The 112,365-nt window shown below is 65.9% G+C and carries 98 protein-coding genes, 2 tRNA genes, 1 other RNA gene and 1 pseudogene (2 of these 102 only partly in view); 50 read left to right on the top strand and 52 right to left on the bottom strand.

What is annotated here, in order from left to right:
- Positions 1-1,179 carry the 3' portion of an alpha-amylase family glycosyl hydrolase gene (locus ACFPAH_RS06235; RefSeq protein ID WP_379742242.1) on the top strand. Its footprint begins 486 nt before the window's first position, so only the last 1,179 of its 1,665 coding nucleotides appear in the window; its start codon lies off the left edge, out of view; the stop codon is at positions 1,177-1,179.
- A gap of 164 nt (positions 1,180-1,343) precedes the next feature.
- On the opposite strand, the gene ACFPAH_RS06230 is transcribed toward ACFPAH_RS06235, so the two are convergent.
- A complete protein-coding gene (locus tag ACFPAH_RS06230; protein ID WP_379742993.1) occupies positions 1,344-1,826 on the bottom strand; it encodes an AAC(3)-I family aminoglycoside N-acetyltransferase in 483 nt (160 codons plus the stop codon).
- 225 nt (positions 1,827-2,051) lie between these two features.
- On the opposite strand from ACFPAH_RS06230, the gene glk reads away from it, so the two are divergent.
- On the top strand, positions 2,052-3,905 hold the full coding sequence (glk, locus tag ACFPAH_RS06225; RefSeq protein ID WP_379742239.1) for a glucokinase: 1,854 nt from the start codon (positions 2,052-2,054) through the stop codon (positions 3,903-3,905).
- Positions 3,906-3,951: 46 nt separating this feature from the next.
- Positions 3,952-4,770, top strand: coding sequence for an alpha/beta hydrolase (locus tag ACFPAH_RS06220; RefSeq protein WP_379742236.1), 819 nt, complete (start codon positions 3,952-3,954; stop codon positions 4,768-4,770).
- Between the two features lie 4 nt (positions 4,771-4,774).
- Here the strand turns inward: ACFPAH_RS06220 and ACFPAH_RS06215 are convergent, their stop codons facing one another.
- Positions 4,775-5,659 carry a LysR family transcriptional regulator gene (locus tag ACFPAH_RS06215; RefSeq protein ID WP_379742233.1) on the bottom strand — a complete coding sequence of 295 codons (885 nt, stop codon included), beginning with the start codon at positions 5,657-5,659 and terminating at the stop codon, positions 4,775-4,777.
- A gap of 92 nt (positions 5,660-5,751) precedes the next feature.
- On the opposite strand from ACFPAH_RS06215, the gene ACFPAH_RS06210 reads away from it, so the two are divergent.
- Positions 5,752-6,759 (top strand): sodium-dependent bicarbonate transport family permease, encoded by a 1,008-nt coding sequence (locus ACFPAH_RS06210; protein WP_379742230.1) that lies wholly within the window; start codon positions 5,752-5,754, stop codon positions 6,757-6,759.
- A gap of 65 nt (positions 6,760-6,824) precedes the next feature.
- Here the strand turns inward: ACFPAH_RS06210 and ACFPAH_RS06205 are convergent, their stop codons facing one another.
- Positions 6,825-9,536 carry an alpha-1,6-glucosidase domain-containing protein gene (locus ACFPAH_RS06205; RefSeq protein WP_379742227.1) on the bottom strand — a complete coding sequence of 904 codons (2,712 nt, stop codon included), beginning with the start codon at positions 9,534-9,536 and terminating at the stop codon, positions 6,825-6,827.
- A gap of 214 nt (positions 9,537-9,750) precedes the next feature.
- A complete protein-coding gene (locus ACFPAH_RS06200; RefSeq protein WP_379742224.1) occupies positions 9,751-11,361 on the bottom strand; it encodes an oligopeptide:H+ symporter in 1,611 nt (536 codons plus the stop codon).
- A gap of 247 nt (positions 11,362-11,608) precedes the next feature.
- Between ACFPAH_RS06200 and ACFPAH_RS06195 the strand changes: the two genes are divergently transcribed.
- Positions 11,609-13,249, top strand: coding sequence for an alpha-glucosidase (locus ACFPAH_RS06195; RefSeq protein WP_379742221.1), 1,641 nt, complete (start codon positions 11,609-11,611; stop codon positions 13,247-13,249).
- 88 nt (positions 13,250-13,337) lie between these two features.
- Here the strand turns inward: ACFPAH_RS06195 and ACFPAH_RS06190 are convergent, their stop codons facing one another.
- Both ACFPAH_RS06190 and ACFPAH_RS06185 read right to left on the bottom strand, forming a co-directional pair.
- A complete protein-coding gene (locus tag ACFPAH_RS06190; RefSeq protein ID WP_379742218.1) occupies positions 13,338-14,294 on the bottom strand; it encodes a sensor domain-containing diguanylate cyclase in 957 nt (318 codons plus the stop codon).
- A 119-nt stretch (positions 14,295-14,413) separates the two neighbouring features.
- Entirely contained in the window at positions 14,414-14,893 is a 480-nt protein-coding gene (locus ACFPAH_RS06185; protein ID WP_379742216.1) for a hypothetical protein, read from the bottom strand.
- Positions 14,894-15,017: 124 nt separating this feature from the next.
- Between ACFPAH_RS06185 and ACFPAH_RS06180 the strand changes: the two genes are divergently transcribed.
- Positions 15,018-15,395, top strand: coding sequence for a DUF5329 domain-containing protein (locus tag ACFPAH_RS06180; protein WP_379742213.1), 378 nt, complete (start codon positions 15,018-15,020; stop codon positions 15,393-15,395).
- A 78-nt stretch (positions 15,396-15,473) separates the two neighbouring features.
- Here the strand turns inward: ACFPAH_RS06180 and ACFPAH_RS06175 are convergent, their stop codons facing one another.
- The 8 genes and pseudogenes from ACFPAH_RS06175 to groES all read right to left on the bottom strand — a co-directional run bounded on the left by ACFPAH_RS06175 (position 15,474) and on the right by groES (position 22,667).
- Entirely contained in the window at positions 15,474-15,893 is a 420-nt protein-coding gene (locus tag ACFPAH_RS06175; RefSeq protein WP_379742211.1) for a hypothetical protein, read from the bottom strand.
- 115 nt (positions 15,894-16,008) lie between these two features.
- Positions 16,009-16,350: a hypothetical protein gene (locus ACFPAH_RS06170; protein ID WP_379742208.1), complete on the bottom strand. Its 342-nt coding sequence runs from the start codon at positions 16,348-16,350 to the stop codon at positions 16,009-16,011.
- 421 nt (positions 16,351-16,771) lie between these two features.
- Positions 16,772-17,188: a hypothetical protein gene (locus ACFPAH_RS06165; RefSeq protein ID WP_379742205.1), complete on the bottom strand. Its 417-nt coding sequence runs from the start codon at positions 17,186-17,188 to the stop codon at positions 16,772-16,774.
- A 156-nt stretch (positions 17,189-17,344) separates the two neighbouring features.
- On the bottom strand, positions 17,345-19,786 hold the full coding sequence (locus ACFPAH_RS06160; RefSeq protein WP_379742202.1) for a DNA polymerase II: 2,442 nt from the start codon (positions 19,784-19,786) through the stop codon (positions 17,345-17,347).
- 107 nt (positions 19,787-19,893) lie between these two features.
- Positions 19,894-19,980: pseudogene (locus ACFPAH_RS06155) on the bottom strand (IS5/IS1182 family transposase); the annotation flags it as partial.
- Between the two features lie 190 nt (positions 19,981-20,170).
- Positions 20,171-20,593, bottom strand: coding sequence for a hypothetical protein (locus tag ACFPAH_RS06150; RefSeq protein WP_379742199.1), 423 nt, complete (start codon positions 20,591-20,593; stop codon positions 20,171-20,173).
- Between the two features lie 94 nt (positions 20,594-20,687).
- On the bottom strand, positions 20,688-22,334 hold the full coding sequence (gene groL / locus ACFPAH_RS06145) for a chaperonin GroEL (RefSeq protein WP_379742196.1): 1,647 nt from the start codon (positions 22,332-22,334) through the stop codon (positions 20,688-20,690).
- A gap of 42 nt (positions 22,335-22,376) precedes the next feature.
- Positions 22,377-22,667 (bottom strand): co-chaperone GroES, encoded by a 291-nt coding sequence (gene groES / locus ACFPAH_RS06140; protein WP_379720400.1) that lies wholly within the window; start codon positions 22,665-22,667, stop codon positions 22,377-22,379.
- 467 nt (positions 22,668-23,134) lie between these two features.
- Between groES and ACFPAH_RS06135 the strand changes: the two genes are divergently transcribed.
- The 4 genes from ACFPAH_RS06135 to ACFPAH_RS06120 all read left to right on the top strand — a co-directional run bounded on the left by ACFPAH_RS06135 (position 23,135) and on the right by ACFPAH_RS06120 (position 24,553).
- The gene (locus ACFPAH_RS06135) at positions 23,135-23,407 is read left to right on the top strand and encodes a hypothetical protein (RefSeq protein ID WP_379742193.1); all 273 of its coding nucleotides are present in this window, start codon (positions 23,135-23,137) and stop codon (positions 23,405-23,407) included.
- Positions 23,404-23,715, top strand: coding sequence for a cell division protein ZapA (locus ACFPAH_RS06130; RefSeq protein ID WP_379742190.1), 312 nt, complete (start codon positions 23,404-23,406; stop codon positions 23,713-23,715). The genes ACFPAH_RS06135 and ACFPAH_RS06130 overlap by 4 nt, the downstream gene beginning before the upstream one ends.
- 45 nt (positions 23,716-23,760) lie before the next feature.
- A non-coding RNA gene (gene ssrS, locus ACFPAH_RS06125) (6S RNA) lies at positions 23,761-23,941 on the top strand.
- A 144-nt stretch (positions 23,942-24,085) separates the two neighbouring features.
- The gene (locus ACFPAH_RS06120; RefSeq protein ID WP_379742187.1) at positions 24,086-24,553 is read left to right on the top strand and encodes an EVE domain-containing protein; all 468 of its coding nucleotides are present in this window, start codon (positions 24,086-24,088) and stop codon (positions 24,551-24,553) included.
- Between the two features lie 31 nt (positions 24,554-24,584).
- Here ACFPAH_RS06120 and ACFPAH_RS06115 read toward each other — a convergent pair whose 3' ends face one another.
- From ACFPAH_RS06115 to ACFPAH_RS06100, 4 genes are all read right to left on the bottom strand, one after another.
- Positions 24,585-26,234 carry a methyl-accepting chemotaxis protein gene (locus ACFPAH_RS06115; RefSeq protein ID WP_379742184.1) on the bottom strand — a complete coding sequence of 550 codons (1,650 nt, stop codon included), beginning with the start codon at positions 26,232-26,234 and terminating at the stop codon, positions 24,585-24,587.
- Positions 26,235-26,294: 60 nt separating this feature from the next.
- Positions 26,295-28,490 carry a putative bifunctional diguanylate cyclase/phosphodiesterase gene (locus ACFPAH_RS06110; RefSeq protein ID WP_379742181.1) on the bottom strand — a complete coding sequence of 732 codons (2,196 nt, stop codon included), beginning with the start codon at positions 28,488-28,490 and terminating at the stop codon, positions 26,295-26,297.
- Entirely contained in the window at positions 28,487-31,084 is a 2,598-nt protein-coding gene (locus ACFPAH_RS06105; RefSeq protein ID WP_379742178.1) for an EAL domain-containing protein, read from the bottom strand. The genes ACFPAH_RS06110 and ACFPAH_RS06105 overlap by 4 nt, the downstream gene beginning before the upstream one ends.
- Before the next feature lie 483 nt (positions 31,085-31,567).
- Entirely contained in the window at positions 31,568-31,900 is a 333-nt protein-coding gene (locus ACFPAH_RS06100; protein ID WP_379742175.1) for a hypothetical protein, read from the bottom strand.
- Positions 31,901-32,060: 160 nt separating this feature from the next.
- Between ACFPAH_RS06100 and ACFPAH_RS06095 the strand changes: the two genes are divergently transcribed.
- From ACFPAH_RS06095 to ACFPAH_RS06075, 5 genes are all read left to right on the top strand, one after another.
- Positions 32,061-33,407, top strand: coding sequence for a DUF2254 domain-containing protein (locus ACFPAH_RS06095; RefSeq protein WP_379742172.1), 1,347 nt, complete (start codon positions 32,061-32,063; stop codon positions 33,405-33,407).
- Positions 33,408-33,506: 99 nt separating this feature from the next.
- Complete coding sequence (locus tag ACFPAH_RS06090; protein WP_379742169.1) at positions 33,507-33,821, top strand: metalloregulator ArsR/SmtB family transcription factor; 315 nt, start codon at positions 33,507-33,509, stop codon at positions 33,819-33,821.
- The gene (locus ACFPAH_RS06085; protein WP_379742166.1) at positions 33,818-34,210 is read left to right on the top strand and encodes a hypothetical protein; all 393 of its coding nucleotides are present in this window, start codon (positions 33,818-33,820) and stop codon (positions 34,208-34,210) included. The genes ACFPAH_RS06090 and ACFPAH_RS06085 overlap by 4 nt, the downstream gene beginning before the upstream one ends.
- A gap of 9 nt (positions 34,211-34,219) precedes the next feature.
- Positions 34,220-34,558 carry a rhodanese-like domain-containing protein gene (locus ACFPAH_RS06080; protein ID WP_379742164.1) on the top strand — a complete coding sequence of 113 codons (339 nt, stop codon included), beginning with the start codon at positions 34,220-34,222 and terminating at the stop codon, positions 34,556-34,558.
- 183 nt (positions 34,559-34,741) lie between these two features.
- Positions 34,742-35,545, top strand: a complete 804-nt coding sequence (locus tag ACFPAH_RS06075; RefSeq protein WP_379742161.1) for a sulfite exporter TauE/SafE family protein — start codon at positions 34,742-34,744, stop codon at positions 35,543-35,545.
- 7 nt (positions 35,546-35,552) lie between these two features.
- On the opposite strand, the gene ACFPAH_RS06070 is transcribed toward ACFPAH_RS06075, so the two are convergent.
- The 3 genes from ACFPAH_RS06070 to ACFPAH_RS06060 form a co-directional block, all read right to left on the bottom strand.
- Positions 35,553-38,417: a diguanylate cyclase domain-containing protein gene (locus ACFPAH_RS06070; protein ID WP_379742158.1), complete on the bottom strand. Its 2,865-nt coding sequence runs from the start codon at positions 38,415-38,417 to the stop codon at positions 35,553-35,555.
- Positions 38,418-38,578: 161 nt separating this feature from the next.
- Entirely contained in the window at positions 38,579-39,388 is an 810-nt protein-coding gene (lgt, locus tag ACFPAH_RS06065) for a prolipoprotein diacylglyceryl transferase (protein ID WP_379742154.1), read from the bottom strand.
- A gap of 3 nt (positions 39,389-39,391) precedes the next feature.
- Positions 39,392-40,279, bottom strand: coding sequence for a LysR family transcriptional regulator (locus ACFPAH_RS06060; protein ID WP_379742151.1), 888 nt, complete (start codon positions 40,277-40,279; stop codon positions 39,392-39,394).
- A 127-nt stretch (positions 40,280-40,406) separates the two neighbouring features.
- Here ACFPAH_RS06060 and ilvD point away from each other — a divergent pair, with 127 nt between their 5' ends.
- Entirely contained in the window at positions 40,407-42,092 is a 1,686-nt protein-coding gene (ilvD, locus tag ACFPAH_RS06055; RefSeq protein WP_379742148.1) for a dihydroxy-acid dehydratase, read from the top strand.
- Positions 42,093-42,232: 140 nt separating this feature from the next.
- Here ilvD and ACFPAH_RS06050 read toward each other — a convergent pair whose 3' ends face one another.
- Together ACFPAH_RS06050 and ACFPAH_RS06045 are read right to left on the bottom strand one after the other, a co-directional pair.
- Positions 42,233-43,408 carry a PAS domain-containing sensor histidine kinase gene (locus tag ACFPAH_RS06050; protein WP_379742145.1) on the bottom strand — a complete coding sequence of 392 codons (1,176 nt, stop codon included), beginning with the start codon at positions 43,406-43,408 and terminating at the stop codon, positions 42,233-42,235.
- A gap of 159 nt (positions 43,409-43,567) precedes the next feature.
- On the bottom strand, positions 43,568-43,792 hold the full coding sequence (locus ACFPAH_RS06045; RefSeq protein WP_379742142.1) for a TIGR04438 family Trp-rich protein: 225 nt from the start codon (positions 43,790-43,792) through the stop codon (positions 43,568-43,570).
- Positions 43,793-43,967: 175 nt separating this feature from the next.
- Between ACFPAH_RS06045 and ACFPAH_RS06040 the strand changes: the two genes are divergently transcribed.
- Entirely contained in the window at positions 43,968-44,276 is a 309-nt protein-coding gene (locus tag ACFPAH_RS06040; protein ID WP_379742139.1) for a c-type cytochrome, read from the top strand.
- Between the two features lie 55 nt (positions 44,277-44,331).
- Here the strand turns inward: ACFPAH_RS06040 and ACFPAH_RS06035 are convergent, their stop codons facing one another.
- The 5 genes from ACFPAH_RS06035 to folD all read right to left on the bottom strand — a co-directional run bounded on the left by ACFPAH_RS06035 (position 44,332) and on the right by folD (position 49,638).
- Positions 44,332-45,465 carry a branched-chain amino acid ABC transporter substrate-binding protein gene (locus ACFPAH_RS06035; protein ID WP_379742136.1) on the bottom strand — a complete coding sequence of 378 codons (1,134 nt, stop codon included), beginning with the start codon at positions 45,463-45,465 and terminating at the stop codon, positions 44,332-44,334.
- 329 nt (positions 45,466-45,794) lie between these two features.
- Positions 45,795-46,103, bottom strand: coding sequence for a hypothetical protein (locus ACFPAH_RS06030; protein WP_379742133.1), 309 nt, complete (start codon positions 46,101-46,103; stop codon positions 45,795-45,797).
- Positions 46,100-46,525, bottom strand: coding sequence for a DNA polymerase III subunit chi (locus ACFPAH_RS06025; RefSeq protein WP_379742130.1), 426 nt, complete (start codon positions 46,523-46,525; stop codon positions 46,100-46,102). Before ACFPAH_RS06025 ends, ACFPAH_RS06030 begins: the two co-directional genes overlap by 4 nt.
- 102 nt (positions 46,526-46,627) lie before the next feature.
- Positions 46,628-48,712, bottom strand: coding sequence for a M3 family metallopeptidase (locus ACFPAH_RS06020; RefSeq protein ID WP_379742127.1), 2,085 nt, complete (start codon positions 48,710-48,712; stop codon positions 46,628-46,630).
- Positions 48,713-48,729: 17 nt separating this feature from the next.
- Complete coding sequence (gene folD / locus ACFPAH_RS06015; RefSeq protein WP_379742124.1) at positions 48,730-49,638, bottom strand: bifunctional methylenetetrahydrofolate dehydrogenase/methenyltetrahydrofolate cyclohydrolase FolD; 909 nt, start codon at positions 49,636-49,638, stop codon at positions 48,730-48,732.
- A 429-nt stretch (positions 49,639-50,067) separates the two neighbouring features.
- Here folD and aceE point away from each other — a divergent pair, with 429 nt between their 5' ends.
- The 3 genes from aceE to lpdA are packed head-to-tail and all read left to right on the top strand — an operon-like array spanning position 50,068 to position 56,065.
- Positions 50,068-52,761, top strand: a complete 2,694-nt coding sequence (gene aceE / locus ACFPAH_RS06010) for a pyruvate dehydrogenase (acetyl-transferring), homodimeric type (protein WP_379742121.1) — start codon at positions 50,068-50,070, stop codon at positions 52,759-52,761.
- A gap of 10 nt (positions 52,762-52,771) precedes the next feature.
- The gene (gene aceF / locus ACFPAH_RS06005; protein WP_379742118.1) at positions 52,772-54,193 is read left to right on the top strand and encodes a dihydrolipoyllysine-residue acetyltransferase; all 1,422 of its coding nucleotides are present in this window, start codon (positions 52,772-52,774) and stop codon (positions 54,191-54,193) included.
- A gap of 12 nt (positions 54,194-54,205) precedes the next feature.
- Entirely contained in the window at positions 54,206-56,065 is a 1,860-nt protein-coding gene (gene lpdA / locus ACFPAH_RS06000) for a dihydrolipoyl dehydrogenase (protein WP_379742115.1), read from the top strand.
- A gap of 114 nt (positions 56,066-56,179) precedes the next feature.
- Here lpdA and ACFPAH_RS05995 read toward each other — a convergent pair whose 3' ends face one another.
- The gene (locus ACFPAH_RS05995) at positions 56,180-57,169 is read right to left on the bottom strand and encodes a PAS domain-containing protein (RefSeq protein WP_379742112.1); all 990 of its coding nucleotides are present in this window, start codon (positions 57,167-57,169) and stop codon (positions 56,180-56,182) included.
- 252 nt (positions 57,170-57,421) lie between these two features.
- Here ACFPAH_RS05995 and ACFPAH_RS05990 point away from each other — a divergent pair, with 252 nt between their 5' ends.
- From ACFPAH_RS05990 to ACFPAH_RS05970, 5 genes are all read left to right on the top strand, one after another.
- Positions 57,422-59,035 carry a BCCT family transporter gene (locus ACFPAH_RS05990; protein WP_379742109.1) on the top strand — a complete coding sequence of 538 codons (1,614 nt, stop codon included), beginning with the start codon at positions 57,422-57,424 and terminating at the stop codon, positions 59,033-59,035.
- 82 nt (positions 59,036-59,117) lie between these two features.
- Positions 59,118-60,239, top strand: a complete 1,122-nt coding sequence (locus tag ACFPAH_RS05985; RefSeq protein WP_379742106.1) for an aromatic ring-hydroxylating oxygenase subunit alpha — start codon at positions 59,118-59,120, stop codon at positions 60,237-60,239.
- The gene (locus tag ACFPAH_RS05980) at positions 60,232-61,707 is read left to right on the top strand and encodes an NAD-dependent succinate-semialdehyde dehydrogenase (protein ID WP_379742103.1); all 1,476 of its coding nucleotides are present in this window, start codon (positions 60,232-60,234) and stop codon (positions 61,705-61,707) included. Before ACFPAH_RS05985 ends, ACFPAH_RS05980 begins: the two co-directional genes overlap by 8 nt.
- 31 nt (positions 61,708-61,738) lie before the next feature.
- Complete coding sequence (locus ACFPAH_RS05975; RefSeq protein ID WP_379742100.1) at positions 61,739-62,713, top strand: PDR/VanB family oxidoreductase; 975 nt, start codon at positions 61,739-61,741, stop codon at positions 62,711-62,713.
- Positions 62,714-62,783: 70 nt separating this feature from the next.
- Positions 62,784-63,884: a porin gene (locus ACFPAH_RS05970; protein ID WP_379742097.1), complete on the top strand. Its 1,101-nt coding sequence runs from the start codon at positions 62,784-62,786 to the stop codon at positions 63,882-63,884.
- Positions 63,885-64,020: 136 nt separating this feature from the next.
- Here ACFPAH_RS05970 and ACFPAH_RS05965 read toward each other — a convergent pair whose 3' ends face one another.
- Positions 64,021-64,950, bottom strand: coding sequence for a LysR substrate-binding domain-containing protein (locus ACFPAH_RS05965; RefSeq protein WP_379742094.1), 930 nt, complete (start codon positions 64,948-64,950; stop codon positions 64,021-64,023).
- A 109-nt stretch (positions 64,951-65,059) separates the two neighbouring features.
- On the opposite strand from ACFPAH_RS05965, the gene ACFPAH_RS05960 reads away from it, so the two are divergent.
- Positions 65,060-66,127, top strand: a complete 1,068-nt coding sequence (locus tag ACFPAH_RS05960) for a tartrate dehydrogenase (RefSeq protein WP_379742092.1) — start codon at positions 65,060-65,062, stop codon at positions 66,125-66,127.
- A 153-nt stretch (positions 66,128-66,280) separates the two neighbouring features.
- Positions 66,281-66,604, top strand: a complete 324-nt coding sequence (locus tag ACFPAH_RS05955) for a hypothetical protein (RefSeq protein WP_379742090.1) — start codon at positions 66,281-66,283, stop codon at positions 66,602-66,604.
- 17 nt (positions 66,605-66,621) lie between these two features.
- Here the strand turns inward: ACFPAH_RS05955 and ACFPAH_RS05950 are convergent, their stop codons facing one another.
- Positions 66,622-67,050, bottom strand: a complete 429-nt coding sequence (locus ACFPAH_RS05950; RefSeq protein WP_379742087.1) for a DUF2141 domain-containing protein — start codon at positions 67,048-67,050, stop codon at positions 66,622-66,624.
- Positions 67,051-67,170: 120 nt separating this feature from the next.
- On the opposite strand from ACFPAH_RS05950, the gene ACFPAH_RS05945 reads away from it, so the two are divergent.
- The gene (locus tag ACFPAH_RS05945) at positions 67,171-67,713 is read left to right on the top strand and encodes a sterol desaturase family protein (RefSeq protein ID WP_379742084.1); all 543 of its coding nucleotides are present in this window, start codon (positions 67,171-67,173) and stop codon (positions 67,711-67,713) included.
- Here the strand turns inward: ACFPAH_RS05945 and crtB are convergent.
- From crtB to ACFPAH_RS05910, 7 genes are all read right to left on the bottom strand, one after another.
- A complete protein-coding gene (gene crtB, locus ACFPAH_RS05940; protein ID WP_379742081.1) occupies positions 67,601-68,569 on the bottom strand; it encodes a 15-cis-phytoene synthase CrtB in 969 nt (322 codons plus the stop codon). The two genes, ACFPAH_RS05945 and crtB, sit on opposite strands and share 113 nt — an antisense overlap.
- The gene (locus tag ACFPAH_RS05935) at positions 68,566-70,056 is read right to left on the bottom strand and encodes a phytoene desaturase (protein WP_379742078.1); all 1,491 of its coding nucleotides are present in this window, start codon (positions 70,054-70,056) and stop codon (positions 68,566-68,568) included. Before ACFPAH_RS05935 ends, crtB begins: the two co-directional genes overlap by 4 nt.
- Positions 70,053-71,252, bottom strand: a complete 1,200-nt coding sequence (gene crtY, locus ACFPAH_RS05930; protein WP_379742075.1) for a lycopene beta-cyclase CrtY — start codon at positions 71,250-71,252, stop codon at positions 70,053-70,055. Before crtY ends, ACFPAH_RS05935 begins: the two co-directional genes overlap by 4 nt.
- Positions 71,245-72,540 carry a glycosyltransferase gene (locus ACFPAH_RS05925; RefSeq protein ID WP_379742072.1) on the bottom strand — a complete coding sequence of 432 codons (1,296 nt, stop codon included), beginning with the start codon at positions 72,538-72,540 and terminating at the stop codon, positions 71,245-71,247. The genes crtY and ACFPAH_RS05925 overlap by 8 nt, the downstream gene beginning before the upstream one ends.
- 55 nt (positions 72,541-72,595) lie before the next feature.
- On the bottom strand, positions 72,596-73,579 hold the full coding sequence (locus ACFPAH_RS05920; protein ID WP_379742069.1) for a polyprenyl synthetase family protein: 984 nt from the start codon (positions 73,577-73,579) through the stop codon (positions 72,596-72,598).
- A 339-nt stretch (positions 73,580-73,918) separates the two neighbouring features.
- Positions 73,919-74,104 carry a hypothetical protein gene (locus ACFPAH_RS05915; protein WP_379742066.1) on the bottom strand — a complete coding sequence of 62 codons (186 nt, stop codon included), beginning with the start codon at positions 74,102-74,104 and terminating at the stop codon, positions 73,919-73,921.
- A 135-nt stretch (positions 74,105-74,239) separates the two neighbouring features.
- Positions 74,240-74,896, bottom strand: coding sequence for a TetR family transcriptional regulator (locus tag ACFPAH_RS05910; RefSeq protein WP_379742063.1), 657 nt, complete (start codon positions 74,894-74,896; stop codon positions 74,240-74,242).
- A 118-nt stretch (positions 74,897-75,014) separates the two neighbouring features.
- Between ACFPAH_RS05910 and ACFPAH_RS05905 the strand changes: the two genes are divergently transcribed.
- The 8 genes from ACFPAH_RS05905 (at position 75,015) to ACFPAH_RS05870 (ending at position 86,003) form a co-directional block, all read left to right on the top strand.
- Positions 75,015-76,178: an HlyD family secretion protein gene (locus ACFPAH_RS05905; protein ID WP_379742060.1), complete on the top strand. Its 1,164-nt coding sequence runs from the start codon at positions 75,015-75,017 to the stop codon at positions 76,176-76,178.
- Positions 76,179-76,187: 9 nt separating this feature from the next.
- Entirely contained in the window at positions 76,188-77,792 is a 1,605-nt protein-coding gene (locus ACFPAH_RS05900; protein WP_379742057.1) for a DHA2 family efflux MFS transporter permease subunit, read from the top strand.
- 26 nt (positions 77,793-77,818) lie between these two features.
- Positions 77,819-79,300, top strand: a complete 1,482-nt coding sequence (locus ACFPAH_RS05895; protein WP_379742054.1) for an efflux transporter outer membrane subunit — start codon at positions 77,819-77,821, stop codon at positions 79,298-79,300.
- Positions 79,301-79,527: 227 nt separating this feature from the next.
- On the top strand, positions 79,528-81,261 hold the full coding sequence (locus ACFPAH_RS05890) for a dipeptidyl-peptidase 3 family protein (RefSeq protein ID WP_379742051.1): 1,734 nt from the start codon (positions 79,528-79,530) through the stop codon (positions 81,259-81,261).
- Between the two features lie 187 nt (positions 81,262-81,448).
- On the top strand, positions 81,449-83,077 hold the full coding sequence (locus ACFPAH_RS05885; RefSeq protein ID WP_379742048.1) for a methyl-accepting chemotaxis protein: 1,629 nt from the start codon (positions 81,449-81,451) through the stop codon (positions 83,075-83,077).
- 85 nt (positions 83,078-83,162) lie between these two features.
- Positions 83,163-83,846, top strand: a complete 684-nt coding sequence (locus tag ACFPAH_RS05880) for a hypothetical protein (protein WP_379742045.1) — start codon at positions 83,163-83,165, stop codon at positions 83,844-83,846.
- Between the two features lie 117 nt (positions 83,847-83,963).
- Positions 83,964-85,007, top strand: a complete 1,044-nt coding sequence (locus ACFPAH_RS05875) for a BON domain-containing protein (RefSeq protein ID WP_379742042.1) — start codon at positions 83,964-83,966, stop codon at positions 85,005-85,007.
- A gap of 156 nt (positions 85,008-85,163) precedes the next feature.
- The gene (locus tag ACFPAH_RS05870) at positions 85,164-86,003 is read left to right on the top strand and encodes an HDOD domain-containing protein (RefSeq protein WP_379742039.1); all 840 of its coding nucleotides are present in this window, start codon (positions 85,164-85,166) and stop codon (positions 86,001-86,003) included.
- Between the two features lie 7 nt (positions 86,004-86,010).
- Here ACFPAH_RS05870 and ACFPAH_RS05865 read toward each other — a convergent pair whose 3' ends face one another.
- On the bottom strand, positions 86,011-86,916 hold the full coding sequence (locus ACFPAH_RS05865) for a LysR family transcriptional regulator (RefSeq protein WP_379742036.1): 906 nt from the start codon (positions 86,914-86,916) through the stop codon (positions 86,011-86,013).
- A 107-nt stretch (positions 86,917-87,023) separates the two neighbouring features.
- Here ACFPAH_RS05865 and ACFPAH_RS05860 point away from each other — a divergent pair, with 107 nt between their 5' ends.
- On the top strand, positions 87,024-87,587 hold the full coding sequence (locus ACFPAH_RS05860) for a cysteine hydrolase family protein (protein ID WP_379742033.1): 564 nt from the start codon (positions 87,024-87,026) through the stop codon (positions 87,585-87,587).
- A 19-nt stretch (positions 87,588-87,606) separates the two neighbouring features.
- Here ACFPAH_RS05860 and ACFPAH_RS05855 read toward each other — a convergent pair whose 3' ends face one another.
- The 4 genes from ACFPAH_RS05855 to ACFPAH_RS05840 all read right to left on the bottom strand — a co-directional run bounded on the left by ACFPAH_RS05855 (position 87,607) and on the right by ACFPAH_RS05840 (position 90,267).
- Complete coding sequence (locus ACFPAH_RS05855; protein ID WP_379742030.1) at positions 87,607-88,770, bottom strand: MFS transporter; 1,164 nt, start codon at positions 88,768-88,770, stop codon at positions 87,607-87,609.
- A 157-nt stretch (positions 88,771-88,927) separates the two neighbouring features.
- A complete protein-coding gene (locus ACFPAH_RS05850) occupies positions 88,928-89,524 on the bottom strand; it encodes an IMPACT family protein (protein ID WP_379742027.1) in 597 nt (198 codons plus the stop codon).
- 82 nt (positions 89,525-89,606) lie between these two features.
- A tRNA-Lys gene (locus tag ACFPAH_RS05845) sits at positions 89,607-89,682 on the bottom strand.
- A 69-nt stretch (positions 89,683-89,751) separates the two neighbouring features.
- Positions 89,752-90,267, bottom strand: coding sequence for a hypothetical protein (locus tag ACFPAH_RS05840; RefSeq protein WP_379742024.1), 516 nt, complete (start codon positions 90,265-90,267; stop codon positions 89,752-89,754).
- 219 nt (positions 90,268-90,486) lie between these two features.
- On the opposite strand from ACFPAH_RS05840, the gene ACFPAH_RS05835 reads away from it, so the two are divergent.
- The 4 genes from ACFPAH_RS05835 to ACFPAH_RS05820 are packed head-to-tail and all read left to right on the top strand — an operon-like array spanning position 90,487 to position 96,947.
- A complete protein-coding gene (locus ACFPAH_RS05835; RefSeq protein ID WP_379742990.1) occupies positions 90,487-93,333 on the top strand; it encodes a type VI secretion system Vgr family protein in 2,847 nt (948 codons plus the stop codon).
- 1 nt (position 93,334) lies between these two features.
- Entirely contained in the window at positions 93,335-94,138 is an 804-nt protein-coding gene (locus tag ACFPAH_RS05830; RefSeq protein WP_379742021.1) for a DUF4123 domain-containing protein, read from the top strand.
- A gap of 11 nt (positions 94,139-94,149) precedes the next feature.
- Positions 94,150-94,905 carry a DUF3304 domain-containing protein gene (locus tag ACFPAH_RS05825; protein WP_379742018.1) on the top strand — a complete coding sequence of 252 codons (756 nt, stop codon included), beginning with the start codon at positions 94,150-94,152 and terminating at the stop codon, positions 94,903-94,905.
- The gene (locus tag ACFPAH_RS05820) at positions 94,902-96,947 is read left to right on the top strand and encodes a T6SS phospholipase effector Tle1-like catalytic domain-containing protein (protein WP_379742015.1); all 2,046 of its coding nucleotides are present in this window, start codon (positions 94,902-94,904) and stop codon (positions 96,945-96,947) included. The genes ACFPAH_RS05825 and ACFPAH_RS05820 overlap by 4 nt, the downstream gene beginning before the upstream one ends.
- A gap of 133 nt (positions 96,948-97,080) precedes the next feature.
- Here ACFPAH_RS05820 and ACFPAH_RS05815 read toward each other — a convergent pair.
- From ACFPAH_RS05815 to ACFPAH_RS05800, 4 genes are all read right to left on the bottom strand, one after another.
- Positions 97,081-97,156: transfer RNA gene (locus ACFPAH_RS05815), tRNA-Lys, on the bottom strand.
- Positions 97,157-97,216: 60 nt separating this feature from the next.
- Positions 97,217-98,866 (bottom strand): GspE/PulE family protein, encoded by a 1,650-nt coding sequence (locus tag ACFPAH_RS05810; protein ID WP_379742987.1) that lies wholly within the window; start codon positions 98,864-98,866, stop codon positions 97,217-97,219.
- 199 nt (positions 98,867-99,065) lie between these two features.
- On the bottom strand, positions 99,066-99,860 hold the full coding sequence (locus ACFPAH_RS05805) for a spermidine synthase (protein ID WP_379742012.1): 795 nt from the start codon (positions 99,858-99,860) through the stop codon (positions 99,066-99,068).
- Between the two features lie 116 nt (positions 99,861-99,976).
- A complete protein-coding gene (locus ACFPAH_RS05800) occupies positions 99,977-100,489 on the bottom strand; it encodes a glycine zipper 2TM domain-containing protein (protein ID WP_379742009.1) in 513 nt (170 codons plus the stop codon).
- A gap of 368 nt (positions 100,490-100,857) precedes the next feature.
- On the opposite strand from ACFPAH_RS05800, the gene ACFPAH_RS05795 reads away from it, so the two are divergent.
- The 5 genes from ACFPAH_RS05795 to ACFPAH_RS05775 all read left to right on the top strand — a co-directional run bounded on the left by ACFPAH_RS05795 (position 100,858) and on the right by ACFPAH_RS05775 (position 106,051).
- On the top strand, positions 100,858-101,256 hold the full coding sequence (locus ACFPAH_RS05795) for a barstar family protein (protein WP_379742984.1): 399 nt from the start codon (positions 100,858-100,860) through the stop codon (positions 101,254-101,256).
- A 91-nt stretch (positions 101,257-101,347) separates the two neighbouring features.
- Positions 101,348-101,980: a phosphoribosylglycinamide formyltransferase gene (gene purN / locus ACFPAH_RS05790; RefSeq protein WP_379742006.1), complete on the top strand. Its 633-nt coding sequence runs from the start codon at positions 101,348-101,350 to the stop codon at positions 101,978-101,980.
- A gap of 25 nt (positions 101,981-102,005) precedes the next feature.
- On the top strand, positions 102,006-103,316 hold the full coding sequence (locus ACFPAH_RS05785; protein WP_379742003.1) for an RsmB/NOP family class I SAM-dependent RNA methyltransferase: 1,311 nt from the start codon (positions 102,006-102,008) through the stop codon (positions 103,314-103,316).
- A gap of 18 nt (positions 103,317-103,334) precedes the next feature.
- Entirely contained in the window at positions 103,335-104,612 is a 1,278-nt protein-coding gene (locus ACFPAH_RS05780; RefSeq protein ID WP_379742000.1) for a mechanosensitive ion channel family protein, read from the top strand.
- 230 nt (positions 104,613-104,842) lie between these two features.
- Positions 104,843-106,051, top strand: coding sequence for a fatty acid desaturase (locus tag ACFPAH_RS05775; RefSeq protein WP_379741997.1), 1,209 nt, complete (start codon positions 104,843-104,845; stop codon positions 106,049-106,051).
- 57 nt (positions 106,052-106,108) lie between these two features.
- Here ACFPAH_RS05775 and ACFPAH_RS05770 read toward each other — a convergent pair whose 3' ends face one another.
- From ACFPAH_RS05770 to ACFPAH_RS05750, 5 genes are all read right to left on the bottom strand, one after another.
- Positions 106,109-107,155, bottom strand: a complete 1,047-nt coding sequence (locus ACFPAH_RS05770) for a lysozyme inhibitor LprI family protein (RefSeq protein ID WP_379741994.1) — start codon at positions 107,153-107,155, stop codon at positions 106,109-106,111.
- A gap of 144 nt (positions 107,156-107,299) precedes the next feature.
- Entirely contained in the window at positions 107,300-107,470 is a 171-nt protein-coding gene (gene rpmG, locus ACFPAH_RS05765) for a 50S ribosomal protein L33 (RefSeq protein WP_182991897.1), read from the bottom strand.
- A 9-nt stretch (positions 107,471-107,479) separates the two neighbouring features.
- Positions 107,480-107,716 carry a 50S ribosomal protein L28 gene (gene rpmB, locus ACFPAH_RS05760; protein ID WP_312548065.1) on the bottom strand — a complete coding sequence of 79 codons (237 nt, stop codon included), beginning with the start codon at positions 107,714-107,716 and terminating at the stop codon, positions 107,480-107,482.
- Between the two features lie 172 nt (positions 107,717-107,888).
- Positions 107,889-108,560 carry a RadC family protein gene (radC, locus tag ACFPAH_RS05755; protein ID WP_379741991.1) on the bottom strand — a complete coding sequence of 224 codons (672 nt, stop codon included), beginning with the start codon at positions 108,558-108,560 and terminating at the stop codon, positions 107,889-107,891.
- A 115-nt stretch (positions 108,561-108,675) separates the two neighbouring features.
- Positions 108,676-109,155 carry an RDD family protein gene (locus ACFPAH_RS05750; protein WP_379741988.1) on the bottom strand — a complete coding sequence of 160 codons (480 nt, stop codon included), beginning with the start codon at positions 109,153-109,155 and terminating at the stop codon, positions 108,676-108,678.
- A 232-nt stretch (positions 109,156-109,387) separates the two neighbouring features.
- On the opposite strand from ACFPAH_RS05750, the gene ACFPAH_RS05745 reads away from it, so the two are divergent.
- The 4 genes from ACFPAH_RS05745 to ACFPAH_RS05730 all read left to right on the top strand — a co-directional run.
- A complete protein-coding gene (locus ACFPAH_RS05745) occupies positions 109,388-109,843 on the top strand; it encodes an FKBP-type peptidyl-prolyl cis-trans isomerase (RefSeq protein ID WP_379741985.1) in 456 nt (151 codons plus the stop codon).
- 49 nt (positions 109,844-109,892) lie between these two features.
- Entirely contained in the window at positions 109,893-110,840 is a 948-nt protein-coding gene (gene ispH, locus ACFPAH_RS05740; RefSeq protein ID WP_379742980.1) for a 4-hydroxy-3-methylbut-2-enyl diphosphate reductase, read from the top strand.
- Between the two features lie 199 nt (positions 110,841-111,039).
- Positions 111,040-111,975 (top strand): branched-chain amino acid ABC transporter permease, encoded by a 936-nt coding sequence (locus tag ACFPAH_RS05735; RefSeq protein WP_379741982.1) that lies wholly within the window; start codon positions 111,040-111,042, stop codon positions 111,973-111,975.
- A gap of 10 nt (positions 111,976-111,985) precedes the next feature.
- A protein-coding gene (locus ACFPAH_RS05730; RefSeq protein WP_379741979.1) for an ABC transporter permease subunit crosses the window boundary here: on the top strand, positions 111,986-112,365 show its start. 832 nt of this gene lie beyond the right edge of the window; the window shows 380 of its 1,212 coding nt (coding positions 1-380); it begins with the start codon at positions 111,986-111,988; the stop codon falls past the right edge of the window.

Raw genomic sequence — 112,365 nt, 5'->3', positions numbered from 1 at the left:
GTGACGGCGCAGGACCCGGTGTGGCCGCAGGAGTGGGTGAGGACAGGTCCGACGTGCACCTACAAGGATGCGCGCACGACGATCGACTGCACGCTGGTGAAGAACCTGCCGGACATCCGCACCGGCGGCGACAAGCCGGTGGCGCTGCCGCCGCAGCTGGTGGCGAAGTGGAAGCGCGAAGGGCGCTACGAGCGCGAGGTCAAGGAACTCGACGACTTCTTCAAGCGCACCGGCTACCCGCGCGCGCCGCGCTACTACCTCATGAAATGGCACGCCGACTGGGTGCGCAAGTACGGCATCGACGGCTTCCGCGCCGACACCGTCAAGCACACCGAGCCGGGCCTGTGGAAGGAACTCAAGAAGGTGTCGAGCCAGGCCTTCGAGGAGTGGAAGAAGGCGAATCCGTCGAAAAAGCTGGGCGATACGCCTTTCTACATGACGGCCGAGATCTACGGCTACGGCATCAAGGACGGCCGCGCCTACGACCTGGGCGGCATGCAGGTCGACTACCCGGCACAGGGTTTCGACAGCATGATCAACTTCGCCCTCAAGACCGATGCGGTCGAGAGCTACGAGAAGGTGTTCAGCGCCTACTCCGAAGCCCTGCAGGGGCCGCTGAAGGGCAGTTCCGTGCTCAACTACCTGAGCTCGCACGACGACGGCCAGCCCTACGACCCGCTGCGCCAGCGCCCCTACGAAACGGCGAATAAACTGCTGCTGGCGCCGGGCGCCGCCCAGATCTACTACGGCGACGAAACGGCGCGCCTGCTGAAGGTGGAGGGCGCCGAGGGCGACGCCACGCTGCGCTCGTTCATGAACTGGGACGAACTGGCATCGAACGCGGAGCGCGGCCTGAACCGCGTGCAGGACGTGCGCGAACACTGGGCCAAGCTGGGCCGCTTCCGCCAGGCGCATCCGGCCGTGGGCGCGGGCGTGCACCGCATGATCCAGCACCATCCGTATGTCTTCAAGCGCACCTGGGAAACGAAGGCCGGCGTCGACCGCGTGGTCGTCGCCCTCGACCTGCCGCAGGACAAGCCGACCGCGATTCCCGTGACCGGCGTGTTCATGGACGGCCAGACCGTGCGCGACTGGTATTCGGGCACGCGCGCCGTCGTCAAGGGCGGCAAGGTGCAGTTCGAGACGCGCAACAAGGTGGTGCTGATCGGGCAGGAGTGAGGCGCGTCCACGCGCCGAACTGTAGGGTGGCGGTCGGCTCCACACGGGCCATCTGCGTGTCGGCGGCTTCAACGCCGCCCACGCGTTCAACCGGCAGGCGATTTGTCGCGCTGGATTTCTAGTGGCTTGCATTCCACCCGCCGTCCGTCATTCCTGGCGCACGTTCAATCCGCCGTTCGGGTGACGGGTATATCGAAATGCAGCACATCTTCGCGTGTGCCCAGCTTGCTGTACAGCGCAATGGCGGGTTCGTCCTCCGGCTCGGTATCGGCCTGCACGAAGATGACCCAGGCCCCGCGCGCGGCGGCGATGTCCTGGAGCGACCCGATCAGCGCCGTGGCGACCCCGCGCCGCCGGTGGGTTGCCGCCACTGCCAGGTCGTAGATGTAGATCTCGCTGCGCTCCTGCTCGAACTTGCGCAGTTCGTAGGCGCACAGGGCGCCGGTGATGGCGCCGCCGTCGAAGGCCGCCAGCGCGATGAAGCTGTCGCTTCCGAGCAGCTTGCGCAGGTAGCCGGCACTCGGCCGGTTCGCGGTGTACGAGGCCGGATCGCCGAATGCCTCGCCAAAGAAGTGCAGCACCGCGTCCATCAGGCCGGCGTCCGGTGGTCCGAGCTGGCGAATGCCATCCTGGCCGCCAGGCGGCATGTCGTCTGGTGTTTGCGTATCGTCGCGTCCGGACATGTCCGGGCCCTCCGGTTGATGAATCGACTTGCCTGGCCAGTGTAGGGCTTCGCGTGCCCGCACGCCGACAGGCGGGAAACGATTGCCGCCAGTCCCGACGAGATTTTTGCCCGTAAAAGACGACTTGGTAGCAATCAAACAATGCTATCCTACACCGCTCCAGACCTACCCCAGCCGTAGCGCATCACCATGATCACCGAACCAGAAATCGAACAAAAAAACAGCCGTGCTTCCTATGCCGACGGTCCGCGCCTGCTGGCCGACATCGGCGCCACCCATGCCCGCCTGGCGCTCGAGACGGCGCCCGGCGTGCTGCGCCAGACGGCGGTGCTGCGCTGCGACGACTACAGCGGCATCGTGCCGCTGCTGAACGCCTACCTGCTCGAGCACGGCCACGAGCGCATCTCGCATGCGGGCTTCGCCATGGCCAACCCGATCAGCGGCGACATGGTCCGCATGACCAACCGCGACTGGCAGTTCTCGACCGACGAAGTGCGGCGCGCGATGGGCTGGTCCACGCTGGTGATCGTCAACGACTTCACCGCGCTGGCGATGGCGCTGCCCGGCCTGGGTGCCGGCGACGTGCTGCAGGTCGGCGAGGGCAAGCCGCAGCCGCATGCGGTGGCCGGCGTGCTCGGGGCCGGCACCGGCCTGGGCGTGTCGGGCGTGATCCCGACCGCCGACGGCTTCGTTACCCTCGGCAGCGAAGGCGGGCACGTGAACTTCGCGCCCGGCGACGAGCGCGAGTTCGCCATCCTGCAATACGCCTGGCGCGAGTGGCAGCACGTCTCGAACGAGCGCATCCTGTCCGGCCCCGGCCTGGAACTGGTCTACCGCGCGCTGGCGGAGAAGAATGGCGTCGAGGCCCCGAGCCGCAACGCGGCCGAGATCATCGGCGGCGCGCTGGAACAGAACGACCCGCTGTGCCTGGAAGTGCTCGATTGCTTCGCCGGCATGCTCGGCGAGGCAGCCGCCAACCTGGCGCTGACCCTCGGCGCCTTCGGCGGCATCTTCATCGGCGGCGGCATCGTGCCGCGTATCGCGCAGTGGTTCGCGACCTCGTCGTTCCGCGCCCGCTTCGAGGCGAAAGGGCGCTTCTCGGACTACCTGGCGCAGATCCCGACCTACGTCATCATGACGCCCAATCCTGCCTTGCGCGGCGTCTCGACCATCCTGTCGGAACACCTGCGCGGGCGCAGCGGCGCCAACACGCTGATGGAACGCGTGCAGCACCTGCAGCACGAACTGTCGCCGGCCGAGCAGCGTGTCGCCGCGCTCGTGCTCGAGCATCCGCGCAAGGTGCTCTCGGAACCGATCGCGGAGATCGCGCGCCTGGCCGACGTCAGCCAGCCGACCGTGATCCGCTTCTGCCGCTCGCTCGGCTTCCAGGGCCTGGCCGAATTCAAGCTGAAGTTTGCCGGCAGCCTGACCGGCTCGATCCCCGTGCGTCACAGCCAGGTGCGCATGAGCGACAGCACCCACGATCTGTCGGCCAAGGTAATCGACAACACGGTGTCGGCCATCCTGAAATTCCGCGACGGCCTCGACGTGCACGCGATCGACCGCGCCATCGCGCTCCTGCGCAATGCCAGCAAGGTCGAGTTCTACGCGATGGGCAATGCGCGCGTGGTGGCGCTCGACGGCCAGCATAAATTCTTCCGCTTCCGCATCCCGACCACGGCCCACGGCGACGCCCACCTGTTCACGCTGGCGGCCGAACTGTTGAAACCGAACGACGTGGTGATCGCCATCTCCACCGCCGGCCAGGCGCCGGAACTGCTGTCGGCCGTGGACGCGGCGCGCAAGGCCGGCGCCAGCGTGATCGCCATCACCAGCAGCAAGTCGGCGCTGGCGAAAAAGGCCAACGTGTGCCTGGCAGTGGACCACGCCGAGGACAGCACCACCTTCCTGTCGATGATCTCGCGCATCCTCCAGCTGCTCCTGATCGACATCATGGCGGTCGGGATTTCGCTCGGCAGCCAGGCCGGCCAGGACGGCGATATCGAGCAGAGAAAACTGCTCATTTCGCACCTGGACGTGTGATGACGCCGGCGCCCGCGCCGGTTTTTTATTGGACGAAAGCCCGACGATGCTACATCTGCGCACCTTCTTTGCCGCCTTGATCGCCTGCCTGTTCTGCACGGCCCTGCATGCCGCTGCGCCGTCTCCGGCGCAGCCCTTGTCGATCGGCGAGACCTGGACGATCCACTCCGCCGCGCTCGGCGAGACGCGCCGCATCAACGTCTACGTCCCGCCAGGCGCGCCCGCCAACACGCCGCTTCCCGTGCTCTACATGCCGGACGGCGGCCTGCACGAAGATTTCTTGCACATCGCCGGTTTGCTCCAGGTCGGGGCCGGCAATGGCACGCTCAGGCCATTGATCCTGGTCGGTATCGAAAACACGGAGCGCCGGCGCGACCTGACCGGTCCCACCGACAATCCGGAGGACCGCAAGATCGCGCCGCGCGTCGGCGGCTCGGCCGCGTTCCGGACCTTCATCCGCAGCGAGCTCATTCCCCAGGTCGAGCAGCGCTACCGGGTCACGCGCGAACGCGCGATCGTCGGCGAATCGCTGGGGGGACTGTTCGTGGTCGAGACCTGGATGCTGGAACCCGGCCTGTTCGACAGCTACATTGCCGTCGATCCGAGCCTGTGGTGGAACCATGGCCGGCTGGCGCAGCAGATGCGCACCCGGCCGCCGGCAGCCAGCGCCGGAAAGCTGCTGCATATCGCGGCAAGTGCCGATGGGCGGCCTTCCGATGGCGCCGCATTCGCGGCGGGCCTGGAGCAGCGTGGCCTGCGCGTCAGCTACGACGAATGGCCCGGCGAGACCCACGCGACGGTGTTCCATCCTGCCGCGCTCAAGGCCTTCCGCGCGGCCTTCAAACCGGCGGCCGTCTCGCCCTGAGGCGTCAGCCGGCCTGCTCCAGGTGCTGCAGGAAGGCCGTCGCCACCGGCGACAGCTTTTTTCCTTTCCGGTACAGCGTCCACCAGTTCGACTGCACGGGAAAGCCGTCGACATCGAGCACGGCCAGGTTTTCGTCGGCCGGCGCCGGTGCCCGCGCATGGCGCGAGATGATGCCGAGCCCGAGGCCGGCGGCAACCGCCTGCTTGACTGCTTCGTTGCTGCCGAGTTCCATGCGGATGTCCGGCCTGAAGCCCAGCGCCTTGAAATGCTTGTCGCAGGCCAGCCGCGTACCCGATCCCTTTTCGCGCAGGATGAAGCGCAGCGGCGCCAGCTCGGCCAGGGCGATGCGGCCGTGCCCGGCCAGCGGGTGGGAGGCGGAGGCGATGATGTCGAGCGGATTGGCCATGAAGGCGTGGCGTTCGAGTTCCAGGTCTTGCGGCGGCATCGACATGATGTAGAGGTCGTCGCGGTTGTCGCGCAGGCGGCGCAGCACGCCGTCCCGGTTCAGCACCTCGAGCGCGATGTCGATGTCGGGGAAGGCGGCGCAGAAGCTGCCCAGCAGGCGCGGGACAAAATATTTCGCGGTGCTGACCACCGACAGCCGCAGGCGCCCGCGCGTCATCCCCTTGATCCCGTCGACGTGCTGCTCGAAGGCCGTCCACTCGTCCATCATGGCGCGCGCCGTGCGCGCCAGCGCCTCGCCGGCCGCGGTCAGGTACAGGCGCTTGCCGACCTGTTCGTAGAGCGGCACGCCGACCCCGTCGCTCAGCTCGCGCAACTGCATCGAGGCCGTCGGCTGGGTCACGTGGCAGGCGCGCGCGGCCGCCGTCACGCTCAGGTGTTCGGCAAATGCAAGGAAGAGGCGCAGCTGGCGGAAAGTGGCATTCATAGGGATTTCTCTATTCTGCCCATCATGATAATCGATTTTTCTTGATGCTCGACAGCGGGTAGGATGCAGGACCTTTTAACGAAGACGAGCACATGTCCAACTTCCTCGATCCCGCCATCCTGTTTTTCGCATTCGGCATCCTGGCCGGCTGCCTCAAGTCCAACCTCGACATTCCCCAGCCGATTTCCCGCTTCCTGTCCCTGTACCTCCTGATGGCGCTCGGCCTGAAAGGCGGCTTCGCGCTGGCGCAGTCCGGGCTCACCGCGGAGGTCGCGGCCAGCCTGGGCGCGGCGATCCTGCTCGCGGCCGCGATCCCGATGCTGGCCTATCGCCTGCTCAAGCGCTTCGTGTCCCCGTTCGACGCCGCCGCGGTCGCCGCCACCTACGGCTCGGTCAGCGCCGTGACCTTCATCACCGCCACCCAATACCTCGACGTCCAGCAGGTCGCCTACGGCGGGCACATGGCGGCCGCCATGGCCTTGATGGAGTCGCCGGCGATCCTCATCGCCGTCGTGCTGGCGAACGGCATCCGCCAGTCGGCAGCCGTGCCCGTGAGCCTGCCGGCGGCGGGCGGCGCGGCCGTGCTGGGCGGTGGGAACGGGCAGCGCACAGGGCTCGGCAAGATCCTGCACGAGTCCTTCACGGACGGCACCCAGTTGCTGCTGCTGGGCGCGATGCTGGTCGGCCTGCTGACGGGCGAAGCCGGCAAGGCGGCCATGGCCCCGTTCTCGATCGACCTGTTCAAGGGCATGCTGGCCTTCTTCCTGCTCGACATGGGCCTGCTGACCGCGCGCAACCTCGCCAAGCTGCGCGGCCAGTCGCGCTGGCTGCTCGCCTATGCGGCGCTCGCCCCGCTGGTCCACGCCAGCCTGGCCCTGGGCCTGTCGGCCGTGCTCGGCCTGGCGCCGGGCAACGCGGCCCTGCTGATGGTGCTGGCCGCCAGCGCCTCGTATATCGCGGTGCCGGCGGCGCTGCGCTATTCGATCCCGGAGGCGAACCCGTCGGTGTATTTCAGCATGTCGCTCGGGATTACCTTCCCCTTGAACATCCTGTTCGGCATTCCGGTGTATACCGCCGTCGCTGGCGCCGTGCTGGGATGAGCTAGCGCCCCATCAGGACGGCGAGCATGCGCGGCGGCGTGACGCGCCGCGCGCCATGACCCCGATCAGTCCTCGACGAACACCACGGCCGTACGCGCCGGAATGCTGAAGCTGCCGCTGGCGGCGTCGAAGCGGGCCGTGGCGGCACGCTTGTCGCCGGCGCCAGGGGCGGTGTGCACCGGATGCAGGCGCAGGCGCTTGCCGCGTGCCTGCGGGTCGGCGACGACGTGCGCGACTTTGTCCACGTTGATCAGGTAGTGGATGCCCGCGAACCCGGCGCCCGCGTAGCCGCGCCCGTCCAGCTGGGCGGCGATCACGGTCGGTTCCTGCTGCGGGCCGACGTTGAAGAAGCGCAGGCGCCGGGCCACGTCCTCGGCCGTGCGCATGCGCAGCAGGGTCGAGCCGGCGCGGATGGTGAGCAGGTCGCGGAAGGCGTCGCGGGTAAAGGCGATGTCGGCGGGCGCCGGGCGCAGGGCCGGGTTGGCCAGCAGCGGCTGGAACAGCGGCCAGTCTTTCGCATTGTCGGGGCTCGGGGGCAGGCCGGTGCCGAAGTAGTTCGTCCGGTAGGTCCAGTCGACGCGGTTGAACCAGTCGCCCGAATTGAAACTGTTGCGGTCCAGCGATTTCGAACGCAGGATCTCGACGCCGGCATGGTAATACGCCACGCCCTGGCTGAAGGCGTTGATCGCCAGGCCCAGCACCTGCACGCGGGCGCGGTCGGCGGTCGAGGTGGCGAGGGGAAGCTTCAAGGCGTTGGCGTCGTACAGGGTCTGGTTGTCGTGGTTCTCGACATAGTTCACGGTTTCGCCCGGCTGGCTGGCATAGCCGGCCGGCTGGCTGCCGTAGCGGATGTCTTCCAGCTTGCGGGTGCTGCCGTCGAAGGTCGTCAGCGGATAGCTGCGCAGGGTACCGGCCAGGCCGATGCGGATCATGTCGGCGGCCGCCATCAGGTCCTGCACGGGACGCTTGTCGGCGCGCGCGTTGGCGTCGTACACCAGGCCGTTGATGTAACCCTGCTGCTTGATCACGGCCTCGCCGCTGTCGCCGGCGCCGCCGCCGCGCGCGGCATCGCGGGCGCGGTCGCTGAAGGTGCCGATGCCGCTGCCGTTCAGGGACAGTTGCGAGGCCTGCACGAAGCGGGCCCCATCGGCCACTTCGCCGAAGTTCCAGCCTTCGCCGATCAGCTGCACGTGGCGCCCGGCCGCCCGGTCGACCCGCGCCTGCAGGGTTTCCATCGCCGCGCGCGGCTGGTGGCCCATCAGGTCGAATCGGAAGGAATCGATCTTGTAATGCTTCACCCACAGCTCGGCCGACTCGATCATCAGCTTGGCCATCATCGTGTTCTCGGTGGCCGTGTTGTCGCAGCAGGTCGACTGCTCGACGGCGCCTTTTTCATTGAGGCGGTGGTAGTAGCCCGGCACCACGCGGTCGAGCACCGACTTTTCCTGTTGCCCGGAGCGGAAGGTATGGTTGTAGACCACATCCATGCCGACGCGCAGGCCGGCGCCGTGCAGGTTTTGCACCATCTCGCGGAACTCGACGATGCGGCGCGCACCGTCAAGCGGGTCGCTCGCGTAGCTGCCCTCCGGCGCATTGTAGTGGTACGGGTCGTAGCCCCAGTTATAGCAATCCTGGTCCGCCGTCTTCATGATCAGCGCCTGCTGGGTGGTGCCGTCGGGCGCGCCTTTTGGCTTGGGAACGGCACAGTTTTTTTCGGGGACGCTGCCGATGTCGTAGACGGGCAGCAGGTGGACGTCGGTCAGGCCGGCCTGCGCCAGCATGCGCAGGTGGCGCATGCCGTCCGACCTGGTTTCGCCGAAGGCCGTGTACTTGCCGCGCTTGTGGGCCGGCACGGTGGCGTCGTCGCGCGAAAAATCGCGTACGTGCAGTTCGTAGACGGTCATGTCGGGCTGCGCCTTGACGGTGTCCGGCACGCGGTGCGTGTCCCAGCCGCGCGGCTTGAGGGCGGGGGCATCGAGGTCGGCGATGTAGCTGCGCTTCGAGTCGGTGCTCAAGCTGACCGAATACGGGTCGGTGACGAAGTTGCGCACCAGCCCGGCGTCGCCGGCCACGACATCGACGGCGTACTTGTAGTAGCGGCCGGACAGGTCCTGCGGCAGGCTCGCACCCCACACGCCGGTACGCTCGTCGAAGGCGAGCGGGTGGACGGCGGCTGCGCGGCTCGAACCGGTCTCGTACACGCAGACGGTGGCCGCTTGCGCGGTCGGCGCCCAGAGCTTGAAGCCGGTGCGCTTGCCAGCCGGGGTGGCGCCGAGGTCGGGCACGTTTGCCGCGGCCGCGTACAGGTCGTCGAGGGCGCCGGCGCTTTGCAGGCGGGTGGCGGCCAGCACGCTGCCGTCCGCCGCTTCGCGCACCAGCACCAGCTGCTCGCGGTGCAGCGCGGCCAGGCGCGGCAGGTCGGCATCCTGCACGGCCAGCACCGCGCCCGCGCCGACGTACTTGAAGCGCTCGGCCGCGGCCGGCAACTTGCCGTCGAAGACGCGCAAGGCGAGCGAACCCGATGCGCCCGTCACCCTGGCGCCGGCGGCCGCCTTGATCGCGCCGGCCGGCGAGTGATACAGGCGGAACACGCCTTCACCGGCCATGCCGGGCCATTGCGCCAGGCGCTTGTCGAGCCAGACGGCGCGCGCCTCGAAGCCTTGCGCGGCCGGGTGCAGCACGGTGGCGAAGGAGGGCGTGTCGCAGGCTTGCAGCGGGATGGCCGCGTGGGCGGAGCAGGTGGCGGCGGCGAGGGCGGCACAGGCGTATCGGATCATGGGCGCTAGTTGGACGGTTTACGTAGTTAAGCTACAAATGGCAGTCTAATACTGGTAAATACGCTGCCGGCTGGTCGTTGATCGATGTAATTCTACTAGTGTTTGGGCGGCGTGCGTAGAAAGGTGGAGTCGGACTCCACCCTACGGTTGCTCGCGTACTGGATAAAAAAAACGCCCGCCGGAGGGGCGGGCGTTGTGCGGGAGCCTGAGAGAATCAGGCCTTGGCGGTGGCCGGCGCGGCGGCGCCCTCCGCGTTGCGGTAGTAGTCGACCATCTTGTAGCGCTTCGCGTACAGGCCGAAGGCGAGCGCCGCAAGGAGCGCAAAGCCCGCGAAGAAGTACATCTGGAAGGCGATCACGCCGATGCCGGAGCTGGCGATCGTGCCCAGCACCGCTTCGTTCTTCACGGCTGCGTTCACGACCAGCACCCAAAGGTTGCCGACCGTGACGGCCAGGCTCCAGAGCGCCATGATGGTGCCCTTCATCGAGGCTGGCGCCTGGCTGTAGGCGAACTCGAGGCCCGTGGCCGACACCAGCACTTCACCCATCGTCAGCAGCGCATACGGCAGGATCTGCCAGGCCATCGAGGTCGGGGTGCCGGCATCCATCGATACCTGGATGGTGCCGATCACGAGCCAGGACAGGGCCGAGAAGGCGATGCCGGCCGTCATGCGGCGCAGCGGGGTCGGCGTGAGGCCGAGCTTTTGCAGCGCCGGGAACAGCACCATGTTATTAAACGGGATCAGGATCATCACCAGCAGCGGATTCAAGGCCTGCATCTGCGCCGGCAGCAGCGTGAACTCGTTGCCGAAGATCGAGAAGGTGGTGATCATCGAATTGGCCTGCACCACCCAGGTCGAGGCCTTCTGGTCGAACAGCGACCAGAAGGGCGTGACCAGCGCGAACACGACCAGGATGCGCAGCACCGCGCGCGCGCCGTCGACCGCCTCGTCGGGATGCGCGCCGCGTGCGCGTTCCAGCTGCATCGAGGTGCCCAGGCCGCCGAAGGCGAGCAGCAGCACCAGCGCGGTACAGGCGGCGATCACGAAGCCCCATTGCGGCGACATCGCCAGCGACACGATGGCGCCGGCCACGCCGATGCGCGCGATGGTCAGGCCGGGACGGCCCTGGCCGGGCTTGCGGGCCAGCAGGGCGGTGCGCGCCACGCGCGTGAACGAATGCGGGCTGGGCGCGGCAGGCGGCACGTGCACGTACTTGCGGCGGCCGCTCCAGAAGATGACGGTGGCGATGAACATGAGGATGCCGGGGATGCCGAAAGCCACCGCGGGGCCGTAGTTCTTCAGGAACAGCGGCATCAGGAGCGAGGCGAAGAAGGAGCCGAAGTTGATGATCCAGTAGAAGGCGTCGAACACGAGCTTGGCCTTGCCCTTGTTGGTCTGGTCGAACTGGTCGCCGACAAAGCTGGACACCAGCGGCTTGATGCCGCCGGAACCGAGCGCGATCAAGGCCAGGCCGAGGTAGAAGCCGTTGACGTTGTCCTCGAAAATGGCGAGGCAGGCATGGCCGGCGCAGTACACGAGGCTGAGCCAGAAGACGGTGTTGTACTTGCCGAAGAAGCGGTCGGCCAGCCAGCCGCCCAGCAGCGGGAAGAAGTAGACGCCGATCACGAAGGTGTGGAACACGTGCTTGGCTTCGCCGGTGCGCTCGGACTCCGGCAGGAACAGCAGCAGGGTCGAGATCAGGAAGGGCGTCAGGATGTTGCGCATGCCATAAAAGCTGAAGCGTTCGCAGCCTTCGTTGGCGATGATATAGGGGATCTGGCGGGGCATGCGCCCGGAGGTATCGGAGGGTATCGGCTGGCTCATGGCGCGTCTTTCAAATGGATCAGCCCGGGATGCTATGACGCGAGTGCGGTCTTTGCAACAGGAAAATGTGACGCATCGCAGCGCGTTTGTAGTTTTGCTACTTAGACGTTTTTGGGTGCAAATTTTATTTGCATATAAGTCTTTGAATGCAAAGGAAATATGGTGATATTTACAAGGGGCGCGCCGATTGTAAGTTTGAAAAACCTGCTGTATATTGCCTAAAAACCCTCAACCAAGATCATCCGTCATGACCCAGACTTCCACGCAGAATTCCACCCAAAAGCCCGAGTGGTGGCGCGAAGCCATCATCTACCAGGTCTACCCGCGCAGCTACCTCGACTCGAACGGCGACGGCGTCGGCGATATTCCCGGCATTACCGCGAAACTCGACTACATCGCCGGCCTGGGCGTGGACATCGTCTGGCTCTCGCCTTACTTCAAGTCGCCGATGAAGGACTTCGGTTACGACATCGCCGACTACTGCGACGTCGATCCGCTGTTCGGCACCCTGGCCGATTTCGACGCGATGGTCGCCAAGGCGCACAGCCTGGGCCTGAAGATCATGATCGACCAGGTGATGGCGCACACGGCCGACGCCCACCCGTGGTTCGTCGAAAGCCGCTCCAGCCGCGACAACCCGAAGGCCGACTGGTATGTGTGGGCCGACGCGGCGCCGGACGGCAACCCGCCGAATAACTGGATGTCGGTCTTCGGCGGCGCCGCATGGCGCTGGGACAGCCGGCGCAAACAGTATTACATGCACAACTTCCTGGCCAGCCAGCCGCAGCTCAACTTCCACAATCCGGACGTGCAGCAGGCCCACCTGGACGCGCTGCGCTTCTGGCTCGAGCGCGGCGTCGACGGTGTGCGCATGGACGCCTGCAACTACCACTTCCACGACCTTGAGCTGCGCAGCAACCCGCCGGCCACCAAGCGCGACACGGCCTCCGTCACCGACGTCAACCCCTACGGCATGCAGGCGCACATCTACGACAAGACGCGCCCGGAGAACATCGCCTTCCTGCGCAAGATCCGCGCGCTGCTCAACGAATACGGCGCGGTCTCGATCGGCGAGGTCGGCGCCGACGACGCCCTGGGCTGCATGGCCGAGTACACCGCGGACGGCGACAAGCTGCACATGGCCTACAGCTTTAATTTGCTGACCCCGGAATTCACGGCAAGGCACATCCGCACCCAGGTCGAGGAGTTCGAAGCGCGCGTCAAAGGCGGCTGGGCTTCCTGGTCGGTCGGCAACCACGACGCCATCCGCGTCGTGACGCGCTGGAAGGGCGAGGATGCGCCGGTGTCGTTCGCGGCGATGGTGCTGGCGATGCAGCTGTCCTTGAAAGGCACGCCCTGCCTGTACCAGGGCGACGAGCTGGCGCTGCCGGAGGCGGACGTGCCGTATGAACTGCTGCAAGACCCGTACGGCATCACCTTCTGGCCCGAATTCAAGGGCCGCGACGGCTGCCGCACGCCGATGCCGTGGACGAACGAGGCGCCGAACGCCGGTTTCACCAGCGGCACGCCGTGGCTGCCGGTGGCCGAGCCCCACCTGGCCGCCGCCGCCTCGGTGCAGGAAAACGATCCGGGTTCGGCCCTGAACGCCGCGCGCCGCATCATTCACTGGCGCCGTTCGCTGCCGCAGCTGACGCGCGGGGGCATCTCCTTCTTCGACGCGCCGGAACCGGTGCTGGCGCTGCGCCGCACGCTGGACGGCGAGCCGACCGTGCTGGCCGCGTTCAACCTGTCGAATGCGCCGGTCACGTTTGATTGGCCGGAGACGGCCTCTGTGCAAGACCTGGAAGGCCACGGCCTGCCGGGCGAAGCGGCGGGCGGCAAGGTGACGCTACCGGCCTACGGCGCCTGGTTCGGCACGACGGCCTGAGCGCCGGGAGAGCCGCCCATGCGGGCGGCTCAAGCGCCTGAATTTCGGCAGGGTGGACTCCTGGGTCCACGCGGTACATGACGCCCGCTCAGGCTTCGCTGTCGCACACGCGGTCGCGCCCGGCCGATTTGGCTTGATAGAGGCGGCGGTCGATCCGGTCGAGGAAGACATCGGGTGCGTCGTCGACGCCGGGCACGATGCTGCCGATGCCCATGCTGACCGTCACCAGGCGACCCACGCCCGAACGGGCATGCGGGAGCTCCTGCTGCCGCAGCAGCTTGCGGCAGCGCTCGGCCACGCCGCGCGCGGTGTCCTCGTCCGTGGATGGCAGCAGCAGCACGAATTCCTCGCCGCCCAGGCGCGCGCACAGGTCGCCGGTGCGGGAGGCCGCGGCGTCGATGGCCTGGGCCACGCGGCGCAGGCAGTCGTCGCCCTGCACGTGGCCGTAATGGTCGTTGTACTGTTTAAAGTAATCGATGTCGATCACCACCAGCGACAGCGGCTCGCCGCTGTCGCGCGCCCTGGCCCATTCGGCGGCGTACAGGGTGTCGAACAGGCGGCGGTTGGCGACGCCGGTCAGGCTGTCGCGGTAGGACAGGATCTCGAGTTCGCGCTGTAGTTGCAGGATCTTGTCCTCGGCCTGCTTGCGCGCCGTGATGTCGAACATGAAGCCGACCAGCGAATCGACGCTGCCGTCCGGGCGCCGCACGACATGCACCACGTCGCGGATCCAGACCTGGTCGCCATCGCGCGTGAGCGCCCGGTAGTCCGCCTCGTGGTCCACGCCCTGCTGCGACTGGGACACACAGAAGTCCACGGTTTTCTGGCGGTCCTCTTCATGAATGCGGTCGGCCCAGTCGGTGACCGACTGCCAGCTCGACGGACTCCAGCCCAGCAATTGCTCGATTTGGGGACCGATATAGGTAAAGCGTAAGGTGCTCCACTCGATGCGCCAGGGGATCGCGCGGGTCGATTCGAGCAGGGTGCGATAGACACCGGGGTCGTCGCAGGCGACGGGCTGGGAAGGAGGGGGCCAGGCGGTCATGGTATGCACGGTGAATGAAGGTGGGTCGATGATTACTGGAAGCATGAACTTCGGTCAAGCATCATCGCCGCCACCCCCTTGCAGTGAGTACGCCGGACAACAGGCAGGGCACAGCTACGCTAATCCGCCGATTTCAACTGCACCCGGTGGATCCTGCGCCGCCAGTCGTCGAGCGGCAGCACCGTATCGTCCTGCAGGTCCTCGACCAGGATCTCGCCGCCTTCATAGGCCACCAGGAAGCTCTCGCGCCGCTGCACCGACTGCTTGCGGTTCTCCACGAAACTCATCTGCCAATAGCGCTTGCCATTGAGCATGCGCGGGGTCGGGTCGTCTTCGATGATCGCGCCATGCGCCTGGCCGCGCGAGCGCTTCTCGATCTCGTCCGACCAGGCCTTGACCTCCGGCAGCGCCAGCAGGGCGGCCATCGCCTGTTCCTTCGTCAGCGCAGGGACCGGCGCGGGCTGGACGACGCTCGGGTCCGGCGCCGGCGGCGGGGTTGCCGGCTTGTCCTTGCAGCCGGCGAGGGCGGCGGCGAGCAGGGCGGAACACGCCAGCAGGCGCAGGGAAGCAGGGGCAGGAAACAGGCCGCGTGGCGTCATGGAAAACCTCGTGAAAGCGAGCGGCCATACTAGCCGAAGTGTGACCGCCGGGCAATGATCGGGCCGTCCGCCGCGCGCCGGCAACGGGTGCTAGAGTCGAACCTGCCCAAGAGGAGAAACGACGATGACCCCGTACCGAACCGCCGCCGCCATCCTGCTCGCTGTTGCCCTGCACGGCAGCGCCGGCGCCGCGCCCGATCCGCGCGCCCAGGCCGAGATCGCGCACCTGCTCGACTACGTGACCAGGCCCGGCTGCCAGTTCCAGCGCAACGGCAGCTGGCACGACGGCGCCGAGGCCAAACGGCACCTGCAGAGGAAATACGATTACCTGCTCAAGCGTGACCTGGTCACGAATGCCGAGTCCTTCATCGCGCGCGCGGCCTCCGAGAGCAGCATGAGCGGCAGGGATTACCTGGTGCGGTGCGGGGAAGGGGAGCCGGTGGCCAGCGCGGCGTACCTGACAGGGGAGTTGGCGCGGTTTCGGGCGCGGACGGGCAAATAAAACCTGCCCTCATACCGGTAGGGTGGAGCGGGCGGCGATCCGCTCCTGACTCCACCGCGAGCACACCAGCGCTGCTGTTCAGTCCGCCGCCTCCAAACCGTTTTCCTCACACCAGCGGCGCAGCGCGCTCCGTGTGGCGTCGGCATGAAAACGTTCCCAGGCTTCTCCGGCGCCACGCTCTTCCAGCAGGCGGGCGAAGCCTTCGATATCGCGCTCGCGGAACTGGTCACGGACGAGGGACTGGTCCTCGGCCAGGTGCGCGGCGGCGAAGCGCAGCACGAGTTCGTCGCCGATGCCGAGGGTGCCGGCGGGCGGCACCGGCACATAGCGCCCGTCGTCGCCGGAGGAGGAGGGCATCGGCGCCTCCTCGTCCATGTACTCGTCGTTCAGCAGGTGGACCATGCCGGTGTCGCGCGCCACCATGGCCGTCACCGCGCCCCCGCCATCCTCGACCAGCATGGCCGCCTGTTCGAGCTCATCCAGGTTGACTGTTGACATGGCTGATCCTGTGCAAATCGTCGGAGGCAGACAGTATGCGGCGCTTGCGCGCGATCCTGCGCACGGTTGAACAGGACCTATTGCAGCGTCCGCTTACGACCCGAAGCGGACATTGTTAGGTGGAAGACAGAGGCAAACTTCTTTTCGAAAAACCTTGCCCCACGCCGATAGGTGCGATTACCACTTTCGATGAAAAGGTAAGGTTAGCGATCTTTACATAGCCAAGCTTCATGAACTCATCAATGTACCTGCTCGCATCGATCCGCTTGCACTGAAGAGCGTGGCGAGGATCTGCGAATACAACAACCTCGTTGTCAGAGATGTAGTCCTCGAGAAGTCGGTCACACAAGCCGCGATCCAGTGCGCCATCTTTCATAAGATGACGCCAGGGTTCATTTCCTCCGGTTTCATGCTGGAAGAGCCGGTGCATCGCAGAGGTGATCTCACGAGGTGTCATAGGTGGTCCAAGGGTGCCATCGCTGAGTCAAACAACTACCTTGCTCATGTCCGCTTCTGGCCGTTTGCGGACCTAGTGTAGCGTCTGCTAACGACCCAAACCGGACCTCATTAGTGAAGCTTATCTGGTTCACCTGTCTATCCAGGCCTGGAAGAATACATAGGGTATAAACAGCAGCAACTCGAACTGTCTGGGGGCGACGATCCAAAGAGCGAGCAGTAAGAAGATAAGGAATATGACAAGGTAGCGTATGGTTTTCTTCATGTGGAAGCAGAATTGTTCGGCGATTAAGCCGTACGCGTGGACCATTAGATGATTGGTCCAAGGTCCGCTCTTGGCCGTTTGCAGACCTGCCCGCTGCGTCGGCTTTCGAGTTATTAGGGGAGATTCGATAGCCTTACTAACCGATGAGGAATCTCGACTAAAAGCAACTTTGCTCGATCATCTTCGGCTCGTCGACTTGGATTACCTTATTGTCCAATGTTCTGAATTTGAACCATATAAAGCGTCTCTGCGGGCACATCAGCTCGAAACTTGCCTTGGAGCAGGACTGGAACTTTACGGGTACTTCTACGCCATTGTCCACAAGCGTTCTATAGTCATACGCCTGCTTACACGAATAGCCTGCAGCTTCGATCTTCCGCACTGCCGCTGCGTGATCCATGCCCATGGGGTAGAGTTGCGCGTACTCGGCTTGATAGGTGGCCATGTCGACTCGAGTGAGCGCACCGCATCCGCCAAGCATTACCATCCCTGCAAATGCTGTAGGGATCATAAGGTAACGAAACGAAGCTCTTATCGTTTCTTCGCAAAAGTTAAAGATGAGCTGAGTTGGCATGCGTTGCTTCCAAAAAGGTTATGACAAGGAGCGGTCGAATCGGATAACCGATTCTGGCCGATTGCGGACCTATTGTAGCGTCCGCTTACGACCCAGGGCAGACGTCTTTACACCCTTATAGTTCCGCGCCTTCGGTGTCTTTGGATCGATGCGGCTTCAAAACAGCGCGCCCTGCGGGCTGGTAAGGCGCGTGAAACTGTCGCCGACGAAAGGCAAGATGCCGTCGGCGACGGGTTCCAGCTGCTTTACCAGATAGTGTTCGTAGTCGATCGGCGACCGCTTCTCTTCCATCCAGGCTTCCATCGGTTCGGGCCCGGCGGTCGTCATCAGGTAGCGGATCCAGCCGCCGTTGCGGTATTGCGCTCCCCGGCCCCGGGCGATATGGAAGTCGTCGGCGATGCGGGCGGCGCGCACGTGGGGCGGCACGTTGCGCTCGTATTCCTGGAGCGGCCGGCGCAGGCGCTTGCGGTAGACGAGCAGGTCGTCAAAGTCTCCGCGCAGGGTGCATGCGACGTAATCGCGCACGTACTCCTCGTAGGGTTCGCGCCGGAAAATGCGGCCGTACAAGCCCTGCTGGAACTGCTGCGCCAGCGGAGTCCAGTCGGTGCGCACCGTTTCCAGGCCCTTGTACACGATCTCCTCGCCACCGCCGGGCGTGCCGGTCAGGCCGGCATAGCGCTTCTTGCTGCCTTCGTCGGAGCCGCGCACGGTCGGCATCAGGAAGCGCCGGAAATGGGTGTCGACCTCCAGTTCGAGCGCACTCTCGAGCCCGAGCTCCTCGCGCAGGCGCGTACGCCACCAGCCATTGACGTGCTCGACCAGTTCACGCCCGATGCGCAGCGCATCGCTGTCGGCATAAGGTTGGGCACCAGTGCCGCCGAGCCACACGAAAGTGGAATCCGTGTCCCCATAGATGACCTGGTAGCCGCGCGCCTCGATCAGCTCGCGCGTGCGGTGCATGATCTCGTGGCCGCGCATGGTGATCGAGGACGCCAGCCGCGCATCGAAGAAGCGGCAGCCGGTGGTTCCGAGCACGCCGTACATGGCGTTCATGATGATCTTCAGCGCCTGCGACAGCGGCTGGTTCCCGGCGCGCTTGGCGGCCTCCCGGCCCTCCCACACGCGCGTGACGATGCCGGGCAGGCAGTGCCGGATGCGCGAAAAGCGCGCGCCGCGAAAGCCCGGCACGGTGTCGGCGTCAGGCTCCTCCAGCCCCGCCACCAGCCCCACCGGATCGATCAGGAAGGTGCGGATGATCGACGGGTAGAGGCTCTTGTAGTCGAGCACCAGCACCGAATCGTAGAGGCCCGAACGCGAATCCATGACGAAGCCGCCCGGACTGTCCGCACCGGGCACGTCACCGATGTTGGGCGCCACCCTGCCCAGGCGGTGCATCAGCGGGATATAGGCGTGCTCGAACGCGGCGACCGATCCGCCGCTGCGGTCCGCCGCCAGGCCGGTGACGCTGGCGCGCTCCAGCAGGAAGGCCATCAGGTTGGTCTTGTCGAAGATGCGGGTGACCAGTTCGCAGTCCTTCAGGTTGTAGCGCGCCAGGGCCGGCTTGTCCTGCGCGAACATGCGGTCGATGGACGCCATGCGGTCGTAGGGATTGTCGATCGATTTGCCCTCGCCCAGCAGGCTTTGCGCCACGTGCTCCAGGCTAAACGAAGGAAAGCTCCAGGTGGCCGAGCGCAGCGCCTCGATGCCGTCGATGACCAGCCGGCCCGGCAGCCCTGCGAAATAGCGCGCATCCCGTTCCGTGCCGGCCTTGGCATTGGTGCGCCACTCCATCGACGTGCCGCCCCGGCCGATGCGCAGTGGATGCCGCAGGCGTTCGGCGTGCTCCTGCAGCACGCGCAGGTCGAACCCGATCACGCTCCAGCCGATGATGGCGTCCGGATCATGGCGCGCCATCCACGCTTCCAGTTTCTCCAGCAAGGCCAGGCGCGTGTCGCAGTACTCGAGATCGAAGTCGAGCCCGCTGGGGTCGCCATTCGGCGGCCCCAGCATGTACACCTGGCGCTGGCCGCAGCCTTCCAGGCCAATCGAGCGCAGCTCGCCCTGCATGGTGGTTTCGATGTCGAGCGAGACGGTGCGCAGCCGCGGGCGGTAGCCGGGCGCCGGTTTCACGTGTCCGGCCAGCAGCAACGCGGGGTCGCCAGGGGCCGGCGTGCCCGTAAACGCCACCGGCGCCGTGATGAAGCGCTCCATCAGGTAGCGCTCGGGCGGACGGATGTCCGCCTCGTAGACGTCGATCCCGTGCTCGCGCAGGCGCTTCTCCAGCCGCAGCAGATGACGGTAGTGGCGGCAATACAGGCCAAGCACAGGACGCCCGCGAAAGTCGCACAAGGCCAGCGGGCGCAATTCGACACCGCGTTCCCGCTGCAACAGACTCCTCACCGCCGCCTCCTGCTCGGCCGGGATGAAAGCGACCGCCTCTGCCGCCGGGAGGCGCAGGCGGCATGGACCGTCGTCGGTGGCGAGCCAGAGCTCGATCTCGACGCCGCCGCTCCCATCGTCGCCGTGGTTGCCGCGGTGGTTGCCGATATCGCGCCAGTGGCGCGTCAGCAGGAAACCCTGCGTCGCTGTGTCACTCATGGATAGTCATGTGTTGCGATTCGATCCACCGCGCTAAAGGCGGCAGTTTATCAAATCCCTTGAAAGGCCCAACAAAACCGTTCGACATACCGCTGGAAGATGAGCGAGCGCCGCCACGTCATGCCGCTGCCGCAGCCGAGTTCACGCGGCAGATGTTCCCAGGGCATTCCAGTCTTCAGGATGAACAGGATGCCAGGACTGTCGTCACGGGTGAACCCTTCGAACAATCCGTGTTCGGCAATGAAATGCTCCAGATCGTCCGGTAGGGTGATCGTCCTCGTTGGCGGAAGAATGTGAACGGCCGCTCCCGGCCGATAGCGGACGGCCTGGATGGCTCCGTGTACGACCTTGTCGCTCTGACGAGAAGAAGGGGGGCAGGCGCGCTCAGCCCGCCAGCTGCAAGCCATGCTCCGCGCACCATCCGGCCAGCACCGCCCGTGTCTGCGCCTCGCGGAAGGCATGCCAGCGGTCGGTGAGCCCGCGTTCCTCGACCAGCTCGCTGAAATGGCGGTAGGCGTCGGAGCGCTTGAACATCTGGCGCACGCGGTCGGCATCTTTTTCCATGGCCGCGTCGGCGAAATCGAACACCAGTTCGAGGCCGAGGTCGAGCGTGCCCATGTGCGGAACGGGGACATAGCGCTGCGAGGTACCGATGTCGTCCGGCAGCGGGGCCAGTTCCTCGTCGACCAGCTCGGAGCGGATGTGCACCTGGCCCGTGTCGAGCGAGACCCAGGCCGCGTCAAGAGTGCCCGGTTCGGACACGATCAGCACGGCGTCTTCCAGGTCGTTTGCGTCTACTGTAGGCATTGTCATCTCCAAAAGTAAAAAAGCCTGCAAGGCGCTAACCTTGCAGGCTTCATTTTGCAGCACAGCGCCGGAGAACCGGCGCGGGCCTGGACAATTACATCATGCCGTCCATGCCGCCCATGCCGCCCATGCCACCCATGCCGCCCATGCCGCCGGCTGGCTTGTCTTCAGCCAGTTCCGAGACCATGCAGTCGGTGGTCAGCATCAGGCCGGCGATCGACGCTGCGTTCTGCAGGGCCGAGCGGGTGACCTTGGCTGGGTCCAGCACGCCCATTTCGACCATGTCGCCATAGGTGCCGTTGGCGGCGTTGTAGCCGTAGTTGCCCTGGCCGGCCAGGACGCCTGCGACGACGACCGAAGCCTCTTCGCCGGCGTTCTGGACGATCATGCGCAGCGGCTCTTCCATGGCGCGCAGGACGATCTTGATGCCGGCTTCCTGGTCCGGGTTGTCGCCGGTCACGTTCAGGTTGGCGCGGGCACGCAGCAGGGCGACGCCGCCGCCTGGCACGATGCCTTCTTCAACGGCTGCGCGGGTAGCGTGCAGCGCGTCTTCCACGCGGGCTTTCTTTTCCTTCATTTCGACTTCGGTGGCAGCGCCAACCTTGATCACGGCAACACCGCCGGCCAGCTTGGCCACGCGCTCTTGCAGCTTCTCGCGGTCGTAGTCCGAGGTCGCTTCTTCGATCTGGATACGCACTTGCTTGACGCGTGCCTCGATCGATTCGGCGGCGCCGGCGCCGTCGATGATGATGGTGTTCTCCTTGCCGACTTCGACGCGCTTGGCCTGGCCCAGTTCAGCCAGGGTGACCTTTTCCAGGGTCAGGCCGACTTCTTCGGCGATCACCTGGCCGCCGGTCAGGACAGCGATGTCTTCCAGCATGGCCTTGCGACGGTCGCCGAAGCCAGGGGCTTTCACTGCAACGGTCTTCAGGATGCCGCGGATGTTGTTGACGACCAGGGTCGCCAGCGCTTCGCCTTCGATGTCTTCGGCGATGATCACCAGCGGACGGCCGGCTTTCGCCACTTGCTCCAGCACCGGCAGCAGGTCACGGATGTTCGAGATCTTCTTGTCGCACAGCAGCACGAATGGGTTCTCGTGGATCGCGACTTGCTTGTCCGGGTTGTTGATGAAGTAAGGCGACAGGTAGCCGCGGTCGAACTGCATGCCTTCGACGATGTCGAGTTCGTCGTTCAGCGACTTGCCGTCTTCGACGGTGATGACGCCTTCCTTGCCGACTTTTTCCATCGCTTCAGCGATGCGCTCGCCGATCGAGTAGTCCGAGTTGGCGGAAATGGCGCCGACTTGGGCGATTTCCTTCGAAGTGGTGCATGGCTTGGCGATCTTGGCCAGCTCTTCGACGGTGGCGGCGACGGCCTTGTCGATGCCGCGCTTCAGGTCCATCGGGTTCATGCCGGCGGCAACGAACTTCATGCCTTCGCGCACGATGGCTTGTGCCAGCACGGTCGCGGTGGTGGTGCCGTCACCGGCGTTGTCGCTGGTCTTCGAGGCGACTTCCTTGACCATCTGCGCGCCCATGTTCATGAGCTTGTCTTTGAGTTCGATCTCTTTCGCGACCGAGACGCCGTCCTTGGTGACGGTTGGCGAACCGAACGAGCGGTCCAGCACGACGTTGCGGCCTTTCGGGCCCAGGGTGACCTTGACTGCGTTGGCGAGGATGTTGACGCCTTCAACCATCTTGGCGCGCGCTGCGTCGCCGAAAATTACTTCTTTAGCTGCCATGTTTATTTCTCCGATTTATTCGAAAGTATTCTGTGGGGAGGATTACTTGACCAGCACGGCCATGATGTCTTCTTCGCGCATCACCAGCAGTTCCTGGCCGTCGACCTTGACGGTCTGGCCCGAGTACTTGCCGAACAGGACGCGGTCGCCAACCTGGACTTCCAGTGCACGCAGCTGACCGTTGTCCTGGACTTTGCCATTGCCGACGGCGAGGATCTCGCCCTGGTCCGGCTTCTCGGCGGCTGCATCAGGGATGATCAGGCCGGAGGCAGTCTTGGTTTCCTGGTCGAGACGCTTCACGATTACGCGATCGTGCAGAGGGCGAAGGTTCATGCAAAACTCCTTTAATTTCAGTGGTTTGGACTAGCGTTTGTATGCGTTGTTGCCGTCCCGCCTGGACGTTACGGCTTGAAAGTGGTTGTTAGCACTCTCTACTAACGAGTGCTAATTATAGGGACGACATCTACCTATTTCAAGACGCCATGTTGCTTATTTAACGATGGCGGTTTGCGCTGCCTCAAGCGACGGACTGTCCCGTCGGCTTGCCAGGCCGAGCCTGGCGCAGGCACGAAGCGAAGAGACTAGCACCGAAGGGGGCCATGCCGACACACTGTTGGCAGGCATTTGATCGGAATCAAAGGTAGGGTGGGCTTCGCCCACGCCTCCCACCGCACGCGGCCAATGCCAGGGGGCGCACCGCCAACGTGGCCCCGGCCCGCCCCGCAGCGCAAGAAAGCGCATCGAAGCGCACCGTAGGCTATCATGTTGACTGTCCAACCAGAACGGACCTATAGTTACGAATGATTTCCGAATTCCAAGACCTATCCGACAAGATCGAGCAGCTTGCAGCGCTGGTCGGGACGCTGCGCAACGACAATGCCCAGCTGCGCCAGACCAATGTGCTGCTCAACGAAGTGAACACGGCGCTCATCGAGCGCCTGGTCGAGGCCCAGCACCGGGTCGAGGCGGTGATCGCGCAGTTGCCGGCACCCGAAGGCGACGATGCCGACGATGCGGAAGAAGACGAGCACGCACAGGATGCTGCACCAATGGATACCGAGGCCGCCCGATGATTTTTCTTGACGTCACGATCATGGGCCAGCCCTACCGCCTGGCCTGCAAGGAAGGCGAGCAGGCCACGCTGCGCGACGCCGTGCGCTACCTCGACGGCAAGATGACCGCGCTGCGCGACTCCGGCAAGGTCAAGGGAACCGACCGCATCGCCGTCATGGCCGCGCTCAGCGTGGCCGCGGAATTCCTCTCGGTCAAGTCGCCGCAAGGCCCGCTGTCCGACATGTCGATGCTGGAAGTCAAGCAAAAAATCGAAGCGATGCATACCGTCCTCGACGCCGCGCTCGCGCCGCAAGAAAAACTGTCCTGACGCCCAAATTCGTTTGACATGCCGGTTCAAGCGAGTAAACTGCGAGGCACCCTGCGGTGTTCGAGATTGCCATATATTCCTTGAACCATTTACATGCATAGGTTGCGGGATATGTTCGGTGGGCGTGAGCGTCGCTAGTTCGACGAACCCGAAATTGAATTGACTGTGACCACCTTGAGCCATCAGGTTCGGGATGCCGGCAAAAAACGGCACAGGCGGGGCTCTATTCCACAAAAGCGGTTGCGGCCATCGGCGCGCAGCCGTTTTTTTATGCGCGCACGCTTTTCGCGCCGTGCCCGTATCGCAGTGCCAAATATTGAGCGAGGCCTTGCCGGCCCGCGTTTTTCTTTTTAAAAATGGAGCAGGATCGATGCGCTACTGGTTGATGAAATCCGAGCCGGATGAAGTCAGTTTCGACGACGTTCGCGCCGCGCCGGGGCAAACTGTCGCCTGGTTCGGCGTGCGCAACTACCAGGCACGCAATTTCATGCGCGATGCAATGCAGGTCGGCGACGGCATCCTGTTTTATCACTCCAGCTGCGCCGTTCCCGGCGTCGCCGGGATTGCGCAAGTGGCCAGCACGCCTTATCCGGACGAAACCCAGTTCGATCGCGCCGGCAAATACTTCGACCCGAAAGCGACGCGCGAACAACCGCGCTGGATCTCGGTCGACATCCAGGCAAAGGAAGCAGGGCGCTATTTGCCGCTGGCCGAAATGCGCACCATTCCCGAACTCGAAGACATGGTGCTCCTGCAAAAAGGCAGCCGCCTTTCCATTTCACCGGTGACGCCGGATCAATGGGACCGGATTCTCCAGCTTCTGCGCGGCCAGGCCTGATATCGCCCGGTAAAAACAGGCGCACCTGCCCTCAGCCGAGATTCGGCTCCTGCGCGGCTGCAAGCAGGTAAGTGGCGCTGCCGGCCTGGCGCTGCCGGCTGGCCGCGGCAGGGGCCTGGCGACCGGCGCCGGCCGCAGGCAGGCAGAAGGCGCCCACTTCCCGGGCCAGGAGGTCGGCTTCCTCGCGCAGCGCCTGGGCCGCCGCCGATGCCTGCTCGACCAGGGCCGCGTTCTGCTGGGTAGCCTGGTCCATCTGGCCGATCGCCTGGTTGACCTGCTCGATGCCGATCGCCTGTTCCTGGGTGGCCGCCATCATGTCGCCCATGATGCGGGTCACCCGGTCGACGCTCTCGACGATCTCTGCCATGGTGGCGCCGGCCTGGTCCACCAGTTCCGTGCCGTGGTGCACCTTCTGCACCGAGTCATCGATCAGGGCCTTGATTTCCCTGGCCGCCGCGGCGCTGCGCTGCGCCAGGTGGCGCACCTCGCTGGCGACGACGGCAAAGCCGCGCCCCTGCTCGCCCGCACGGGCCGCCTCGACTGCCGCGTTCAGTGCCAGGATGTTGGTCTGGAAGGCGATGCCGTCGATGACGCCGATGATGTCGGCGATGCGCTCGGCCGAGGTATTGATGGCGGCCATGGTGTCGACCACCTGGGTCACGACCTGTCCGCCCTTGCCGGCCACGTCGGAGGCCGACTGCGCCAGCAAATTCGCCTGGCGCGCATTGTCCGCGCTTTGCTTGACGGTCGAGGTCAGCTCGTCCATCGAGGCGGCCGTTTCCTCGAGCGACGCGGCCTGCTCCTCGGTACGGCTCGACAGGTCGAGGTTGCCGGCCGCGATCTGGCTCGAGGCGGTGGCGATGGTGTCGGTCCCGGCCCGCACGCGGCCGACGATCCGGGCCAGTCCTGCGTTCATCTCGCCCAGCGCGCGCATCATGCGGCCGGTTTCGTCGTTCGCATCGGCAGCGATGTCCTGGGTCAGGTCGCCGCCGGCCACGGCGCCGGCAATGCGCACCGCGTTTTCCAGGGGTGCCACGATGCTGCGCACCAGCATGGTGCCGACCACGGCGGCCAGCAGCAGCCCGAAGCCCATGCCCGACAGGCAGACCAGGCGGATCAGCTCGTAGCGCGCCTGGGAGTCCTGCTGCATGGCCGCGGCCTCGTCCAGCTGTAGCGCGATGAGCTTGTCGATGCTGTCGCCCACCGGCCTGAACAAGGTCCTGAACCGGCCGTGCACGATCTCGCCGGCGCGCGCGGTGTCGCCGCTGCGCAGCGCCTCGACTGCCGGCTGCAGGGCCTGCTCGACGAAGGCCGTCCGGACGCGCAGGAACTGCTGCGCCGCTTCCGCTTCGTGCTCGGCCATCTTGGTCGCCTGGTAGGCTTTCCACTGTTCGTCGATCACGCTGCGGTTGCGCTCGATGTCATCGAGCAGCGCCGGCAGGCGTGCCGGCTCGGCCGTGAGCGCTTCGAACACGTCCAGCTGGTTCCGGTTGAGCCTGCGCACGACCTGGTCGAGCTGGCCCAGGGCGACCAGCCGGTCCTGGTACAGGGAGCGCAGTTCGCCGTTCGCCTGGGCCAGGCCGAGCAGGCCGACCGCGGCGCCGACGACCAGTTCCATGCCGAGCAGCGTGATCAACAGGACGAGGCGCGTTTTGATGCTGATTTTATTGAGTAGACGCATAGGAAAAGTCATGATGTGCAAATTGAACAAACAAGCCGCGGGTAGGCGGGGTTGCGGGGATCAGCCGGCCGCGGCGTGGATCGCCGCGTGCCCGGCCATGGCGAAGGGAGAACCTTTCATCAGGAATTGCTTCAACTGTTCCGGCCATACCGGCCGGCTGCAGTAATACCCCTGGATTTCGTCGCATCCGTTGTCCTTCAAGAACGCCATCTGCTCGGCCGTCTCGACGCCTTCCGCGACCGCTTCCAGGCCCAGCGAATGGGCCAGCGTGATGATGGCGCGGGTGATGGCGGCGCCGGTCGGATTGCCGATCACGTCCTCCACGAAGGAACGGTCGATCTTGAGCACGTCGAGCGGGAAACGCTTCAGGTAACTCAAGGACGAATAGCCGGTGCCGAAGTCGTCGATCGACACCCGCACGCCGAGCGCGCGCAGCGAGCGCAGCACGTCGGCCGCGTCCTCGGTGTCGTGCATCACCGTGCTTTCTGTGATCTCGAGTTCGAGGCTGGCCGGGTCCAGGCCGCTCTCGTCGAGGGCGGCGCGCACCCGCCGGGCCAGGCCGGGGTGCTGGAACTGCTGCGCCGACAGGTTCACCGAGACCCGGCCCAGCGGCAGGCCGGCGGCACGCCAGGTCGCGGCGTTGCGGCAGGCCTCGCGCATGACCCAGACGTCGATCTCGGCGATCATCCCGGTTTCTTCGGCCAGCGGGATGAAGCGGGTCGGCGGCACCAGCCCCAGCACCGGGTGGCGCCAGCGCACCAGGGCCTCGGCGCCTATCATCGGCCCGCCCTTGAGGCAGACGCGCGGCTGGAACTGCAGCACGAATTCGTTGCGCTCGATCGCGTGGTACAGCAGGGTTTCCAGGTTGGCGCGCTCGCGGATCGCCTGCTCCATGGTGGCCGAGTAGGTGTGCGCCTGCGCCGACCCGTCGGCTTGTGCGCAGGCCATCGCCATCTCGGCCATCTGCACCAGCTGCGATGCGGTGCAGGCTACGTCCGGCAGGACGGCCAGGCCGGCGTTGGCCGCCAGGAAGGCGCGCTGCTCGTCGAGCTGGAAGGGCGTGCGCATGCAGGCGAGCAGCGCTTCGGCGAGGGCGGCAGCGTCGTCCAGGCCGGCGCCGCGCTGGACGACGATGAACTCGTTGGCGCCCTGGCGCGCCAGCGTGCCGCCGGGGCCCAGTTGGGCCGACAGGCGCGCCACGCATTCGTGCATGACCTGGTCGCCGCTGGCCCAGCCATGGCCGCTGTTGATCTTGCCGAACCCGTGGATGCCGAGCACCACCACCGCCAGCGGCCGGCCGTCCCGGCGCGCGCCGCCGATCGCCTCGCCCAGCAGCTCGAGCACGCGCTGCCGGTTCGGCAGGCCTGTCAGGGTGTCGCAGCCGCGCTGCTCGGCCAGGGCGCGTTCGAGGCGCCGCTGCTCGGCCGCCTCGGGGACGCCGGCGCGCGGTCCGGGCGCCTGCCCGCTGTCGGCCAGGGTCGCCCGGTACAGGTACAGGCAGCCGAGCGCGCCGTACAGGTGGCCGGCCATGCTGAATGCATTGCCCAGGGCGGGGTAGAGGATGAAGTTGACCTCGCTCAGGGCCATGACGGCCACCGCCGCGGCCAGGCAGCTGTCGCGGTGCATGCGCGTGCGCCGGGCGCGGGCGAACAGGATCAGGGCCGCGCTCGCGTTCATCGCGGCCAGCGCGTATTCCAGGACGTAGGCATGGGCCCGGGCGCCGGCACCGGCACCGGGGCCGAAGCCGGGCGGCAGCAGGCCGGGACGCACCAGCACCAGCCAATAGGCGCAGGCGGCCAGCCCGAGCACGCCCAGCATGCTCAGGCGATAGGCGGCGCGCCCGACCGTGCGGCCGGCCGGCACCAGCGCCGCCGCCAGCAGCGCCAGCGCGCCGGTGCTGCGCGCGACCAGCCAGAAGGCGGCGCTGTCGCGGCCGATTCCGCGCGCGGCCAGTCCGGGATCGGCCGGGATCGCGAGCTGGCCGATGCCGAGCAGGGCGACCGCCAGCGCGGCCGGCGACAGCAGGGCCACGGTGGCCGGCACGCGCGCCCCGACCTGGTGCCAGCCCATCGACAGGATCAGCAGCACGGCCACCGCCGCCAGCACTTCCAGCGCGATATGGGCGGGCAGGTAGCAGCGCGGCAGCCAGGCCGGCAGGCTCGCATTGCCCGACAGCCACGCCGTCAGCAGCGACAGCATGATGGCGAACAGGGCCAGGGGCAGGGCGCCGGGCAGGTTTTTGCGGAAGGTCTTCATGCTGCGGCCTCCGGTTGCTGGAGACGCAGCAGGCGCTCGATCTCGGATGCCGGCACCGGATGGCCGAACAGGTAGCCCTGCATGCGGCGGCAGCCGTGCGCCTCCAGGAAGGCCTGCTGCGCGGCGTTCTCGACGCCGACCGCGGTGACCTCGAGCTTCATCGATCCCGCCAGCGCGATCACGGCGTGGACGATGGCGGCGGCGTCGCCGTCGGTGGCGACGTCGGCAACGAAGGAGCGGTCGATCTTCAGGCCGTGGATCGGGAAGCGCTTCAGGTTGGCCAGGCTCGAGTAGCCGGTACAGAAGTCGTCGATCGACAGCCGCACCCCCATCTTCGACAGCCGCGCCATCGCTTCGGCCGCGGCGCTCGCGCTTTCCATGAGCAGGGTTTCGGTCATCTCCAGGGTCAGCAGGCCGGCATCGCATCCGAAGCGCTGCAACAGCTGCTCGACCTGGGCGGCGATGTCCTGCTGGTGGAGCTGGCGCGCCGAGACGTTGACGCTCATGCGCAGCGGGCCCAGTCCGAGGCGGGTGAAAGTGGCCAGCTGGCCGATCGCGCTGGCCAATGCCCACTCCCCGATCGGGACGATCAGGCCGGTTTCCTCGGCAAACGGCATGAAGTCCGCCGGCGGCACCAGTTCGCCGGCCTCGGTGCGCCAGCGCAGCAGGGCTTCGAGGCCGACGATGCGGCCCGTGGCCAGGTCGACCTGGGGCTGGTAATGCAGGACGAATTCCTCGCGCTGGAGCGCGCGCTGCAGCCTGGCCTCGGTATGCAGGTGCTCCTCGGCGCGCATGCCCATGTCTTCGGTATAGAAGTGGAAGTGGTTGCCGCCGTTCGCCTTGGAGCGGTACATGGCGCTGTCGGCCGCCTTGAGCAGGGCGTTGGCGTCCTGGCCGTCGCGCGGGTAGATGGCGATGCCGATGCTGCCGGTCGGGAACAGCTCGTTACCCAGCAACATCAGCGGCTGGAACAGCTCCGCCAGCACCTTCTGGGCGACCAGGCCGGCGTCCTCGGGACTGGCGAGGTCGGGCAGCACCACCACGAACTCGTCGCCGCCCTGGCGCGCCACGGTATCGCTCTCGCGCAGGCTTTTTCCCAGGCGGCGCGCGATCTCGATGATCATCTGGTCGCCGGCGTCGTGGCCGAGACTGTCGTTGACGTGCTTGAAACGGTCGAGGTCGATGAACATGACGCCCACCATCCGCTGGGTACGCTGGGCCTGGACGATCGCATGCGCCAGGCGGTCCTGCAGCAGGGTCCGGTTGGGCAGGCCGGTCAGCGCGTCGTGGTTGGCCATGCGCAGCAGGGCTTCCTCGGCCTGCTTGCGGCGCGAAATGTCCTCGACCGCGATAATCACCCGCAACTCGCCGCTGACGGCTTCGCGCATGGCCGAGGCGCTGATGGTGACCCAGATCGGCCGGCCGCCCTTCGAGACATAGCGCGTTTCGCGCTGAAAATCGCGGATCTCGCCGTCGATCAGCTGCCGGATCAGCACCCGGTCTTCCAGCAGGTCGCCCTGGTGGGTGATCTGGTGCACGAAGCGCTGCAGCAGCTCGATTTCGGTGAAGCCGACGATCTGGGTCAGCTTGCGGTTGACGCGCACGAAGCGGCCTTCGCGCGACAACAGGGCGATGCCGACCGCGGCCTGGGAAAAGGTGAGCCGGAAGAACTCTTCGCTTTCCTGCAGGCGCAGGCGTGCCTGGCGTTTAAAGGTGACGTCCTGGCCGATCAGGAGCAGGATGTGGCCTTCGGCCTGGCGCGTGCGGCGGATGTTGAATTCGAGGTAGCGCACGCCGTCGGCGTGGCCGTCGATCGTGACCACCACGCCGTCCTGGGGCGCGCCCGAGGCCAGGGCCGTGGCCATGCGCTCGGCCAGTTCGGGCCCCGGGATCAGCGATTCGAGCAGGGGCCGCGCATCGAGCGCGTCGTCCGGGACGCCGAGCATGTCGCGCATCGTCGTGTTCATCGAGCGGATGCGGCAGGCGGCATCGACGACGATCAGGCCGGCCGGCATGCCGCCGATCACCTGCTGCAGGTAGTTCTGGTGCTGGATCACGCTGCGCTGGTCGGCATGGGCATAGGTGTCGAGGGCCAGGCTCATGTCCAGGCACACCACTTTCAGGACGCTGTTGAAGGCCGCCTTGAAGTGTTCCGGCTCGGCGTGAAATTGTTCCCACAGCAGTTCCAGCATCCCCGCCAGGTACTTGCGATAGGCGCCGATATACCATTTCGGCGTCAGGCCGATGCGCTGGTGCACCAGGCCGACCCGCAGGCGCTCGCGCAGGTAGTCCTCGCCATAGTCGCCCGCGGTCAGGCTGCGGAAATAGGCGGCCTGGGCATGCTTGAGCCGCGTCAGGGTGCCGTCGTCCCTGACCAGGGCGCGCAGCTCCGGGAAGCGCAGGATGTGCGCGTAAAAGCCGTCGGAAAACGTGTCGCCGTCCTCGTCGATGAGCTCGTGCAGCCCGCGCAGCAGCGCGACATCCTGCTCGTCGAAGTCGAGGAAGGCCATGCGCGCGGTGGCCTCCTGCTGGTCGATGCCGATTTCGTGCGCAATGGTGTCGACCGGTTCGTGCGGCGAATCTGTCTTCGCCATGGCCTGCTGTGCGTGCTGGAACATCTTCAAATACCCATCATTCTTGCTCGAAGCATAAGTAGTAAGCGGGGGCAAACCGGGGCCGGCGGGCGCGCTCGCCGGAACGGGTCCGGCGCGGCGTGCAGGCAGGAATGGACGTTCGGATCCGGGCGCGACTGCCCGGACACGCTGTTGCAGGCGCCGGCCGCAGCAAGCATGGCCGGCTGGAGAACAAGCTCGTCTATTGGGCTGATGCCGACGCGGCCAGGCCCATGGTTCGCCTTAAGATTTACACAAGGATACAAATGTGAATCTATTGCAATATTGTATATTTGCAACAATATCTGATCAAACGGTTAACTTGATGCAGGTCAAAAACTTGTCGAATAAAAACGAGTCTGCCTTGAGCGCGTTCGTTACCGGCTGGTACGGGGCGTGCGCTGGGTCGCGGTCAGTGCCGCTGGGAAGGGAGGGAAGGTGGGCCGGCGCGGCGCCGGCGCCGTGTCAGCGCTGGGCTGGGGCGTGCTGGGCCCTGGCGACCAGGCCTTCCAGCCGCTCGGTCGGCGCCGGTTGCAGCTTGCCGGCGGCGGAGCGCAGGCAATCGATGACTTCCGCGCGCACGGGCTGGCGTTCGACCACGTTGCAGGTCAGCGCGAGCTCGACGAGGAGGGCGCGCTCCGCCTCCGGCATGCCGGCGATGCCGGGCCAGACGATGGCGAGCCGGTCGAGCGTGGTGTCGAGATGGTCATTGAGCATGTAGCGCGAGCCGAAAAAGCCGAGGACCGACAGGACGACGAGGGGGACGATCAGGAAGAGCAGGCTGGGGGACTTGGTCATGGTCCCGCATGATACTGGACGCTGCCGGAAAAAAGCTTCGCCCGGGCAGGCGGGCGCTTCCTGGCCGGCGCCGTTGCGGCGCCGATACCGGTACCCTTGTGTATCCGACAAGTTGCGCCATGCCGGCTTTTCTCCGGGGTGGCGCCCACAATCCAATGGCATGACACTCAGGTTCAAGGAAAGCCGCTACGCACAACTTCTGCTGCAGATCCACTCCAGCCTGTGGTTTACCCCCGCGCTGGTCGTCATCCTCATGGCGGCGCTGGCGGTCGGCCTGACCGGGTTCGACCGGCATGCCGACGATCTGCTGCGCCAGAAATGGCCGAGGCTGTTCGCGGTCGAGCCCGAAGGGGCGCGCAGCATACTGTCGACCATTGCCGGGGCGATGGCGACCATCGCCGGCGTCGCGTTTTCGATCACGATGGTGGCGCTGGCGCTGGCCTCGAACCAGTACACGTCGCGTGTCATGAGAAATTTCATGCGCGACCGCGCCAACCAGGTCGTGCTCGGGATTTTCATGGGCGTGTTCATTTATTGCCTGCTGGTGTTGCGGACACTCAGCGGCGGGCAGGGCGCCTTCGTGCCCTCGGCCGCCGTGTTCGGCGCCCTGGTGCTGGCCGTGGTCGCGAGCGGAGCCTTCCTGTTCTTCGTCCACCATATTTCGGCAAGCATCCAGGCATCGGACATGGCGCAGGCGATCACACATGAAACCCTCGCCGCGATCGACGAGATGTATCCCGATGCCGCGCGCGACGACAGCAGACCCGCGCCGCCGCTCGGCGCGCGCGCCTGGCATGCCGTTCCATCCCTGGACTGGGGCTATATCCAGTCCATCGCCGAGCCCCGCCTGCTGGCCCTGGCGTGCAGGTATGACACCGTGATCCGGCTGGAATGCCAGGTCGGCGATTTCATCGGCCCCGGCCAGCCGCTGCTGTCGCTGGCGGCCGGACAGGCACCGGACCGGCGCATGGTCGCCGAACTGAACCGCGCCGTGGGCATCGATGCGTATCGCACGATGGAGCAGGATCCCGCATTCGGGTTCCGGCAACTGGTGGACATGGCGATCAAGGCGCTCTCGCCCGGCATCAACGACACCACCACGGCAGTGACCTGCCTCGAGCATCTCGGTGTCGCGCTCGAACACTGCGCGCGGCGCGACCTGGCGCCACGACACTGTCACGAGGGCGGGGTGCTGCGCCTGATCGTGAAACGCGACGATTTCGAGGATTTCGTCACCCTTGCGTTCGGTCAAATCATCGAGAATGCCGAAGGCAATACAACGGTCATGCTGAAGGTATTGGCGACGATCGAAAAAGTCGCGGGCGCCTGTCGCCAGCCGCACATGTCGCATATGCATGAAGCACTGCGGCGCCAGGTCGACATTGTCGAGGAAGTCGCGCTGCGCAGTGCGAAGTCCGCCGCGGCCGGCAGCGCCATCCGCCAGGCGCTCGACAGGGTGCGCAAGCAGGATGCCGAGACCGTGCAGGCCGCCCGCATTGCCGGCTGAACCTGCCGGCCATCCGTCCCATCGCACGCACCGGCACTGCCGGCGACGAAGTGCAGAAACCGCTTGACGATAGTTAGATGGTTAGCTAATAATCGTTGCATGAGCACCGTCTTCAAAGCCCTGTCCGATCCGACCCGCCGCAAAGTCCTGCAGCTCCTGCAAGCCGGACCCATCGGTGCGGGCGAGCTCGCGGCCATGTTCGATGTGTCCAAGCCCACCATGTCGGCCCATTTTGCCGTGCTCGTGGGCGCGGGCCTGATCGAGGCCGAGAAACAGGGGCGCAACGTCACCTACCGGCTCAAGTTGTCGGTGCTGGAGGAAGCGCTGCTCGGGTTTGCGCAGGCGTTTGGTTTGCAGGTCACGCGGCCGCAGGGCGGCCATCCCACCCTTGAATCGGAACAGGAGAAACCATGAAGGCTCACCCCCTGGGACGCGCGCTTGCCGGCGCCGCGTTCATCCTTGCCGCATCCCTCGTTTTGCGCTGGGCCGCGCCCGCCTGGCTGGGCGAGGAGATGGCGCGCCGCCTCCTCGGCGTGCTGCTGGGCCTGGTGGTCGTGGTGTATGCGAACGCCATCCCGAAATCCCTGGTCGCGCTGGCGCGCCTGCGCTGTTCGCCGGCCCGCGAGCAGGCGGCGCGGCGCTTTGCCGGCTGGAGCCTGGTGCTCGGCGGCCTCGGCTACATGGCGGCTGCGCTGCTTGCGCCCCTGGCTTCGATGCACCTGGTGGGCGGCGCCATCCTCGCCGTGGCGCTGGCAGCCGCGATCCTGCGCTGCACGCGCGCCGGCGCCACCATTTCAGGCTAAGGAGCGCCCATGTTCGCCATGCTGATGGGCTTGAAGGGAATCTCCCCGCGCGAGTTGCACCAGCGCCTGGGGCAGGGCGGCATGATGGTGGTCGACGTCAACGCGCGCCATTCCTGGCTGCGGGCACGCGTGCCGGGCGCGCTCAATCTCGCGCCCGATGTCGAGGCGGCGCAGTTGCCGCGCGAGCGCGCCACGCCGCTGGTCTTTTATTGCTCCAACCCCCTGTGCCGGAAAGCGCCGAACGCCGCGCGCAAGGCCGGCAAGCTGGGCTATACCGATGTGCGGGTGATGTCCGCCGGCATTACCGGCTGGGTCGGGGCGGGCTTGCCGGTCGACAGCGGCGAATGAGGCCCGCGCGTGGCGCGCAGGGCGGTCCGCCCTGCGCGCCGGGCCGGGGTGCGTGACCCGCTTCGACTTTTGCCGGGCCATCGACTAGACTCTGTTCCTCTTCCGTTTCGAGGTCACCGCTTTGTCGATCGCTTCCCTTCCTTGCCCAGCTTCCTTCCACCGCGCCGCCGGCAAGGAGGGCGCATGGACCCCTTGCTGATCCTGGCCCTGCTGGCCATGGGCGCCTTCGGCGGTTTTGCCGCCGGCCTGCTCGGCATCGGCGGCGGCATGGTGCTGGTGCCTTTCATTACCATGATCCTCACGGCGCGCGGTGTGTCGGACGCGCTGGTGGTGCACATGGCGATCGCGACCTCGCTCGGCATGATCATGTTTACGTCGCTGTCCTCGGTGCGCGCCCACCACAAGCATGGCGCCGTGCTCTGGCCTATCGTGAAACGGCTGGCGCCGGGCATCCTGCTCGGCGGGGCGATCGGGCCGTGGATCGGCAAGCAGATGAATACCTCGGTGCTGGCCTTGTTCTTCGGCCTGTTCGTCGCGTTCTCGGCCACCCAGATGCTGATCAACAAAAAGCCGGCGGCGGCGCGTGAGCTGCCCGGCACGCCCGGCATGTTCGCGGCGGGCGGCCTGATCGGCATCCTGTCGGGACTGGTCGGGGCCGGCGGCGGCTTCATCTCGGTGCCCTTCATGACCTGGTGCAGCGTGCGCATCCACAATGCGGTGGCCACCAGCGCCGCGCTCGGCTTCCCGATCGCCTTCGCCGGCACCCTGGCGAATATTTTCTACGGCTGGGGCGAGCCCGGCCTGCCCGCCTATTCGCTGGGCTTCATCTACGTGCCGGCGCTGCTCATCCTGGTGGCCGCCAGCGTCACCATGGCGCCGCTCGGGGCGCGCGCGGCGCACAAGATGCGGGTGCGCGAGCTGCAGAAGGTGTTTGCGGTGATCCTGTATGCGCTGGCGGCCTACATGTTCTGGAAGGCGGCGCACTAGGCGCTTTTCAGGCGCTGCCCTGCCTGCCGCCCAGTGTGGCGCAGGCATAACGTCCGCGGCCCGCGCTCTTGGCGGCGTACAAGGCCTTGTCCGCCTCGGCGCCGAGGACGGCGGCATCGAGCGGGAAACGGTCCGCGAATGCCACGCCGATACTGGTCGATACCATCCGTTCGCCCTGTTCCAGCACGAAGGGCTGTTCGAAGGCATGCAGGATCTTGCGCGCCACCAGCGCCGCTTCCTCGGCCGACTTCACGCCTTCGAGGATGACCGTGAACTCGTCGCCGGCCAGGCGGCAGGCGGTATCGGTCACGCGCAGCGCTCCCTTGATCCGCTGGGCGAATTCATGCAGCACGACATCGCCGGCGGCATGGCCGAGGCTGTCGTTGACCTGCTTGAAATGGTCGACGTCGAGGTACATCAGGGCGATGCCCTGGCCGCTGCGCTGGCCCCGCTGCAGCGCCGCATCCAGCCGTTCCTGGTAGGCGCGCCGGTTCGGCAGCCCGGTCAGGGAGTCGATGCGCGCCAGCTTGCTGAGCTCTGCCTCGTGCAGCCTGGCCGCGGAAATGTCGGTGCCCAGCACATAGACGCCGTTGAAGACGCCGGAATGGATGTCGGGGATGCGCGTGATTTCGAGGGTACGCGTGCCGCCGGGCATCGGGATCGGCATCTCGAAGCGCACCGTCTCGCCGGCCAGGTTGCGCTGCTGCACTTGCTGGTGCTGGGGATAGAAGGCCTCGCCCATGACTTCCCTGACGGTCTTGCCGAGGATCTGCTGCGGCGCCGCTCCGAACCATTCTTCATAGGTTGCGTTCGCGAACCGGTAGCGCTCGTCCTGGTCGATGTAGCCGATCAGTACCGGCAGGTTGTCGGTGATCGTGCGCAGGCGGCGTTCGCTCGCTTCCAGGCGCCGTGCCGTCTCTTTCAAGGCCGTCACGTCCTTCATCGTGATCACGGCCCCGATGCCGGCGCCGTCCTTGGCGTGCAGTGCGCGGCCGCTGGCGAAGATGGTCCGCGGCGCGGCGCCCAGCGGCTTGACCGTCAGCTCGGTATTCTCGACCACCTCGCCGCGCAGGGCGCGCAGCAGCGGCACCTCTTCGGGCGCCATCAGGGTCTCGCCGTCGGCCTGGAACAGGCGGTAGTGGTCCGCCCACCGCTCGGGCGGCACCGGGCCGGGCGGCAGGGCGAGGATTTCCCTGGCCGCGCCGTTGAACATCGTCAGTTCGCCCGCCTGCGAGCAGACCGCGACGCCGACGTCGATCGAGTCGAGCACGGCGTTGAGCAGTTCGCGTTCGCGCGCCAGCTCGTCCTCGATGGCCTTGCGCACCGAAATGTCCTGGATAAAGGTGCCGAAGAAATGGGTGTCGCCGGCGTTGATCAGGCCGATCGTCATCTCCACCGGGAATTCCTCGCCGTCGCGGCGCAAGGCGGACATTTGGAGACGGCGGCCGGCGATGTCCGAGCTGGCGCCGGAAGCAAAGCGCTGCATGCCGGCTTCGTGCGCGGCACGCAGGTGCAGCGGGCTGATGGTCTCGAACACCGTGCGCCCGACGATGTCGTCGCGAGTCCAGCCGAAGATCTCCTGCGCGCGCGGGTTCCAGTCGGTGATGCGGCCCTGGGCATCGACGCCGACGAACGCGTCGAGCGCCGTATCGATGATGGCCTTGACCCGGTGCTCGCCCTTGCGCGTTTCCTCGACCGCATCATGGAGCTCGGTGGTGCGCTCGGCAACACGGGTCTCGAGCGTCGCGTTCAGTTCGCGCAGGCCCTGTTCGTTGGCGAGCAGTTTCGACAGCAGCGCATTGAGGGTGCTGTGCAGGATCTGCACTTCGGTCAGGCGGCTGTGGATGGCCGGGAGTTCGCGCGCGTCGCCGGCGCGCAGCGCCTCGGCCCAGCGCGTGATGCGCACCAGCGGCTGCGTGATTCTCCGCGCAAAGATCCAGACCAGCAGCGACACCAGCGCCGCCGCGAACAGGCCGCTCCACAAAATCTTGTTGCGCAACTCGTCGACCGGCGCGAAGGCCTCGTCGAGCGGCTGGCGCACGACCACGACCCAGCCGAGACCCGGATAGGATTCGTGGCCGCGGCTCTGGCTGTAGCCGACCAGGTAGCGCCTGCCGTCCGGCCAGGTCTCGATGACGGAGCCGTTCTTCTCGCGCGCGGCGCGCGCGAAGCTTTCCTGGGCCAGGGTCTGGTCCAGGTATTGTTCCGGCCCCAGCAGGACGACCCCGTTCTTGCTCAGGATGAAGGTGTCGACCCCCTTGCGTTCGGCCAGCGGGCGCAGCACCGAACGCTCGATCTCGGAGGCCCATTGCCAGCTCAGGTGGGTGCCGAACACGCCGGCGATGGTGCCGTTCGGCGCGCGGTAGGGGAAGGCGATGTCGAAGAAGCGCTTCGGTTCCTTGCGTGGATTGGGCAGCAGCTTGGCGAGCAGGACCGCCTCGTGCACGTCATGCACGTGGACGCCGGCATACGCGGCGGCGAACCAGGGGCGGGCCGACACGTCCTTGGCTTCGAGCAGGCCCTTGGTGGCGATCTTGACCTTGCCGGCGATGTCGGTCAGGCCGATCCAGGCGTAATACGGATGGGTGCTCTGCATGCTCTCGAGCACCGCGCGCTTGGCCGCGACCGGCACGTCCGGATTGGTGATCTCGTAGCGGCCGGCCATGAGCTGGACTTCGCGGTAGCGTTCGTACATGCCGCGGTCGAGCTTGTCGGTGGTCTGGAAAGCCAGTTCCGCCAGGTTGCGGCCGATGTCGACCTGGACGTGCTTGGCCATCGACACACCGACGAACTGCAGGGTGACGAAGGTGAGCAGCAGCATGATCGCTGCCGATACAGCAGCGAGGGTGGGCGCCAGTGCGATGCGGCGCAAGCGTTGATCCGTGGGCATAACCGTTGACATGGTGCAAAAATGTTGCGGTGCAGCAGCTTACCACGCACGACATGGCATCGTTGCCCGGCCCTGCAGCGGAATGCCCGCGCAAGCGACAAAGCGCTCGCTTCGTTGCGCGGGTGTGACAGTGTGGGATCGAATCAGGCGCGTACGGGTTGCTTGCCCTCGCGCGAGTAGGCCCAGGCCAGCATGGCCAGCGCGGCCACGATCATCGGCAGCGACAGCACCTGGCCCGAGGTGATCGGCAGGCCGGCGACCGTGGTTTCCCAGTCCGGCACGCGGAAGTATTCCGTGAAGAAGCGCGCGCAGCCGTAGAGCAGGGTGAACATGGCGCCCACCGCCAGCCTTGGGCGTGCCTTGCGCGCGAACGGCCACAGGATCAGGAACACGAGGATGCCGTCGACCAGCATCTGGTACAGCGGCGACGGATGGCGCAGGCCCTCGACGCCGGGCCAGGCCATCGCCCACGGCAGGCTGGGGTCGGCCAGGCGGCCCGGCAGTTCGTGGTTGATGAAATTGCCGAGGCGGCCGGCCGCGTAGCCGAGCGGCACCATCGGGGCGATGAAGTCGTACACGTCGAGCACGTTGCGCCCGGCCTTGCGCGCCCACAGCGACATCGCGATCAGCACGCCCAGGAAGCCGCCGTGGAAGGACATGCCGCCCTGCCAGATCTTGAAGATATCGAGCGGATTGGCGAAGAAATGGGCCGGCTGGTAGAACAGCACTTCGCCCAGGCGGCCGCCGATGACCACCCCGAGCATGCCGTAGAACAGCATGTCGTCCAGGTCTTCGTTCTTCCAGCCCTGGGCGGCGATGTGCGGCTGCTTGATGCGCACGCGACCCAGCAGCAGGAACAGGCCGAAGGCGACCACGTACATCAGGCCGTACCAGTGGATGTCGACCGGGCCGATCGAGAAGGCGATCGGGTCCGGATTCGGGTGTACCAACATAAGTTATTCTTTCTTCAGTAAATCCAAAAAGCCGCGCAGCACGGGCGATGCATTGTCGCGCCGCCAGCACAGGCCGAGTTCCACCAGCGGCGAGCGGCCGCCGAGGCCACGGTATTCTACGCCGGGACGCATCAGGTTCGACACGGATTGTGGCACAAGTGCCAAGCCCATGCCGGCCGACACGAGGCTGACGATGGTCTGCATCTGGATCGCTTCCTGCCCGATGACGGGCACGATCCCGGCGTCGTGGAAGCAGCTGAGGATGGCGTCGTACAGGCTCGGTGCGCTCTTGCGCGGGAAAATGACGAGGGGCAGCGCCGGCAGCGCGGCCAGCTCGACCGGTCCGCTGCCTGCCAACAGGCCGGCCGGGGCGCACAGCACCAGCGGCTCTTCCAGCAGGCGGCGCCAGGCGAGGGCGGCTTGCGCCTTCTCCGGCAGCGGCCCGATGACGACGCCGGCGTCGATGCGCTCGTGCAGCAGGTCGTCGACCTGCACGTCGGTGGTCGCTTCGCGCAGCACCAGCTGCACTGCCGGGAAGGCGGCGCTGTAGTCGCGCAGCAGCGGCGGCAGCACGCTGTAGTCGGCCGGCGTCACGAAGGACAAGGCCAGGCGGCCCGCCTCGCCGCCGGCCGCGCGGCGCACCAGTTCCGGCAATCCGCCCGCCGCTGCCAGCAGGCGCCGCGCTTCCGGCAGCAGGGCGCTGCCGGCCGGCGTCAGTTCGACCTGGCGCCGGCTGCGCAGGAACAGCGGCGCGCCCAGCGCTTCCTCGAAGGCGGCGATGGTCTGCGACAGGGGCGGCTGGGTCATGTGCAGGCGCGCGGCGGCGCGCCCGAAGTGCAGCTCTTCGGCCAGGGCGACGAAATAGCGCAGCTGGCGCAGTTCAAGGTTCATGATATGGATTTCCATGGATAGCTGCTGCATTGATATGCTTCTCATATCACAGCCCGGCCCATCTTACATTTGACGCTGACAGGTGCGCAAGGCATGCTGGCGCAACCACCTTTCGAGGAGTCCCGTCATGGCCAACCCGCCGCGCTACAACCGCCGCTCGCGTAACGTCACCGAGGGCGTCGCCCGCAGCCCGAACCGCTCGATGTATTACGCGATGGGCTACCGGGAGGAAGACTTCGCCAAGCCGATGATCGGCATCGCCAATGGCCACTCGACCATCACGCCCTGCAATTCGGGCCTGCAAAAGCTGGCCGACATCGCGATCGCCACCGTCCGGCAATCCGGCGCCAACCCGCAGGTGTTCGGCACGCCGACCATTTCCGACGGCATGTCGATGGGAACCGAGGGCATGAAGTTTTCCCTGATCTCGCGCGAAGTCATCGCCGACTGCATCGAAACCTGCGTCAACGGCCAGTGGATGGATGGCGTCGTCGTCATCGGCGGCTGCGACAAGAACATGCCGGGCGGGATGATCGCCCTGGCGCGCGCCAACGTGCCGGGCATCTACGTCTACGGCGGCACCATCAAGCCGGGCCATTGGAAGGGGAAGGATTTGACCATCGTGTCCGCCTTCGAGGCGGTCGGCGAATTCACGGCCGGACGCATGAGCCAGGAAGACTTCGAGGGCATCGAGCGCAACGCCTGCCCCTCGTCCGGCTCCTGCGGCGGGATGTACACGGCCAACACGATGTCGTCCTCGTTCGAGGCGCTCGGCATGTCGCTGCTGTACTCGTCGACCATGGCCAACCCGGACGAGGAAAAAGTAGCTTCCTGCGCCGAGTCGGCCCGCGTGCTGGTCGAAGCCGTCAAACGCGACCTGAAACCGCGCGACATCATCACCCGCGCCTCGATCGAGAACGCGGTGTCGCTGATCATGGCCACCGGCGGCTCGACCAACGCCGTGCTGCACTACCTCGCGATCGCCCACGCCGCCGAGGTCGAGTGGACCCTGGACGATTTCGAGCGCGTGCGCCGTCGAGTGCCCGTGATCTGCAACCTGAAACCCTCGGGCGAGTATGTCGCGACCGACCTGCACCGGGCCGGCGGCGTGCCGCAGGTGATGAAGCTGCTGCTCGACGCCGGCCTGATGGACGGCAGCTGCATCACGATCACCGGCCGCACCCTGGCCGAGGAACTGGCCGAGGTACCCTCGACCCCGCCGGCCGGGCAGGACGTGATCCGCCCGCTCGACCAGGCCCTGTATGCCCAGGGCCACCTGGCCGTCCTGAAAGGGAATCTGTCGCCGGAAGGCTGCGTGGCGAAGATCACCGGCCTCAAAAATCCCGCGATCACCGGCCCGGCGCGCGTGTTCGACGACGAGTATTCGGCGATGGACGCGATCATGGCCAAGCAGATCCGCCCCGGCGACGTGCTGGTGCTGCGCTACCTCGGGCCGAAAGGCGGTCCCGGCATGCCGGAGATGCTGGCCCCGACCGGCGCCCTGATCGGCCAGGGCCTGGGCGAATCGGTCGGCCTGATCACGGACGGGCGCTTCTCGGGCGGCACCTGGGGCATGGTGGTCGGGCACGTGGCGCCGGAAGCCTTCGAAGGCGGGACGATCGCGCTGGTGGAAGAGGGCGATTCGGTGACGATCGACGCCAACGCCCTCCTGATCCAGCTGAACGTGCCGGAGGAGGAAATCGCCCGCCGCCGCGCCGCCTGGACCCGACCGGCCCCGCGTTATACGCGCGGCGTGCTGGCCAAGTTCGCGGCGCTGGCCTCGAGCGCGAGCAAAGGGGCGGTTACGGGCTGAACCGTAGGGTGGACGGCTCCGCCGTCCACGCGTTCAACCGTCGTGTGATCTGCTGCGATGTTTCACCCGGTGGTTGAACGCGTGGGCGGCGCCAACGCAGCGGACATGCATATCGCCGGGCGGAGCCGACCACCCTGCGATCAGTTGCCCGGTACCGGCAGCGGTTCCGGCGCCGACCCGTGCGGGCGCCGCAGCGGAATGCGCACGGCAAATTCGCTGCCCCGGCCCGGGCCTTCGCTGCGCACCTCGACGGTTCCCTGGTGCAGCGACACGATCTCGCGCACCACGGCCAGGCCGATCCCGAGTCCCGCCCCGCGCCCGGCGGCAGTGCCGTGGGCCTGGGTGAAAACGTCGAAAATGCGCGGCAGCAGCTCGGGGCTGATGCCCTGGCCGTTGTCCTTGATATTGCAGACGAAATGGGTCTGGTCGGCGGTGGCCGTTACCCAGATCCTGCCGTCCTCGGGCGTGTACTTGACGGCGTTGTTGAGCAGGTTGACGAAGACCTGCAGCAGGCGCCGCGCGTCGACCTCGACCTCGATCGGCAGCGGCGGCAGCACGGGGATGAGCGCCTGGCGTTTCGCCTGCGCCGCCGTGCGGCAGCTGTCGATGGCCTCGAGCACGCAGTCCTGCAGCTGCACCCGCTCGTAGGCGATGCTCATCTTGCCGGTCTGGACCCGGGTCAGGTCGACCAGGTCCTCGACCAGGCGCTCGAGGAAGCCGATCTGGCGCTCCATGATCTGGAGCGGCTGGACCTGGCGCGGGTCGCCGCCCGGCAGGCGCTTCATCAGTTCCAGGCCGGTCTTCAGGGGCGCGAGCGGATTGCGCATTTCGTGGGCGATGGTGCCGATGAAGACGTTCTTTTCGTTTTCCTGGACGCTGCAGTCGTGCAGCACGTTCTCCAGGTATTTCATGCGCGCGCGCAGGTGGGTCGCGTCGCGGAAGATCTTGACGAAGCGAGGCAGCCCGTCCGCGCCGCCAGGCAGCAGGATCGACACCCCGCTCGACCACAGGCGCGAGCCGTCCTTGCGCATGTGCCAGCGTTCGTCCTCGGCCACGCCGACGATGCGGGCCGTGTTCGCCTCGTGCTCGTCGATCTTGCGTTCGCGGTCTTCGGGGACGAACAGCATCGCCGTGCGCTGGCCGATCACCTCGTCGGCGTGCCAGCCGGTGAGGTAGGCGGCGCCTTCGTTCCAGCCGCTGATGCGGTAGTCATGCTCGTAGAACATGACGCCGTACTGCCGCGTTTCGCCCAGCATCAGCTCGGTGAAAGCGGCAGCCTGTTCGGCGCTCCAGTGACTGTTCGGCCCTTGTGCCATGAATCTCCTCGTGTGCTGGTCGGTCCCGCCGGCGGGGCGTGCGCTCGGCCGAAGAGGCGGCGCCGACGCGGGGCTTCCCCATTCTAGCTTGAGTGGACGAGGCGGGTACTTACGCTTGAGCCGCCGGACGAAACCGGGGCGAGGGATGGCAGAGGGAGCTTATTTTTTCTTGTCGAAGGTATTCCTGACGCGCGCCCGGCGCCGCAGCCCGTCTTCGTCGTGCGCCTTTTTCTTGTCCCAGCCGAGCATCTTCTCGATGTATTCGAACCAGACGAACGCGAAGGCCATCAGGCCGACGATCCACCACCAGGACAACGCGGCGAAGCGCCAGACTTCGAAAAAACGCAGCGCCACCAGGGCGGCGATCAACAGGATCAAGGGCATGTTTTCCTCCAAAACCCGGCCATCTTACAAAGGTTTTAATGCTCTGTGGCAAAATAACGCCTTTAAGTGGCAATGCCGCAACCAGTAAACGTAAGCGGCGTTACAGAGTGTGACTGGGCGGCATTCACTCGTTGGAAACGCGGTAGAATGCCATCATTACTTTTGGAGAAGTCAGATGAAACGGTCCCTGATCTTGTGCGGTGTCTTGTCGGTTCTCGCATCCTCGAGTGCGTTCGCGCAGGCCGACCTCGCAAAAGCGAAGAATTGCATGGCCTGCCATGCCGTGTCGAACAAGGTGGTCGGCCCTGCCTACAAGGACGTGGCCGCCAAGTACGCCGGCCAGAAAGGCGCGGAAGACAAGCTGGTCGCGAAAGTCATGAAGGGCGGCTCGGGCGCCTGGGGGCCGGTGCCGATGCCGGCCAACCCGCAGGTCAGCGAAGCGGATGCGCGCAGCCTGGTGAAATGGATCCTCGAGACCAAGTAAGCTCGAAAGCCTCAAAGAAAGCGCGCCCGCAGCAGCCGGCGCGCTTTTTTTTTGATCAGCGGATGACGTCGATCCGGGTGCGCTTGCCGCCCTTGTAGGTGTACAGGGTCAGCGCGCCGTTCTGGATGTCGCCGGAGGCGTCGAAGGCGATCGGGCCGGTGACGCCCTGGTAGCGGATTTTCTTCAGCTCGGGCAGGTATTTCATCGGCTCGGCCGAGTTGGCCGCCTGCATTGCCGCCGCCATCACCATCACCGCGTCGTACACATAGGGCGCATACAACTGCACGTCGCGCCCGGTCTTCTGGCGGAAGCGGGCGCGGAAGTCGGCCATGGCCTTTTCCTGCTCGGGGCCGGCCACGCCGCCCGCTTCGGCGCAGATGACCTTGCCCTCGCCGACGGCCTCCCCGGCCAGGCGCGCCAGCGACTCGGTGCAGATGCCGTCGCCGCCCATGAACCGGGCGTCGATGCCGAGCGCCTTGATCTGCTTGAGCATCGGGCCGCCCACCGAATCCATCCCCCCGAAAAAAATCAGGTCGGGCTTCTTGCCGCGGATCGAGGTCAGGATCGCCGTGAAATCGGTCGCCGTGGCGCTGGTGAACTCCTTGCCGACGATGCGCACGCCCGGCCCCTTGGCGCCTTTCAGGAACTCGGCGGCGACGCCCTGGCCATAGGTGGTGCGGTCGTCGATGACGGCGATGTTCTTGACCTTCAGGGTGTCGATCGCGTACTTGCCGAGCGTGCCGCCCAGCTTGGCGTCGTTCGCCACCACCCGGAACGCGCCGGGGAAGCGCTGCTTCGTGTACTGGGTGGCGGTCGTGGCCGGCGAAATCTGCGGGATGCCGGCGTCGTTGTAGATCTTCGAGGCGGGCACCGTGGTGCCGGAGTTTAAGTGGCCGATCACGCCTTTCACCTTGGCGTCGACCAGCTTCTGCGCCACCGCCGTGCCCTGTTTCGGGTCGGAGGCATCGTCTTCCAGCAGCAGCTGCAGCGTGACCTTCTGGCCGTTGAGTGTAAAACCCTTGGCATTGAGCTCGTCGACCGCCATGCGGGCGGCGTTCTCGTTATCCTTGCCGAGGTGGGCACTGGGGCCGGACAGCGGGGCGACGTGGCCGATTTTCACGATCTGCTGGGCCTGGGCGGCGCCGGCCAGGCAGGCCAGCGCGGCAAGCAAAACGGGCTTGATGGTCATGCTGACTCCCTTCGAATGAGGAAGGCGATCGCCCGCACCGCCGGCGTGCGCCGATTGCGATTTATTGCAGGGGAAAGGTACAACAATTTTTTTGGCAGGGAAAGCGAAAAGCGCGGGACCGTAGGGTGGACGGCTATACCCGAGTGTACGCCGGCCCGCTACCTGGGCGCCGCCCACGCGTTCAACCAGCAGGTGAGCCGTCGCGAGGTTTCCCGTTGTGGTTGAACGCGTGGACGGCATCCAGGCAGCAGGTCAGCGTATACCTGGGTATAGCCGTCCACCCTACGTCTACGCATCGTTCTCGGAACAACGAACGTTGGCGCCTGCGCCTACCGTTGCACGGATGCGATCTGCTGCGCCACCATCTGCTCGATCGTCTGGCGCAGGCCGATGTGGATCTGGTCGCCGGCCGAGGCGAGGGCGTTGCGCACCACGGCGTCGAGCTGCGGCTGCAACTGCGCGACGATGCGTTCGACGATGCGCAGCTCGAGGGCATCCCAGTCGGGCTCGGGGACAGCCTGCGGGGCCGGCGCCGGCTCGGCGGCCGCCAATTCAACCGGCGCCGCTTCGACCGGCGGCTCCAGCACCACTTCAGTCAACACGGGAATGCTGCTGTCAAATGCCGGATTCTGGTTCATGACTGTCCTGCGACGAAGTGGGTGAGGGGATAGGACTGCTTCTTGTAGGCAACGTAGCGCTGGCGCCCGGCGGCCGCGTCGTCCTCGCTGGTCGAGATGATCTCGAATACCCGCGCGAAGCGGTCGAAGCCGCCAGGGACGCGGCGCGTCAGGTTGACCAGCATGTCGTGGTGGGGCAGGGACGCCTCTTCGCTGCTGGTGACGATGATCGGGGTCTGCGGCGCCAGCGGATCGCCGGCCAGCACGTGCGGCAGGAAGTCGGTGTCGGACAGGGTCCACAGGGCGTCGTTGAGGGCCGCGGCCTGGGCCTCGTCCTCGGCCAGCAGCACGATCTTCGCCCCGGCCGCATAGGCCTTGCGCGTCAGGCGGCAGGCGTAGACGAGCTTGTCGGGAATATTGGTGTGGAAGTCGATCCGGGTCATGGGGCGATTGTAAACCGGCGCGCTGCCGTTGGGTAAAGCGGAAAAACAAATCCCGGCGGGTTAAGTACCTCGCCGGGATTCGGATCGGCAGGATGGCCGGGATCAGCCGTTCATGCCGCTATGGCGCAACAGGGCGTCGATCGAGGGTTCGCGGCCGCGGAAGGCCTTGAACGATTCGAGCGCCGGGCGCGAGCCGCCCATCGCTAGGATCTCGCGCTGGAAGCGCCGGCCGGTTTCAAGCGACAGTTCGCCGCCGCCGGCTTCGACCGCTTCTTCAAACGCCGCATAGGCGTCCGCCGACAGCACCTCGGCCCACTTGTAGCTGTAGTAGCCGGCCGCGTAGCCGCCGGCGAAGATGTGGCCGAACGAGTGTTGGAAGCGGTTGAAGGACGGCGGGATCATCACCGAGAACTTGCTGCGTACGTCGTCGATCAATTGCTGCACGGTGCGCTCGCTGCCCGGGTCGAAATCGTAGTGCAGGTGCATGTCGATCAGCGAGAACTCGACCTGGCGCAGGGTCTGCATGCCGGACTGGAAGTTTTTCGCGGCCAACATCTTGTCGTAGAGCGCGCGCGGCAGCGGTTCGCCGGTCTTCACGTGGGCGGTCATGCCTTGCAGCACATCCCACTCCCAGCAGAAGTTTTCCATGAACTGCGAGGGCAGCTCGACCGCATCCCATTCGACACCCGAGATGCCCGACACCGACAGCTCCTCGACTTCGGTCAGCATGTGATGCAGGCCGTGGCCGAATTCGTGGAACAGGGTCGTCACCTCGTCGTGGGTGAACAGGGACGGCTGCAGTTTCCCGTCCACAAGCGCCGGCGGCGTGAAGTTGCAAGTCAGATAGGCGACGGGCGTTTGGACGATGCCGCCCGTCGTCAGGCGGCGCCCGCGCGCGTCATCCATCCAGGCCCCTTGCCCCTTGCCGGCGCGCGCATACAGGTCGAAATAGAACTGGCCGACCAGTTCGCCGTCGCGCTCGATGCGGTAGAAGCGCACGTCCGGATGCCAGACCGGCGCGTCGTCCGGCTGGATCTGTACCGAGAACAGCGACTGCACGACCTTGAACAGGCCTTCGATGACCTTCGGCTCCGGGAAGTATTCCTTCACTTCCTGGGCCGAGAAGGCATAGCGCTTTTCGCGCAGCTTTTCCGAGGCATAGGCCACGTCCCAGGCCTGCAAGTCCTCGATCCCGAGCTCGTCCTTGGCAAAGGCGCGCAGCTCGGCCAGGTCTTTCTCGGCGTAGGGGCGGGCGCGCTGTGCCAGGTCTTCCAGGAAATGGATGACGTGTTCCGGGCTCTCGGCCATCTTCGGCACCAGCGACACTTCGGCGAAGTTGCGGTAGTCGAGCAGCTTGGCTTCCTCGTCGCGCAGTTTTAGCAGGGTCGCGATGTTGCCCGTATTGTCCCACTTGTCCAGTTCGGAAAAGACGCTGCCCATTTCCGAAGCCTTGGTGGCGCTGGCGCGGTAGATCGTTTCGCGCAGTTTCCGGCTGTGGGCGAACTGCAGCAGCGGGAAGTAAGAGGGGAAGTGCAGCGTGAACTGCCAGCCGTTCTTGCCGGCGGCCTCCGCGGCGGCGCGGGCGGCGGCTTTCGCGTCGTCCGGCAGGCCGGCCAGTTCCGACTCGTCCTCGACCAGCAGCTTGTAGTCGTTGGTGGCGTCGAGCACGTTTTCCGAGAAGCGCGTCGAGGTGGCGGCGTGCTGTTCCTGGATCGCGGCGAAGCGTTCCTTTTTGTCGGCCGGCAATTCGGCGCCGCCCAGGCGGAAGTCGCGCAGGGCGTTTTCGACGATGCGCTTGCGGGCCGGCGAGAGTTGCTCGTAATCGGCGCCGGCGCGGATGGCCTTGTACTTGTCGAACAGCACTTCGTTCTGGCCCAGCGTGGTCCAGAACTCGGTCACCTTCGGCTGGTTTTCGTTGTAGACCGCGCGCAGCTCGGGCGTGTCGGCCACGTGGTTCAGGTGGTTGACGATGCCCCAGGCACGGCCCAGGCGCTCGGTCGCTTCCTCGAGCGGCACCACGAAATTGTCCCAGGTGACCTTGTCGCTCGGCGCCTCGAGGGACGCGACCACGTCGCTGGCCTCCTTGATCAGCTGTTCGATGGCCGGCGTGACGTGTTCCGGGCGGAACAGGTCGAAACGCGGCAGGCCTGAAAAATCAAGGAGGGGATTACTGGTGTCAATGCTCATGGTGTTCCTTCCAAAAGTTAAGCAGTGCCCGGGGCCGGGATCATCCCGGCGGGCGGCGCAAGCCTTTCCTGGTTCTTGCCGAGCACGCGTTCCGCGGACTCGACCGTATTCATCAGCAGCATCGTGATCGTCATCGGGCCGACGCCGCCCGGCACCGGGGTGATGTGCGAGGCGACCTCGCGCACGCCCGCGAAATCCACGTCGCCGCAGAGCTTGCCGGCGTCGTCGCGGTTCATGCCGACGTCGATCACGACCGCGCCCGGTTTCACCATGTCGGCCGTGACGGTGTTGCGGCGGCCGACCGCGGCGACGATGACGTCGGCCTGGCGCGTATGGACGCCCAGGTCCGGGGTCGCGCTATGGCATATGGTCACGGTGGCGTTGGCTTGCAAGAGCAGCAGGGCCATTGGTTTGCCGACCGTGTTCGAGCGCCCGATGACGACCGCATGCTTGCCGCGCAGGTCGTAGCCGGTCGATTCGATCAGTTTCATGCAGCCGTAGGGCGTGCACGGGCGGAAACCCGGCAGGTTGGCGACCAGTTCGCCGGCCGACAGCACCGAGTAGCCGTCGACGTCCTTGGCTGTCGCGATCGCCTCGATCACCTTGTTCGGGCTGATGTGGCGCGGCAGCGGCATCTGCACCAGGATGCCATGGATGGCCGGGTCCTGGTTCAGGGCTTCGATGCGGGCCAGCAGCGCCGCTTCGGTGAGGTCGGCATCGTATTTTTCCAGCACCGAATGAAAGCCGACGTCGCCGCAAGCCTTGACCTTGTTGCGCACATAGACCTGGCTGGCAGGGTCTTCGCCGACCAGGATCACGGCCAGGCCCGGCTGCTGGCCGGCCGCGGTAAGTTTGGCCGCGCGCTCGGCGATTTCGGCACGCAGTTGCTGGGAGAGTTGGACACCGTCGATCAGTTGGGCAGGCATGGGAAGGCTCATCACTGGACAAAGATGAAATTATACGGCGCGCGCAGGTATCGCGCGCCGCACTCCGTGGTTCGTTGTCATATTTGCAGATGGGGCAGGCATGGCAACAGAGCGTATTCGCAAAGCATATCGGAGGGACGTAGGGTGGACGGCTCCGCCGTCCACGCGTCCAACCAGCATGTGCACATCGTGCCCTGGTTCGCATACGTGCGTTGAACGCGTGGACGGGATAACAGTCCCCCAGAGTGTTATCCCTCGTCCACCCTACGAAACACGATATCCCACATTATGAAATTAAATATCGTAATTTGAAAAAGAATAAGGGCACTGGTAGAATCCCGTGGGTTAATTCCAGCTTAGTTGTTCAATACAATCCGCCGCCGGCGATCTGGGGATCGGGGTGGGGCACCACACATAGGAGACGCATCAATGTCAGCTCAACTCGATCAGTTGACGGCCCAGGCCGCCAACGACCCGGACACGCTCGAAACCCAGGAATGGCTCGACGCGCTGGAAGCGGTTATCGAACACGAAGGTACCGAACGCGCCCACTACCTGATGGAGCGCCTGGTCGACCTGGCGCGCCGCCGTGGCGCCCACATCCCGTTCTCCAGCAACACCGCCTACGTCAACACGATCCCGGCCCACCTGAACGTGAACAGCCCGGGCAACCTCGAATACGAAGAGCGCCTGCGCTCGTGGATGCGCTGGAACGCGATGGCGATGGTCGTCAAGGCCAACCGCGCCGACGGCGACCTGGGCGGCCACATCTCGTCCTTCGCCTCGCTGGCCAACATGCTCGGCACCGGCTTCAACCACTTCTGGCACGCCCCGACCGACACCCACGGCGGCGACCTGCTCTACATCCAGGGCCACAGCTCGCCCGGCATTTACGCGCGCGCCTACCTCGAGGGCCGCATCACCGAAGAACAGATGCTGAACTTCCGCCGCGAAGTCGACGGCAAGGGCCTGTCTTCGTATCCGCACCCGAAACTGATGCCGGACTTCTGGCAGTTCCCGACCGTCTCGATGGGCCTGGGCCCGCTGATGGCGATCTACCAGGCGCGCTTCCTGAAGTACCTGCACGCACGTGGCATTGCCGACACCGCCAACCGCAAGGTCTGGGTCTTCTGCGGCGACGGCGAGATGGACGAGCCGGAATCGATGGGCGCGATCGGCATGGCCGCGCGCGAGCAGCTCGACAACCTGGTCATGGTCGTCAACTGCAACCTGCAGCGCCTGGACGGTCCGGTGCGCGGCAACGGCAAGATCATCCAGGAACTGGAAGCGGACTTCCGCGGCGCCGGCTGGAACGTCGTCAAGGTCATCTGGGGCTCGCAGTGGGATTCCCTGCTGTCGAAAGACAAGGACGGCATCCTGCAGCGCGTGATGATGGAAACCGTCGACGGCGAATACCAGAACTACAAGGCCAAGGACGGCGCCTACGTGCGCAAGCACTTCTTCGGCAAGCATCCCGAGCTGCTCAAGATGGTCGCCAACATGAGCGACGACGACATCTGGCGCCTGACCCGCGGCGGCCATGACCCGCACAAGATCTACGCGGCCTTCAAGAACGCGCAGGAAAACAAGGGCACCCCGACCGTGCTGCTGGTGAAGACCGTCAAGGGCTTCGGCATGGGCAAGTCGGGCGAGGCGCGCAACACCGCGCACCAGACCAAGAAGCTCGACGACGAGGCGATCCGCGAAATGCGCGACCGCTTCAACATCCCGATCCCGGACGACAAGCTGGCCGAGATCCCGTTCTTCAAGCCGTCCGACGATGCGCCGGAAATGAAGTACCTGCACGAGCGCCGCGCGGCCCTCGGCGGCTACCTGCCGCAGCGCCGCCAGAAGGCCGACGAGGAACTCGTCGTGCCGCCGCTGTCGACCTTCAAGGCCGTGCTCGAGCCGACCGCGCCGGGCCGCGAAATCTCGACCACGCAGAGCTATGTGCGCGTGCTGACGAGCCTCTTGAAGGACCAGAGCCTGGGCCAGCGCATCGTGCCGATCCTGGTCGACGAGTCGCGTACCTTCGGCATGGAAGGCCTGTTCCGCCAGATCGGCATCTTCAACCAGCAGGGCCAGTTGTACGAGCCGGTCGATAAGGACCAGGTCATGTACTACCGCGAAGACAAGGCCGGCCAGATCCTGCAAGAGGGCATCAACGAAGCGGGCGGCATGAGCTCGTGGATCGCCGCGGCGACCTCGTACTCGTCGAACAACCGCACGATGATCCCGTTCTACACCTTCTACTCGATGTTCGGCATGCAGCGCGTGGGCGACCTGGTCTGGCTGGCGGGCGACATCCGTGCGCGCGGCTTCCTGATGGGCGGCACCGCCGGCCGCACGACGCTCAACGGCGAAGGCCTGCAGCACGAAGACGGCCACAGCCACATCATCGCGGCCACGGTCCCGAACTGCCTGCCGTACGACCCGACCTTCGGTCATGAAGTGGCCGTGATCATCCAGGACGGCCTGCGCCGGATGGTGCAAGAACAGGAAGACGTGTTCTATTACATCACCATCATGAACGAGAACTACGAGCAGCCGGGCCTGGTTCCGGGCACGGAAGAGGGCATCCTGAAGGGCATGTACCTGCTCAAGAAGGGTGGCGAAACGCAGAACCGCGTCCAGCTGATCGGCTGCGGCACCATCCTGCGCGAATCGATCTTCGCCGCCGAGCTGCTGCTGTCCGACTGGAACATCGCGGCCGACATCTGGTCCGCGCCGTCGCTGACGCTGCTGGCCCGTGACGGCCAGGATTGCGAGCGCTGGAACATGGTCAACCCGACGCTTGAACAGCGTGTGCCCTACGTGACCCAGCTGATGCAGGACACGACCGGCCCGATCATCGCGACCACCGACTACATGCGCCTGTTCGCCGAGCAGATCCGCGGCTTCATGCCGAAGGACCGCACCTATAAAGTGCTCGGCACCGACGGCTTCGGCCGCTCGGATTCGCGCGTCAAGCTGCGCGAGTTCTTCGAGGTGAACCGTTACTACATCACGGTCGCCGCCCTGCGCGCGCTGGCCGACGAAGGCAAGATCGACATGTCGGTGGTGGCGCAAGCCATCGAGAAGTACGGCATCGATGCCAACAAGCCGAACCCGGTGACCCAGTAAATGCTCTGGTGTGCTGCCGTTCCCGCCGCATGGCGCGGGAACGGCGGCGCTACCGGACCAAACAAAAAATAACGGAGCTAACACTATGAGCATTGTGGAAGTCAAAGTCCCGGACATCGGCGACTTCAAGGAAGTCGAAGTCATCGAATTGATGGTCAAGGTCGGCGACACGATCAAGGTCGACCAGTCGCTGGTGACCGTCGAGTCGGACAAGGCCAGCATGGAGATCCCGTCCAGCCATGCGGGCGTGGTCAAGGAAATCAAGGTCAAGGTCGGCGACAAGGTTGCCGAAGGTTCGCTGGTGCTGATGGTCGAGGAAGCAGCCGGTGGCGCCGCCGCCGCGCCTGCCGCTGAAGCTGCGCCCGCAGCGCAAGCCGCACCCGCGCCTGCCGCTGCGCCTGCACCGGCTGCTGCACCGGCTGCTGCTGCCCCTGCGCCTGCAGCGGCTCCAGCCCCTGCGCCGGCGCCTGCCGCCGCCCCGGCCGGCGAAGTGGCCGCCAACGGCTCGAAAGCCCACGCCTCGCCGTCGATCCGCAAGTTCGCGCGCGAACTCGGCGTCGACCTGTCGCGCGTGCCGGGCACCGGTCCGAAGAACCGCATCACCCAGCAAGACGTGCAGAACTTCGTCAAGGGCGTGATGACCGCGCCTGCCGCTGCGCCTGCAAAAGGCGGCGGTACCGGCGTCGGCCTCGACCTGCTGCCATGGCCGTCGCTCGACTTCTCGAAGTTCGGTCCGACCGAGCTGCTGCCGCTGTCGCGCATCAAGAAGATCAGCGGCCCGAACCTGCACCGCAACTGGGTCATGATCCCGCACGTGACGCAGTTCGACGAAGCCGACGTGACCGACCTGGAGCAGTTCCGCGTCGATACCAACGCCGCGCTGGCCAAGCAGAAATCAAGCGTGAAGCTGACCATGCTGGCCTTCGTCATCAAGGCATCGGTCGCCGCGCTGAAGAAATTCCCGCAATTTAATGCCTCGCTGAGCGAAGACGGTGCCAACCTGATCCTCAAGCAGTACTACAACATCGGCTTCGCCGCCGACACCCCGAACGGCCTGGTGGTCCCGGTCGTCAAGGATGCCGACAAGAAGACCGTGTCGCAGATCGCCACCGAGATGGGCGAACTCTCGAGCCAGGCGCGCGACGGCAAGCTCTCGCCGGCCAACATGCAGGGCGCCACGTTTACCATTTCGTCGCTCGGCGGCATCGGCGGCACGGCCTTCACGCCGATCATCAATGCGCCGGAACTGGCGATCCTCGGCCTGTCGAAGTCGGCCATGAAGCCGGTATGGGACGGCTCGGCCTTCCAGCCGCGCCTGATGCTGCCGCTGTCGCTGTCCTACGATCACCGCGTGATCGATGGCGCCGGCGCCGCCCGCTTCGCCGCCTACCTGGCCGAAGTGCTGGCCGACCTGCGCAAGACCCTTCTGTAAGGAGCGCCGAGAATGAGCACTGTTGAAGTAAAAGTCCCGAACATCGGCGATTTCAAGGATGTCGAGATCATCGAACTGATGGTCAAACCCGGCGACACGATCAAGGTCGACCAGTCGCTGGTCACCGTGGAGTCGGACAAGGCCTCGATGGAGATTCCGTCGACCCACGCCGGCGTCGTCAAGGAGATGAAGGTCGCGGTCGGCGACAAGGTGAACGAAGGTTCGCTGCTCTTGATGATCGAGGAAAGCGCGGGCGAGGGCGCTGCCGCTCCTGCTGCCGCACCTGCTGCTGCACCTGCAGCCGCACCTGCCGCCCAGATCGGCGCGCAGGCTGTTGCGCCGACCGCCGCCGCGGGTCCGACCGACTCCTACGCGCCGGCCCATCCTGCCAACGCCGCCGCCCCTGGCGCCGTACCGGCACCAGGCGCTGCCAGCTACAGCGGCCAGGTCGACATCGAGTGCGAAATGATGGTGCTGGGCGCCGGCCCCGGCGGCTATTCGGCCGCCTTCCGTTCGGCCGACCTCGGCATGAACACGGTGCTCGTCGAGAAGTACGCAACGCTCGGCGGCGTTTGCCTGAACGTGGGCTGCATCCCGTCCAAGGCGCTGCTGCACGTGGCGCACATCATGGACGAGACCGCGCACATGGCCGACCTCGGCGTCTCCTTCGCCGCACCAAGCGTCGACATCGACAAGCTGCGTGCCCACAAGGACAAGGTCATCAAGACCATGACCGGCGGCCTGGCCGGTATGGCCAAGGCGAGGAAAGTCACCGTGGTGCAGGGCGTCGGCCAGTTCTTGAGTCCGAACCACATCGAAGTCACGGGCACCGACGGCGCGAAGAAAGTGGTGAAGTTCGCGAAAGCGATCATCGCCGCCGGCTCCTCGGTAGTGAAACTGCCGTTCGTGCCGGAAGATCCGCGCATCGTCGACTCGACCGGGGCGCTGGAATTGCGCCAGGTGCCGAAGAAGATGCTGGTCATCGGCGGCGGCATCATCGGCCTGGAAATGGCAACCGTGTACTCGACCCTGGGTGCGCGCATCGACGTGGTCGAGATGATGGACGGCCTGATGCAGGGCGCGGACCGCGAGGCCGTCAAGGTCTGGCAGAAGTTCAACGCCCACCGTTTCGACAACATCATGTTGAAGACCAAGACCGTCGGCGTGGAAGCCCTCCCTGAAGGGATCAAGGTGACGTTCGAGTCGGCCGAGGCAGGCGTGGCCGCTCCCGAACCGCAGCTGTACGACCTGGTGCTGGTCGCCGTCGGCCGCAGCCCGAACGGCAAGAAGATCGCGGCCGACAAGGCCGGCGTGGCAGTGACGGACCGCGGCTTCATCGGCGTCGACGGCCAGATGCGCACCAACGTGCCGCATATCTTCGCCATCGGCGACCTGGTCGGCCAGCCGATGCTGGCGCACAAGGCGGTCCATGAAGCCCACGTGGCGGCGGAAGCCGCCCACGGCGAGAAGGCATTCTTTGACGCGAAAGTCATTCCATCGGTGGCCTACACCGATCCGGAAGTGGCGTGGGCCGGCCTCACCGAGGACGAAGCCAAGCAGAAGGGCATCCAGGTCGAGAAGGGCCACTTCCCGTGGGCCGCTTCGGGCCGCGCGGTGGCCAACGGCCGCGCCGAAGGCTTCACCAAGCTGCTGTTCGACGCCGAGACCAAGCGCATCATCGGCGGCACCATCGTCGGCACGAATGCCGGCGACATGATCGGCGAGATCGCACTGGCGATCGAGATGGGCGCCGACGGCGTCGACATCGGCAAGACCATCCACCCGCACCCGACCCTGGGCGAGTCGATCGGCATGGCGGCGGAAGTCTACAAAGGCGTCTGCACCGACTTGCCGCCGGCGCGCAAGCGTTGATGCAGTAAGCGCATCAAGCCCGTAAAAAGGCCGCTTCGATTTGCGTCGAAGCGGCTTTTTTTATTGGTCGGCATGCCGGTGAACGCGTGGAGTCAGGACTCCACCCTACGCGGTTTAGAGTCCCCGCATCGCCACCGCCAGGCACACCAGGCTGCCGTCCGCTCGCCGCTCGCCCGTCACGCTGACACGCGCCGGCAAGGCCTTGCCGTCCGCATGCCGCAGCGTGGCCTCGAACGCCGACGGCGCCGCCGCCCGCGCACGCTCCCGCAATCCGTTCCCGCCATCGTCGAACAAGGCCAACAGCGTTCCACCTTCGAGTTCCTGCGCCGGATAGCCCAGCCATTCCGCCAGCGCAGGGTTCACGCCCGTGCAGCGCAGGTCTCCATCGAACACCGCCATCGGCTCCGACGCCAGCGCAAACACCGCGCGGAACCGCGCCTGCTCATCCTGCAGCGACTGTTCGATGAGTTTGCGCGCCGTATTTTCCATGCTGATGCCGACGAACTTGATGACGCGCCCGTCGAACTCGCGCACCGGCGTCGCGCGCGAGGAAATCCAGCGCACCGACGCGTCGGGCTGGATCAGGCGGAAGTCGAATTCGTGCGCGGAGCCGAGGCGGATCGACTCCTCGTAGATCCGCTTCATCATCGGGATGTCGTCGGGGTGGACGTGGGTATAAAAGCTTTCGTTGGTCTCGACCGGCCAGCCATAGACGGCTTCCACGTTCGACGAATACTTGACGTCGTCGGTGATCAGGTCCCACTCCCAGGTCACGATGCGGGCGCCTTCCTGGGCCAGCTTCATGCGCGTCTCGCTGGCCACGACTTCGGCCGTGTAGCGGCGCCGCACGTCGGTCATCGGCAAGTCGACCACGTTGACGTTTTCTACCTCCTGCTGGGCCTGTTCGCCGTAGCGCAGCCAGATCCAGTTGACGCCCAGGTAGGTGGCCAGCTTGCGCAGCTTTTCGTAGTCGATCTCGCCGCCCTTGGTCCACTTGTGCACCGCCGTGCGCGATACGCCCACCTCGGTGGCGACCGCCTGCAGGGTCAGGTGCTTGTGCTCCAGCAGTTCCTTGAGGCGGAACGCAAAACTGTTTTCTGTCATGACTCCGATCCAAATAATCGTCCGGTGTGCGTGGCACCCGGGAGTGTGAACAAAGGCCGTGCAAAGGCAGGGAAGTGTACCCCAGCGCGCCGTTGTGAAATTCCGCTTGTACAGCGCTGACACTTTCCATAGAATGGGCGTGTAAACCGCAGTTTACCGTAAACCTGCAGTTTACACAACCCCACAGAAATGCATCGTACATACACTTGTGGCATAACAGAACCCGTGTCGACAGGCACAGGAGGAGATAGTATGAAAAACACCGCGCCTCGCAGCGACGGTTTCCTGACCGGCTGCACCCTCGCTGCCGTATTGGCGACCGTTTTCGCCCTGACGCAGTGGCCTGCCGAAGCAGCCGCCACCGCGTCGTCCCTCTTCGAGTGGGCCACCCGATCTTTCGGGGCATTTGTCCAGGTCTTCGTCTTCGGCTGCGTGCTGGCCTGCCTGGCCCTGGTCTTCAGCAAATACGGCAACGTCCGGCTCGGCGAAGACAAGCCCGAGTACTCGACCCTGTCCTGGGTCTTCATGTTCATCTGCGCCGGCATGGGTTCCTCGACCATGTACTGGGGCATGATGGAGTGGGTGTATTACTACCAGTCGCCCGGCCTGAACATCGTCAGCGGCAGCCGCGACGCGCTCGAGTACAGCGTCAGCTACTCATTCTTCCATTGGGGACTGAGCGCCTGGGCGATCTACGCACTGCCGTCGCTGGCCATGGCCTATCACTTCCACGTTCGCAAGAACAAGGGCCTGAACCTGGCCGCCATCGTCGAGGCCATCACGGGCTTTCGTGCCTCCGGCCCGGTCGGGCGCCTGGTCGACCTGATCTTCCTGCTGACCATGTTCGGCGCGCTCACCGTGTCGATCGCGCTGACCGCATCGACCCTGACGCGCGGCCTGGCCAGCCTGACCGGCCTGCCCGATACCTTCACGACCCAGGTCATCGTCATCGTCGGCGTCTCGGCGGTGTTCTCGGCAAGCGCCTACATCGGGATTGCCGGCGGTATGCAGCGCTTGAGCCATATGGTCTGCTGGGGCGCCTTGCTGCTCGCCGCCGTCGTCTTCCTGGTCGGCCCCACGCAGTTCATCGGCAGCAACATCGTGAACGGCCTGGGCCGCATGCTGCAGGACTATGTGCACATGAGCCTGTTTACCGACCCGACCGGGGACGGCGCCTTCAGCCGCAACTGGACGGTGTTCTACTGGCTGTGGTGGGTCTCGTATTCGCCGGGCGTCGCGATGTTCGTGGCACGGGTGTCGAAGGGCCGCACCATCAAGGAAGTGATCCTGGCGCTTCTGCTCGGCGGCAGCATCGGTTGCTGGTTCTTCTTCGGCGCCCTCGAGAGCTACAGCATGCACCAGTTCCTGTCCGGCGCCATCGACGTGCCGCGGATCCTGAAAGAGCAGGGTGGCGAAGAAGCGGTCCAGGTACTGCTGACTGCCATGCCGGCCGGCAACGTCTTCCTCGCCGTCTACCTGATCATCATGGTGGTGTTCCTGGCGGCCCACGTCGACGCCGTCGCCTACGCCGTGGCCGCCACCATCGCCCGCAACCTGCGCGAAGGCGAAGACCCGTCACCGACCAGCCGGGTGTTCTGGTGCGTGATGCTGACCCTGGTGCCGCTGGCCATGCTGTTCGCCAAGGCCTCATTGGAAACCATGAAGACGGCGGTCGTGCTGACCTCGATTCCCTTCCTGGCCATCCTCGCGGTGAAATTGTTCGGGCTGTATCGCTGGCTGGTGCAGGATTTCGGCGATACGCCCGCCCACCTGATCGAATCGGCGCGCGGCCTGCCGGCAAAGCCGGTCAGTCCTCCCTCCAGTCGTGAGCCCGATACCGACACGCGCACCGCCATCGCCCAATGAGCCGCAGCTCAGCAAGCCATACACCCGTAAATTTTTTTGCCGTCATGTCAACTGATGGTTATACGTTAAATTGGAGAGAACAATGAATCAAGAGCTGGCCCTGTCCCCCGACTTCTGCGCCGACGCCGAAAATGCCTGGACGCTGCCGAAGTCGTATTACACCGACGCCGCCGTGTTCGAGCACGAAAAGGAAAAGATCTTTGCCCACAGCTGGATCTGCGTCGCCCACCGCAGCGAGCTGGCCGAGCCGAACGATTACGTGACGCGCGAGGTGATCGGCGAGAACATCGTCGTCCTGCGCGACCGCGACGGCGTGCTGCGCGCCTTCTACAACGTCTGCCCGCACCGCGGCCACCAGCTGCTCACCGGCAGCGGCCGCGCGCGCAACGTGATCACCTGCCCGTACCACGCCTGGACCTTCAAGCTCGACGGCGAACTGGCCCGTGCCCGCAATTGCGAGAACGTGCCGAACTTCGACCCGGCCAAGGCCAGCCTGGTGCCGGTCAAGGTCGAGGAATATGCCGGCTTCGTCTTCATCAACATGGACGAGAACGCCGGCACCGTCGAGCAGCAGCTGCCCGGCCTCGAGGCCCGCATGCGCGCCGCCTGCCCGGTGATCGACCAGCTGCAACTGGGCGCGCGCTTCGTCACCGAAACGGCCGCCAACTGGAAGAGCATCGTCGACAACTACATGGAGTGCTACCACTGCGGGCCGGCCCATCCAGGCTTCTCCGACTCGGTCCAGGTCGACAAGTACACCCACTCGCTGCACGAGAACTGGTCGCTCCAGTTCGGCCTGGCCAAGTCCTCGGAAAAATCGTTCAAGCTCGACCCGTCGATCAAGGACCCGAGCTTCGCCGGCTTCTGGGCCTGGCCGTGCACGATGTTCAACGTGCCGCCGGGTGCCGACTTCATGACGGTGATCTACGAGTATCCGGTCAGCGCCGAAGTCACGCTGCAGCACTACGACATCTATTTCCTCAACAAGGAACTGACCGAAGAGCAGAAGAAGCTGGTCGAGTGGTACCGCAACGTGTTCCGTCCGGAAGACCTGAACCTGGTCGAAAGCGTGCAGCGCGGCCTCAAATCGCGCGGCTACCGCGGCCAGGGCCGGATCATGGTCGACCGCGAGCGCAGCGGCATCAGCGAGCACGGCATCGTGCACTTCCACCGCAAGATGGCCAAGGAGTACGGCGATGAGTGAGCGTCAATCGGAAACCCGGCTGCCGCTGCGCGACCCTAGCCTGCTGCGCCAGCAGGCCTGCATCGGCGGCCAGTGGAGCGTGGCCGCCAGCGGAGAAACCGTGCCGGTGTTCGATCCGGCCACGGGCGAGCGCATCGGATCGGTGCCCTGCATGGGCGAGGCCGAGACGGTCGCCGCCATCGAAGCGGCGCACGGCGCGCTGCCGGCCTGGCGCGCGCGCACCGCGAAAGACCGCGCGGCGCTGCTGCGCAAGTGGTTCGAGCTGGTCCTCGAGCACGAGGAAGACCTGGCCGCCATCATGACCTGGGAACAGGGAAAACCGCTGCTTGAAGCGCGCGGCGAGATCCGCTACGCGGCCTCCTTCATCGAATGGTTCGGCGAGGAGGGCAAGCGGGTCTACGGCGACGTGATTCCTTCGCCGTCCGCCGACAAGCGCCTGGTCGTGATCCGCGAGCCGATCGGCGTCTGCGCCGCGATCACGCCCTGGAACTTCCCGGCCGCGATGATCGCCCGCAAGGCCGCGCCGGCGCTGGCGGCCGGCTGCACCATGGTCGTCAAGCCGGCCAACGAGACCCCGTTCAGCGCGCTGGCGCTGGCCGAGCTCGCCCTGCGCGCCGGCATTCCGCCCGGCGTGCTGAACGTCGTCACCGGCGACGCCGTCGCCATCGGCAGCCAGCTGACCGGCCACCCGCTGGTGCGCAAGCTGTCGTTCACCGGTTCCACCCCGGTCGGGCGCCTCCTGATGCAGCAGTGCGCCGGCACCATCAAGAAGGTATCGCTGGAGCTGGGCGGGAACGCGCCCTTCATCGTCTTCGAGGATGCCGACATCGACGCCGCCGTCGAAGGGGCATTGCAGGCGAAATACCGCAACGCCGGCCAGACCTGCGTCTGCGTCAACCGGCTCTATGTGCACGATGCCGTCTACGAGCGCTTCGTCGAGCGCTTTGCGCAGCGCGCCGCGCGGCTACACGTCGGCAACGGCTTCGGGCCCGGTGCCGAGATCGGGCCGCTGATCAACGCCAAGGCGGTCGGCAAGGTGGCCGAACTGGTGGCCGATGCCCTCGCCAAGGGCGCGCGCGTCCTGGCCGGCGGCGCCGTCCACCCGGCCGGGCCGGGCTTCTTCGCGCCGACGGTGCTGACCGACGTGCAGCCCGGCATGCGCATCCTCGAGGAAGAGGTGTTCGGGCCGGTGTCGCCGATCGTGCGCTTCCACAGCGAGAGCGAGGTCGTGCAGATGGCGAACGACACGATCTATGGCCTGGCGGCCTACTTCTACAGCCGCGACGTCGGCCGCGTCTGGCGCATCGCCGAGCAGCTCGAGTACGGCATCGTCGGCATTAACACCGGCCTGATCTCGAACGAGGTCGCGCCCTTCGGCGGCATGAAGCAGTCGGGCCTGGGCCGCGAAGGTTCGCGCTACGGCATCGAAGACTACATGGAAATGAAATACCTCTGCATCGCCGTGTAAGGCGCCGCCGAGGTTCGATGAGATTGCAACAATGGAAAACCACTATCAGACCATCCCGGTCCGGGTCACGCGCATCGAGGCCGTCACCCCGCTGATCAAGCGCTTCACCCTGGCGCCGGCCGATGGCGGGGCGCTGCCGTCCTTCACCGGCGGCAGCCACGTCATCGTGCAGATGCGCGACGGCGAGCGGCGCTACAACAATGCCTATTCGCTGATGAGTTGCCCGGAGTCCCTCGGCAGCTACCAGATCGGCGTGCGGCGCGAGGCCAGCTCGAAGGGCGGCTCGGCCTTCCTGCACGACCGGGTGAAAGAGGGCGACCTGCTCGCCATCACCGCGCCCAACAACCTGTTCGCGCTGGCGCCGGAGGCCCGCCACCACGTCCTGGTCGCCGGCGGCATCGGGATCACGCCCTTCGTCTCGCAGATGCACGAGCTGCGCCGCAGCGGCGGCTCGTACGAGCTGCACTATGCCTTCCGCGCGCCCGAGCATGGGGCGTTCAAGGACGAACTGGCGGCCATCGCCGGCGAGTCGTGCGGACGCGTGCAGACCTATGTCGACAGCCTCGGGCAGCAGCTCGACCTGACCGCCCTCGTCGGCAAGCTGGCCGAGGGCGCGCACGTCTACGTCTGCGGCCCGGCGCCGCTGATCGAGGCGGTGCGCGATGCGGCCGTCGGCGCAGGACTCGCACCCGACCGGGTGCACTGGGAACAGTTTGCCGCGCCCGCGCAGGACGGCGACGCCTTCACCGTCGTGCTGGCGAAGTCCGGCAAGACGGTGGCGGTCGGCGCCAACGAGAGCATCCTGAACGCCATCGAAAGGGACGGCAGCGTGCCGGTCGAATGCCTGTGCCGCGAAGGCGTCTGCGGCACCTGCGAAACCCGCATCCTCGAAGGCGAGGCCGACCACCTCGACCAGTACCTGAGCGACACCGAGAAGGCGGCGGGGCGGACCATGATGATCTGCGTCTCGCGCGCCCGCACCGGCACCCTCGTGCTGGACCTCTGACCCCCACCACCAGAACTAGCCAGGCCGTCCGGCGCGCACGCCGGGCGCGCCGCGGCATGAGGAGACCATCATGAAACGTCCAGGCGCATGGATGAAAACAGCGGCCGGCGCGTCCTTGCTCGCGGGCGCGCTGCTGGCGCCCGCCTTCGGCGCCGAACCGGGCATCAAACTCTACGGCGTGATCAGCAGCGGCCTGCGCTACACCTCCAACATCGACGGCAGGCATAACGACAAGGTCGACGTGGTCTCGAGCGGCATCGGCGGCAGCCGCTGGGGCATCTCGGGCAACGAAGACCTGGGCGGCGGCAACAAGGCCGTGTTCCTGCTCGAGAACGGCTTCGGCACCGACGACGGCAAGACGGCGTATGATGCCCTGTTCGGGCGCCAGGCCTATGTCGGCCTCACCGGCTCCTGGGGCAGCCTGACCCTGGGCCGGCAATACCACGCCGTCAACAACATCGGCTGGGCCTTCAATCCGCTCGACGAGAGCTGGGGCAACTTCTGGTCCGATCCGCTCTACACGGGCGGCGACATCTTTTTCCAGGACTACCGCGTCAATAACAGCCTCGTGTACAAGCACACGCGCGGTCCGGTCAGCGTCCAGCTCGACCTCGGGATGGGAGAGCAGGCCGGCAGCGCCAGGCGCGGCGCGAGCTTCGGCGGCGGCGTCATGGTCCAGCAGGACGGCCTCGCGTTCGGGGTCGCCTACGACCAGCGCCGCGCCGCCACCGAAGGCGGCAACACGCTGCAGAACTACTCGGTCGGCGCCTCCTACGCCTTCGGCAAGGCGACCGCCTACCTCGGCCACATGGGCCGCCGCGAAAGCGCCGGCGCCGCGCGCTTCGGCATCACCTTCGCCGGGCTCGGCTACCGCCTGACGCCGGCCTGGCACCTGTCCGGCGCCTATTACCGTTACGGGCAGAAGGGCGAAGTGCGCACCCAGTTCCAGGCCACGCCGGTGCCGCTCGGCAGGGGCAATGCCGACGTGGTCGCCGCCGTCGCCGATTACGCCTTCTCGAAGCGCACCAGCGCCTTCCTGGAAGCGGATGCGACCATCGCCCGCGGCGGGGCGGTCGGGCGCGAGACGGAATACTGGGGCGGCACGCCGGTGACCGACGTCGGCAAGAGCACGCGCATCGGCGTCATGCTCGGCCTGCGGCATCAGTTTTAACGAGGACTCACGTAGGGTGGGCGGCTCCACCTGAAAGGCTGCGTTCACGCGGCAGCAGCGCCGCCCACGCGTTCAACGAGCTACAGAAACCCCGCGTCAGTGCATGTGGGAGTTGAACGCGTGGGCGGCGCAGTCATCACGATTGATCAGGCGCCGGGTCGGAGCCGCCCACCCTACGGCCCAGCTGCTGCGCCAAAAACTCCACGCACACCCGCACCTTGGCCGACCCGGCCAGGCGTTGCGGGTACACCGCCCACACGTTCGCTTCCTGCGTATAGTCCGGCAGCACGGTCACGAGCCGGCCGCTGTCGAGGTAAGGCTGGGCGTCCCAGCGCGAGCGCAGCACGATGCCGGCGCCGTCGAGCGCCCAGCGCACGGCGATCTCGCCGTGGTTGGTCGACAGCGCGCCGGACACTTTCACGACCTCTTCGCCGTTGCGGCCGCGCAGGCGCCAGACGCCGAAGGGGTGGTCGCGTTCCTTGATCGGCAGGCACTGGTGGCCCGCCAGGTCCTGCAGGGTTCTTGGCGTGCCGTGTCGGGCCAGGTAGGCGGGCGCCGCGCACAGGATGCGGCGGTTGTCCATCAGCCGCCGCGCGATCAGGTGCGGCGCGATCTCGTCGCCCACGCGCACGTCGAGGTCGAAGCCTTCGGCCACCGGATCGACCAGGCGGTCGAATACCTCGAAACGGATCTGCAGGCCGGGATAGGCCGCCACCAGCCGGGCGATCGCCGGCGCCACCAGCTTGCGCCCGAACCCGAAACTGCTGCAGATGCGCACCCGGCCGCTCGGCTCGCGGCGCCGCTCGGAGACTTCGTCGATCAGGTCGTCGAGGTTGTCGAGGATGGCCTGGGCGCGCACGTAGACCTGCTCGCCGTCCTCGGTGATGGCGATGCGGCGCGTGGTACGCTGGAACAGGCGCACGCCGAGCACGCCCTCGAGCACGCCGATGCGCTTGCTGACATAGGCGGGCGACATGCCGAGCTCCTCGGCGGCAGCGACGAAGCTGCGCTTGCGCACGACGGTGATGAAGACCCGCAGGTCTTCGTTCTCCAAAGGATTATTCATCAGGATTATTCACGGCACGTGTTTCTACATTTCACGATAACGCTGATTATAAACACGGCGTATCCGTTTATGCTGATCTCATTGCACTCACCTCTACAAAGGAACCCCCATGAAAACCCATAAAATCGCGGTGATCGCCGGCGACGGCATCGGCAAGGAAGTCATGCCCGAAGGCCTGCGCGTGCTGCAGGCAGCGGCCAGCCGTTTCGACATCAAGCTCGACATCACGACCTTCGAATGGGCCGATTGCGACTACTATGCCAAGCACGGCAAGATGATGCCGGACGACTGGAAGCAGCAGCTCGACGGCTTCGAGGCGATTTATTTCGGCGCCGTCGGCTGGCCCGACACGGTGCCCGACCACATCTCGCTGTGGGGCTCGCTCCTGAAATTCCGCCGCGAGTTCGACCAGTACGTGAACCTGCGCCCGGTGCGCCTGATGCCCGGCGTGCCGTGCCCGCTGGCGAACAAGAAGCCGGGCGACATCGATTTTTATGTGGTGCGCGAAAACACCGAAGGCGAGTATTCGTCGGTCGGTGGGCGCATGTTCGAAGGCACCGAGCGCGAAATCGTGCTGCAGGAAGCCGTGTTCAGCCGCCACGGCACCGACCGCATCCTGAAATACGCTTTCGAGCTGGCCCAGCGCCGTCCGAAAAAGCACCTGACCGCCGCCACCAAGTCGAACGGCATCGCGATCTCGATGCCCTACTGGGACGAGCGGGTCGCCGCCATGGCGGAACACTACGGCGACGTGCGGTGGGACAAGTACCACGTCGACATCCTCGCCGCCCGCTTCGTGCTCTCGCCGGAGCGCTTCGACGTGGTGGTGGCCTCGAACCTGTTCGGCGACATCCTGTCCGACCTCGGCCCGGCCTGCGCCGGCACGATCGGCATCGCGCCTTCGGCCAACCTGAATCCGGAACGGACCTTCCCCTCGCTGTTCGAACCGGTGCACGGCTCGGCGCCCGACATCTACGGCAAGAACATCGCCAACCCGATCGCGATGATCTGGTCGGCCGCGATGATGTTCGAGTTCCTCGGCTATACGCCGGCGCACGACGCCATCGTCCAGGCAATCGAAACCTGCCTCACGAATGGCCCGCGCACGCCGGACCTGGGCGGCACGGCCAACACCACCGAAGTGGGCGTGGCGATCAGCGCTTACCTGGCCGGCTGAAGGTTCGTCCGAGCAAATGGGCGCGTGGAGTCCTGACTCCACGCGTTCTGCCACCAATGCGACATTGCACCTTCCCGCCCGCTTGCTATGATGGAAGAGCGGCCCTGCAGCTGAAGCCGCGCCAACCAGCATTGCCTGTCACGGGAGACTGACATGGAAGAGCACGGCAGGGAATATGTCGGGACGGTTTTCGTCCTGCCCGAATCGCGGGCCTTCGAACTCAAGACGACGATCAACGGCGTCCCGGTGACGCTGCACGGCACCGTCGCCCACCACCTCGCGGAACAGTTCACCGGCCATGCGCCGGCGGACGAACTCATCGACGTGCGCCAGCTGGCGATGCAGCCGCGCCGGGTCGAGGTGCTCACGCGCGACATCTGCGAGCGGCACCGGGCGCCGCGCAAGGCGCATTTCCTGATGCGCGTGCTTGACGGCGGGGTGCAGCCGAGCCGGCAGGAGTCTGCGGTCGGCGCCTAGGCGGAAAACCGGGTGGCTCAGCGCAGGCGCACGCTGGTGACGCTCGGGGCGTCGCCTAGCTCGATCATGGCGTCCTCGAAACCCGGCGGGCCGAACTTGTTGCGCGCGTCGCGGCTGAAACCGTAGCGCTCCTTGGGGATGCCGATCAGGTTGCGGTCGAGCTCGCCGTTAGCGTTTTCGTCGTGGTAGGCGAGCACCGCCCAGGTGCCCGGCGGCACGCCCCTGACGACGACCGTCGTCTCGCCGGGCTGGGCCGGCGCCGAGGCGCTGTAGGCGCATTGCTTCAGGAAGCGGAGCTTGTCGCAGACGGCGACGCTGACCTTGCCTTTGCTGCTTTCGACGCCCGACACCTTTACTTCGACGTCGCCGGCCCGGGCGGCGAGGGCGGGCAGCAGCAGGGCGCAGCCGAGGATGCGCGACAGGGCGGGGCGGGACAGGTGGTGCATGGTTTTCCTCATGAACTATTGGGTCGTTTTAGCCCGTGCGCGACGGTACGCTGGAAGCGTGCGCGGCGAGCCGTATGGTAGGCTGTCGTTCTCTCTTTATTCTTTTCGGTTGCCGCATCCATGCTGCTCAATACGCTCATCGTCGTGGCCACCATCGTGCTGATGGAAGTGTTTTCCATCGTCGCGCACAAGTACATCATGCATGGCTTCGGATGGGGCTGGCATCGCTCGCACCACGAGCCGCGCAGCGGCTGGTTCGAAAAGAACGATTTGTATGCCGTCGTGTTCGCAGGCGTGGCGATCGTCCTGATTTATTTCGGCAGCGAAGGCGTCTGGCCGCTGCAATGGATCGGCGCCGGCATGACGGCCTACGGCTTGCTCTACTTCGTCGCCCACGACGGGCTGGTGCACCGCCGCTGGCCCTTCCACTTCGTGCCGCGCAGCGGGTACGCCAAGCGCCTCTACCAGGCGCACCGCATGCACCATGCCGTCGAAGGCAAGGACGGCGCGGTGTCCTTCGGCTTCCTGTACGCGCCGTCGGCCGCCACGCTCAAACGGCAGTTGCAGGCGCTGCATGGCGGTGCGTTTCAGAAGCACCCGGACGCTGCCACAGATGGGCAGGACGCGGAGGAGCCTGCGCGACCCGCGAGCCGAGCGCGCTGATTCCTCCCCTGGCGAGCAGCCAGAGCTTGGTCGCCTTCGAGGTGCCGACCCGCTCGTCCCAGGCGCGCGGGCCGCGCGCCTTGACCTCGATGCCGATCTGCCGGTACACGTTGCGCGCGGTCGCGATCGCCCAGCTCGAGCGCAGCGGCAATGCCGCGATGCCGGCGGCCGCCGAGTCGTAATACGGTTCCGCATGGTCGACCAGGCGCGCCGCCACCCTGGCCAGCGCCACGCGGTGGCGCGGCAGGCCGACTTCGTCAGGCGCAATGCCGGCCTCCATCAGCCATTCGCGCGGCAGGTAGCAGCGCCCGTTGTGCGCATCGTCCACGATGTCGCGCGCGATGTTCGTCAGCTGGAAAGCGAGGCCGAGGTCGCAGGCGCGGTCGAGCACGGCCGGCTCCTTCGCGCCCATGATCGAGGCCATCATCAGGCCGACCACGCCGGCCACGTGGTAGCAGTAGCGCAGCGTGTCCTCGATGGTGTCGTAGCGCGCGCCGGCCACGTCCATCGCGAAGCCGTCCAGGTGGTCGAACGCGAAGCGCGGCGCGATAGCGTGGCGCAGCGCCACCTCCTGGAAGGCGGCAAAGGCGGGGTCGTGCATGGCGTCGCCCGCATACGCGCGGCTGGTCTGCTCGCGCAGGATCGCCAGCTCGCGCGCGGCATCGACGTGGCTCGGCGCAATGGTGCTCGAACCGAGTTCCTGGCCGTCGACCACGTCGTCGCAATGGCGGCACCAGGCGTAGAGCATCAGCACGCTGCGGCGGGTGGCGGGATCGAACAGCCTGGCGGCCGCGGCGAAGCTTTTCGAGCCGACCTGGATCGTTGCGGTCGCATGCTCCAGCAGCGCCGCGCTCATGCCAGCTCCTCCTCGATCATCAGGCCGGCCGTGGCCTTGGCCGAGCCGATCACGCCCGGCACGCCCGCGCCCGGATGGGTGCCGGCGCCGACCAGATACAGGTTGCCGAGTTCCTTGTCGCGGTTGTGCGGGCGGAACCAGGCGCTTTGCGTGAGGATCGGCTCGAGCGAGAAGGCCGAACCGACGTGGGCGTTGAGCTGGTCGCGGAAGTCGAAGGGCGTGAAGATGCGGCTGGTGACGAGCTGGCTGCGCAGGCCCGGCATGTAGCGTTTTTCGAGATAGTCGAAAATCCGGTCGCGGAACAAAGGCCCTTCTACTGCCCAGTCGATCGGCGCATTGCCCAGGTGCGGCACCGGCGCCAGCACGTAATGGCTGCCGCAGCCAGGGGGCGCCAGCGAGGGATCGGTGACGCAGGGCGCGTGCAGGTAGAGCGAAAAATCGTCGGCCAGGGTGTCCCCTTTGAAGATCTCGTCGATCAGGCCGCGGTAGCGCGGCCCGAAGCAGACCGTGTGGTGCTGCAACTGGCTGTGATGGTGATCGAGCCCGAAGTAGAGCACGAACAGCGAATTCGAGAAGCGCTTTTTCGTGAGGCTGTCCGCCTCGCTGGCGCCGCGCGGGTGCTGTTGCAACAGCGTTTTATAGGTGTGCACCACGTCGGCGTTCGAGGCCACCGCATCGGCCGCGAACAGGCGGCCGTCTTCGAGGCGCACGCCCGAGACCCGGTTGCCGCTGGTCTCGATGCGCGCCACCGGGGCGTTCAGCTCGATGCGCCCGCCGATGTCCTCGAACAGGCGCACCAGTCCCTTGACCAGGGCCCCGGTGCCGCCGCGCGGGAACCACACGCCCCAGCGCCGCTCCAGTGCGTGGATCAGGGTATAGATCGAGGAGGTGGCGAAGGGGTTGCCGCCGACCAGCAGCGAGTGGAAGGAAAAGGCCTGGCGCAAGTGCTCGTCCTGGACGAAGCGCGACACCATGCTGTAGACGCTGCGCCAGGCCTGCAGGCGCGCCAGCTGCGGCCCCGCCTGGATCATGTCGCGGAAGGACAGGAAAGGAATCGTGCCGAGCTTGACGTAACCTTCCTCGAACACGGCCTTCGAGTAGGCCAGGAAGCGCGCGTAACCGGCGACGTCCGCCGGATTGCGCGCGTGGATCTGGCGGTCGAGCGCTTCCTGGTCGTTGGCGTAATCGAAATGGCTGCCGTCTTCCCAGCACAGGCGGTAGAAGGGCGCCACCGGCAGCATCTCGACATAGTCTTCGATGCGCTTGCCGGCGGCCGCGAACAATTCCTCGATACAGGATGGGTCGGTAATGACGGTCGGGCCGGCGTCGAACACGAAGCCCTGGTCTTCGTAGACGTAGGCGCGCCCGCCCGGCTTGTCGCGTTTTTCCAGCAACGTGGTCTGCATGCCGCTCGCCTGCAGGCGGATGGCCAGTGCCAGGCCGCCGAAGCCGGCGCCCACGACCACGGCTTGTTTCGATGCGTTCATTCTGGATTCCTGATCTGGTTCGGATGGATCTTGCATGCGGCGGCCATGGCCTGGCGCACGGGGACGGGAGGCTTGCCGGTGAGGACGCGCGCCTTGTCGGCCAGGCGCAGGCGCCCCGCGTAGAAGCGCGCGATCAGCGGCGCCGGCAAACGGTAAAAACGCTGCATCACGGCCCAGCGCCGGTCGGCGCTGCCGGCCAGGAACAGCATGCGGTTGAGCAGGCGGAAGAAGCGCTGGCTGCGCCATTCCTGCTGCGCCTCGGCGCGGATCGCGGCGAACAGGCTGGGCGCGGACAGGTCGGCCAGGCCGGCCACGCGCCCGGCCAGGCGCACCGCATGCGGCAGCGAATAACCGGTGGTCGGGTGGAACAGCCCGGCGCGCAGGCCGGAACAGGGCTGGCCGCCGAGACCGGCCCAGAAGCCGTCCATGTCGCCCGCCAGCACGATCGGCAGCGAGCCGTGTTCTTCGCGGATCACTTCCTCGATGCGCCAGCCGCGCGCGGCCGCATAGGCGCCGATGTTGGCGCGCAGCCGCTGCGGCTCCCAGGCGCTGGTATCGACGTAATGGGTGTCCTCGATCAGGATGCGGTCGGGGCCGAAGGGCAGCAGGTAGACGAAGCGGTAGCCCCCTTGCTGCTCGACGCTGGCGTCCATGATGACCGGGGCCGCCAGTCCGTGGGGGGCGGCCAGCTTCACTTCCTGGCCGAGGAAGGTCTGGTAGCCGAGCGCGAGATGGGGGCTGGCGCGCATGCCGCGCCCGTCGATCACGGCGCCGGCGCGCAACATGCCGCCATCGGCCAGTTTGACCCAGTCCGGACCGAGCGCATCGACCTGCGCGCCTGTACGCACGGACGCGCCCAGGGCCGCTTCGATCACCTCGGCAAAATCGGCGGAGGCAATGCTCGCGTAGCCGCTCTCGAGCGTGCGCGCATAGGCCGGAAAGACCACGTCGTAGCGCGGCCAGCGGCTTTTGACCAGGGGCGCCAGCCAGGCGCGCTGGGCGGCATCGAGGTCGCTGTCGTGGAAGGACCAGGTGTGGTTGCCGCCGATGCGCGCGCCGCCTTCCAGCAGCAGCACCTTTAAAGCCGGGCGCTCGCTGCGCAGGCGCCAGGCAATCAGGCCGTTGGCGAGGCCGCCGCCGACCAGGATCAGGTCCCAGGCCGGCTCCCCGGCGTCAGGCATGGCGCGCTTATCCATGGCCGGCCAGCTCCGCGGGGCGCTCCAGGCGCAGCGCCGCCTCGACGATATCGGCCGCGCGTCCGGCGCCGCCGGCACTGTTGACGCTGTGCGCCAGCGCCGCGCAGTTCGCCTTGAAACCGGGTTCTTCCAGCAGGCGCGCCAGCTGGCGCCCGAGCGTGGCGCTGCTCGAGAAACGGGGCGAGGCGCGCAGGCCGATGCCGGCGTGGCAGACCCGCGCCGCCACGCCGGGCTGGTCGAAGGCGATCGGCAGCGCCAGGATCGGCGTGTGGGCGGCAATCGCATCCATCACCGTGTTCAGGCCGGCGTGCGAGATCACCGCATCGGCGCGCGCCAGCACCGCTTCCTGCGGCGCAAACGCGCAGGTCCAGGTGGCGCCGGCGTCTTGCAGCGCCTGCGCCTGGCGCGTGTCGAGGCCGCCGCAGTGCGCCACCAGCAGCTGGACGCCCTGCGCGCGGCAGGCCCGGGCGATGCGCTTGAACAGGCCGAAGCGCTGTCCCTGCAGCGTGCCGAGCGAGGCGAAGACGAAAGGGCGCCCCGGGTCGATCTCGGGCATGGCCTCGACCCGTGCCGGCGGCTTGCCGTGCGCGGCGCGCAGCGGGCCGACGTGGTGGAAATGCGCCGGCAAGTGCTTGCGCGGGAATTCGAAGGCGGCCACCGTCTGGCTGAGCTGCGCCAGCGGCGACAGGCAGTCGTGCAGGGCGCCGCGCGCGGGCAGCCCGAGGCGCCTCGCCTCGCCCTCGATGGCGCTGCGGTGCGGCCCCATCATCCAGTCGTAGACCCGGGTGCTGCCCTCGCAGATATGCAGCGCGCGTTCGCTGTCGCTCCAGTCGAAGGGCATCACCGGCAGCGGAATGCCGGGCTCGCGGTTGACCGGCAGCGCGCAGGCGACCGAGACGAAGGGCAGGCCCAGGCTTTCCGCCACCAGCCCGGCGGCCGCTTCCATCTGGTCGCCGAGCAGGGCGTCGATGCGCAGCGCCTCGATCGCCGCCGGCAGTTCGCGGCACAGCATGGTGGTGGTGCGCGCCATGTCGGTGATGACCCGGCGCAGGCCGAGCGGGCTGCCGGGATTGGCCGCGCGCCGTAACGAGGCGGCCAGCGAACCGGGCGGATGGCTGGCGCTGCCGAGCGCGTGGAAGCCGAGCCGCGCATCGCCGACATACACAGCGGCGTCGGCCTGCTGGAGGAACGTGACGCGGTGCCCGCGCGCCACCAGCGCGAGCGCGAGCGCCGACAGCGCGCTGAAGTGGCTGTAGAAGGCAGGGGCGACCACGCCGAAATGGGCCATGCGGCGTTCCCCGTCTAGGCGCGGCGCGTGCCGCAAGGCGCCCTGGCGGCAGCGTTCAATGGTGCACCTCGCACTCGGCCTGGGCGGGAGCGGGACGGAACGACGAGCCGCGTGCGAACAGGGTATCGACGAAGCGGCGCGTATGTTGCCCGCTGCCCTGCTTGCTGCCGATGGCATCGGTCAGGTAGCGGTCGGCCTCGTCGAGGTGGGTCGCCAGGCGCTGGCGTGCTTCCTCGAGGCCGAGGGCGTTGACGAGCGTGGCCTTGCCGCTGTCCTTGCCGGTGTCCTTGCCGGTCACGGCGCTGTCGTTGCCGGGGCCGTCCTGGAAGTCGTCGCGGATCTGGAAGGCGTGGCCGGCTGCGAGCGCAAAGGCGCGCAGCGATTCGGCCACGCACTCGTCGGACTCGGCGACGATGGCCGCCATGTCGACCGACACGCCCAGCAGCACCCCGGTTTTCAGTTCGTTGGTGGTGGCGATTTCCTCGGCAGTGCGCTGGCCGCCGCTGCGCAGGTCTTCGAACTGGCCGCGCACCAGTCCTCGTGCGCCGACCGTCTCGGCCAGCTTCGCCACCAGGCGCGCGCGCACCAGCGGCGGGATATCGGGCGCCGTGGCCAGGATGCCGAACGCGCGGCTGAGCAGGGCGACCGAGGCCAGGATCGCGACGTCTTCGCCGAACTGCACGTGGATCGTGGGCTGGCCGCGGCGCAGCATGGCGTTGTCCATGCAGGGCATGTCGTCCAGGATCAGCGAGGCCGCATGCACCATCTCGACCGCGCAGGCGATGTCGACCAGGGCAGGGGAGGAGCAGCCGAGGTCGCGCGCGACCAGCATCAGCAGCAGCGGACGCATGCGCTTGCCGGCCCCGAGCGTGCCGGCGCGCATGGCCCGCGCCAGCAGGTCGGCATCATCGCCGCTGTCGGCCAGCACTTGCGCGATGCGCTCCTCGAATTCATCGCGGATGGTGTGGAGTTCCGTGAGCCAGGGATCGCCGCGTTTTTCCAGGTCGAGCCCACTGAACCGTCGTGTCGTGATCGTCATAAGGCCATCCTTTTGCCGAAATAGGGTGCGAAAATTGATGAATTTGCCATGAATGATACCGCAATTCATCTTGAGTAAACGCGGGATTCTTCAACTGTGCGCTGGTCTTTTATGCAACATAATTCGTCAATTTCGGCAATTGTGTGGCCGTAGCCGCAGGAGCACGCAAGGCCGGGCGGTTTGTCCCGGGACAAGCGGGGCCGGATGGGTCCAGGCGCAGGGCAGGCGACATGCGGTGGCGCGGGCGATGTGCGGCGGCGCGGGCATAAAAAATGCCGCCCGACGCAAGCCTTGGGCGGCATTTTCGGTACGCGTGCCGTCGGCACGCGCCGGGTCCGTTCAACTGTAACTGGTCCAGCTTTGCGGGATCTCGATGTGGCCGGCCTTGGCGGCATCGGCATACGCGCGCATTTCGGCGACGACCGCTTCGAGCTGCTCGTTGCCCGGGTTCTGGAGGAAGCCCTTCATGCGCTCGTGCAGCGAAGCCTGCTGGTCGCGCCATTCATAACGGGAAGTCTTGCTCATACGACCTCCTTACAGCCCATTGCTGTGATGTTCTTGTTGGTACTCATGACACCCTCCTTGTTTTAAGGAGACCAGTGTCCCACGCGGGCCTGCACCAGATCAGTGCGATGACGCACATTCTCTTCGGCCATAGCCTCAGCGCAGCACGGCCCGGTAGAACATGGCGAGGCGTTCGGCGAGCAGGCGGTGGGCCTCTTCGCGTCCAGGCTGGGCATGCGGCAACACCAGGCGGCCGATGGGGTCGCCGGAAATCCAGCTCATGAGGAGACCCGGCAGGTCATCGAAAGGCAGGTCGGTGCGCAACTGCGCGCGCACGTCGGGGCGCGCGAAATAGCGGGCGAGCATGTCGCGCGTCAGGCGCGGGCCGGAATTGTAGAAGGTGTCGGCCAGTTCCGGATTGCCCGGCGTTTCGGCGATCACCACGCGCTGCATCGCCAGCGCCTGCTCGTTGCACAGCAGGTCGAAGAACTGATGCGCGAAATCGTCGACCACGTCGCGGAAAGGGCGGGTGTCGCGCTCCATGTCGCGCACCTGGAAGAACTGGCCGCGGCGCGAGACCATCACGGCCGCGAGCAGGCCGGCCTTGCCGCCGAATTTCACGTAGATGGTCCGTACCGCGACCCGCGCCGCGCGCGCGATCGCTTCCAGGCTGGTGCGGGTATAACCGTTTTCCAGGAACAGGGTGGCGGCCGCGTCGATCAGGTCCTGGGTGCGCGCTTCGACCTCGCTCGCCTTGGGACGCCCGGCGCCGCGCAGGCTGGCTGCGGTGCTCGCTTTCGATGGTGTGCTCATGGCGTTACTGTAAGACGCCGGGAAATGAAATGCAACCATTTCATTTCTTGACGAGGCGGGCAGCTTGGCGAATAATGGCGCACCGCATACATCCTTTATTCTTCTTCGGAGTTGCATCATGTCCCAAACGCAGCCTTCGCACGAGCACAAGCCGCTCGGCACCGTTCCTTCCGCGCCGCCTGCGCCGGCTGCCACCAAGTCTCCACCGAACAAGCGCGTGCTGGGCGTGGTCGCGCTGATCGCATTGGCGGCGATCGTTGCCGGCGGCCGCATGTGGTACCGCAGCCATTATTTCGTCGACACCGAAAACGCCTATGTCGCCGGCCACGTGCACCCGGTCTCGGCGCGCATCGCCGGCGTCGTGACCAAAGTGCTGGTCGAAGACAACCAGCACGTGAAGGCGGGCGACGTCATTGCCGAACTCGACCCTGCCGACCAGCACGTGCGCGTCGAGCAGATCGAAGCGCAGATCGCCAGCGCCCGGCAGCAGGTGATCCAGGCCGACGCCCAGGTGGCGCAGGTGCGCGCCCAGGCCGCGGCGGCGAAAGCCCAGGTCGGGCAGGCGCAGGCGCTGGCCCTGCGCGCGCGCCAGGATGCCGAGCGTTACGGCCAGCTCTACACGAAGCAGATGAAGGCCGTCTCGAAGGCCGAGGTCGATGCCGCGAACGCCGCGCGCACGGCGGCTGCCGCCGACGTCAACGCGCGCCGCGACAACGCCACTGCCGCCGAGGCCCAGATCGCCGCCGCCGGTTCCGCGCGCGACGTGCTCAAGGCCCAGATCCGGGTGCTGCAGGCGCAGCTGAAGGACGCCCGCCAGCAGGTCGGCTACAGCCGCATCGTCGCGCCGGTCGACGGCCGCATCGGCCGCCGCAGCGTCGAAGTGGGTGCCCGCGTGCAGCCGGGCCAGCAGCTCGTCGCCGTGGTCGAGGACAAGGTCTGGGTCACCGCCAACTTCAAGGAAACCCAGCTGGCCGGACTGAAGCCGGGCCAGGCGGTCGACCTGGCGGTCGACGCGCTGCCCGGCGAGCATCTGGTGGGCCGCGTGGACAGCTTCTCGCCCGCCTCGGGCAACCAGTTTGCGCTGCTGCCGGCCGATAACGCGACCGGCAACTTCACCAAGGTCGTGCAGCGCGTCCCGGTCAAGATCACGCTGGCGCCGAACGACGTCCAGCGCCTCGCCGGCCGCCTGGTGCCGGGCATGTCGGTGGTCGCCGAAGTCGACCTGCGCAAGGAGGCCGTGCAGCCGGTGCACACGGCGTCGGCACCGCAGCCTGCCCGTTAAGAGACCGTCATGACCAGTCTGACCAAGACCGGCCCGGCCGCCTTTCCGGGCGCGCCCGCGGCCGGTTCGGCCGTCGACCTGCGCACCTGGATCGCGGTGGCCGCCGGCATGCTCGGCGCCTTCATGGCCGTGCTCGACATCCAGATCACGAATTCCTCGCTGCGCGACATCCTGGGCACGCTCTCGGCGACCCAGGAAGAGGGCTCCTGGATCTCCACCGCCTACCTGTGCGCCGAGATCGTCGTCATCCCGATGACGGCGCTGTTCGCGCGCGCCTTCGGCGTGCGCCGCTACATGATCGGCACCACCGCGCTGTTCCTCGTGTTTTCGACCCTGTGCGGCGCCGCCTGGAACCTCGAGAGCATGATCGTGTTCCGCATGCTGCAAGGTTTTACCGGCGGCGCCCTGATCCCGATGGCGATGACGCTGGTGATGACGCGCCTGCCCTCGTCCAAGCGCGCGGTCGGCATGGCGGTCTTCGGCCTCACCGCCACGCTGGCGCCGGCGATGGGGCCGACCCTGGGCGGCTACCTGGCCGAGCTCTACGGCTGGCCCTCGATCTTCTACCTCAACTGGGTGCCTGGCGTGCTGCTGATCGGCGGCATGGCGTATGGCCTCGACCGCGAGCCTTCGCAGATCGGGCAGTTGGTGAACGCCGACTGGCTCGGCATCGGCCTGATGGCGATGGGCCTGGGCTGCCTGACGATCTTCCTGGAAGAGGGGAACTCGAAGGACTGGTTCGATTCGCAGTTCATCATCACCTTCGCCGCGCTGGCGCTGGTCGGCATCCTCGGCTGGGTCACGGTGAGTTTTACGCGCGCGCAGTCCTTCGTCAACCTGCGCCTCTACGGGCAGCGCAACTTCCTGATCGCGACCGTGCTGTCGGCCGTCACCGGCATGGGCCTGTACGGCTCCTCCTACCTGCTGCCGCTCTACCTGGGCCAGATCGCCGGCTACACGCCGATGCAGATCGGCGAAGTGATCGCCTGGGTCGGCCTGCCGCAGCTGATCGTGATGCCGTTTGCGGCTGCGTTATCGTCAAAGGTCGACAACCGCATCATGTGCAGCTTCGGCCTGCTGCTGTTCGGCGGCTCCTGCCTGATGAATGCCTTCATGGACGCCAGCACCGGCTACGACCAGCTGATGTTCACGCAAATCGTGCGCGCGATCGGCCAGCCCTTCGTGATGCTGACCCTGTCGAACTTCGCCATGAACGGCATCGCGCCGAAGGACATGCCCTCGGCCTCGAGCCTGTTCAACATGACCCGCAACCTGGGCGGCTCGGTCGGCATCGCGATGCTGGCGACCTCGCTCACCAACCGCGAGCATTTTCACTCGGCGCGCCTGGGCGAGTCGATCTCGAGCTATGCGGCGCCGACCCAGGAGCGCATCGAACAGATGACGCAGGCTTTCATCGCCTCGGGCGTCGACCCGGCCACGGCCGCCAACCAGGCGCTGGCCGCGCTCGACCGCATCGTGCGGCGCGAAGCCTATGTGATGGCCTACAACGACGGCTTCCTGATCGTCGGCGCGATCCTGGTCAGTTGCATCGCCATGGTCTGGCTGGCCGACAAGGTCAAGTCCCCGGGCGGCGCCGGCGGCGGCGGCCATTGAACCCATTTGAAGAGATGAGAAAAACGATGTCCGATTCCATGTTCGATTCCCTCAGCCGGATTTTCCCGCGCCCGGCGCGCGGCGTGAGCGTCGCGGCGGCGCTGGCGCTGCTGGTGGGCGGCTGCTCCACCATCGGCCCGGATTTTGTCGCGCCCAAGCCGGTCGAGGCCGCGGCCTACCGGCATGCCGACACCGCTGCTGTCGACACGGCGCGCCTGCCGGCCGCCTGGTGGACCGTGTTCGGCGACGCCGCCTTGAACCGCCTGGAAGAGCGCGCGCTGCGCGACAATCCGGGGGCCAGGGCGGCGGCGCAGCGCCTGCTGCAGGCGCAGGCGCAACTGGGCGTGCTGCGTGCCGGCCAGGCGCCGAACCTGTCGGTCAACGCCGGCCTGTCGAATTCGCGCACCTCGGCCGAGACCTCGCAAGGTCTGGCCCTGGGCGGGCGTTCGATCGAGGGCAACAACTACAGCGTCGGCGCCGCGCTGTCCTACGAACTCGACCTCTGGGGCCGGGTGCGGCGCGTCATCGAAGCGGCCGACGCCCAGGCGCTGGCGGCCCAGGACGACCGCGACGGCGTGCTGTTGCTGCTCTCGAGCCAGGTGGCGCAGAGCTACTGGCAGCTGCGCGGGCTGGATCTCGAGACCGCCATCCTGCTTGAGGCGCTGGCGGCCCGGCGCGAGGCGCAGGAGCTGGTCGAGGCGCGTTTCGAGGGCGGCCTGTCGAACGAGCTGGACGTGTCGCGCGCCCGCATCGAGCGCGCCAATGCCGAAGCGGACCTGCACGAGGTGCAGCGCCAGCGCAACCTGGTGGAGCACGCGCTGGCGACGCTGGTCGGCAGCTCGCCCAGCGCGCCGCTGCTGGCGGCTGCAGCCAAGCCGGCATTGCCGCTGCCGCCAAGCATTCCGGTCGGCCTGCCGGCCAGCCTGCTGGCCCAGCGCCCGGATCTCGCTGCCAGCGTCGCCGGCCTGCGCGCCGCGAATGCGCAGGTCGGCGTGGCCGAGGGCGCGTTCTACCCCGCGCTGACGCTGACCTCGAACTTCGGTTTCGCTTCCGAGTCGCTGCGCGAACTGGCCAGCGGCAGCGCGCGCCAGTTCTCGATCGGGCCGCTGGCCCTGTCGCTGCCGGTCTTCGACGGCGGCCGCAACAAGGCCAACCTGAGCTTGTACCGCGCCCGTTACGAGGAGGCGCTGGCGAATCACGAAAACCGCTTGCTGACGGCCTTGCGCGAAGTCGAGGACGCGCTGTCCGATTCCCAGCAGCGCCAGAAGCAGGGAGAAGTGCAGGCCCAGGCCCGGCAAGCCGCCGGGCGCGCGCTGCAGGTGGCGCAGGCGCGCTACGAGCGCGGCATCTCGACCTACCTCGACGTGACCGACGCGCAGCGCAGCGCGCTGGCCGCGGACCGCGCAGCGGCGCAGATCGGCACCCAGCGTTTATTGGCCTCGGTGGCGGTGGCGCGCGCGCTCGGCGGCGGGTGGTCGCAGCAGCCGCCGCTGGCGACGGTGCGCTGATTTGGTAGGGTGGACGGCTCCGCCCGAATGTTTGATTGTCCGCGGCGTTCATGCCGCCCACGCGTTCAACGCACCCTCGCACCGACGCGAGGTTTCACAGGCCGGTTGAACGCGTGGGCGGCATTGGAGCCGCAGCCAATCATATGCCCGGGTATAGCCGTCCACCCTACACCGCGTCCGTATTACAATCTCCTGGTTGCCTTTTCATTACTAAAACCAGGGGACCCATGAAACACCTTCTCGCTCCAATCGTGCTGGCCATCGCGGCCGGCGCAGTCGTCGCGGCCGAAGCGCCCGCCGTGCAAGCCCATGCGGCCAGCGCCGCCGAATTGACAGCGATGGCCAAGCGCTTCGCCCCGGTCGAGCTGCGCGCCGACACGGCGGCCCTGTCGAAAGGCGACCGCGCCGCCATCGTCAAGCTGATCGAAGCGGCGAAGATCATCGATACCCTGCAATTGCGCCAGCGCTGGGCCGGCAACGAGGCGCTGTGGGCCGCCCTGCAAAAGGACGATTCTGCGCTGGGCAAGGCCCGCCAGCAAGCCTTCTGGCTGAACAAGGGGCCCTGGTCCATCCTCGACAACAACAGTTCCTTCATGCCGCCGCAGTATGCGGGCATGGCGATCCCGGCCCAGAAACCGGCGGGCGCCAACTTCTATCCGGCCGGCGCCGGCAAGGCGGCCCTGGAAACCTGGATGAACGGGCTGCCGGCGGCGGAAAAGGAAGCCGCGCAGTGGTATTTCACCGTCATCCGCAGCGGCCCCGACGGCAAGTTCCGCACCGTGAAATATTCGGACGAATACCGGCCCGAACTGGAGCGGCTGGCCAGGCTGCTGCGCGACGCGGCGGCCAGCACCGACAACGCCTCGCTGAAAAAATTCCTGACCCTGCGTGCCGACGCCTTCCTGTCGAACGATTACCTGGCCTCGGATTTTGCCTGGATGGACCTCGACTCGCCGGTCGACGTCACCATCGGCCCGTACGAAACCTATAACGACGAGCTGTTCGGCTACAAGGCGGCCTTCGAGGCCTATGTCAGCGTGCGCGATGCGAAAGAAACGCAGAAGCTGAACTTCTTCGGCAAGCACATGCAGGAGCTGGAAGACAACCTGCCGGTCGACAAGCAGTACCGCAACCCGAAGGTGGGGGCGATGGCGCCGATGGTGGTGGTCAACCAGATCTACGGTGCCGGCGACGGCAATATGGGTGTGCAGACGGCGGCCTATAACCTGCCGAACGACGAGCGCGTGATCCGCGAGCGCGGCTCAAAACGCGTCATGCTCAAGAACATCCAGGAAGCGAAGTTCGAATCGACCCTGAAGCCGATTTCGAAACTGGTGCTCCGCCCGCAGGACCAGAAGGACCTCGATTTCGATTCCTTCTTCACCCACATCTTGGCGCACGAAATCATGCACGGCCTGGGACCGCACGTCACCAAAAGCGGCGGCAAGGAATCGACGCCACGCCAGGAGCTGAAGGACACCTATTCGACGATCGAGGAAGCCAAGGCCGACATCACCGGCCTGTGGGCGCTGCGCTACATGATGGACAAGGGTCAGCTGAAGGACACGCTGGGGCAGGGCGCGCAGGCCGAGCGCAAGCTGTACAACACCTTCCTGGCTTCGAGCTTCCGCACGCTGCACTTCGGCCTGACTTCCTCGCACGCGCGCGGCATGGCGATCCAGGTGAACTACCTGCTCGACAAGGGCGGCTTCGTGGCCCATGGCGACGGCACCTTCTCCGTCGATTTCAGCAAGATCCGCCAGGCCGTGATCGACCTCGACCGCGAGTTCCTGACCATCGAGGCGACGGGCGACTATGCGCGCGCCAAGACGATGATGGCGAAGTACGTGGTGATCCGGCCCGAGGTGCAGAAGGCGCTCGACAAGATGAAGGCCGTGCCCAACGACATCCGTCCGGCCTTCGTGACCGCGGCCAGCCTCACCGGCAGCACGACAAAATAGGGTTTATTGTCAGATCCGGCAGACCTTGTCGGATTTCTGATGAGAAAATATGGTGCATTTGAGTAATCTAATGATTACCGATGGCAATTCTGCTATAGTATTTTGCTTTCTGCAGGGAAAATATCCTGAGGATCAATTTCCCTGCACGCAGCCGGAGCGCTGTTCCGGTCATACTTTAGCGAGCCACATGTCTTCTTCCAAATTGACTATCGGAACCCGGCTGGCCCTGGGTTTCGGTGCCGTGCTGGTGCTGATGACGGCGTTGACGGCCCTGGCCGTCAGCCGCGTCGGCCACATCGACGCCACCCTGAACCACATTAACGACGTCAACAACGTCAAGCAGCGCCACGCGATCAATTTCCGCGGCAGCGTGCACGACCGGGCCATCGCCCTGCGCGACGTCGTGCTGTCCGCCGACGCCGGCGCGGCCCAGCCGTCGATCGAACGCATCCGTGTGCTGGCCACCCACTACCAGACTGCGGCCGTGGCGCTCGACGCGCTGTTTGCCGCCCGCAGCGATCTCCTACCCGAAGAAAAAAGCGCGCTGGCGGCGATCAAGCTCGATGAGCGCAAGACCGAGCCGCTGATCACCCAAGTCACCGCGCTGCACCTCGCCGGCGACGCCGAGGGTGCGCGCGCGCTGCTGGCCACTCAGGCCGGTCCGGCCTTCGTGTCCTGGCTGGCCAGCGTCAACGTCCTGATCGACCTCGAGGAAAGGCTGAACAAGGAAGCGGCCGCCGAGGCGCGTGCGCTGACCGGCAGCTTCTTCGCCTGGATGCTGGTGCTGTGTGCGATTGCGGTGGCCAGCGGCGCGCTCGGCGCCTGGTTCATCAGCCGCGGCCTGTTGCGCCAGCTCGGCGGCCAGCCGGAGTATGCCGCGCGCATCGTCGGCAGCATCGCCGCCGGCAACCTGGGCGTGCAGATCGACACGGCGCCCGGCGACAAGACCAGCCTGCTGTTCGCGATGAAGGGCATGCGCGACAGCCTGGTGGCGATCGTGTCCCAGGTGCGCACCGGCACCCTGACGATTGCGAACGCCTCGACCGAGATCGCGGCCGGCAACCAGGATTTATCGGGCCGCACCGAAAACCAGGCCGATACGCTGAGGGATACGGCCGCCTCGATGGCGGAGCTGACCGGCACCGTGCGCCAGAACGCCGACAATGCGCACCAGGCCAATGCCCTCGCCGAGTCCGCCTCCAGCGTGGCGCTGCGCGGCGGCGCGGTCGTCGCCCAGGTGGTCGAGACGATGGCCTCGATCAACGCCTCGTCCAAGCGGGTGGTCGACATCATTGGCGTGATCGACAGCATCGCCTTCCAGACCAACATCCTGGCCCTGAATGCCGCCGTCGAGGCGGCCAGGGCGGGCGAGCAGGGCCGCGGCTTCGCAGTGGTGGCCACCGAGGTGCGCAACCTGGCGCAGCGTTCGGCCGCGGCGGCGAAGGAAATCAAGTCGCTGATCGGCAGCTCGGTCGAGCGCGTCGACGCCGGCGCCCGCCTCGTGGACGAGGCCGGCAGCACGATGGACGAGATCGTCAGCAGCGTCAGGCGGGTGACCGACATCATGGCCGAGATCAGTGCGGCCAGCGCCGAGCAGCGCGCCGGCATCGAACAGGTCAACGCGGCCATCGGGCGCATGGACGAGGCGACGCGCCAGAACGCCACGCTGGTCGAGCAGGCCAGCGCCGCGGCCGCCTCGCTGCAGGACGAGGCGGCGACGCTCGCCGGTGTCGTCAGTGTTTTCAAGATGGACAGGGAAAACGGCCCCGCTGTTGCGCCGATGCCGCATCGGAAGGCCCTGGCGTTGTCGGCTTGAAAACGCACAAAAATATTTCTGCTCGGGAAGATATTCTGGGTTCTAGAATTGCTCTGAAGCATTTCGCCGAACCCGGAAGTCTCCCATGTTCAAATCCTTGCTGTCCCTTGCGCTGCTTGCCGGCAGCGCTGCCCAGGCCGCCGAACTGACCGCGCTCGAACAGCGCTGGCTGCAGGCCGCCAGCCCGGTCCTGGCCTATTCCCAAAGTTTAAAACTGCCGATCGACATCATCGTGCAGCCGCAGGCGCGCGCCAGCGACGTGCCGCTGGCAATGGGCTTCGATGGCGGCCGCTGCAAGCTGGTGCTCTCGCTGCGCGGCAATCCGCAAGCCGAAACCGTGCTGGCTGCCGTGCCGTCCGAGCGTCATGGCGAACTGATCGAGGCGATGGCGGCGCACGAGGTAGCCCATTGCTGGCGTCACGCCCAAGGCGCCTGGAATGCGCTGCCGGCCGGGTTCGCCGAGGTCGGCGAAGAGACGGCGGCCGACGCGCGCCTGCTGGCGGCGTCGAAGGCCTTGCGCGAATCGCGCCGCGAAGAAGCCTATGCCGACCTGGCGGCGCTGGCCTGGACCCGCCAGCGCAATCCCGAAGCCTATGGCCGCGTGCACGGCTGGCTCGAGGCGATCCGTACCGAACAGACGCAGGCGCGCGGCGGCCACGATACCCGGGTCTGGGTCGCGCTGGCCCGCGATGCCAGCCGCATGGGACAGAGCGGTTCGCCGTTCGACGACGTGGCGGCGCTGTGGCGCGAGGGCCTGCTGCACGACTAGAGCCAGGCTCGACCGTATTTTGTGGTTTTCCCGGCAAGTGTTCGTTGACGCACAGATAGTAAGTGGGGTGGGGCGTTTAATGATGCTTTCACAACAACTTACAAGAGGGACACCGCCATGAAATCGCTGCTTGCAACCTTGCTGGCCACCGCGGCCGGCGCCAGCTTCGCTGCCGCTCCTACCGCCGCCCTCAACCACGATGCGGCGACTTACCGCAACGTCACCCAGAAGGCAGCGACCGAATACAAGGCGGCCACGGCGAAGTGCGACGCCAAGAGCGGCAACGACAAGGATATCTGCATGGCCGAGGCGAAAGCGGCCCGCGCGCGCAGCGAGTCCCAGGCCATCGCCAAGTACAACAATTCCGAGCAGGGCCGCGCCAACGCCCGCGCCAAGGTTGCCGAAGCCGAGTACGACGTGGCCAAGGAAAAATGCGACGACAAGAGCGGCGCCGAGAAGGACAGCTGCCTCGATAACGCCAAGTCGGTGCGCACCGCCGCGCTGGCCGATGCCAAGGCCGGCCGTACCAGCGCCACCGCAGGCGCCAATGCCGCCGCGGACAGCGACGGCCTGATCGCCAGCACCGACACCAAGGACCCGGCCAAGGCCGCCGCCGTCGCCAAGTGCGAGCAGGTCGCCGGCTCCGACACCGCCTGCCTGGTCGACAACAAGGGCAAGGCCACCGCGCTGGCGAACCGCGCCGACAACGCCACCGAACGCGCCGCCGACAAGACCCGTGACGGCGCCGAGACCGTGGTCGACAAGACCAAGGCGGCAGCCGCCACCGTTGTCGCGAAGACCAGGGAAATGGCGTCGAACGTCGGCGACAAGACCAGGGAAGTGGCAGCGGACGCCAGGGAAGAGAGCAAGGATGCCGTCGCGAAGACCGACAACGCCGCCGAGCGTGCCGGCGACAAGACGCGCGACGCCGGCCGCGCCACGGCAACGGCTGCTTCCGACACGGCGATCACCACCAAGGTCAAGGCCAGCCTGTTCAAGGAGCCGGAACTGAAATCGATGGCGATCAACGTCGAGACCGAGAAGGGCGTCGTCATGCTGAGCGGCTTCGTCGAGTCGAAGGCCGAGGCCGACAAGGCCGTCAAGGCGGCCAGGGAAGTCGATGGCGTCACTAGCGTGAAGAACAACATCAAGGTGAAATAAAGGCACGGTCGACGCCGCGGCGTCGATAGGGCAACGCGCGCACCATTTCCGTATGGCTGCGCGCGTTGTCGTTCATGCGTGGCAGCCGCGCCACCATCGGGCGCGCCCGGCGCCGGTAAATGGCTGGGCACCCGTCCGGGCGAGTATAATTTTCGGGTGAATAAACTCGAAGCCTTCGGATACATCGTGGCCCAGGCGGCCCGCGGTGAGATCACCTTCCCCACCAGCGTCAATGCCGTGCTCCGTTTGCAGCAGGCGCTCGAGGATCCCGACTGTCCCCTCGACGAGGCGATCCGCCTCGTGCTGGCCGAGCCGCAACTGGCGGCGCGCACCGTTGCGCTCGCCAATTCGGCCGCCTTTGGCGGCGGTGGCGGCCCGCCCGTCACCAACGTGCGCGCGGCCATCACGCGCATCGGCTACCGGCGCCTGCAGGCGCTCGTCGCCAGCCTGATCGTGCGCCAGTTCGGCAGCCGCATCAAGGACCCGGGGCTGCGCGCCAAGGCCGAGCAGCTGTGGGAGCACACCACCCACGTGGCGGCCCTGGCCGCCGTGCTGGCCCGGCGCGTGACGGGCGTGAACCCGGATACGGCGCTGTTCGCCGGCATCATCCACGAGGTCGGCGGCTTTTACCTGCTCTCGCGCGCCGACGAGTTCCCCGGCCTGCTCGACGACGATCCCGAAAAATGGGGAGAATTGTGCGAGGACGTGGTCAGCGTGGAAGTGCTCAAGAAGCTCGACGTGCCGGCCCCGGTACTCGAGGCCATCGGAGAACTGCGCCGCGCCTGGCTCAACATGCCGCCTGCGACCCTGCTCGATACCCTGCTGCTGGCCAACCAGTATGCTCCGGTGGCCTCGCCCCTGGGCACGGTGGCCGCGCCCTTGCCGGACCATGCCGACAGCGCGCTCGACCTCGTCATCGACGAGGAACTGCTGGCCACGATCCGCGCCGAAGCGCTCGACGCCTGTCGCGCGTTCGGCGGGCCGCTGCTGGTCTAGTCCCAGCCTAGTCCCACTGCAGCACGCCGGCGCGCCAGGCCGGCGTGCGCGCGACCAGCGGGCGCTCGCGCAGCAGGCGCACGACCGCCCGCACCGCGGGCTCGCCCATCCGTTCGCGCAGGCCCGCGACGACGAACTGGCGCCGCGCAGGAATCGGCAGCGCGGCGACCCGCACGCCTTCCGGTTCGGGAAAGGTGGCCAGCCGCGGCAGGATCGAAAAACCCATGCCGCGCGCCACCAGCGCGGCGATGCTGGTGTCGTTGGCCAGCGTGCGCGCCGCTTCGGCTGCGAAGCCGGCCTCGCGGCAGCGCGCCAGGATCGCGTCGGCTCCCGAGCAACCGAGCTTGATGAAGGGCAGGGCCGCATCCGGCCAGCCGTTCGCCGTGCCCGCCGGCGCGGCGGCAGGCAGCACCAGCATGTAATCGTCCGACACATACGACAGCGAAGCAAACCCTTCCTCCAGCGGCAGCTGGGCGATGCCGATGTCGGCGCGGCCTTCGCGCAGCGCGGCGCTGACGTCGCGCCGCTCTTCGCAGCTGTCGTCGATGTCGGCGTGGAGCGCCGGATGGGCCCTGGCGAGCGCCTCGAGCAGGTGCGGCAGCAGGTGGGTGCCGATGCTGCGGAAGCAGGCGATGCGCACCCGGCCGCGTAACTGGTCTGCCTCGTGGGCGCTGCGCACCAGGTCGGCTTCGAGTGTGAGGATCTGGCGCGCCTTGGCCAGCACGCGGCGGCCGGCCTCGGTCGGGACCGAGCCTGTGCGCGCGCGCAGCAGGAGCAGCACGCCGAGGTCGCGTTCGAGTTCGGCGATGGCGTGGCTGATGCGCGACTGTGTGCAGCCGAGTTCGGCCGCGGCGGCGCTGAAACTGCCGTGGTCGGCCACGGCCGCAAACATCTTCAATTGGCTCAGTCGCATGCCATCGAAATCCTTCATGTCGGGCCGGCAATTATGCAGCATTTCGGTTGAGCCGGTCCCGGCGTGGCCCAAGAATGGCGGCTCCATCCACCATCATGAGTTCGACAATGAACAAGCTAACCCCGCAGTCCGCCCTGGTCCTGATCGACGTGCAGCTGGCCTTCAATGCGCCCGATTGGGGCCGGCGCAACAATCCCGACGCCGAGCAGCGCATCGCCGAGCTGCTGGCCGCCTGGCGCGCCTCGAAGCGCCCGCTGTTCCACGTCCAGCACCGGCGCGAGCGGCCGGCCAGCCTGTTCTACGTCGACGGGCCCGGGTTTCCCTTCAAGCCGGAGGCGGCGCCGCTGGCGGGCGAGCCGGTCGTGCACAAGGACGTGAACAGCGCCTTCATCGGCACCGACCTGGAAGCGCGCCTGCGCGCGGCCGGCGTCACGACGCTGGTGATCGCCGGCCTGACGACCGACCATTGCGTGTCGACCACGACGCGCATGGCCGGCAACCTCGGTTTCGAGACCTACATCGTCGGCGACGCCAGCGCGACCTTCGAGCGCACCGGTCCCGACGGACGCCATTACAGCGCCGAGCAGATGCACGACGTGGCGCTGGCCAGCCTGCACGGCGAGTTCGCCACGGTGGTGTCGGCGCGCGAGGTGGCGGCGGCGCTGGTGTGAGCGCTGCGCCGCGTGAAGTTCAGCAGGCCTGTGCCGCCTGCGGGCGGCGCATCCCCAGCATCAACAGCGACAGGAGCACGCCCGTGACGGCAAGCCCCGCCGCGACCCACTGCGGCGCGGCATAGGAATAGCCGAGCGTGAGCGGAATCCCGCCGAGGAAGGCGCCGGTCGCGTTGCCGATATTAAAACCCGACTGGCCGAGCGAGGAGCCCAGCATTTCCGCTGCGCGCGAGTGCTCGATCAGGAGCATCTGGATCGGCGGGCCGAGCGCCAGCGCATTGGCGCCGGTGGCAAAGGCCAGCACCAGCATCGCCGGCTGCGAACCGGCCAGCAGGCCGTTCATGAGCAGCAGCGCGGTCATGCTGGTCAACAGGATGGCGATCGCCCTGATCGGCGCGAAGCGGTCCGCCAGGCGCCCGCCGGCCAGCACGCCGGCCGTCATGCCGATGCCGACCACGGTCATGATCAGCGGGATCTGGCCGGGCGCGAAGCGCGATACCTCGGTCAGCAGCGGCGCGATGTAGCTGAACCAGGCGAAGAAGCCGCCGGTGCCGATCGAGGTGATCGCGAGCGCCATCCACAGGTCGCGGCTGCGGAAAATGCGCAAGTCCTTCATGATGCCGGCGCTCGGGCGCGCCTCGAAGAAGGGCACCAGCTGCTTCAGGCAGAGCGCCGTCGCCAGGCCGATCGCGGCCACCACCAGGAACACCAGGCGCCAGCTCAGGTTGTGGCCGAGCCAGGTGCCGAAGGGCACGCCGATGACGTTGGCCAGGGTCAGCCCGGTGAACATGGTCGCCAGCGCGGCAGCGACTTTTCCCGGGTCGGCCAGGCGGCTGGCAACGACCGCGCCGACGCCGAAGAAGGCGCCGTGCGGCAGGCCGGCCAGGAAGCGCGATACCAGCATCATCCCGAAATTCGGGGCCAGCGCGGACAGGGCATTGAAGAGCGCGAACATCAGCATGAACCAGATCAGCACGGTGCGCGGCGGCCGCCTGGCCAGCAGGCTGACCAGGGTCGGCGCGCCGACCACCACGCCCAGCGCGTAGGCGGTGATCAGGTAGCCGGCCTGCGGGATCGTGATCTGCAGGCCGCTGGCGACGTCGGGGAGGATGCCCATCATGACGAATTCGGTCATGCCAATGCCGAAACCGCCCAGGGCCAGTGGAAACAGGCTCTTCTTCATCAAAACGTGGTGTCTTTATATGTAGGGGTAATGCCGGCCGGGTCTCGCGCCGGGCCGGGAAGCCGGCCACTATAGTCTTCCTCGCGCGCCCAGTCCGCTTTCGGATGGTGATGTCAGGTATGCGGTGGGTTGATGGCCGTGGCCGCCGCCCGGCGTGTCAGGCCTCGTCTTCGCCCGGCCAGCGGATGCGGCCGTGGCCGGCGTCGTTCAGGCGCGCGGCAAAGCCGGATGCGGCCGCCTCGGGCAGGCTGAACGTGAAGACCACGTCGTCGGCATGCCGCACCTCGAGCAGGGAGGCGCCGGCCACCTCGAGCTCGCGCCGGATCATGCCCTCGAAGGCATACGGCGCCGCGCAGCGCAACTGGACGTGGCGCACGATGGCGGCCTTGTCGGCGCCGAGCAGGGCCTGGGCCACGCTGTCGGTATATGCGCGCACCAGGCCGCCCGCGCCGAGCTTGACGCCGCCGAAGTAGCGCACGACGGTGGCCAGCACGCCTTCGAGGTCCTGGTGGCGCAGCACGTCGAGCATCGGCCGGCCCGCGGTGCCGCTCGGTTCGCCGTCGTCGACGGCCGCCGATTGCCCGCCCGCCAGCAGCGCCCAGCACACGTGCGCGGCCGCCGGGTGCGCGGCGCGCAGGGAGGCCACGACCTGCTGGGCGCCGGCACGGTCGACCATCGGCTGCACGCAGGCGATGAAGCGGCTCTTCTTGATGACGAGTTCGTGGTGGACGGGAGCGAGGATGGTCTGGGGCATAGGCAGCGGCAGGTGGCAGGCAACAACCGGCAAGCGGAAACAAAAACGCCAACCGTGAAGGTTGGCGTTTTCGCTGAATCTTTGGTAGGCCGTGCGGGATTCGAACCTGCGACCAACGGATTAAAAGTCCGCTGCTCTACCAGCTGAGCTAACGACCCGAAGAAGGCAAGATTATAGCCGGACTCTTGCGAAACTCCAAGAACTTCGTGCGGCGACTGTGCACGAGCTCAGGTTTCGACCTGCTTGTCCTCCTCCTGCGCTTCGTGCATCGCCTGCGGTTCGAGCTTCTCGGCTTCGACGTTCATCCGCACGAACACGCCCCAGCTCGCCAGTAGCACGCCGGCCGCGATGCCGATCGAGGCCACATGCGGCAACAGCTCGGGCTGGGTATGCAGGAACTCGAAGACCCCGATCAGGCATTCCACGCCGAGCGACACCACGACCACGAGCATGAAGCGCGACAGGAAGCGGCGCAGCCGGGTGGGCGAACTCACATGCACTTCGCGCTGCACCTCTTCTTCGAGCACGGTCTGGCCCAGTTCGAGGGCGGCAACGGCAATCGTCAGGAAGCCCACGCACTCGAGGATCAGCCGGAAGCGCTGCTGCACCGACTGCTCGGCGGAAGGACCCAGCGCCGACCAGATTTCGATCGCGGCGAGCACGATGAGGGAAAAGCCACAGACGAAGAAGAGCAGGGCAATGAAGACGAAGCCCAAGGCGCCGATTTTTTGCAGGTATTTCACGAAGAGCCTCTGGTTCCAATGTGTGAGCACTTTAGCATCGTTATGCCGCCGCCCTGTTCCGTTACGCACCCGCTGCCTGGCGCGCGGGGTACTGCTTATCGGCAACCGGCATGATGCCGCGCAAACGCGATCCGCAGCGCTACTTGTATCGTGGCAACGCCTTCTTTTGCCGCCCTGGAGGCGGCGTCCCGAAACCTTGTGCGAGGAGCATTCTTGGGTATGCATACCGCGTCGGTAGACCAGCTGACCGCCGCGCTGGCGGAGTTTTCCAGCGCAAGCAGGCTGTACGAATTGACGGTCGGGGAAGGCGATGGCGAGCAGTGGTCGCAGGCCCTGCTGGTGGAAGCCTTCAGCGCAAGCGAGGCGCTGCACGAGATCGGCGCGCGCGATGTCATCGTCCTGTCGACCAGCGTGCGGATTACGCTTGCGGCGCTGCTGGGCCAGCCGGCCGCCTTGCACCTCAGCCTGGCCGACGGCACCCGCGCCTGTTTCGCGGGCGAGATCGGCGAAGCGGCCCAGCTCGGCAGCGATGGCGGCCTGGCGCGCTACCGCCTGCGCATCCTGCCCTGGATCTGGCGGCTGGGCCAGGTGCGCACCAGCCGGGTGTGGCAGGACAAAAGCGTGCCCGAGATCGTCGACGCCGTGTTCCAGGGCTATCGGCCGCAGGCCAGGTGGCGCTGGAGCCTCGAGACGGCCTCCTTCATGCAGGGCGCGCGCCCGCGCAGCTATTGTTGCCAGTGCCGCGAGTCGGACTTCGATTTCGTGTCCCGCCTGCTGGCCGAGGAAGGCCTGTCCTGGCGTGTCGAGCAGCTGGAGGATGGCCCTGGCGTCGTGCTGTTTGCCGACAGCACGGCGCCGGATGCCGTTCCCGACGATGCCACCAGCGCCGTCGGCGGGGCGGTCCGCTATCACCGCGCCGGCGCCAGCGAGCAGCAGGACGCGGTGCAGGCGCTCACGGCGCGCGAGGGCCTGCACGCCTCGCTCGTCAGCCTGCTCAGTAGCGACTACAAGGCGAAACAGGTGGTCGCGGGGAGCTCGCCTTCGCACTACCGCAACGCCAAGCTGCCGCTCCTCGAATCCTGCGACGCGCCGGGCCAGTACGCCCATGCGAGCCGCGCTGAAGCGCAGCGCTATGCGAACCTGCGCATGGAGGCACTCGAAGCGCGCCGCGCCCTGTGGCAGGGCCGCTCGACCGTGCGTACCCTGCGCGCCGGCACCCGGCTGACGGTCACGGACGCACCCTTGCAGGCATGCGGGGAGCGCGCCGCATTTGCGGTGCTGCGGGTGACCAGCGTCGGCGTCAACAACATGCCGCCCGCGGCGCGGCACGCCCTCGATGAGCTGTTCGGGCCGATTCCGGAACTGCTGGAAAAAACCGCCCATGGCCTGCATCCGGACGATTTCTCGCTGGTGGTCGCCCAGGCACGCGAAACGGGCTACGCCAACTGTTTCGAGGCGATCGCCGCCGAGACCCCGTGGCGCCCCGCGCGCCATGACGCGAAACCGACCGCGCACGGCGCCCAAAGCGCGATCGTGATCGGTGCCGGCGGCAGCGACCAGCCGAACGGCGCCGACGAGCTGTATTGCGACCGCCTGGGCCGGGTGCGCATCCGCTTTCACTGGCAGGACGGCGCCGGCGCCAGCTGCTGGGTGCGCGTAGCGCAGCGCCTGGCCGGCGGCGGCATGGGCGCCCAGTTCCTGCCGCGCATCGGCCAGGAAGTGCTGGTGCAGTTCCTGGAGAACGACATCGACCGGCCGCTCGTCGTCGGCGCCCTGTACAACGGCCAGGGAGAGGGGGGCATTGCGCCGACGCCGGGTGGACGCGCCGCCACGCGCGACGACGCCGATCCCTTCGCCTCGGCTAACGATCACGCGCCCTCCGCGCAAGGCAATCTCGCCGGCGGCAACAGTCCGGTGTGGCACGGCGCTTCGTGCGGCAGCGCCGGCCACCGCAACGGCGCCGCGCAGTGGGGCCTGCGCAGCAAGGAATTCGGCGGCGCCGGCTACAACCAGCTGCTGTTCGACGACACCGATGGCCAGGGACGCATCCAGCTGCGCTGCACCCATGCCGCCAGCGAGCTGAACCTGGGCCACCTGATCCACGCCGCCGACAACTACCGCGGCAGTTTCCGCGGCCTGGGCGCGGAATTGCGCACCGACGCCTACGGCGCCCTGCGCGCCGGCGCCGGCTTGCTGGTGTCGAGCTACAACATCCAGCACAGCGCTGCCGCGCGCGACCCGGCCGGCGAGGCGGCAGGCCTTGTCTCCATGCTGGGCCAGGCGGCCAAGCTGGCCGACACCTTCAGTACGGCCGCGCAGACCCACCAGGCGGTGGCGCTCGCCGGGCACCTCGGCGCGGCCAAAGCCGGCAGCAGCCTGCTCGACGAGCAGGCCGCGCCACTCAAGGCCCTGTTGCGCAGCGCCTCCTGCATGGTCGGCAGCGACAGCCTGGATGCGGCCAAAGCCGATGCGGCGGCCAGGAACACCGGCGCCGGCGACGCCAAGCTCCCGCACCTCGCCGATCCACTGATCGTCATCGCCGCCAGGGACGGCTTTGGCGCCAATGCCGGGCAGAGCCTGCAACTGGCGAACGGCGAAACCGTGAGCCTGATGAGCGGGCAGGATACCCAGTTCGTCACCAGCGGGCAGATGCGGGTGCACGCCGGGCAGGCGATCGGTGTGCTCGGCGGGGCAGTGAAGGCGGGCGAGGGCGGCCTGGGCTTGCAGTTGATCGCAGCGAAGGACGCGATCGATGTTCAGGCGCAGGCGGACGAACTGAAAGTGCAGGCGCGCGACGAGATCAACGTGATCAGCGCGAATGCGCATGTCGATTGGGCGGCGGCGAAGCGGATCAGTCTATCGACGGCGGGCGGGGCGAATATCACGATCGAGGGCGGGAATATTACGGTGCAGTGTCCGGGGAAGATCAAGGTGCATGCGGGGAAGAAGAGTTTTGTGGGGCCGGACAAGATGACATATGAGTTGCCTGCTTTGCCGGGCAGCGTCTGCATCGAATGCCTCAGGAAGTCCCTGGAGGCTGGTCCTGCATTCACGATGGTGGAATGACATGCTGATTGATCCTTTTTCTAATAGCTGGATAGAAGAGCTGGATGCGCGTGCAGCTAGCCTTGATCGATCAGATCGGTTATTCCTTTTCGTCGACGGTGCCTTCGTTCCCAACCTGCACAAGTGGTTGCCGGCAGATCGCAAGGCGCTTCTGTTTGCCCTACTCCCGGGTTGCAGCGAGACTGCCGAGGCCGCGTCACCGTTCCTGACTCCATATGAACGGGATAACAAACAGCTGAAAACCCTGTTGCAGCGTTGCGACCGTTGGCCGATGCTGAGTGCGATTACGACATCGGAGCCGCTCGGCCAGCTTGCCGAAAGGTTGGCCGCTTGGTGTGTCATCGGGGCCGACGACCAGCGCTTCAATCTCAGGTTTCCGGATACGCGCCGCCTGCCTGCCATTTTCGGGGTGTTAACTGCGCAGCAGCGTGCCGCGTTCGCTGGATCAATGAAGCGTTGGTCGTACATGGGGCGGGACGGCCGTTGGAATGAACTTCCGGTGACCGCCACCAGTAGCGACGGCGAAGCCACTCCCATTCTGAATCAGCCTCAGTTTGCATCCCTCGTCGACGACAGCAGGGCTGATGAACTTCTGGTGCTTCTGCGTGATCGTGGACACGACGTCTTTCGATTGCCGTCGCGAAGTCACTCGCTCCTCTCAATCGCTCTCCGTGCCGCATGCGCAACGCAGCTGGACAACGGCGACATCCTCCCGTGGTGCGCATGGTTCTGGAAGCAGGACAAGTTACACGACGATAGCGTGGCGGCAGAACTGCTGCAGAGTTGGCAAAACAAATCTTCCTGAAGGAGGCAACAATGCATGAAACGCGCTTGAGGCGGCCCTTGACGATGCTTCTGACTTGGGTAATGACAATCTCTCTTCTGTCAGCCTGCGAAAAAAAAACAGTCGACGTGAATCTGCATGGGGTGAATTACAGTGGGGACACGTTCACTTACGTTGTTTCCGACCCCGCAAAAACGGAAGAGGGCAGCGGCGGTGAGCTGATCGACCCCTTCGGCGCCGGCGGTATGACTTGCTGTGTGACCCTTCCCAAAGTATGGCGTCCGGGGATCAAGCTCAAGGTCCGCGCGACACACTGGCTGAAGGAACGCCCCGACGGCAGCCTCCCGGAAATCAAAGGCGAGCATATCGTCGACGTGCCAGCGTACGTTGATGGCAAGCCTGGCGACTTGTGGGTACTGCGCGAAGCCGATGGCAAGGTGAGCGTTGTCTCGAGCGATTTTCAGCCGAACCATCCGAAATGGCCAGGGAAGGTAAAGGGGTGGCCGGTTCCATCACCGGAATACCAGCATGAGCGCTGGGAGATACTCCGAAGGCACCAGCAAAAGTACGTTGATTTATATTTGGAATTCTTGGATGAACTGGGAAGAGCGCCGAAGAGCCGATCGCAAAAAGCTTGGGCATATGCGATGGAACATGAACCAGAAACATTGCGTAATTTTTCTGGTTTTGCGGATCCACGCTATCTGGCCTACTTGAAGGGTAGATATGAACTCGGTCTGGCGGAAAGTCGTGCAGAGCTATCGAAAGTCATGGAGATCAAACCATGAGCGCACATCTGGCTTCACGACTCGGAGACGAATACGTACAGGCAACGACATTTGATCGTTTTTTTGACGGCGAAAATCGAGAAACGATCCAGGCATTTGAAAAACGCGAGCAGCCACCAATTGGAAAGCCTGGCGAATCATGCAAAACCAACCTTTTCTTCGGGTTCTTCTTTGATGGCACCAAGAACAACTATATTAAGGCGAACGCTTCGCACAATCATTCCAATGTAGCGAGATTGTACGACTGTTATCCCGGTAAAAGCGTTCCCGGGGTTCTGCCGGCGGATACCGACTGGCAGCACAACCCGTCGAGGTACATGCATTTCTTCAAGGTTTACGTTCCTGGCGTCTCGTCTCCTTTCAAGGAAGTAGGCGATAGCGGCGAAGGACTAGACGACATTACGGGCGCAGCAGCAGGCCGACGAGGTGAGCATAGAATCATTTGGGCGTTGGCGCAGGCGATGAATAACGTGCATCGCTATTTCTTCAACGCGCCCTTGATTTCGCAAGCAGAAGTAGACGAGCTGATCAAACACGTCTACTTAAATAAACATGCGCGCTCGATGATGGTCGGGCGACTGCCGACCTCCAGCGCCGGTCCGAGAGAAGGCGAGAGCAAGGCAGGAGTAAACGGTGCAGCGAGAACGTACTTCGAGAAAATTGTTCGCAAGCTGCACGCGGCAGTGTCTAAACATTGGCCTGACAAGCGTACCGGCAAACCCGCCAAGATCGATCCTGCTGTCGTGAGAACGATCTACGTGTCCGTGTTCGGATTTTCGCGCGGCGCGACTCAGGCTAGGGCGTTCACGAACTGGTTTCTATCGCTTTGCGAACTGGACGCCCAATTGTGCGGGAGGGTGGGCAGCAGAACACTCGGCGGTTTCGAAGTGCAGTTTGACTTCCTGGGTGTCTACGACACTGTCGCATCGGTCGGTTTAGGCAATACGCTGGGGGGCTTTAGGGGGCATGGAGCCTGGGCCGACAGCGAAGACAGCCTGCGCATCCAACCAGGGGTCAAATGCCTCCACTTGGTCGCCGCACACGAACTGCGGCGCAGCTTTCCTCTGGACTCGATTTCGGTGCGTGGCGCTCTTCCTGACGGCGGACAGGAGATAGTGGTTCCCGGCGTTCATTCGGATGTGGGCTGTGGCTACTGCCCGAACGAGCAGGGCCGAGGAACCGACCCTAACGGAGACGACATGCTTTCGCGAATACCGCTCTTAATGATGTACAAAGCGGCTCGTCTCAGTGGTGTGCCCCTGAAGCTGGAATTAGCCAGCTCGAAAGCGCAAAAAAGGTTTGCACTCAAGGCCGAGACCATTACTGCTTTCAATGCCTACATTGCAGGGTGCGAGCAAAAACAAGGTCCGATACATCTCATTATGCGCGAGCAGGCACGCAAGCAGATGGAGTGGCGTATTTATCGACGTGTCACCGGCAAGCACGCAATCCAACACAGTGCGAGCTTTCTCCGGGCTTCCAATTTCGATAAGAACGACCTATTTAGTGCGGCGCAAGAATTCGAAGAGGAAATCGCCAAATTTCTTAGTTGGAAGACGGCAAGGGGGGCTGGCAAGGTTGCGACCAGCCAGAAGGCTGGATTTGGCAATAATCACGAGGCGGAGTGGACGGAAATAGCCACTTGGTGGGGCACGGTTCCTCTACCCGACTCCGCCGTGATCCATTTCTTCGATAACTTTGTTCATGATTCTCGCGCCTGGTTTAAATTGTTTCCAGGGAACCCTGACAACGAGCAGAAGGCGCTTGATCAACTGAAGAGTTGGCTCGATCTTCGTAAACTCGGTCAGGCGAACCTTAGCTCGCCCATGTTAATGGGGAGGGCTGACTATAAAACGGTGCCGGATCGGCTAAGTCCGGCTCAACGGGCCGCTGCTGATGAGTACGCGCAAACTAGCAAGATACCCCGAATGACCACTGCGGGCCGAGAGCCGTGGGAATCTAGCTTCGGGTGGCTGGCCGGCGCCGGCTATTTGCGATATAGGAAAATTTTCGGTGGTGACGACTCGCACTTGCTTTCTTGATGGCGCAGAAAAGCGAAGCTGCGGAGCGGCGCCAAATTATGGTGACTGGACGACTGGTGCGATATGTGCATCCGCCAAAACAAAAAAGGCGCCATGATCACTCATGACGCCTTCATTGCTACAACCAAATTCGTGGTAGGCCGTGCGGGATTCGAACCTGCGACCAACGGATTAAAAGTCCGCTGCTCTACCAGCTGAGCTAACGACCCGAAAGAGGCAGCATTATAGCCGGCGATTCGGGTTTGCGCTAGTGCCAACGTGAAGCAAGATCAAGAAGCCGACAGCGCCGCCGTCACCTTCAGCACCTCGTCGGCCGTGGTCACGCCCTCGGCGACCTTCAGCGCGCCGGCGATGCGCAGCGGCTTCATGCCATCTAGGACGCTTTGCTGGCGCAGGGCGGCCAGGTCGGCGGAGGCGCCGATCAGGGCCGTGAACGCTTCCGTCACCGTCAGCAATTCGTAGAGTCCGGTGCGGCCGCGGTAGCCGGTCTGGCGGCATTCGGGGCAGCCGATCGGGCGGTAAATGGTGGCGGGCTTCGGCAGGTTCCAGGTGCCGCCCAGGCTGTTCCACACGTCGTCGCTCAGCTCGCCGCCGGGCGCCTTGCAGTCCGGGCACAGGGTGCGCACCAGGCGCTGGGCCATCACGCCGATGATCGTCGCTTCCAGCAGGTAGTCGGGCACGCCCAGTTCGAGCAGGCGCATGATGGCCGCGGGGGCGTCGTTGGTGTGCAGGGTCGACAGCACCAGGTGCCCGGTGAGGGCGGCCTGGATCGCCATCTCGGCCGTGGCGAGGTCTCGGATTTCGCCGACCATGATGATGTCGGGGTCTTGCCGCATCAGGGCGCGCACGCCGTCGGCGAAGGACAGGTCGATGCCCGGCTGCACCTGCATCTGGTTGAACGAGGCCTCGACCATCTCGATCGGGTCTTCCACCGTGCAGACATTGACTTCGTTGGTGGCGAGGGCCTTGAGGGTCGTGTACAGCGTCGTGGTCTTGCCCGAGCCGGTCGGGCCGGTCACCAGGATGATGCCGTGCGGCTTGTTCGTCAGCGCATCCCAGCGCTGCGCATCCTCGGGCGGGAAGCCCAGCTCGGGCAGCGTCTTGACCACGACTTCCGGGTCGAAAATGCGCATGACGAGTTTTTCGCCGAAAGCGGTCGGCATCGTCGACAGCCGCAATTCCACTTCCTGGCCGCCGTGAGTGCGGGTCTTGATGCGGCCGTCCTGGGGGCGGCGCTTTTCGATGACGTCCATCCGCCCCAGCAGCTTGATGCGCGCGGTCATGGCCAGCATGACGGCCGCCGGCACCTGGTACACCTGGTGCAGCACGCCGTCGATGCGGAAGCGGATGACGGCGAATTCACGTTTCGGCTCGAGGTGGATGTCCGAGGCACGCTGCTCGAAGGCATAGCCCCACAGCCAGTCGACGATGTTGACGATGTGCTGGTCGTTGGCATCGAACTGTTTATTTGCCTTGCCGAGTTCGACCAGTTGCTCGAAGTTGTTGCGCAGGGCCGCGTCCTGGGCGTTGGTCTTGCTGGCGTCGCGGATCGATTTCGCCAGGCTGAAGAACTGGGAAATGTACTGCGCGATGTCGAGCGGGTTGGCCAGCACCAGTTCGATGCGGCGGCGCGACACCTTGGCGATCTCGCCTTCCCAGTCCGTCGCGAACGGATCGCTGGTGGCGACCGTCAGCGTCGTGGCGCTGATCTCGAGCGGCAGGATGTTGAAGCGCGCCGCGTAGCTGGCCGACATCACGTCCGCGACCCGGGTGAAATCGATTTTCAAGGGATCGATCCGGACAAAAGGCAGCGCGACCTTCGCCGCGCACCATTCGCTGAGGATGTCGAGCGTCAGCAGGCGGTGCGGCGGCTGGTTTGACACCAGCTTGCACTGCGCCACGGCCGTCAACGGATGCATCGAGCCGACCGCGTTCTTGAGGATGCCCTGGGCCTGGGAGAAATGCGCCTTGACCTTGTCCTTGCCGACGATACCGTCGGCCAGCAGCCACGAAAAAATGGTTTGCAGGTCGAGGCGGCCCGGGCGCGCAGCGCGGGGGAGGGGAGGCGGCTGGGCTGCGTTGTCGTTCACTGTTCCCTCCTCGATGCGATCATGCTTTTCAAGGCGCTGCGCCCAGCGAAGCCTCGATGCCCTTGACCCAGGATTTCGCCGGCAGCCTGGTCGCCGCGACAATCTGCGCCGCGCGCGCGGCGAGGGCGGTCACATCGAGTGCGGGCCGGGTCTTGAAGCACAGGGCGACGACGTTCCCGTCATGCACTTCCGGCAGGCAGATCACCTGCGCAAAGGCGAAGCGCATGGCCTTGATGTTCTTGTTGTAGCTCGGGTGATCGCCGAACAGGTTGACCGTCATGATGCCGTTATCGGTGAGGCAGTCGTTGCAGGCGCTGTAGAACTCGGGCGTGTCGAGCACCGGGCCGCGCGCGGTGGCGTCGTACAGGTCGCATTGCAGCACGTCGAAGGCGCCGTGGTTGGCGGGGTCGTGGACGAAGTCGAGCGCGTCCATCTCAAGCACGCTCAGGCGCTCGTCCTGCGGCGGCAGCTTGAACATGGTGTTGCAGATCGCGATCACCGAGGGGTTGAGTTCGACGGCGGTCACCCGCGCGTCGGGAAACTGGCGGTAGCAGAATTTGGTCAGCGTGGCCGACCCGAGGCCGAGCTGGGCGATGTTGCGCGGCGCTTCGTTGAACAGCATCCAGGCCATCATCTGCTGCGCGTATTCCAGTTCCGGCCAGTCGGGCTTGCGGATGCGCATGGCGCCCTGCACCCATTCGGTGCCGAAGTGAAGGTAGCGCACGCCGTTCTGTTCGGACAGGGTCACGGGAGCGAATTTGGGCTTGCGGGCGGGACGGCGCGAGGATTCGGCTTGTTCGATGGATTTGCGTTTGATGAGCATAGGGCGACCTGGTGGAATCGTCCTATTATCGAGGCAGGGGTTCCCGCTGCGCAAGCGCAACGGGAATGGGTCGGCATGGAGAAGGAGGGGGGAATCCCCACGCCGATGGCAGAAACTTAATACTGATCCGGCTCGACCGACACGCGCAGGCGCACGCGGTTGCCCGGATCGCGCTGCATGAAGGCGGTGTGGTTCTGGCCGCGGTATTCGTAGGTCACGTCGTAGCCGATGGTGCGCGTATCGTAGGCGTCGACGGTGCGGCACTGGCGCACGGCCTGTTCCTGCACGCCGTTGTTGTACTGGCGGCCATTGTTCTCGACGCGGTCGCCGACCATGGCGCCGGCGATCGCGCCGGCCGCGGTGGCCGCCACCTTGCCGTTACCGCCGCCGACCTGGCTGCCGAGCAGGGCGCCGGCGATGCCGCCGACGATCGAGCCGCCGGCGCCGCGCTGCTGCTGCACCGGCACCTGCACGTATTCGGTGCGGCATTCCTGGCGCGGCTGGACGATCTGCTCGACGCGCGGCTCGACGCGCACCACGCGTCCATAGTCTTCGAATTGCGCTGCCTGGGCCAGCGGCAGGGCGCACAGCCCCAGGACGGAAATCAGTAATCGGGATTGCATGGTCATGATGGGCCTCGTCGTCGGTACCAGGTTGGGTGGAGCCACCTCCACCCATGTATGTTAATCCCCTTGCGACCGTCTGGTCAGTCCGTGTGGCAACAAAATGTAACAGCCGCACAAGAAAAGGATGAGCACGGTCCAAAATGCAAAAAACACGGGAAAATGCGCGTTTTGCAATCGAAAAGCGGCGCTTTCTTTCAAAAATCCGGCGTTCAGGCACATTCGGGTTGCTTCGGCTTTGACAAAACGTTACCCTTACACAAATAAGGTTATTGGCGCGTGGAAACGATTAGGAGAACAGCGTTGGCGCCCGGGCGCGCATGGTGAACGGCCCCGGCGATTCGAACCACACACCAGATCAACTTGAGGGAAAAATGAGTTTGTTGACGAGAGTGCCGCCCAATCTTGTGCAGTCGATTCGCGCCTACCGGGTGCCGGAACTGCTGGAAGAAGCGGTACGCATGGGTCACCATTTCCTGTACGCGCATTGCGCCAACACGCTGACCAAGCAGCAGGTATGCGCCCGTATCGGTGAAAACTTTTATTTTCCTAAACCCTGCAGCAAGAATTTCGACGCCTTGCGCACCTGCCTGACCGAGACCATTTCCGGGGCCGGTGCCCAGCCGGGCTTCCTTGTGGTGCTGGAACAACTGCCGAATACCCAAAAATTCGACAAGGAAGCACGCGAGACCCTGCTCGACGTCTTCCGCGACGCGGCCGAATACTGGGCCGAAAAGAAAGTGCCGTTCCGCGTCTTCTATTCCTTCGAATAGGCTGGCCCAGGCGCCGGCAGCGGGCCCCGGATTGCGGGGCGAGCCTGGCCCCGCCGCATTTGGCGGGGGTCAATACGGTACAATGCGCACCATGAAAAACATCGTCATCCTCATCTCTGGCCGCGGCAGCAACATGGAAGCAGTCGTCCGCGCCGCGCAGGCAGAAGGGTGGACGGCCCGTATCGCAGCCGTGATCAGCAACCGGGCCGACGCCAAGGGCCTCGCCTTTGCCCAGGCCCAGGGCATCCCGACCGCGGTGGTGCCGAGCAAGGAATTCGCCAGCCGTGCCGCGTTCGACGCAGCGCTGCAGGCCGAGATCGACCGCTTCGCACCCGACCTTGTCGTGCTGGCCGGCTTCATGCGGATTCTCACCAGTCCCTTCGTGGAACATTATGCAGGCCGCATGCTCAACATCCATCCCTCGCTGCTGCCGGATTTTCCCGGCCTCGACACGCACCGCCAGGCGCTGGAAGCGGGCAGGCGGGAACATGGCGCGACGGTCCACTTCGTGACCGCCGAGCTCGATCACGGCCCGGTCGTGGCCCAGGCGCGCGTTCCCGTGCTGCCGGGCGACACCGAGGACACGCTGGCGGCGCGCGTGCTGGTCGAGGAACACAAGCTTTATCCCCATGCAGTACGCCTGTTCGTCGAGGACCGGCTGCACATCGACAAGGGCGCAGTGCGCGTGCTGGACTCCCGGCCCGCCGACGCCATCAGTACTTAATACAGTAGTTCATTCAAGGATTTTCATGAGATTGCCACCAGCGATACTCGGCAGTACCGAAGAGGTATTGCGCGAGATCTTGCGCTTTACGGCCCCGGCCGACGTCACCCTGTCGCGTTACTTCAAGGATCACCAGCGCCTCGGTTCGCGTGAGCGCGGCGTCGTGGCCGAGGCGGTCTACGCCGTCCTGCGCAACAAGACCTTCTTCACCGATTTCGGCGGCACCGGCGGCACCCCGTCGATGCGCCGCCTCGCCCTGCTGGGCCTGGCGGAAACGGCCGGCATCGAGTCGCTCAGCGGCTTGAGCGAGGAAGAAACCGAATTCCTCACCCGCATCAAGGAAATCGACCGCAAGCTGCTGCCGCCGCTGGCGCAGGCGAACATGCCGCAGTGGCTGTACGACAAGCTCGTGGCCCAGTTCGGCGAAGCGGAGGCGAAGGAACTGGCGGCCGTGCTGAACACGCCAGCGCCGCTCGACCTGCGCGTCAACTCGATCAAGGCGAACCGCGACGACGTCATCGCGAAGCTGGCGGAAGCGCCGATCCTGGCCGAGCCGACCCCGTATTCGCCGCTTGGCCTGCGCGTCAAGAAAAAGCCGACGCTGCAGAACCTGCCGCTGTTCAAGGACGGCGCGATCGAAGTGCAGGACGAGGGCAGCCAGGTGCTGGCCCAGATCGTGGCCGCGCGCCGCGGCGAGATGGTGGTCGACTTCTGCGCCGGCGCCGGCGGCAAGACCCTGGCCTTGGGCGCGACCATGCGCAACACCGGCCGCCTGTACGCCTTCGACGTGTCGGAAAAGCGCCTGGGCAAGCTCAAGCCGCGCCTGGCCCGCAGCGGCCTATCGAACGTGCACCCGGTCCTGATCGCGCACGAACGCGATGCCAAGATCAAGCGCCTGGCCGGCAAGATCGACCGCGTGCTGGTCGATGCCCCGTGCTCGGGCCTGGGGACGCTGCGCAGGAATCCCGACGTCAAATGGCGCCAGCCGCAAAGCGCCGTGGCCGAGATGCAGGAAAAGCAGGCGTCGATCCTGGACGGCGCGGCGCGCCTGCTCAAGGGCGGCGGCCGCCTCGTGTACGCCACCTGCTCGCTGCTGAACGAAGAAAACGACTTTATCGTCGAGCAATTCCTCGCCTCGCACCCGGATTTCGAGCTGGTGCCGATGAGCAAAGTCCTGGCCGAGCAGAAGATCGAGCTCGACATGGACCAGTACCTGAAACTCTTGCCGCACAAGCACGGCACCGACGGCTTCTTCGCCGCCGTGCTCGAGCGCAAGGCGATGAAGGCGAAGGCGCCAAAGGCCGACGAAGCCGCCGCGCCTGCTGCAGAAGCCTAATCGAGGAGCGCCGCCAAGATGCCGTTGACCGACCTGTTGCAGGACTTGATCGAGGACATCAGCAATCCCCGTATCCTGTGGCAGGTAGGGGCCATCCTGGCGGCGGTCGCGGTCGGCCTGCTGGCGGCGCGCTTCATCCGGCGCAGCTGGCTGCACGAAGACGACTCGCAAAACGCGATCCGCCGCATCGGCGTGGAGGGTTTCGGCCGGGTGCTGGGGCCGCTCCTGATCACGGCCGGCATCTGGCTGGCGGAAATCCTGCTGGCCCCGCACCAGAACGTCAACCTGCTGCGGGTCGCCTTGCCGGTGTTCGGGTCGATGGCCCTGATCCGCATCGTGTTCTACCTGTTGCGGCGGGTGTTCGCGCGCCACGGCCAGATCGGCACGACGCTGCAGACCTTCGAGAAGATCCTGGCATTGGTGGTCTGGGCCGGCGTTGCCCTGTATCTCCTGGGCATGTGGCCCGATATTATTCATTTCCTCGATAGTAAATATATTCCGCTTGGCAAGCACAAGGCCACGCTGCTCGCGATCCTGCAGGGCGGGGCCTCGGTGGTGGTGCTGGTGATGCTGGCCCTGTGGCTGGGCGCCTCGATCGAGGAGCGCCTGATGGGCCTGCAGGGGCTGCATACCTCCTCGCGCGTGGTGCTGGCGCGCGTGGCGCGCGCGCTGCTGATCCTGGTGTCGGTGCTGGTCAGCCTGAACCTGGTCGGGCTCGATCTGACGGTGCTGTCGGTCTTTGGCGGCGCGCTCGGCGTCGGCCTCGGCCTGGGCATGCAGCGCATCGCCAGCAACTATGTGTCCGGCTTCCTGATCCTGCTCGAGCGCAGCCTGTCGATCGGCGACCCGATCACGGTCGACAAGTACTCGGGGCGCGTCGTGCGCATCAATACCCGCACCACGGTGTTGCAGGCGCTCGACGGCACGCAAACCCTGCTGCCGAACGAGATGCTGATCACCGGCGTCGTGCTGAACCAGTCGGCCACCAGCAAGGCGGTGCGCCTGTCGACCCGCATCACGGTGGCCTACGACAGCAACCTCGACGAGGTGATGGCGCTGCTGGTGCGCCAGGCCGACAACGTCGGGCGTGTCGTCGCGGAGCCGGCCCCTTCGGTGCAGCTGAATGCCTTCGGCCCGGCCGGCTACGAGCTGGAACTGGGCTTTTCCATCGTCGACGCGGAAAAGGGCAGCGGCAGCGTGATTTCTGCCGTGAACAAGAATATCTATGGGCTGGTGCATTCCGGTGCCATCCGCCTCGGTTTGCCGCAGCAACTGCCCAGTATGCCGGCTGCATAAACTTGCCCAGCAGGCGCTTATTCACTGCTGGGGCAAGTTCTTGGTGCACATCTGGCATCGATCAGGCGCACAGTACACATTCCGCTACAATTTAGCTGGCTCCATCGTGCCGCGTGTCATTGGAAGTGCGTAGAATGTAGGGTTGACGGCAGGTTCTGTCCGAATCGCCCCTTACGACCTTCTCCCAGAAAAGACGGCGTGCTGAAACAAGCAATTATTTTGGAGCCTTAATGAGCTTTAGCAACACCCTGCATTCCGTACTGGAATTCATGAATACCGGCCTCATCGACCTTTCCGGTTGGGGAGTCGTGGCCTACACCCTGATCGTCACGCACATCACGATCGCCAGCGTCACCATCTACCTGCACCGCCACCAGGCGCACCGCGCGCTGGAGCTGCACGCGATCCCGAGTCACTTCTTCCGTTTCTGGTTGTGGCTGACGACGGCCCAGGTCACCAAGGAATGGGCGGCCATCCACCGCAAGCACCACGCCAAATGCGATACCGAGGAAGATCCGCACAGCCCGGTCACCCGCGGCATCAAGAAAGTGCTGCTGGAAGGCGCCGAGCTGTATCGCGCCGAGAGCAAGAACAAGGAAACCCTGGCCAAGTACGGCCACGGCACCCCGGACGACTGGCTCGAGCGCAATCTGTACACCCCGCACAGCCTGTGGGGCGTGATCGCGCTCCTGTTCATTAACTTCACGCTGTTCGGCGTCATCGGCATCACCATCTGGGCAGTCCAGATGATGTGGATCCCGATCACCGCGGCCGGCATCATCAATGGCCTGGGCCACTACTGGGGCTACCGCAATTACGATTGCGCCGATGCGGCCACCAACATCTTCCCGTTCGGCATCCTGATCGGTGGCGAGGAACTGCACAACAACCACCACACCCACGCAACCTCGGCCAAGCTGTCGAGCAAGTGGTACGAAATCGACCTCGGCTGGGGCTATATCCGTGCCCTGGAAATGCTGGGCCTGGCCAAAGTAAAAAAGGTCGCGCCGGAGCCGAAGTTCGCCAAGGACAAGACCGTGGCCGACCATGACACCCTGCAATCGGTGATCACGAATCGCTACGATGTGATGGCCAAGTATGCCAAGTCGGTCAAGCGCGCCTTCCACGAAGAGCTCGAGCACCTCAAGCACAAGGCCGAACTGGAAAAGCCTTTCCTGAAGTCCTCGCGCAAGCTGCTGCAGCGCGAGCCGGCCAAGCTGGAAGTGTCGCAAAAGGCCCAGCTGGTCCAGCTCTTCGAGCACAGCAAGGCGCTGGAAACGATGCACCAGATGCGCGTGGAACTGGGCGCGATCTGGGAGCGCTCGCATGCCACGCGCGACCAGCTGCTGCATCAGCTGCAGGACTGGTGCGCCCGCGCCGAAGCCTCCGGCATCAAGTCGCTGCAGGAATTCTCGCTGCGCCTGCGCAGCTACGCATAAGCGCCTGCGGGTGCAACAACAAACGGCTCCCGCGGGAGCCGTTTTTTCATGGGGACGTCAGATCTTTTTCAGGTGGGCGATGCGCTGCCGGGTCAGCTGCGCCTGGACCGCCGCCAGCGCGGCCGGCGCGCGCGCGGCGGCCAGATACGCGCCCCAGGCATCGCGGTAGGCCAGCCACAGGCGCCCGGTGCTGCGCACGTCCTCGCGCGTGACGGTCGAATCGCCGATCCGCTCCGGCTGGTCCGCGCTTTCCGAGGGCCTGGCCAGCACCGCGCGGTATCGCTCGTTCAGTTCGCGATCGAGCGCGGCCAGTTGCGCAGCGCTGGTGCGCGCCAGCTTGCCGCTCGCCGCGTTCAGCACGGTGTCCAGGAATTCCTGCTCGCGCCGCCCGACATGGCGCGTCGCGCGCCCGGCGCTGGCGGTGCCGCTCCGGTCGACCTCGTCGGCCGATTTTTCCGCAAACGCCGCGGCGGCCGCGCGCAGCCGGGCGAAGGGCGCGCGCGCAGCCGGCGGCAGGGAAGCGGCGAAGCGGTCGAGGCGTGCCTCGCGGATGCGGTCGTCCCGGCGTTCGCCGATGGCGGCGCACACCGCGCCCATGCGTCCGCTCGTGATGTGGTCGCACAGGTCGAAGGGCTGGTCGTCGAGGGCGACGGCGCCGGAGGCCAGATGGGCGACGCGTCCCTCCATTTCCGCCTTGGCCGTATCCAGCCGGCAGGCGTAATGGATGGCGCGGTCGATATCGCGCGGCGCGCCATAGCCGTTGGCGTGCAACATCATGAGGACGGCGTCGTCGCCGCTTGCCAGGGCGCAGGCGCGCACCTGGCGCCATTCGGCCGGCGAGGTCACGGCCTGGTCGCGTTTCAGGTAATACTGTTCGGTGGCGTCGCAAGTTGGCGCGGCCGGCGCCGGCGGCGCGCGTGGCGTCTCGAGGTGCGCCACCCGCATGCACTGGCGATGCCAGTCTTCCTCGCTGCCGAAGTCGACGCCGAAGCCGGTGGTATTCGGATAGGGCGGCGTGTCCGGGCCGGCGGCGTGCGCGCCCAGGGCACAGGCAAGCAGCACGGCGAGGCCGGCGCGGCGGAAGGCGGGGGTGCGGCGGGGCATGGTGACGAGTCGTGTCGGAGTCGGAACCCCATCACTATACCGGCGCAATCTTGCAAAAAATGCTCAGATTGTCACCGAAGATGCATAAAACAAAAAAGCCGCACACTTGCGTGGGCGGCTTTTCCTGTACGGCACCAGGACCAATTACTTGATCTTGGTTTCCTTGTACGGAACGTGCTTGCGTGCTTTCGGGTCGAACTTGATGATTTCCATCTTCGCCGGCATCGTGCGCTTGTTCTTGGTGGTGGTGTAGAAGTGACCAGTACCTGCAGTCGATTCCAGCTTGATTTTGTCGCGGCCAGTTTTTGCCATGATAGCTCCTAATTAGACTTTTTCGCCACGAGCGCGCATGTCGGCCAGAACGGCGTCGATGCCCAGCTTGTCGATGACGCGCAGGCCGGCGTTGGACAAACGCAGCGAGACCCAGCGGTTTTCGGATTCGACGAAAATGCGACGGTTCTGCAGGTTAGGCAGGAAACGGCGTTTCGTTTTGTTGTTTGCGTGGGAGACGTTGTTGCCAACCATCGGTCCCTTGCCAGTAACTTGGCAGACACGTGCCATAGCGCACTCCTTAAGATATATCCGGAATCGGAAAAACGAGAGTATAGCGTGAAAACCATCGCGGAATCAATCACTTGCGAAAAACAATTGTGTCTTGCGCTACTCCATAAATTTAACAATTGTAAAATCCGGGCTAGGGCCTTGTTTTGACGCGGTTAACTGGACAGGTCGGCTAGAGTTGGCCGTGCTCGGCGAACGAGTGGACCTGTGTCCCCGCCACCACAAAATGGTCGAGCACGCGCACGTCGATCAGGGCCAGGGCCTTGACCAGCGCCTGCGTGAGCGACAGGTCCGCCTCGCTCGGCTGGGCCATGCCGGACGGGTGGTTATGTGCCAGCATCACGCCCGAGGCATTGCGCCGCAAGGCGGCCAGCACGACTTCGCGCGGGTAGACGCTGGTGTGGGTGAGGGTGCCCCTGAACATTTCCTGGGCGTCGATCAGGCGGTTCTTGACGTCGACGAACAGCACCACGAAGGACTCATAGGCTTGCAGGCCGAACTTGCCGCGCAAATAGGTCTTGACGACGTCGGGCGAGCACAGCGCGTGGCGGAAAAACTCCTCGGAGATCGCGCGGCGCGACAGTTCCATCACCGCCTGCAACTGCGCGTACTTGGCCAGGCCCAGGCCGTTCACCTGCGAAAATTCCTGTGGCGTCGCGTGCAGCAGGCGCTGCAGCGAGCCGAAGTGGTCCAGCATGTGGCGCCCGAGTTCGACCGCGCTGCAGCCGCGCACGCCCACGCGCAGGAAAATCGCCAGCAGTTCGGCGTTCGACAGCGCCGCCGCGCCTTCGCGCGCCAGCCGTTCGCGCGGCCGGTCCTGCTCCGGCCAGTCGTTGATGCCCATGGTGCTCCCGATGTCAAGGCGCACGGGCCCGTGGGCGCGTGCCGGACTTGGCATTATCGGCAGGCGGGCCTGGCGCGTACTGATCGATCCGAAACGCGCGCTTCGTGGAGCCTGCTCAGGCGGCCGGGCCGCCCTGCTCGAAGCGCACCGCCTCGGTCGTGCCGGCCCTGCGGCGCACGACGACCGTTCCGGCCAGCTTGTCGTGCCATCCCTGCTTGCGGCGGTCCACGCCGACCCAGATGAAGCCGAGGAAGAACACCAGCATCGACAGGTAATAGCCGGCGTAGCGGATGATGAATTGCCGCATGCTCGGTTTGCCGCCCGTGCGGGCGTCGACGATGCGGGCGCCGATGGCCATCTTGCCGGGCGTCGTACTCATCTTGCACCAGAGGACAATGACGAGGATGGCCGGGACGACATACGAGAGGAGCAGGTCGGCCGGCCCCTGGATATACCCCTCATAGGCCCAGTAGCTGCGGCCATAGATGGCCATCAGCGGCGGGACGAGCAGGATGCCCAACAGCACCGTATCGATGAGGGAGGCCCAGACGCGCACCCAAAAACCTGCATAGACCAGTTCCGATTCCTGTTTCACGGTTCGCTTTCTCGCTGTTGGGTTTTAAAAAAAACAATGCGGGCTAAGATGGCTTTTTGCTGTAGGGAATGCAATCGCCAGTTCGTGGCCGCGGACACAGGCTACTGCACATATGCGACAACCGGCTGGAAATACGGGCTCGCCTTGCCGAAAAAAGCGGCGCCCGGAGGCGAGAGCGGCAGCAGTGCCTTACAATAGCGGTTTGCCTGTTTCAACGAACACCGCCACCAACATGTCCAACGCTTCCCCTGCTGTCGTCACCGAATCGGCCTACCTCACCCTGCATTACCGCCTCGCCGGCGCCGACGGCACCGATATCGTCACGACCTTCGGCACCAATCCCGCGACCCTTATGCTGGGCCAGGGCCAGCTCGCGCCCTTCCTCGAGGAGCGCCTGCTCGGCATGGCCGAGGGCGAGCACAAGACCTTCACCCTGAGCGCGCTTGACGCCTTCGGCGAGCGCAATCCCGAGCTGCTGCAATGGGTGTCGAAAGCGACGCTGGACGAGAACTCGGTGCCCGGCGCCGACTACAAGGCGGGCGACCTGGTCGACTTCGCCGCGCCGGGCGGCGGCCGCTTTGCCGGCGTGCTGCGCGAGATGGGCGAGGACGCCGCGCTGTTCGATTTCAATCACCCGCTGGCGGGACAGGCGCTGCAATTCGAAGTCAAACTGATTTCTGTCCTGTAACTAGAACACGACCATGGAAAACGCGATGGAAAACGCGAACGAAAACGCGATGGAAAACGAAATCCTGCTTGCCCAGCCGCGCGGCTTTTGCGCCGGCGTCGACCGTGCCATCGAGATCGTCGAACGCGCCCTGCAGCAGTTCGGCGCGCCGATCTATGTGCGCCACGAGATCGTCCACAACGCCTATGTCGTGGCCGACCTGCGCAACAAGGGCGCGATCTTCATCGAGAACCTCGACGATGTCCCGGCCGGCAACACGCTGGTCTTCTCCGCACACGGCGTCTCGAAAGCCGTGCGCCTCGAAGCCGAATCGCGCGGCCTCAAAATCTTCGACGCCACCTGCCCGCTGGTGACCAAGGTGCACGTCGAAGTATCGAAGATGCGCAAGGGCGGCGCCGAGATCATCATGATCGGCCATGACGGCCACCCGGAAGTCGAAGGCACGATGGGCCAGGCGGAAGAGGGCATGCACCTGGTCGAGACGGTCGAGGACGTGGCAAGCCTGCAGGTGGCCGACCCCGACAACCTGGCCTACGTGTCGCAGACCACCTTGTCGGTCGACGACACCGCCGAGATCATCGCGGCCCTCAAACGCCGCTTCCCGAGCATCGCCGAGCCGAAGAAGGGCGACATCTGCTACGCCACCACCAACCGCCAGGAAGCCGTGAAATTCATGGCGCCGCAGGTCGAGGTGGTGGTCGTGGTGGGCAGCCCGAACAGCTCGAACTCGAACCGCCTGCGCGAAGTAGCCGAGAAGATGGGCACGCCCGCCTACATGGTCGACAACGCGGCCGGCATCGACCCGGCCTGGATCGTGGGCAAGAAGCGCATCGGCGTCACCGCCGGCGCCTCGGCCCCGGAAGTGCTGGTGCAGGCCGTAATCGACCGCCTCAAGGAACTCGGCGCGGCCAGCGTGCGCGCGCTCGAAGGCGTCGAAGAAAACGTCACCTTCCCGCTGCCGAAGGGCCTCGATGGCGCGCGCGCCGAGGTGGCATAAGTTTTCTGCTTTCCATTTGTTTCGCTGACACTCCGTCGCTGCAACAATTTTCCGTTGTGAGTTAAGCAAAAACCTCGCTATGATGGCGGCGTTCGGAATTTTTGTCCTGGCAACTGTTGAAGTGTAAGGACGCCAGGCCAGCAAGCGGCACTCCGTGGAGTGCCGTTTTTGTTATCGGAAGAAGAAAGCGGCGGAAACGATGGAGACTTTTGTCCAGCAGATACTCAACGGGCTGGTGCTAGGCAGCATGTATGCACTGGTCGCGCTCGGGTACACGATGGTCTACGGGGTGCTCAACCTCATCAACTTCGCCCACGGCGATGTGCTCATGATCGGCGCGATGGTCGGCCTGTCGATCCTGCAACTGCTCGACAGCTATTTCCCCGGCCTGCCCGGCTACTTCCAGCTTGCCCTCGCCATCCTCGGCGCGATTCCCGTGGCGATGCTGGTCAATGTGCTCATCGAGCGCATCGCCTACCGCCGCCTGCGCAACGCGCCGCGCCTGGCGCCCCTGATCACCGCCATCGGCGTCTCGATCCTGCTCCAGACCTTCGTCATGGCGATGCCGTTCTGGGGCCGCAACCCGCTGCCTTTCCCGCAGCTGCTCTCGTCCGAGCCGATCGTGATTGGCGGGGCCATGATTTCGCAGACCCAGGTGCTGCTGCTGGTGCTGGCGGCCGTCAGCATGGTGGCCCTTGTGCTGCTGGTCGAACGCACCAAGATGGGCCGTGCCATGCGCGCCGTCGCCGAAAACCCGCGCGTGGCCGGACTGATGGGCGTGGACTCGAACAGCGTGATCGTCGCCACCTTTGCCATCGGCGCCGCGCTGGCGGCCGTGGCCGGGGTGATGTGGGGCGCCAACTATGCATCGATCACCTTCACGATGGGCGTGCTGCCCGGCCTGAAGGCCTTCTGCGCCGCCGTGCTGGGCGGGATCGGCAACATCTACGGCGCCATGATCGGCGGCCTGCTGCTGGGGATCATCGAGGCGCTCGGCGCCGGCTACATCGGCGACCTGACCGGCGGCTTCCTCGGCAGCCATTACCAGGACATCTTCGCCTTCGTGGTGCTGATCCTGGTGCTCACCCTGCGGCCGTCCGGCATCATGGGCGAACGCGTGGCCGACCGCGCGTGAAGGGGACAACATGGCACTCCTGACTTTCGACGTCCAGCACCATCCGCGCCGCGCCTATCTCTCGATGGGCCTGCTGCTGGCCCTGATGCTGGTCTTCCCCTTCATCGCCTCCCAGTACGGCAACTCCTGGGTCCGCATCATCGATATCGCGCTGCTCTACATCATGCTGGCGCTTGGCCTGAACATCGTGGTCGGCTTCGCCGGCCTGCTCGACCTCGGCTACATCGCCTTCTTCGCGGTCGGCGCCTACCTCACCGGGCTGTTCGCTTCGCCCCAGTTCGCGGCCCTGCTCGAATCGCTCGTGTATTACAGCCCGGCGCTGGGCGAGGCGCTGGTCGCGCTGTTCGGAGAAGAGATCCGCACCAACGGGATCCACCTGTCGGTGTGGGC

It is taken from the genome of Massilia sp. GCM10023247 (assembly GCF_042653325.1).
In the GTDB taxonomy this organism is placed as follows: Bacteria; Pseudomonadota; Gammaproteobacteria; order Burkholderiales; family Burkholderiaceae_D; genus Telluria.
Note: the sequence above shows the minus strand (reverse complement) of the source record. Positions and strands in the feature narration are given on the sequence as shown.

What these genes read in the sequence shown, in the direction of transcription:
- ACFPAH_RS05910 (WP_379742063.1), bottom strand. Translation starts at nt 74,896, where the DNA reads ATGAGCACACCATCGAAAGCGAGCACCGCAGCCAGCCTGCGCGGCGCC.
- ACFPAH_RS05860 (WP_379742033.1), top strand. Translation starts at nt 87,024, where the DNA reads ATGAACAAGCTAACCCCGCAGTCCGCCCTGGTCCTGATCGACGTGCAG.
- ACFPAH_RS06230 (WP_379742993.1), bottom strand. Translation starts at nt 1,826, where the DNA reads ATGCCGCCTGGCGGCCAGGATGGCATTCGCCAGCTCGGACCACCGGAC.
- ACFPAH_RS06150 (WP_379742199.1), bottom strand. Translation starts at nt 20,593, where the DNA reads ATGCCTACAGTAGACGCAAACGACCTGGAAGACGCCGTGCTGATCGTG.
- ACFPAH_RS05875 (WP_379742042.1), top strand. Translation starts at nt 83,964, where the DNA reads ATGAAATCGCTGCTTGCAACCTTGCTGGCCACCGCGGCCGGCGCCAGC.
- ACFPAH_RS06080 (WP_379742164.1), top strand. Translation starts at nt 34,220, where the DNA reads ATGTTCGCCATGCTGATGGGCTTGAAGGGAATCTCCCCGCGCGAGTTG.
- ACFPAH_RS05955 (WP_379742090.1), top strand. Translation starts at nt 66,281, where the DNA reads ATGGAAGAGCACGGCAGGGAATATGTCGGGACGGTTTTCGTCCTGCCC.
- ACFPAH_RS05920 (WP_379742069.1), bottom strand. Translation starts at nt 73,579, where the DNA reads ATGACGATCACGACACGACGGTTCAGTGGGCTCGACCTGGAAAAACGC.
- ACFPAH_RS05945 (WP_379742084.1), top strand. Translation starts at nt 67,171, where the DNA reads ATGCTGCTCAATACGCTCATCGTCGTGGCCACCATCGTGCTGATGGAA.
- ACFPAH_RS06215 (WP_379742233.1), bottom strand. Translation starts at nt 5,659, where the DNA reads ATGAATGCCACTTTCCGCCAGCTGCGCCTCTTCCTTGCATTTGCCGAA.
- ACFPAH_RS05960 (WP_379742092.1), top strand. Translation starts at nt 65,060, where the DNA reads ATGAAAACCCATAAAATCGCGGTGATCGCCGGCGACGGCATCGGCAAG.
- purN (WP_379742006.1), top strand. Translation starts at nt 101,348, where the DNA reads ATGAAAAACATCGTCATCCTCATCTCTGGCCGCGGCAGCAACATGGAA.
- ACFPAH_RS05800 (WP_379742009.1), bottom strand. Translation starts at nt 100,489, where the DNA reads ATGACCATGCAATCCCGATTACTGATTTCCGTCCTGGGGCTGTGCGCC.
- folD (WP_379742124.1), bottom strand. Translation starts at nt 49,638, where the DNA reads ATGCCTGCCCAACTGATCGACGGTGTCCAACTCTCCCAGCAACTGCGT.
- groL (WP_379742196.1), bottom strand. Translation starts at nt 22,334, where the DNA reads ATGGCAGCTAAAGAAGTAATTTTCGGCGACGCAGCGCGCGCCAAGATG.
- ACFPAH_RS06085 (WP_379742166.1), top strand. Translation starts at nt 33,818, where the DNA reads ATGAAGGCTCACCCCCTGGGACGCGCGCTTGCCGGCGCCGCGTTCATC.
- ACFPAH_RS06110 (WP_379742181.1), bottom strand. Translation starts at nt 28,490, where the DNA reads ATGAAGACCTTCCGCAAAAACCTGCCCGGCGCCCTGCCCCTGGCCCTG.
- ACFPAH_RS06180 (WP_379742213.1), top strand. Translation starts at nt 15,018, where the DNA reads ATGACCCCGTACCGAACCGCCGCCGCCATCCTGCTCGCTGTTGCCCTG.
- ACFPAH_RS05950 (WP_379742087.1), bottom strand. Translation starts at nt 67,050, where the DNA reads ATGCACCACCTGTCCCGCCCCGCCCTGTCGCGCATCCTCGGCTGCGCC.
- ACFPAH_RS06105 (WP_379742178.1), bottom strand. Translation starts at nt 31,084, where the DNA reads ATGGCGAAGACAGATTCGCCGCACGAACCGGTCGACACCATTGCGCAC.
- ACFPAH_RS05735 (WP_379741982.1), top strand. Translation starts at nt 111,040, where the DNA reads ATGGAGACTTTTGTCCAGCAGATACTCAACGGGCTGGTGCTAGGCAGC.
- aceE (WP_379742121.1), top strand. Translation starts at nt 50,068, where the DNA reads ATGTCAGCTCAACTCGATCAGTTGACGGCCCAGGCCGCCAACGACCCG.
- ACFPAH_RS05855 (WP_379742030.1), bottom strand. Translation starts at nt 88,770, where the DNA reads ATGAAGAAGAGCCTGTTTCCACTGGCCCTGGGCGGTTTCGGCATTGGC.
- ACFPAH_RS06120 (WP_379742187.1), top strand. Translation starts at nt 24,086, where the DNA reads ATGCGCTACTGGTTGATGAAATCCGAGCCGGATGAAGTCAGTTTCGAC.
- ACFPAH_RS05850 (WP_379742027.1), bottom strand. Translation starts at nt 89,524, where the DNA reads ATGCCCCAGACCATCCTCGCTCCCGTCCACCACGAACTCGTCATCAAG.
- ACFPAH_RS05985 (WP_379742106.1), top strand. Translation starts at nt 59,118, where the DNA reads ATGAATCAAGAGCTGGCCCTGTCCCCCGACTTCTGCGCCGACGCCGAA.
- ACFPAH_RS05785 (WP_379742003.1), top strand. Translation starts at nt 102,006, where the DNA reads ATGAGATTGCCACCAGCGATACTCGGCAGTACCGAAGAGGTATTGCGC.
- lgt (WP_379742154.1), bottom strand. Translation starts at nt 39,388, where the DNA reads ATGTTGGTACACCCGAATCCGGACCCGATCGCCTTCTCGATCGGCCCG.
- ACFPAH_RS06200 (WP_379742224.1), bottom strand. Translation starts at nt 11,361, where the DNA reads ATGAGCCAGCCGATACCCTCCGATACCTCCGGGCGCATGCCCCGCCAG.
- ACFPAH_RS06135 (WP_379742193.1), top strand. Translation starts at nt 23,135, where the DNA reads ATGATTTCCGAATTCCAAGACCTATCCGACAAGATCGAGCAGCTTGCA.
- ACFPAH_RS06115 (WP_379742184.1), bottom strand. Translation starts at nt 26,234, where the DNA reads ATGCGTCTACTCAATAAAATCAGCATCAAAACGCGCCTCGTCCTGTTG.
- ACFPAH_RS05905 (WP_379742060.1), top strand. Translation starts at nt 75,015, where the DNA reads ATGTCCCAAACGCAGCCTTCGCACGAGCACAAGCCGCTCGGCACCGTT.
- ACFPAH_RS05880 (WP_379742045.1), top strand. Translation starts at nt 83,163, where the DNA reads ATGTTCAAATCCTTGCTGTCCCTTGCGCTGCTTGCCGGCAGCGCTGCC.
- ACFPAH_RS05745 (WP_379741985.1), top strand. Translation starts at nt 109,388, where the DNA reads ATGTCCAACGCTTCCCCTGCTGTCGTCACCGAATCGGCCTACCTCACC.
- radC (WP_379741991.1), bottom strand. Translation starts at nt 108,560, where the DNA reads ATGGGCATCAACGACTGGCCGGAGCAGGACCGGCCGCGCGAACGGCTG.
- groES (WP_379720400.1), bottom strand. Translation starts at nt 22,667, where the DNA reads ATGAACCTTCGCCCTCTGCACGATCGCGTAATCGTGAAGCGTCTCGAC.
- ACFPAH_RS05810 (WP_379742987.1), bottom strand. Translation starts at nt 98,866, where the DNA reads ATGCATCCGTTGACGGCCGTGGCGCAGTGCAAGCTGGTGTCAAACCAG.
- ACFPAH_RS06030 (WP_379742133.1), bottom strand. Translation starts at nt 46,103, where the DNA reads ATGAACCAGAATCCGGCATTTGACAGCAGCATTCCCGTGTTGACTGAA.
- ACFPAH_RS06185 (WP_379742216.1), bottom strand. Translation starts at nt 14,893, where the DNA reads ATGACGCCACGCGGCCTGTTTCCTGCCCCTGCTTCCCTGCGCCTGCTG.
- ACFPAH_RS05820 (WP_379742015.1), top strand. Translation starts at nt 94,902, where the DNA reads ATGAGCGCACATCTGGCTTCACGACTCGGAGACGAATACGTACAGGCA.
- ACFPAH_RS06175 (WP_379742211.1), bottom strand. Translation starts at nt 15,893, where the DNA reads ATGTCAACAGTCAACCTGGATGAGCTCGAACAGGCGGCCATGCTGGTC.
- ispH (WP_379742980.1), top strand. Translation starts at nt 109,893, where the DNA reads ATGGAAAACGAAATCCTGCTTGCCCAGCCGCGCGGCTTTTGCGCCGGC.
- ACFPAH_RS05885 (WP_379742048.1), top strand. Translation starts at nt 81,449, where the DNA reads ATGTCTTCTTCCAAATTGACTATCGGAACCCGGCTGGCCCTGGGTTTC.
- ACFPAH_RS05895 (WP_379742054.1), top strand. Translation starts at nt 77,819, where the DNA reads ATGTCCGATTCCATGTTCGATTCCCTCAGCCGGATTTTCCCGCGCCCG.
- ACFPAH_RS05805 (WP_379742012.1), bottom strand. Translation starts at nt 99,860, where the DNA reads ATGCTCATCAAACGCAAATCCATCGAACAAGCCGAATCCTCGCGCCGT.
- crtB (WP_379742081.1), bottom strand. Translation starts at nt 68,569, where the DNA reads ATGAGCGCGGCGCTGCTGGAGCATGCGACCGCAACGATCCAGGTCGGC.
- ACFPAH_RS06165 (WP_379742205.1), bottom strand. Translation starts at nt 17,188, where the DNA reads ATGCCAACTCAGCTCATCTTTAACTTTTGCGAAGAAACGATAAGAGCT.
- ACFPAH_RS05830 (WP_379742021.1), top strand. Translation starts at nt 93,335, where the DNA reads ATGCTGATTGATCCTTTTTCTAATAGCTGGATAGAAGAGCTGGATGCG.
- ACFPAH_RS06100 (WP_379742175.1), bottom strand. Translation starts at nt 31,900, where the DNA reads ATGACCAAGTCCCCCAGCCTGCTCTTCCTGATCGTCCCCCTCGTCGTC.
- ACFPAH_RS05775 (WP_379741997.1), top strand. Translation starts at nt 104,843, where the DNA reads ATGAGCTTTAGCAACACCCTGCATTCCGTACTGGAATTCATGAATACC.
- ACFPAH_RS05980 (WP_379742103.1), top strand. Translation starts at nt 60,232, where the DNA reads ATGAGTGAGCGTCAATCGGAAACCCGGCTGCCGCTGCGCGACCCTAGC.
- ACFPAH_RS06160 (WP_379742202.1), bottom strand. Translation starts at nt 19,786, where the DNA reads ATGAGTGACACAGCGACGCAGGGTTTCCTGCTGACGCGCCACTGGCGC.
- ACFPAH_RS05770 (WP_379741994.1), bottom strand. Translation starts at nt 107,155, where the DNA reads ATGCCCCGCCGCACCCCCGCCTTCCGCCGCGCCGGCCTCGCCGTGCTG.
- ACFPAH_RS05935 (WP_379742078.1), bottom strand. Translation starts at nt 70,056, where the DNA reads ATGAACGCATCGAAACAAGCCGTGGTCGTGGGCGCCGGCTTCGGCGGC.
- ACFPAH_RS06025 (WP_379742130.1), bottom strand. Translation starts at nt 46,525, where the DNA reads ATGACCCGGATCGACTTCCACACCAATATTCCCGACAAGCTCGTCTAC.
- ACFPAH_RS05990 (WP_379742109.1), top strand. Translation starts at nt 57,422, where the DNA reads ATGAAAAACACCGCGCCTCGCAGCGACGGTTTCCTGACCGGCTGCACC.
- ilvD (WP_379742148.1), top strand. Translation starts at nt 40,407, where the DNA reads ATGGCCAACCCGCCGCGCTACAACCGCCGCTCGCGTAACGTCACCGAG.
- ACFPAH_RS06205 (WP_379742227.1), bottom strand. Translation starts at nt 9,536, where the DNA reads ATGATCCGATACGCCTGTGCCGCCCTCGCCGCCGCCACCTGCTCCGCC.
- ACFPAH_RS06060 (WP_379742151.1), bottom strand. Translation starts at nt 40,279, where the DNA reads ATGAACCTTGAACTGCGCCAGCTGCGCTATTTCGTCGCCCTGGCCGAA.
- ACFPAH_RS06130 (WP_379742190.1), top strand. Translation starts at nt 23,404, where the DNA reads ATGATTTTTCTTGACGTCACGATCATGGGCCAGCCCTACCGCCTGGCC.
- ACFPAH_RS05975 (WP_379742100.1), top strand. Translation starts at nt 61,739, where the DNA reads ATGGAAAACCACTATCAGACCATCCCGGTCCGGGTCACGCGCATCGAG.
- ACFPAH_RS06170 (WP_379742208.1), bottom strand. Translation starts at nt 16,350, where the DNA reads ATGACACCTCGTGAGATCACCTCTGCGATGCACCGGCTCTTCCAGCAT.
- ACFPAH_RS06190 (WP_379742218.1), bottom strand. Translation starts at nt 14,294, where the DNA reads ATGACCGCCTGGCCCCCTCCTTCCCAGCCCGTCGCCTGCGACGACCCC.
- crtY (WP_379742075.1), bottom strand. Translation starts at nt 71,252, where the DNA reads ATGGATAAGCGCGCCATGCCTGACGCCGGGGAGCCGGCCTGGGACCTG.
- ACFPAH_RS05995 (WP_379742112.1), bottom strand. Translation starts at nt 57,169, where the DNA reads ATGACAGAAAACAGTTTTGCGTTCCGCCTCAAGGAACTGCTGGAGCAC.
- ACFPAH_RS05835 (WP_379742990.1), top strand. Translation starts at nt 90,487, where the DNA reads ATGCATACCGCGTCGGTAGACCAGCTGACCGCCGCGCTGGCGGAGTTT.
- ACFPAH_RS05925 (WP_379742072.1), bottom strand. Translation starts at nt 72,540, where the DNA reads ATGGCCCATTTCGGCGTGGTCGCCCCTGCCTTCTACAGCCACTTCAGC.
- ACFPAH_RS05970 (WP_379742097.1), top strand. Translation starts at nt 62,784, where the DNA reads ATGAAACGTCCAGGCGCATGGATGAAAACAGCGGCCGGCGCGTCCTTG.
- ACFPAH_RS05865 (WP_379742036.1), bottom strand. Translation starts at nt 86,916, where the DNA reads ATGCGACTGAGCCAATTGAAGATGTTTGCGGCCGTGGCCGACCACGGC.
- ACFPAH_RS06040 (WP_379742139.1), top strand. Translation starts at nt 43,968, where the DNA reads ATGAAACGGTCCCTGATCTTGTGCGGTGTCTTGTCGGTTCTCGCATCC.
- ACFPAH_RS06035 (WP_379742136.1), bottom strand. Translation starts at nt 45,465, where the DNA reads ATGACCATCAAGCCCGTTTTGCTTGCCGCGCTGGCCTGCCTGGCCGGC.
- ACFPAH_RS05965 (WP_379742094.1), bottom strand. Translation starts at nt 64,950, where the DNA reads ATGAATAATCCTTTGGAGAACGAAGACCTGCGGGTCTTCATCACCGTC.
- ACFPAH_RS06090 (WP_379742169.1), top strand. Translation starts at nt 33,507, where the DNA reads ATGAGCACCGTCTTCAAAGCCCTGTCCGATCCGACCCGCCGCAAAGTC.
- ACFPAH_RS05780 (WP_379742000.1), top strand. Translation starts at nt 103,335, where the DNA reads ATGCCGTTGACCGACCTGTTGCAGGACTTGATCGAGGACATCAGCAAT.
- ACFPAH_RS05825 (WP_379742018.1), top strand. Translation starts at nt 94,150, where the DNA reads ATGCATGAAACGCGCTTGAGGCGGCCCTTGACGATGCTTCTGACTTGG.
- ACFPAH_RS06050 (WP_379742145.1), bottom strand. Translation starts at nt 43,408, where the DNA reads ATGGCACAAGGGCCGAACAGTCACTGGAGCGCCGAACAGGCTGCCGCT.
- ACFPAH_RS05915 (WP_379742066.1), bottom strand. Translation starts at nt 74,104, where the DNA reads ATGAGCAAGACTTCCCGTTATGAATGGCGCGACCAGCAGGCTTCGCTG.
- ACFPAH_RS06020 (WP_379742127.1), bottom strand. Translation starts at nt 48,712, where the DNA reads ATGAGCATTGACACCAGTAATCCCCTCCTTGATTTTTCAGGCCTGCCG.
- ACFPAH_RS06220 (WP_379742236.1), top strand. Translation starts at nt 3,952, where the DNA reads ATGCTACATCTGCGCACCTTCTTTGCCGCCTTGATCGCCTGCCTGTTC.
- rpmB (WP_312548065.1), bottom strand. Translation starts at nt 107,716, where the DNA reads ATGGCACGTGTCTGCCAAGTTACTGGCAAGGGACCGATGGTTGGCAAC.
- ACFPAH_RS06210 (WP_379742230.1), top strand. Translation starts at nt 5,752, where the DNA reads ATGTCCAACTTCCTCGATCCCGCCATCCTGTTTTTCGCATTCGGCATC.
- ACFPAH_RS06195 (WP_379742221.1), top strand. Translation starts at nt 11,609, where the DNA reads ATGACCCAGACTTCCACGCAGAATTCCACCCAAAAGCCCGAGTGGTGG.
- ACFPAH_RS06045 (WP_379742142.1), bottom strand. Translation starts at nt 43,792, where the DNA reads ATGCCCTTGATCCTGTTGATCGCCGCCCTGGTGGCGCTGCGTTTTTTC.
- ACFPAH_RS06095 (WP_379742172.1), top strand. Translation starts at nt 32,061, where the DNA reads ATGACACTCAGGTTCAAGGAAAGCCGCTACGCACAACTTCTGCTGCAG.
- ACFPAH_RS05890 (WP_379742051.1), top strand. Translation starts at nt 79,528, where the DNA reads ATGAAACACCTTCTCGCTCCAATCGTGCTGGCCATCGCGGCCGGCGCA.
- ACFPAH_RS05795 (WP_379742984.1), top strand. Translation starts at nt 100,858, where the DNA reads ATGAGTTTGTTGACGAGAGTGCCGCCCAATCTTGTGCAGTCGATTCGC.
- ACFPAH_RS06075 (WP_379742161.1), top strand. Translation starts at nt 34,742, where the DNA reads ATGGACCCCTTGCTGATCCTGGCCCTGCTGGCCATGGGCGCCTTCGGC.
- ACFPAH_RS05900 (WP_379742057.1), top strand. Translation starts at nt 76,188, where the DNA reads ATGACCAGTCTGACCAAGACCGGCCCGGCCGCCTTTCCGGGCGCGCCC.
- glk (WP_379742239.1), top strand. Translation starts at nt 2,052, where the DNA reads ATGATCACCGAACCAGAAATCGAACAAAAAAACAGCCGTGCTTCCTAT.
- lpdA (WP_379742115.1), top strand. Translation starts at nt 54,206, where the DNA reads ATGAGCACTGTTGAAGTAAAAGTCCCGAACATCGGCGATTTCAAGGAT.